This window comes from Halomonas urumqiensis (genome assembly GCF_003028575.1).
GTDB lineage: Bacteria > Pseudomonadota > Gammaproteobacteria > Pseudomonadales > Halomonadaceae > Halomonas > Halomonas urumqiensis.
This window is the reverse complement of the sequence record NZ_PYUD01000004.1, coordinates 1-115,343: the sequence shown is the minus strand read 5'-3', so window position 1 is coordinate 115,343 and position 115,343 is coordinate 1. Positions and strand designations below refer to the sequence as shown.

The window sequence follows — 115,343 nt, the reverse complement described above, 5'->3', positions numbered from 1 at the left end:
ACCATCCGCGAGATGATCCTTGCCGTCGCGGTGATGGCACCGGTGGCCACCTCCATCTGGTTCACCCTGCTGGGAGGCTCCGGCATCCACTACCAGCTGACCGAAGCGATCGACCTTACCGAGGCGCTGAACAACTTCCAGTTCGACGTGGCCACCCTTACCGTGGCCCAAGCCCTGCCGGGCGGCACCTTCATGGCGCTGGCCATCCTGGTGCTGACCAGCATCTTCGTGGCCACCACCGGCGATTCGATGAGTTACGCGATTGCCGTGGTATGTGCCGGCCACGACGAGCCAAGCCCTCTGGTGCGCGCTTTCTGGGGCATCGCCATGGCGCTGATGGCGGGGATCCTGCTGTACATGGGCGCCGGGCAGATCGGTGCATTGCAGCAGTTCATCGTGATCACGGCGATTCCGGTCTCGCTGGTGCTGTTGCCTTCGCTGTGGGCCGGCCCGCAGGCCGCCTATGCCATGGCCCGGGAGCAAGGCATCCTGCCCGTGGCCGAGAAGGATGCCAGCCAGCCTGGCTGAGCGGCATCACGGCAATGCCGCTAACGGCGGCGGAGACGTTCGACCCTCACGGTCGCATCCGCCGCCAACCGGCCGCGCACCTGCACGTAGTCTCCCGGCCGGGGCGATTTGTCGATACGTGTGCCGGAACCGACCGCCAGCGGCAGTCCATCCAACTGCCATTGCTCGCCAAGCCTGCCATGCAATCTTACCTTGGCACCCACGGGCATCGGGGCGGCTTGCCCAGACGCATCGCGGGCACCTTCTCTGATCCATGTCTCGACCAGTTGAATCTCATCGTCACTCAGGGGCGGGGCATCGAGAGGCATTCTGGGCCTGGCCTGGCCACGGATTCGCCGCATGAGTTCGCTGGCCTCGGGATGGCCGGGCACTACCCTCACCCGGTCGGATGGACTTAGCGTGGCCGCCAGGGACGTGAGCCGATAGCCCTCGGGTGCAGGGCCATGCAGTCCGTTGTCGGTATGGCAACGTGCGCAGTGCCGGGCAAGAATCGGTGCCACATGGGTATAGGTCACCCGCTCGCCAGGGGCAGGACGAGGCGCTGTGGTTACCGCCGCATCGTCAGCCGTCTTGGCTTCGCCTTTGGAAAGCCCCTGGGCCACCCAGCGCTCGAACAAGGCAATCTCGTCATCGGCAAGAAATGGCGGCCCGGTCATTGGCATCCTGGGCAGATGCTCACCCCGCAGCCTAAGGATCAGCTCGCTGGTATCGGGGTCGCCCCCGCGCACCACCGGGCCATTGCCACTGCCGGCCACCACACCCTCGAAACTGTCCAGCCGCAGGCCAGCCATCGCGCGCTCGCCGGCGTGGCACATGACACAGCGTTCGGCGAGGATGCTCGCCACATCCGGGTAGGTAACACGGTCTTCCACCTGGGCACTCGCCAGAGTGATGACACCCAGCCACAACGCCATCGCGGCAATCCAGCCGCCGGGCGACATGCTCATGACACTGCGCTGTTCCCACCCATCCAACTGATTCACGGCCACGCCCTCGTTTCAGCAAAACCGAACGAATGAGTTTCGCCCTTCATGTCGCAGGATAGTCGTACAATACGCCACACGCGGTTGGTAAACATCCACCGCCGGGAAGGATGTGGTGATGGTCCTGGGCATCCCCCAAGGTGGCTGACACTCGGCTAGAATGGGCGGATTCGACTAACGCCCGACAGCCGGGATCACCAAGAGACAGAACATGCAGGCTTCCCTCGAACAGCGCGCCCTCAAGCTTTCCATCTTCGTCACCCTGATGGTCTCGAGCCTGGGGGTCAGCTTCGGGCTGCTGTCCGGTTCCCAGTCGATTCTATTCGATGGGGTGTTCTCGACGATCGACGCGGCAATGTCCAGCCTGGCACTGTTCGTGGCGAAACTCGCCGTGCGCGAGGCCAGCCAGCGCTTTCAACATGGCTTCTGGCACCTGGAGCCGCTGGTCGCCGCACTCAACGGCAGCATCCTGATGCTGCTGTGCTTCTATGCGTTCCTGAACGCCTTCCGGGGCCTGATGGAGGGAGGCCAGGTACTCGCCTTCGACCTGGCCATCGTCTACGCGGTGGTGGTTGGCATCGTCTGCTTCGGCATGGCCCGCTACCAGCAGTTGACCAACCGCCGCGCCCAGTCGGAGTTCGTGCGTATCGACATGCACGGCTGGCTGATGGCGGCACTCATCACCACCGCTTTGCTGGTCGCCTTCCTGATCGCCGTGTGGCTCGAACGCACGCCCCACGCGCACCTCGTCCCCTACGTGGATTCCGTGCTGCTCATGGCGCTGACGCTGGCCTTCATCCCGGTTCCCATCGGTATCGTTCGCCGTGCCTTGCGTGAGGTATTCCTGATCGCGCCAAGCGAAATCGACCAGGAGGTGCACGCGGCCATGCTACCCGTCATGCAGCGCGAGGGGTTGGTCGAATACTTCAGCCATGTGGCCAAGGCCGGCCGCGGGCACTACATCGAGATCCATATCGTCACCACGCCGGAGTACGCTCGTGGCCAGGGCGTTGCCGTGCTCGATGAGATCCGCGAGCAGATCAGTGCCGGACTTTCCATTCCGCCGGAGCGACGCTGGTTCACGGTGGCCTTTACCGCCGACCCACGCTGGGCATAGGCCCGCGAGGGCGACCCAGACGCAGCAAGTATTAGCCGGACGCTTCCCCGCCACCTGATCCGTCGGACTCCCCACCAACAGAACCTTGCTTCTTGACCGGGTGCGATGTTGCGGGAGTCGTCACGTGGCGGCAGCTTCCCTCCTCACCGATGGTCACATCGTGGTGGCTGAGCACCGTGACCTCACGTGGCCACCACTCGGGATGCTGGTCGCGGATGAACGCCAACAACTTCTCGCGGACGTTGTTTTCGGCAACCCATCCCCCCATGGGTTCGCGAGTCATCATGTAGCACGATATTTCCAGGGCCATCTCGCGCTGGCCGGTCACATGGCACTCCAGCTTCTCCGGCTCGATCACCGCGTCTTCGGCCTCGGCGATATCGATGAAGGTCTGTCGCAACAGTGCCACATCGGTGCTCAGGTGCAGGGTCATCACGACCTGTCGGTAGAGCTTGGCATTCTTGGCAGAGAGGTTTTCGAAGGGCTTCGACACGAAGTACTTGATCGGCACCACTAGCCTGCGCTCGTCCCAGGAGCGCAACCGAATGAACGTGTGAAAGATACCCTCCACATGGCACCACTGACCCTCGAAGACCACCAGGTCACCAATGCGCACGGGCTTGGCAAGTGATACCTGGAACGAGGAAAGGATATTGCCCAGTACAGCCTGGCCGGCAATACCCACCAGCACGGTCAACACACTGGCAGAGGCAAGCAACGTCATGCCCAGGGTGCCGAAGACGTTGGTTTGCCCCAGCACGTAGACGGCCACGGCCACCACCGTGATCAGGATGATGCCCCGGCGCAGGGCATAAAGTGAGGTCAGAAGCTTGCGCTGGTCGCGATGCTTGGTGTCGTCGACATCGCCCACCAGCCGCTGGGTCATGCTGAGCAGGAACGAGTCCAGCAGCCGGAGGGCCATCAGGCCAACCCCCCAGGCCATGATGATGATCAGTGCTACCCGAAACGTGCTGGTCACCACGCCCGAGAAGGAAACGACATAGTCGAGCAGTGTCTGAGCCACGAGCGCCATGGCGATACATGCCATGGGAACCCGTATGCCGCTGATGAAGGTGCGCGCAGCGCCGAAAGGCACCCAGCCGGCCAGCAGCCCGACACAACGGTGCACGCCTCCCCCGACCAGGCCGGTGACGAGCAGAAAGATCGGTATCGCCAGCCACTCCCACACCATCAGCACCCCTAAAGAGGCTTTCAAGTGCTGCGGAATATGGTCCTCGAGCCAGGACGGACCATACTCCTCGTACAGCGCCGGTACCGCCCTCAGTGAATCGGCGGTGATCAGCCAGACAGGGTCCTGTTCGCCCACCTGGTAGCGAGCGATACGTATGTCATGTGTCTGCCCCTGGGCGTCGAGCGAGGAGATCTTGATGTTGCGGCGCGGCTGGCCCACCAGGGGATGCTGGCCTGAAGGGTCTTCCACGGCAGCATCCTGACGGGCGGGAAGATCCGAGACGTTCAACCAATCCCCCCGGTTCAGCACCAGCGCCAGCTGGCGGGCGAGTGCTGCTCCGCGCTCGGCCTGCTCGTCGCTTGCCAGTTCGGTGAGGTCGAGGTGATGCACCGCCTTCTCGTAGTCGCCGGCCTCGGTCAACGAGAGGAAGCCTTGCAGCGATTCACGTGGCGTCGACCTCATCACCTCCTCGGGCGGCTCCCCCAGCCCGGCGTTCAAGGCATCAACGGATATCCATTTCTGCCCATCCTCTTCCTGTGCCAGCAACTGGCTGGTCATCAAACAAAGGGTTGCCAGTCCCATGATCAGGACCAACAACCTAGCAGGGGAAGTACGCATCATCATTGCCTTTACGAAACCATCAGGGTTTTTCTCGCGTCACCCCAGAATGAATATCACGCACGCCGCGGTAAGCCCACCCATCACGCCATTGAACACCCGCCAGGCACGCGGGGTACGCAACCAGCGGCCGATGGCCATGCCGAAACCGGCCCACAGCGCGATGCAGGGCAATGCCACGAGTTCAGCGAAACCGGCAAGCAACAGGGCATTGACCAGCGTATCGCCCCCATTGGGCAGAAACCCGGCCATCAGTGCCAGCCCCATCACCCAGGCCTTGGGGTTGGCGAACTGAAAAGCCGCCGCCTGCCAGAAGTTAAGGGGGCGCCCCTCGCCACGGCGGCGCAGGTCCGGTGGCGGTGCGGTGGCGATCCGCCAGGCCAGATAGAGCAGGTAGGCGCTACCCACCACACGCAGTGAGGTCTGCACCACCGGGTAACGTTCGAACAGCAGCCCCAGGCCCAGGGCGATGCCCGAAAACAGCAGGAAACAGCCGCCCAGGATGCCAAAGATATGCGGCAGCGTGCGCAGGAACCCGTAGTTGGCACCCGAGGCGGTAAGCATCACGTTGTTGGGCCCCGGGGTGAGGGTCATCGAGATCATGTAGAGGGCCGCCGGCCCGAGGAATGCCAGGGCATCCATGCCTTTCTCCTGAAATATCAAGCCAGTCGGATCGTTAACCGATCATCCTATACACCGCCAACCTCTGTTGAAGAGCGAGGGAGGCGTTCAGGCCTCCCGGGCCGCCCCGCTGCGATGCCGCTCGGGGCCGAACAGGCAGGCCAGCAGCAGAATCACCCCGGAAAGCGTGGCGATCATCCCCGCCGCACTCACCGAGGCGTTGAACCCCAGCCAACCAGGCCCATACCCCGCCAGCACGTAGCCCAATACCGACGATACCGCCGCGAACGTAAGGCTCCAGGCGATCTGGGTCGCCAGGCGATTGGTCATCAGCCGCGCGGCAGCGGCCGGACAGATGAACATGGCGATGACGATGATCGAGCCCACCGCCTCGAAGGCAGCAATCGCGGCAACGGCCACCATGGTCACCAGCAGCAGATCGACGAGGGCTGGGCGGGCCCTTACGCTGGCGGCGAAATCCGGGTCGAAGCTACCCAGGATCAACTGCCGCCGGCACATCACCAGAAATACCACCACCGCAAGGCCCACGCTGGCGGCACGCGCCAGTTGCGGCGGCAAGCCCGCCAGCGCCTGCGGGTCGACAAGGGCGGCGAGGCCGGTTCCCTCGAACCAGATCAGGCTCTCCAGGTTGCCATACAGCGCATGTTCCACATCGAGATGCACGCCCGTTGCTCCATGCCACTCCAGAAGCAGCACGCCAAGCGCAAACAGGCTGGTGAACACGACCCCCATGGCGGCACTGGACTCGACCCGGCCGAATCGTCGCACCAGCTCGATAAGCACCACCGTCACCAGCGCCGAGACACCCGCCCCGAGCATCATCGCAAGCGAAGAAAGCGCCCCGGTCAACAGGAAACTCACCACGATGCCCGGCAGCGCCACATGGCTGATGGCATCGCCGATCAAGCTCTGGCGGCGCAGCACCAGGAAGTTGCCGAGCAGTGCGCAGGTCATGCCGATGATCACCGCCACCGCCAACGGCACCAGGCTGAACATCATGAAATCGCTCATGGACGCGCCTCCGTTCGTAACAACAACTGGGTTTCCAGCGTCATAACGGCGTCCGGCGAGAGCACCTGGGCGATCGGTGTGAGCCCGGCATGCTCACGATGCAGGGCATCGTCGGGGTAACGTTCCCGGTACAGCGCCCACAGGCGCTCTTCGTGTTCGGCATCGCGCGCCGCCGCCTGCCCCGCGGCAGTGGCCACGCCGTCGCGCCGAATGTAGCCGGCGCGCTTGAGCAGTGTCAGGGTGAGGCCATCGAAGATCGGTTCATCACGGGAGAGCGACAGCAAGCCCTGGCGCAGGTGCACACGACGCCTGAAGCGCTGGTGGGCAAGCAACGAGGCAAGCACCCCGCGACGCGGCGAGAACAAGAAGGAGCCGAGGAACAGCACAAAGGCGGCAAGCACTATCAATGGCCCGGTGGGCAGGCCCTCGCCGACACTCGAGAGCGTGACCCCGAAATACCCGGAAAGCGCTCCCAGAAACGCGGCAAGCGCCACCATGGCCATGGGGTGATCGGTCCAGAAGCGGGCAGCCACCGGCGGGATGATGGTCAGGGCGACGATCAGGATAAGCCCGGTGACCTTGAGGCCGATCACCACCACCGCCATCAGCAACATCAGTAACGCAAGATCCACTCGCCAGGTATTGATGCCCTGGGTACGCGCGAAATCCGCATCGAAACAGACCAGCAAGAATTCGCGGCGCATCACGAATACCGCCGCGAGCACACCCAGCGAACAGAGCGCGATCAACTTGGCTTCCGACGACAGCATCCCGGCGGTGGCACCGACGAGATAGCCCGTCAGGCCCGACTGGCCAGTGACGTTCATCGACTGAATCACGGTGATCAACACTACCCCGAAGGCGAAGAAGGACGAGAGCACCGCACCAATGGCGGCATCCTCGCCAAGCCTTGTGCGCGCGCTGATCACCTGCACCAGCCACAGCCCCAGCGCCGCACTGAGAGCCGCGCCGATGAGCAGGCCGGGTAGCCAGCGGCCATCGCCCTGAAGCAGACCGATGATGATGAACGCAAGCGTCAGGCCTGGCAGCGTCGCATGACTGATCGCGTCACTGACCAGCGCGCGCTTGCGCAACAAGACGAAGGTGCCGATCATCCCGGCGCCGGCGGCCAGCAGCATCGCGCCGAGCGTCACCAGGCTGGTGTTGTAGCCCAGGGTGAAGGTCAAGGCGCGCCACCAGGTGTCCATTACCGCGCCTCCTTGCTGGCCGGCGACACCAGCCGCGCCAGTTGCACCTCACTGAGACGCCCGCCGTAGGTGGCCTGCAGGTTGGCCGCGGTGAACACCTCATCGACAGCGCCGGCGGCAATGCCCCGTACATTGAGCAGCAGCACATGGTCGAAATAGTCATGCACGGTAGACAGGTCATGATGCACGCAAAGCAGCGTGCGCCCCTCGTCGCGCAGTTCCTTGAGCACCTCGATGATCGCCGACTCAGTCGCCGCGTCCACTCCGGCGAAGGGCTCGTCGAGGATGGTCAGCTCGGCATCCTGGATCAGGGCACGGGCCAGGAACACGCGTTGCTGCTGACCACCGGAGAGTTGGCCGATCTGGCGGTCGGCAAAGGCTTCCATGCCCACGCGCGCCAGGCTGTGCATGGCCAGCCTGCGATCCCGCCCTCGATTGAACTGCCACCAGCGCTGGTCACGGAACAGCCCCATCGCCACCACATCGATCACGGTGGCCGGGAAATCCCAGTCGACGCTGCTGCGCTGGGGTACATAGGCGACATGCCGCGACATCACCTCGAACGGCTTGCCGAATACCCGCACGTCACCGGTGAGGCGCGCCGTAATGCCAAGCGAGGCCTTGAGCAACGTCGACTTGCCGGCGCCGTTGGGGCCGACAATGGCGGTCATGCTGCCGGGCGGGGTCACGAAATCCACCGAATGCACCACCGGGCGGCGGTCGTAGCTGACCGTCAGCCCCTGGATCGCCAGTGGGCTCGACTTCACGGCGTCGGGAATACGAGGCGTGGGTTTCATTCGCTCTCCCGGGGGTCGTCGAGGCGGCCCAGACGACCCCCTTCCGGCACGTCGCCGCCCAGTGCCGCGGCGATCAGGCTGGCATTGTGGTCGAACATGCCAAGCCAGGTGCCTCGATAGGTGTCGGCCTGCCCCATGGCATCGGAATAGAGTTCACCGGCGATACGCACGTTATGATCCTGTGCCTCGGCGCCTTCGACCAGGGCACGGATATTGCGGTCTGAGACCGACGTCTCGACGAAGATCGCCCCTATCCCACGCTCGACCAGCACGTCCACCAGCGTCTCGATACGCGCAAGCCCCGCTTCGCTCTCGGTGGAGAAGCCCTGAATGCCCAGCACCTCGAAATCGTAGGCATCGCCGAAGTAGCCGAAGGCATCATGGGCGGTGACCAGCACGCGCGCCTCCTCGGGCACGCTCCCGAGAATCTGGTGTGCGTAGGCATCCAGCGCCTCGAGCTCCTCGAGGTAGACGTCGGCTCTTTCGGTGAAGGCGTCGGCGTGGTTCGGCGCAAGCTCGATCAAGCCATCGGCCACGGCCTCGATGACGTAGCGCCAGCGGCTGGGGTCCATCCATACGTGGGGGTCGGGTTGATCGGGATAGTCCTCGTCGGCCAGGCGCTTGTCACGGGGCACCGCATCGCCCACCGCGTATACCGGCTTGCGCTCGGCAAGTCGCGCCAGGAAGTCCTCCAGTTGGGCCTCGAGATACAAGCCATTCCAGAACACCGCGTCGGCCTGGGTCATGGCTCTTACGTCGGTACGTGTCTGGCGATAGAGATGGGGGTCGACCCCTGGTCCCATCAAGCCCTGTACATCAACCTGCTCACCACCTATTTCACGAAGCGCATCCGCGATCATGCCGGTGGTCGCCACGACGTGCAGCCGCGTATCTTCAGCCCAGGACGGAACAGCAGGAAAGCTGCAACACACCACGATCAATAGACGAGGAAGATAACGACGAACAACAGGCACTAGGCGCTCCTTGGTGTGGAATCCAGCCCATAGAGTACCCTGAACGGAGCGTCATGCTAATTGGCATGCACTACCCAAGCCATAGCAACAGGCGGCTGATGGGTGAGGATTGACCGAAAATAGCCGCTACAGCGTCTCGCCAGGCTCGATTCGATAGCCCAGATCAATCACGCGATTGCCCATCGGCTTGCCACGCAAGCGGCCAAGCAGCTCCTCGGCGGCGCGCTTACCGATCGCTTCGCGCGGGGTGACGACGCTTGCAAGCCTGGGCGACATGACCTGCCCCACGTCGTGACCATGGAAGCCGGCAATCGCCATGCGCCCTGGCACCGACACGCCCCGCCGTTGGCACTCGAAGTACGCGCCTACCGCCACGTCATCATTGGTGCAGAACACCCCATCGGTCTCGGGATGCGTGTCGAGAATCTCACCCACCAATGCCGCGCCAATACTGAACGACGAGCGCTGCGTACGACGCAGAGTCAGTGGCGTGAGACCGTGGGCCTCCATGGCCTGACGATAGCCGAGCTCACGCTGGCGGGTGCGTTCATCCAGACGCACCGCCAGGTAGAGAATGTGGCGTCGCCCGCGGCGTATCATCTCGTTGACCATGTCCCGGGCCGCCGCCACATTGTTGTAGCCCACCGCCTGGTGCAGCGGCGGCGTCAGGGAGTCCATGATCTCCACGGTCGGAATGCCGGCGGTTTCGAGCATCCGGCAACTACGCTGGGTGTGCAGGCTCTCGGCCAGGATCACTCCATCCACATTGTAGGAGAGCAACGATGCCAGGCTGCGCTCCTCGAGTTCCTGGCTGTAGCCATAGTGGGACAGCATCAGGTGGTAACCGGCCGGTTCGGTCGCGGCCTCGATGCCCACCAGTACACCGGCGAACACCTGATTGTTGAGCGAAGGCATCAACACGCCGATCGAATAACTGGTGGAACGCGACAGCAGGTCCGGCGCGCGGTTGGGAATATAGCCAAGGTGTTCAGCGGCGGCGAAGATACGCTCACGAAGCCCCTCGGACACCGTCTCCGGGTCCCGCAGGCAGCGACTCACCGTCATCTTGGTGGCACCGACAAGGTCGGCGATGTCCTGAAGCGTGGGGCGTTTTTTCTTCACGGCTGGCCAGACACCTTGAGCAAGGGACAACGCCGCGCCATCGCGGCATCTTGGGATACGTGCTCGATCAGCAGTATGTCGAGTCGAGTGAGGCGATAAATGCCGCTGCCAAGCTCTCGGGGGAATCGCCGATATTCAGCGTGATGGCCTCGTCACTCCCAGGAGGCTCCAGGTCCGCCAGCTGGCTCTCGAGCATTGCCTCGCCGGTAAAGAAGTGTCCCTCACGGCTTGTCAGCCGTTCGAGAAGCTGCTCGCGTGAGCCTTCCAGGAACAGGATCGCGAGCGCCGGATCACCACTGCGCAGTTGATCGCGGTAACGCCGCTTAAGGGCCGAGCAACCGATCACCAATGACGCATCTCGGCGGTGATAGTCGGCGATCAGGCCCGCCAGGGTATCAAGCCACCCCTGGCGGTCATCGTCGTTCAGCGGAATGCCCCGGGCCATCTTGTCGATGTTCGCCTGGGGATGATGGTCATCACCATCGATGAATTCGACCCCCAGACGCTCGGCCAGCAGGCGCCCGATATGGGATTTACCGGAACCCGACACGCCCATCACCAGAATCCGTCGTGAAGTTGTCTTCGGGTGATCCATGACTGTCATCCACTGACATCGGTGAGATTCGGCAACCAGGTGACGATACCCGGGAAGGCGATCAGGATCACCAGCACCACCAGCAAGGTCGCGTAGTAGGGCAGCATGGCCCGCACCAGCGCTTCCATCGAGACCTTGCCGACGCCACAACCGACATACAGGCAGGTCCCCACCGGCGGGGTCAGCAGGCCGATGCCAAGCACGAAGGCCATGAGCACACCGAAGTACACCGGATCAATACCCACCGAGGTGACGATCGGCGTCAGCATCGGCGCCATGATCACCATGGCCGGGGTGAGGTCCATCACGAAGCCCACCAACAGCAGCAGACCGGCGACGATCAGCAGCAGCAGGAACGGATCCTGGGTGATCGCCTGAACCTGGCTGACCAAGGTCTGCGGCACCATGTTGATGGTCAGGAACCAGGCGATGATCGTGGCGAACGCCAGCAGCAGCAGCACCATGCCGGTGAGGCGTGCGGTGCGAATCAGCATGCCCCACAGCTCGCGCAGCTTGAACTCGCGATAGATCACCAGCGAAATGAACAGTGAGTAGAGCAGCGCGGCAACCGCGGCTTCGGTGGCGGTAAATACGCCGCCAATGATGCCGCCGATCACGATCACCGGCAGCACCAGCGCAAGCCACGCGGCCTTGAACGCTTGCCACAGCAGGTCGAAGCGGAACTTCCGGGTCTGGCCGGCGTGACCGATGCTGGCCATGATGAAGGTGGTGACCATCAGGCCGAACCCGATCAGCATGCCCGGCACGATACCGGCGATGAACAGACGACTGATCGAGGTCTCGGTGACGATGCCGAACAGGATAAGTGGAATCGACGGGGGAATGATGATACCGATCACCGATGACACGGTGTTGATGGCCGTGGCCTGGGGCGCGGTATAGCCCTGCTTGGTCATCGAGGGAATCATCATGGCGCCGGTTGCCGCGGTGTCGGCCACGGCCGAGCCACTGATGCCACCAAAGAACATCGAGCCAGTGATGGCCACCTGGCCGAGGCCACCACGCACGAAACCGACCAGCGCGCCGGCCAGATCCATCAGGCGACGGGCGATGCCGCCATTGCTCATCACCTCACCCACCAGGATGAAGAAAGGAATCGCCAGCAGCGGAAAACTGTTGACCCCGCGAATCGATTGTTCGATCAGGATCGACAATGGAATATCGGAAAGCACGGCCATGACGACCGCCGCCACACCCAGGCCGAAGGCGATGGGCAGGCCAAGCGCCAGCGAGGCGAACAGGATGCCGAGAAAGATCCACAACATGGTCTAGCGACCTCCATCTTGGGAGTGCGACGCATCAGGCGAGCGCATGATGGTCAGGCTCTGCCAGGCACGCCAGATGGCCACGGCAGCAATGAAGATGGCGCATAGCACCAGCGAGACGTTGATCAGGTTCCACGGCACGCCAAGGATGGCGGTACGCCCGGTGGAACGCGACATCACCACGTAGCCACCCCATATAATGATGCCCATCAGGGTGGTGATGATCAGATGCTGCAACAGATACAGGCCATGGGCGGCGCGCGGCTTGAGTCTGCGCACCAGAAAGTCGACGGCGATGTGCTCATAGCGGGCGAAGGCCGCCGCGGCACCGATGAAGATCAGCCAGATGAACAGCATGCGGGCCAGCTCATCGGCCCAGGGCAGCGAATGATTGAGCAGCGAGCGGCCGATGACATTGGCCGCCACCGAGATGATCAGGGCGATCAGGATCACCGCGATCAGCTGCTCCATGGCCACGGTCAACCAACGAAAGATGGCCGGACCACGGCGGGAATCGGTGTCGATTTCAAGGGGAAATCGGTTGGGGTCGTCCAGGTAGACACTGGCGTCGCCGATGACCGAATCCAGGTCGGGTGAGTCGTTGGACTCGGGTGTCGGTGAAGAAGAGGGGGTCATTCGAGCTACTCCAGTGGCCGGGCAGGATTCCCTGCCCGGCCAGTCGGTCTGTGCCCGGCCCATCGAATGACGGGCCGGGGGTCGGTCTTGGTAATCAGTCGTTCATGGATTCTTCGACGATGCCCTGGATCTGCTCGATCAGGTCCTCGCCGATGCGCGGCGCCCACTCGTCATAGACAGGCTGCACGGCTTCCTGGAAGGCGGCGATCTGCTCATCATCGAGACGGGTGATCTGCATGCCGCGCTCCTCGAGCTGCTCGCGGGCCCAGTCGTCATACTCGGTGGAGAGCTGGATCTCGTAGGCAGCGGACTGGCGCGCGGCGTCCTGGACGAGCTCCTGGTATTCCGGGTCCATGCGATCCCAGGTACGCTCGGACATCATCATGATGAACGGCGTGTAGACGTGGCGTGTCTCGGAGCCGTAGTCCTGCACTTCGTGGAAGTTGGAGGTCAGGATGGTGCTCCAGGGGTTTTCCTGGCCATCGACCACGCCTTGCTCCATGGCGGAGAACAGTTCCCCGAAGGCCATCGGCGTGGGGTTGGCACCCAGTGTCTGCCAGATCGACAGGTGTACCGGGTTCTCCATGGTACGAATGGTCAGGCCACCCACGTCCATGCCAGCCACGTCTTCCGGTGATTCGACCGCACGCGCGCTGTTGGAGAGCTGGCGATAACCGTTCTCGGAGAACGCCAGCGCCTTGATGCCGGTACCGTCGAAGGCATCGAGCATGCCCTGGGCGACATCGCTGTTCATCACGGCGACGGCGGCATCACGGGTGGGCAGCAGGAACGGCAGGTCGAATACCGCCAGCTCTTCGACGTAGGTGGTGGCCGGCGAGCTGGACGGATAGGACATGTCCAGTGTGCCGGTCTGCAGCATCTCCATCATCTGCACGTCATCGCCAAGCTGGCTGTTCGGGAAGATGTTGACGGTGATGCGGCCTTCACTGCGCTCTTCGAGAATGTCGGCGAAGTACTGGGAGGAGAGGTACTGGGGCGAGGTCTCGGCAAGACCGATACCCATACGAATGGTCACGGAGCCGTGGTCACCAACCACGTCGCCGTCGATGGCGGGCGGCTCGGACAGATCGGGAGTCTGCGCCTGGGCACTGAGTGCGACGCCGAAGGTCAGCGAGGCCGCGCCGGCGAGAGTGAGCGTGCTGCGCCAGATGGGGGTCATGGCAGTTCTCCAGTGGCTGTTATGGAATTGTTGATAGTGGTTCGAAGCAATTGAGGTTCGAAGCAATTGAGTTTCGAAGCCTATGACGTCGTGCGAACGTCGGATGCCGATCATTGCGACTGTTGCGACTGCCTGGCCAATGACCGGTGGAGTTACCAGTAATGTTACCGGTAACGCTGGAGTGAGGTTAGAACTCGGCAGCAGGGGTGTCAATCAAGGAACGCGCAAACCGGCATAGACCATGGTCGCATGCGACATCAAGGTGCGCTGATACCGCCGCTTGCCAGCGCACCGCTGTCACGCAGGGCGACACCGATGGCGGCAAGCGCGCGCTCGTGGAGAGTGGTCTCCAAAGGCCCACGGGTACACGCCACCACGACGATGCGCTGGCCTTGGGCCGCGGCCTCGGGCAGCACGATGCCGGCGTCGCAGGCCCGGCGATGCTGGGTGCCGGTCTTGTGGGCGAAGCGCGGTTCGGGTCCGATGCCAGCCTTTAGGCGGTTCTCGCCACTGGTCGTGGCCTGCATGATCGACAGCAATTCAGCGGTGGCCCTGGGCCCCAGCGCCCTGCCCTCGCCCAGCGCGGCGAGCAGGTTGGCGTAGGCATCAAGGCGCCCGGCGTTGAGGCCGCTGGCATAGTAGGCCGTGTAGGCGTCATCCAGGCTTGGCAAGGGCAATGCGTCGCGGCGAATATCGAAATGCCTGGCCAGCCATTCGAGACGCTCGCCAGACTCGAGCTTGCGCAGTTCCAGTGCCTGCATGCCGGTCAGCGCGAACGCCTCGGGGGTGATCCACGAATACACATGCCGCCTGACATCCACAAGCGTGGTAATCGGCCCGAACCCAACGCCGGCGAGTAGCGCTGCGCGCCGATTGACCGCCTCGAGCCCAAGGTGACGGATAAGCATGTCGGTGGCGGTGTTGTCACTGACCGTGAGCATCGGCTCGAGCAGTTCCTCCAGGCGCAGCGAGGTGCCCGGCGAGGCCCAGTTGGTGGGGCCGGCTCCGTCCACGTAGTCACTCTCCGCAAGGGTCAGGGAAGTGGCCAACGACGCCTCGCCGCGTTCGACCCGAGACATCAGCTCGATGGCTACCGGCACCTTGATCAGCGAGGCCAGGTACCAGCGTTCGTCGTCGCGAAAGCCGAAGCGTTCATCGCTGCCCAGCACCCGGACGTGGACACCGAGCTCACCCTCGAACGCGTCCTCCAGCGTCTCGAGTCTCGCCTCGAGTCGCTGCGCCCATGGTGGCTGGACCAGCGCCTCGGTGTCGGACATGCCGGCGATTGGTAAGGCCGCCAGCAGCGCGAAGAGTACCCCCCAACGCATCATGAACGCTCTCTTTTCCAGCGCAGCAATGCAATCCACCCCGCGGTTGCCAATATCAACAGTCCACCAATGCCGAGCACCTGCGGGTAACTGTAGACCTGCCAGGATTCGAGCAGCAGGCGCAGGATCAGGAAAATCACCACGATGTGGAAGATGAACGCGCTGAGCGCATCGCTGCCGATCAGGGTGAGTGGCTTGAGCAGTCGCGCCGCCCTGCCACCCCCCAGCAGGCACAGGGCCAGAATGATCAGTGCTCCGCCCAGGCTGAACAGCATGAAGGCGAGCCCCGGCGGGTGCTTGCCCTCGTTCCAGGCCACTGCTATAAGCGCTGCGTCAAGATTGCCCGATGACAACGCAAGGAACCCCAGCAACATCGCCACGCCGGCGGCGGCAAGCCCCGCGACCAGCCGATGCCGCGAAGCGGGTTCGTGCACCCACCGCAACGCCGCCTCGCCGATCAGCAGTCCCAGCATCACCAACGGCAGCCGCGAGAGCTGTCCCCAGGCGTAGTGGTCATCGTCTTCCACCAACAGGGCCTTGAGCGGCTCGATCCCCCAGAAACCGGCGTGGCGCTCGAGCCAACCCGCCAGCAGCGCGATCAGCAGGGGGCTCGCCAGCCGCGACCACAGCGGCATGCGGCGCCACAGCGGCAGCACCCAGGGAATCCACAGCAAGGCGATGGCATAGAAACCGAGAATCTCGACCCAGATGGGAAAGCGCTGGTAGAGCAGCGTGTCGAGGATGTCGCCGGGTGCATATAACGGCAGCATCTCGACGACCGTCAGCACCTTGTACCAGAACAGTACTTCGAGCCCGCGCAGCAGCAACTTGAGGCGCCGCCTCGGCCAATCGGCAGCATCGGTCTTGCCAAGAAAAGCCACCGCCAAGGCAATGCCGAACACCATGATGAAAAGCGAGGAGGAGAACTTGGTGAGCAGATGAATGGGCACCATGCCCCACTCCGGCACCTCGCCGATACCGAGCAGGCCGCTGACCGAGTGACTGAGGATCATCAGTGCGATGGCGATACCACGTGCCAGGTCGATCGCCTCGATCCGTCCTCTGGCGCCTGGTAACACCGGTCGCTCCCGCAGTCTTTCCATCACCGCCTTCCCTTGCATGTCACTGGCTCCCGGTTGCCTGTTCGGCCTTGGCCCAACAGTGCCACCACCCGACGTAAAGCGCCATGACCCAGCGTTTGAACGCGGCTATCCTTCGAATATGGAGAGAGATATCGGAAGGGAGCCATTACCCGAGCGTCAGTCGGCCAAGCGGCCGCAGGAGAGTGTGTCATGAGCATACCGATGACCATCCGGGACTACTTGACGTCGTGCGATATCGACTTCGAGGAACTCCCCCACCCCCATGAAACCACCACCAGCAGGATCGCCGAGAAAGCGCATATCTCAGGCGACCGCATGGCCAAGGCCGTCATGCTGCATAGCGACTCCGGTTACCGCCTCGCTGTCGTGCCGAGTTCCTGTGACGCCGATCTCGACCAGCTCTCCCGGCTGTTCAGCGAAAAGGTCGAACTGGCCTCGGAAGATCAGATCAAGCGGCACTTCAGCGACTGTGACCCCGGCGCCACCATGCCGGTCGGCCAGGCCTACGGCTTGCAGGTCTACATCGACGACATGTTGCGCCATCAACCCGACATCTACTTCGATGCCGGTGACCACGAAACCCTGGTGCACATGAGCGGGCGCGAGTTCGACAGACTGATGCACGACGTGCCTCACGGGCGGTTCAGCCGGCACTACTGACCCGCCCGGCTCGACACTCTCTTCCGGCCGCGGCCTGCAAGGCTCGCGGCCTTTTCATGGGCGCGATAAGGTTGCAGACGACAGCTAATTCCCCACCAGGAGCCACCATGCCCCGCTTTCGCCGTGTGATCCATCGCCCGCCCGCCTCGCTCTGTTCACGAGGCACCTGGCGAGCGCGCGGACATTGGTTGTCGCTTGCCCTGGCCCTGGTCCTGGCAACCGGCATTGGCCTTCCGGTACAGGCCAGCGACTGCGCTGCCGACCCCGGACAATGGCAGCGAGATGGCCAGGTGGTGGCAAGCGACACGCTGCTGGCTCAAGCGGCGCAGCAGCGCGTGGTACTGCTTGGCGAGCGGCATGATCAACTGGCCCATCACCGTTGGCAATTGCATACCCTGGCGGCTCTTCATGCACTGTCACCCGACATGGTGATCGGCCTTGAGATGCTGCCCCGCGAGGCCCAGCCGGCGCTGGATGCCTGGGTGGCCGGCGAACTCGACGAGGCGGCATTTCTCGATGCCAGTGGCTGGCAGCAGGCCTGGGGGTTCGACCCGGCGCTTTACCTGCCCATCCTGCATTTCGCGCGCATGCAGCGCATTGAACTGGTGGCACTCAATGTGACTCCCGCGCTTCGCCAGAGGCTGACCGAGCAAGGCTGGTCGGCGGTACCCGCGACCCAACGCCATGGCATCACCCCGCCCGCCCCCGCCTCAGACGAGTACCGGCAGGCGTTGGCCGATGTGTATGCCAGGCATCCGGTGGCTGATGACGACACCGAAGCGCTCGAGCGCTTCATCAATGCGCAGCTGGTGTGGGACCGGGCCATGGCAAGCGCCCTGGCCGAGGCCAGTGACGGCGACAACCTGGTGGTGGCATTGATCGGCCAGGGACACCTTGTTCATGGCCACGGCGTTCCCTGGCAGTTGTCGGACCTGGGCATCGATGCGCACAGCACGTTGCTGCCCTGGCGCGCCGAAACCGCTTGTGACGCGCCCGCCGGTATCGCCGATGCGCTCTACCTGCTAGGTGATGAGCGCCGTTTCGCGCCTCCACCTCCGCAACGCCTGGGGGTGCTGCTGGCACCCCACGACAACGGCGTGAGGATCACCGGCATCGCCCCAGGCAGCATCGCCGTGGCCAATGACCTGCGCGAGGGTGACGTGATCGTGCTGGCGGCGGGCCAACGCATCGCATCATCAGCGGAGTTCGCCACCCTGGTGCAGCGACAGCCGGCCGGCACGCTCTTGCCACTGGAAGTCCGCCGTGATGGTGAAACCCGCTCACTTACGGTGAGATTTCCCGCCGCATCGCCCTGAAAAAGTCCGGAATGGCATCACCCGCTGCTGGCAGGCATCATGAGTGCGTTTTTCGATCATTGAGGTGGCTTTCGCCAATGAGAACCCTGATTCGCTATTTCTTCCGTGGCCTGCGCCTGGTGCTGGCTCCTGTGATGCTGCTCGGTGAGCGCCTGTCGACGCCGCAACAAGCCATCGAACGCAGTGCCGAAGAACAGGCCGAGGTGGATGCGTCCTGCCAACAACTCGCGCTCTACCAGTTTCGTAGTTGCCCGTTCTGCATCAAGGTACGCAAGGAGATGGCGCGCCTCGGGCTGGATATTGAACTGCGCGACGCCAAGCTCGACCCCAACCATCGCCTGGAACTCCAACTCGGCGGTGGCCGGGTCAAAGTGCCCTGCCTGAAGATCGCAGGCGAGCAGGGCGACAGTGAATGGCTCTACGAATCCGACGCCATCAATGCTTGGCTGAATCGCCGCTTCGGCAAGACCGAGGCCCAGAGCGCCTGAGGTCAGTCGTGACAGCGCTCGCGCCCCAGGCCCATGCCTGATCACCCATCACCGCTCGCCCAGACTGTGCCCACGCACCGATAACTCGCCACGCGCCTTGCCCACACGCGGCACGGCGCTTACACCTAATGCATGAGCATACCTTCCTCGGTTCGCGGCAACGCCCAGGGAGCGCTTGGAATGTTGCGCTTCCTCGGCCTGGTGCTGTTCGGGGCGCTGATCGGTGGCGCCGCGGGCCTGCTGTCCACCGCATTCGTCAGCGCGGTGCTGTGGCTCAACGATTGGCTGTTGATCTCACCTCGCAGCCGGATGATGTTCGATCACCCGGGCGTGTTGATGGCAGCCACTTTGCTGGTGCCCGCCACCGGCGGGCTGGTCGTCGGTCTTTTGCATCGCGCCATTCCCGAGCAGCGCCCCCACACCCCGGCCGATGTGATCGCCGCGGTGCAGACCCGAGCTGGCCGGCTACCCGCCAGGGCCGGCGGCCTCTCGGCACTCAGCGCCATCGTCTCGCTTGGCAGCGGCGCCTCGGTGGGCCAATACGGGCCGCTGGTGCACCTGGGTGCCACCTTGGGTTCGCTGGGTGCAAGGCTGCTGAGACTGGGGCGCTCCGATGACAACATCACCATCGCCTGCGGGGTGGCATCGGCCATTGCCTGCGCCTTCAACGCACCGCTTGCCGGCATTGTCTTCGCCCATGAAGTGGTGCTGCGTCACTACGCCCTGCGGGCCTTCGCACCGGTGGCCGCGGCGGCCATCGTCGGGCATGTCATCGCCACCAACGTACTGGAGAGAGGCGCACTATTTCACGTCGGAGACACCGTCCTGCCACGCCCCTGGGAATTCGCGGCCTTCCTGGTCATTGGCGCGCTTGGCGCCCTGGTGGCGGGCGGCTACATGCGAGCGATCCTCGCCACCGGGCAGTTGGCGAACCGCCTGCCGGTTCCCCGGGAACTGCGCCCTGCAATGGCCGGAGCCCTGCTGGGGCTTGTGGCACTGCAGGTGCCCGATATCCTCGGCATGGGCCAGGAGACCCTGCGCTTCGCTACCATCGCCGGGGCCTTCGGGGCAGGCGAACTGGTGCTGGTACTGGTGCTCAAGTTGTTGGCCACGGCACTCTGCCTGGGCATGGGCTTCAGCGGCGGCGTGTTCAGCCCCGCACTGGTCATCGGCACGCTATTCGGCGCGCTGTGTGGCAGCCTGGTGGCCCAGCTCAGCGGTGCCCAGCTCGATACCTTTGTCTTCTATGCGGTGTGCGGCATGGTGGCCGTCACCGCCCCGGTAATCGGCGCTCCCCTGACCACCCTGCTGATCGTCTTCGAACTGACCGGCAGCTACGCACTGACCACCGCGGCGCTTGCCAGCGTCACACTGGCAAGCCCCATTGCCGCCCAGCTATTCGGCCGTTCGCTGTTCGACATCCAGCTCGAGCGGCGTGGCCTGGATCTCTCGGCGGGGCGTGGCCGTGCCCTGCTGCGCCGCACGGCGGTGGCGGAACTGAAATCATCCGATTGCGTGACACTGCCTCCCGGCACCACCGTCGGCGATGCGATCTTCGCGCTTGGCCAGGCACGCCATGGCGAAGCCTTCCTGGTGGACGACCATGGCCATTACGTGGGCTGCGTGAGCCTCGCCGAACTGGAGGCGGCAAGAGAAAACGGTGAGCACCGCAAGCGTCTGGGGGACATCCCCGAGTCGCCGCGCCCCCGGCTTTCGCCCGCGACCTCGCTGTGGGACGCCATGGCAGAGCTCCAGGAGGTCAGCGGCGAAGCCCTGCCACTGGTGGACGAGCAGGGTCGTCTGCTTGGCGTGGTGACCGAAACCAGCATCGCGCGAGCCTATCTGCAAAGCAGCGAGGAACTGAGGCGGGAAGAACATGGCAGCGGTTGATCCGAGACATGCAAGAGGAAACCCCGACCTGCCACGTGCAGGTTCACTGGCAACGAGTCCAGGGCTTCCCGGTTCGCTGGTATGGCTGCTGGTAGCGCTGCTGCTGGTGTCGCCAGTCGGCCAGGCATCGGACAAGGCTACCTTGCGCGTACTCAGTTGGGGGGGCGCCTATGAGCGGGCCCAGCAGCAGGCATTGTTTGCCCCCTTCAGCGCCGCAACCGGTCGTCCGGTCGAGGTCATGCAATACGCTGGTGGCATCGACGAACTGCGGCGTGCAGAGGCCGAGGGCGAGGTGCCCTGGGACATCATCGACATGACCAAGAGCGATGCCATGGCGGCGTGTCACGAGGGGCTGCTGCAACCGCTGGCACCGAGCCTGCTTGCACCCTCACCGGAGGGAACCCCACCGATTCAGGACTTCCTGCCCGGTTCATTGAGCCGCTGCGCCATTACCCACAGCCTGTTTGCCACGGTGGTGGCCTACCGCACCGACGCCTTTCCCGGGCGACGCCCTACCTCCATCGATGATCTGTTCGATGCACAGCGTTTCCCCGGCCCCCGCGCCCTGAAACGCAGTGCCGCGGCCAACATGGAATGGGCACTGCTGGCCTATGACGTGCCCCACCAGGAGCTCTACCGCTTGCTGAGCACCCGGCGTGGCCTGCGACTGGCCCTCGACCGGCTAGGGGAACTCCCCGATATCCGCTGGTGGCAGGATGGCCAAACGCCTGTGGAGCTGCTGACCAGCGGGGCCGTGGTGATGGCTTCCGGCTACAACGGGCGCTTCTTCGACGCCATGGTCAACGCCGAGGCACCCATCGAGATTCTATGGGATGGCCAGGTGCAGGAGCACGAAACCTGGGTGATTCCACGCGGTGCACCAAACCCGGATGCCGCGCGGAAATTCCTGCGTTTTGCCACCAGTACCGAACGCCAGGCGGAACTGGCCCGCCATATTCCCTATGGGCCGGCACGCCGCTCGGCCAGCCTGCGAGTGACCGAGCACCCCGAAAGCGGCGCCGACATGCGCCTGCACATTCCCACCCATCCGCTCAATGCACAACGGGTGGTGATCAAGGACGAGGCCTGGTACGCCGGCACCCATGAACGCATACAGGCCTTCTTCGAGGCGTGGCTGGCCGACAGGGAGGCGGATTGACCGGCATTCCCGCGGGACATTCACTGGTACAGCCAGCAGGCCGAGACATGCCCTGGGCGGGGGGTGAACTCGATTGGCTCGTCGCGATCGCAGAGCCCGGCCATGGCCTGCGGGCAGCGCGGGTGAAAACGGCACCCACTCGGTGGATGAATCAGGCTCGGTGGCTCGCCGCCTGGCACCTCGCGCAGCCGCAGGGCATTGTCGGCGTCCGGGTCGGAGAGTGCCGAGAGCAGTGCCAGGGTGTAAGGGTGCTGGGGGTGATCGAGCAACTCATCCACCGGCGCGCTCTCCACCACCCTGCCGGCGTACATCACGAAGATCCGCTCGGCGTAGTGGCGCACGGTGGACAAGTCGTGGGTGATGAACACCAGGGTCAGTTCTCGTTCGCTCTGAATGCGCCGCAGTAGATCGAGAATCTCGACCCGCACCGATGCATCGAGCATCGATACAGGCTCGTCGGCGATGATCATCACGGGCTCGAGAACCAGCGCCCGGGCGATCACCACGCGCTGCTGCTGGCCGCCGCTGAGCATGTGCGGGAACTTGCCCAGCACTTCATCCACTGGCCCCAGCCTGACCTCCTCCAACACCGCGCGAATGCGTCGCTCCCGCTCGGTGCGATCCGTCACCCCATGCACGATCAACGGCTCGGCGAGAATGCGCCGCACATCCAGAAACGGTGGCAAGGCGCCAAACGGGTCCTGTTGCACATAGCCAACCTTGGCGCGATAGGCCTTCATGTCAGCCTTGCCGAGCCCTGCCAGCGCCTGGCCATCGAAGCGCACCTCGCCCTGGGTAGGCCGGTGCAGGCCGAGCAAGGTGCGGGCAAGCGAACTCTTGCCACAGCCACTCTCGCCGACGAAGGCCACCGCCTCGCCGTGGGCAAGCGCCAGGCTGACACCATCCACCGCGTGCACGGTGCCCACCCGCCTGAATCCCCACTGGCGCAACTCGAACCAGGTATGCAGGTCATCGACCTCGAGCAGTGGCACTCGCCGGCCTGCCGAGGTAGCGCTATCGATCATGGGTGCCCTCCTCTCCCGTCGATCGCGGGCCATCGCTCACCGGGCTGGCGTTGTCGAGGGCATGCAACCAGCAGCGTACCCGGTGACGCTCGTGCAGTGGCAGCGCCGGCGGGCTGTGATCGCAACTGGCGAAACGCTCGGGGCAGCGTGCGGCGAAACGGCAGCCGGCCGGGGGCCACAGCAGGCTAGGTGGCTGTCCGGGAATCGACTGCGGCCGCTCGCGCTGACGAAGCCTGGGTACGCTTGCCATCAGCATGCGGGAATAGGGGTGGGCGGGCTCGCTGAAGAAGCGCCGCGCATCACAGACTTCCACCAGCTCACCGGCGTACATCAGTGCCACGCGGTCGGCAAGCTCGCTCGAGGTCGCCACGTCATGGGTGATGAGAATGAAGCTGGTGCCAAGCTCACGCTTCACGCGCTTGAGCACGTTCATGATGCTGGCCTGGGTCAGTACATCGAGCGCCGAAGTCGGCTCATCGAGGATCACCAGGTCCGGCTCGGCCACCAGTGCCATGGCCAGGACCGCGCGCTGGCGCATTCCCCCGGAGAGCTCGAAGGGGTAGCGGGTCATGAAATCATTCGAAAGCCCCACCAGCGCAAACACCTCGGCCGCCCGTTCGAGTGCCCGGCGGCGCGGCCAGCGGCGCAGCACGCGTAGCGGCTCGGCGACCTGCGCGCCCACCTTGACCACCGGGTTGAGGGCATTCATCGAGGCCTGCATCACCAGCGCCATGCGCGACCACTGCACGTCACGGCGAAAGCGTTCATCGGGCAGCGCACTGATCTCGACACCATCCAGCGTGACGCGTCCGCCAACGTGGTGGACATTGCGCGGCAGCACTCGCATCAGGGTCTTGGCAAGCGAACTCTTGCCACACCCGGACTCACCGAGGATCACCAGCGCTTCACCGCGCTGGATGTCGAAACTCACCCCATCCACCGCACGCACCACCCCGTTTCTGGTCTGGTAATGCAGTGCCAGGTCGTCGACTCGCAGCAGGCTCGCATCCGCCATCACAGGTTCCTCAGGCGTGGGTTGAAGACCCGATCCATGGCAAAGCCGAGCATCGCGAAACCAAGCCCGGTGAGCATCAGCAACAATGCCGGCGCCACCACCCAGTAGGTGTAACCGTTGTACAGCGCACTCTGTGTCTGCGCATCGTTGAGCACCTTGCCCCAGGTCGGCAACACCGGGTCTCCCAGTCCAAGCACCGCCAGCGACGCCTCGAGGAATACGAAGGTCGGGATCAGGGTCACGAAGGTGGGAATCAGCACCGGCAGGATGCGCGGAATCATGTAGCGCAACACGATGCGCATGTCGCTGGCCCCATAGGCGCGCGCCGCCTCGATGTATGGCGCCTCACGAATCGGCAGCAGCATGGCGCGGTAGGTCTTGATGCCGGCACTGAAGATACCCAGCACCACTACCACCCCCAGCATCAGCCAGATGCTGGTGGAGTAAAGGGTGCCGACCATCACCAGGATCGGCAACAGCGGCAGGATCATGTTGACCTCGGTGAGCCGCTGGATCAGCGCATCGACCCAGCCGCGGTACCACACTCCCATGGCGGCGATCACCAGGGTGGTAAGGGTGGTGCCGACCGCGGCGATCAACCCGAAGGCCAGCGCCACCGGCGTGCCCCACATCAGCGCCAGGCTGAGTTCACGACGCTGATGATCGGTGCCGGCGATGCCATGCACGCGGCCATAGACGACCAGCGTGGCGTCGATGTCCGCCTGCTCATCGAACACCACCACATCGAGCACCAGCCGATAGCGTCCGGGCAACACCTCCGGCACAGCGTCACTCGCGGGGTCGGCGAACAGGCCAATATGCGGCGCCAGGCCACCGAGGCGTCGGGTCAACTCACGGTCCTGGGAGATCGACACACGGTGCCGGGGCTGTAGCCGATGCCCCCCGAGGCTGATGTCGCGGCCATCGGGGGTTAGCCACGAAAGTCTCGCGAAGGGCGCCTCGGCGTGGTCCTCGGCGCGCAGGAACAGGTTCATCTCGCCGGGAAAGTCAGCGTAGCCGAAGTCAAAGGCCAGCGGGATGCGCAGACGCCGCCCGCCGGTGAACATCGTCTCTTCGACCTCCTCGGCATCATGCTCGATGATCAGCGTGGACGGCGCATCCCCGCCCTTGAGCCGATCAAGCCACAGTGGCTCGGCATTCACCGGGTGCATGCGCCATGCCTCACCGCCTCGCCACGCCTCCAGGGCCTGGGGATAGGGAATGGCGATCACCGTGTACAGCGCCAGCATCAACAGTCCCGCGATGATGCCAAGCCCCATCAGCGCCGACGGGTAGCGACGCAGCTCGACCCAACCGGCACGCAAGCGCTCGATGATCATTGCTTGCCTCCCTCGATGCGCACGCGTGGGTCGAGCAACGCGTAGAGGATGTCGAGAAAGAACACCGTGGCCGCCAGCAGGTAGGCGAATATCACCACGCCACCGATGATCACCGGGGTATCGCGATGGCCAATGGCCTGGAACAGCAGTGAACCAAGCCCCGGCCAGTTGAACACCTGCTCGAGAATGATCGCCCCGCTCCACAGACCGATCAGCATCAAGAGGAAGCTGGTGATGATCGGCGACAGGGTCGGGCGCAGGATATAGCGCCGCTCGATCAGTTTCGAGGGCAGCCCCTTGGCGCGGGCCATCTCCACGTAGTCCTCGCTTGAATGAATCAGGAAGAAGGTTCGCCAGGAGTAGATGGAGATGAAGATCGACGACAGGAACATCGCCGCCAGCGGCAACAGCATGTGGCGCAGCACACTTGCCGCATAGGCGAGTCGCCCCTCCGGCGGCGGCACGCTGACCATGCCTCCGGCGGGCAACAGCGGCACCAGGAAGGCGAAGAACAGGATCAGGAAAATACCGTAGAACCAGCCGGGAGCGGCCGAACTGGGGGCCAGCGCAATGATGCTGCGATCAACGGCGCCCCCGTAACGGCGAGACAGATAGAGTGCGGCGAATACCGACGTGAAGAACACCAGCAGATTGGCGCTGCCGAACAGCAGCAGGGTCGCGGGCAAGCGCTCGACGATGAGGTCATACACCTGGCGCGATCCACTGTCGCTGTGCATCTGCTCGGCACGCCCCAGGTCGAGGCGCATGGCGCGCTGCAGGTAATCGAAGCTGCGCAGCAGGAAAGGCTCGTCGAGCCGCAAGCGCTCCACTTCAAGCCCCACCTGTCGGGCGATCAGCGTGTTGCGCTCCTCGGCGGGCATGTCCTGGAACGCCGGGTCCGCGCGCACCATTTCCGAGACGTCGCTGCGAATCTGCACCAGCCTGAGCTCATCCACCTTGCCGCCCATGTTGGCGATCACGATGGTCAGGTAGACCCCCACCAACACGGTAAACAGCAACCCCACAAGCCGGCGCAGCGCGAACAACAGCAGATGGCGCAGATCACGGGCCAGACTGCGCCGCGCCGTGGAACGTGCCTTTGCATCAGAAGAGGCCTGCGCTGAACGTGGCAATGTCATCGGGGCTGCTCCCCGCCACCTTGTGGCACGGTGGCGAACACGTGTGAGGCGAAGACTGGCAGGGCCACATGCTTGCTGGTCACCGCCAGTTCCAGGCTGTTGGCACCGACCCCGAGTGCCGTGAGGGTCTCGGGGCTGAGCCGGATTCGCCAGTTGCCCTCGCCAGTGGATTCGGCTTCACCCCGGTGGGTGAGCTGGTCACGGCCATTGAACAGCAGCACCTGGATCGCATCGATTGCCTCGGCGGAATAAGCCTGTCCCTCGAAGGTCACCGTCAGCCGGAACTCGGCGCCTTCCAGGCCTTCGGCACCGCCCATCGCTTCCACGGCGGCACCATTCTGGCCGGTCGGTGGCGCGACCTCGACCACCAATGGCCCATCCAGCTCGAGCTCCGGCACCATGGGGCTTGCGAAACGCAGCCATTTATCGGCGGGGTCGGGAAAATCCGCGAAGTGCTTCAACACCACACTGCCCTCGACCGGGTAAACGGCCTCGAGCTCAAACGGGCCATTGCCGATCCAGAAGTGCCCACGCTCGCCATGCCAGCGTGCCAGCGCCTCGAAACGCCTGTTCGCCGCTTGCCCATCCACCCACGGGCCGAGTACCGCAGCATACGGGATTGCCTGGGTCTGGCGCTTTTCCTCCAGCAGGCTCTCGAGCACCGCAAGGCTGGGTCCCGCCACCAGGCTCATCCAGTCCGCTCCCAGCCGGTCCGCCTTGTTGGAGGAAAACGCCAGTTGGCCGCGCTGCTCTGCCAGAACTCCCAGTGACAGGGTATGCCAGGGAATCGGATTCGGCGCACGAGCGGCCACCATCGACTCCGCATCGGGGTAGATCTGGTCGCTGTAGATATCGATGATCAGCGGGTCTTCCGAGACGATGCGCCACCCCCGGAAGTGGCGCTGAAACGCTTCGAAGGTGGGCAAATGAGCGACATCGTACAAGGCACTATCGGGAGCGGCGCGTTCGAAATCGACAATCCATGGCAGCACGAAATCCGCCAGCGACAAGCGGGTGCCATCATGCCAGTGGCGCTCGAACAGCGCCTCGTCGTAGTGCACCCTTACTCGGGTGCGTGTGGTGAGGCCATCGGGATGCAACTCGCCGGCGGACAGGAAGCGCCGTTCGGTCTGGTCCCATCCTAGCCAAGCCTCGGCGGGTACCTCGATGCGCTCGGCCGTATCGACACTCAACCAGTCCAGGGTGCGCGTCACGGGAACACCGGCTTCTACCGTGACCTGCGCATGGATCAATCGCTGCGGCAGATAGAGCCCGGTGAAGGGGTCGGGCATCACCGCCGGGTCCTGGGTCGCGCGGGTGATCATGCGGTCGAAGGCCCAGTTGCTGCCGGCGATGGGGTTCCAGGGCTCGGCCAGCAGCGCCGGCATGCCGATCACCATCTCGCCGCCGACCCGGTCGGTGTAGCGCAGCGTATAGGGCCACAGCGCGGAGCCTGCCAGCCCACCGGCCAGGTCCACCGCCACTTGCACATTGGCCGCCCTGGCAGTGGCATTGATCTGATCGACCAGCCAGACACGCGAAGAGTCCTGCATCGCCAATGCCAATGCGCTTGCCATCATCGCCTCACGCTCGGCCAGAGTGCGGTAATCGCGTCGCTGCAGACGGTCGGCCAGTTCATCGAACTCGGGCGTCGGCTGATAGGCCTGCCACAGCGGTTCCGCCCGACCGCGAGGGGTATAGAAGAAACTGAAGTTTTCGGCCTGATCACGCATGATCACCGTCGAAATCCAGCTGCCGGTGTAGACATGCCAGTGGCCGGCCATGGGATCGGTGGCAATCCACAACCGCGAGGCCTCCTCGGCGGTGCGATAACGCCGCTCGACCGCAAAGCCCTGATCCTCCAGCAGGTTACTCAGGTAATCACCGACCCTGCGCCTCTCGTCCTCGGTGCGGATCAGCACCTTGATCTGCACTAACTCCCCCGCGTACCACCACTGCCCATCGCTTCGGCGGGCGCCAAGCGCCAGCATCTCGTCATGGATCACCTGCCCCGCGGCAACCGGGTCGTAGGCGTAGCGAAGTTCCAGTTCTCGGGCCACATCGGCAAGCCTCGAGTAATCGGGAAAGGCCGTGGAAAGCGGCAGCAAGCGCGGCACCGCCAAACCACCGAATATCTCCTCGGCGACATGCCGGCGATCTATCAGGCGGTTCAGGGCTTCACGTATGGCCGGCACATGGAAGGGGTTGAGCGTGCCATCGGCCAGTTCCGGCCCCGCCGGATTTAGCGTCAACTCGCTATAGGTGCCGTAGGCGATGTCGTAGCCAGTGGCCAGTGAATCGCGCAGGCGATTGAACACCGTGGGGCTCGAGATGCCCTGGGTGAACAGCTGGTGGCTGCCCGCCTCGATCAAGCCGGTGACACGCCCCACGTCGGCTTCGCGAGTGAACACCACCTGGTCGACCAGCGCCCCGCGGCGCCCCTCCAGGTCCTCGGAACTGACAGGCTCGCCTGCCCGTGACGGCGCGCTCGTGGCGGGCTCGGCCGGCGGTCGCAGGGCGATCACCAGCACGCCCACGAGCAACAGTGCGCTACCCACCACCCACCACCCTCGCATTCCATTACCCTCTGATCGTCCCGCCAATAAGACCGACGCGTTAACTGTGAACCAAACGCATGCAGGGATCACCGCGGCGACTTTCAACGTTGGGAGGCATCGAGCCTTATCCCATCGAGCCTTGTCAATTTATGGCCGGCTGGCGCGCAGCAACAGGTTGCGTGGTGTCAATTCACGCGCGCAGAACGTGCCAAGCTCGGCGTGAAAGCCCGCTTCCTCGAGTAACCGCAAACGGTCCAGCGCTAGCCACACCTCGAGCGGGCGACGAAACAGATGCCTGACGAGCTCAAGCCTCTTGACCTCGTGCAAGCGCCGCCAGCCGGCTTCCTCGAAGGCCGCCCAATTCTTCTCCCCGGGAAGTTCCAGGCCCTTCTGGCGGGCTGCCCAATGGCAGAAATCGGCGAAATGAGTCGGCAACTTGCCATAGGCAAGGCTTGGCACCGGCAGGTAGCGATCATCGCCGCGCACGTCGCGCTGCAGCAGGTCGAAGCCGAGACGCCAGGCACTGGCCTGTGCGCGTCGACGCTGCACCCCGAGCGGTGCGGTCACGGTCTCCTGCACGGCAAGCGCCAGGTCATCGCGGGACAGGCCAAGCCCGCTTGCCGCCATAACCTCTCGGCCGTGCCGCGAAAGCGGGCGATACACCTTATCGGCGGTGCGTTGGTAGCAGCATGGCGCCAGGGTCAGCGCACCGCCGTGATCGCTGACAAGCCGCAGCAGGCGAGTGTGCAGGTCACCACAGGCGTGCAGCGCCGCCACATGGCGATCGGGACCCAGCCAACGCTCGGCATCGTCGGCCATGACATCCTGTGGCACCAGCTCGAGCGCCACGCCCTGCCGTGCCGCCAATGCCTGCCCGGATTCGCACAACCCCGCCTCCCACTCCAGGCCGCTGACTTCGATGCCATGTCGGCGCGCCAGTGTGCGGGCCAGGTGCCCCTTGCCCGCGCACCACTCCACCAGCGACTGTCCGGGCAACACCCGCACCTGGGGTACAAAGGCTTCTATCTGGCGCCACTTGCGGCCACCGACATGCACGTTCCACGCCTCCGGCAGGGGCTCGGCGGGAGCCATTCGCGGCAGGCTCACGAGCTCGGCGAGCTCACTCACCGGCAGCCACTCCGTCAGGGGAGAGTCGATGAACGGCTCACTTTCAAGCCTCACACAGTCTTCATCGGAGAGTGCCAGCAGTGACGCGTACAGGCCGTCGAGTACGCCATCATGCGCATCCACCGCCCATGGCGGGGTGCGCGTCATGAAGGGCGCCGGACGCCAGACCGCCTGCCACTTGGCCAGCAGCTCGGTCAGGCGGGCAAAGCGTTGGGCGGGGTCCAGCGACGATGTCGGTCTCGGTTGGCCCATTCAACACTCGGGGTACGGGGAATTGGCGGGACATGATCAGCTAACCGCGCCACGGATACCAGCGGCGAGTACCGCCGACGATCCGCCGGATGGTATTGTCCCTGGCATTACCACACGCCAGGAGTCGAGCATGTCACGCAAGATCTACTGTACCGCCAGTTTCAAGCCCAAGCCCGGCAAGGAAGCCGCCGTCTTCAAGGCCTTGCAGGCACTCGAGCCGAATGCTCACCGTGAGGATGCCTGCCTGCTCTACACCGTCACGCGGCATATCGAAAATCCCTTCGCCCAGGGCGACAGTTTCCCCATCGTGTTCCACGAGATCTGGGCCAACCGCGAAGCCTTCGAAGCGCACTGCCAGCGCCGCGAGATTCGCGGGTTCTTTGCCACCCACCTCGAGGATCCCGATGGCGACATTGCCGAGGCGAACGTCTGCGTGTATTCCGACGAGCCGCTCGACTACGACGCCCCGCAGCTGTAGGCGCCATTCTGGAGGAGCCAATCTTGAGGTGCCAGGGCTCGCGCCGAATGACCACCCACCGAGGGACCCTAGATGATCGACTTCTGGACCTGGAGCACGCCCAATGGCCGCAAGGTCTCCATCATGCTGGAGGAGCTCGGCCTGCCCTACCGCGTCCATGCGATGGATATCACCCAGGGGGAACAGCACGCACCCGAGTTCGTCGAGGTCAGCCCCAACCACAAGATCCCCGCCATCATCGATCACGACACCGGCATGCACCTGATGGAATCAGGCGCGATCCTGATCTACCTGGCCGACAAGTGTGGCCGTTTCCTGCCACGCGAGGGCGAGAACCGTCATCGGGTGATGGAATGGCTGATGTGGCAGATGGGCGGGTTCGGCCCGATGCTTGGCCAGGCGCACCATTTTCTCACGTTCAACGCCGGCAAGGCCCCCTATGCCGAGGAGCGCTTCCACGGGGAGGCCAAACGGCTTTACCAGGTGCTGGACAACCGCCTTGCCGACAACCTCCATGTCGCCGGCGAATACAGCATCGCCGACATGGCAATCTGGCCTTGGGCGTCGCGCTTCGAATGGCAACGCATCGACCTTGACCACTATCCCAACGTCAAGCGCTGGTATCTCGAGATCGCCAGCCGACCGGCGGTGCAGCGCGGCTACCACATCCCCAGGCAAGTCAACGAGATCCCCCTGCCGTGACGGCCACCCACCAAGGCAACGCCATGCTATCCTTGCCCATTCGTGCATGCCAACCGACAGGAGACTCCCATGGCCCGCGCCAGCGCACGTCACATTCTGGTATCCAGTGAAGCGAAGTGTCAGGAACTCAAGAGCGAGATCGAAGGCGGTCGAGATTTCGCCGAGGTCGCCCGCGAACACTCCACCTGCCCCTCCGGCAAGCAAGGTGGTGACCTTGGCAGCTTCGGCCCCGGCCAGATGGTCCGGGAATTCGACGACGTGGTGTTCTCCGGTGAATTGAACCAGGTTCATGGCCCGGTGAAGACCCAGTTCGGCTATCATCTGCTGGAAATCACTGACCGCAGTTGAGCCGGGTACCACGCCACCCGGGAGCCGTGCATGAACATCATGCGCGGCTTTTTCTTGGAGACGCGAACTGCATAGCTTTTGTACAGACGCCTGTCACCAGCGCCGAGTCGCGATAGGATGGTGACGCTGATCGATACCCAAGGAGCCCATCATGAATGACGAAGCCTTCCAGCACAGCATTCGCAAGTTGCTCAAGACCGTCGGCGTGAATACCCAACAGCAAATCGAAGCCGCCGTGAACAAGGCGCGAGACGAAGGAACGCTTGCCGGCAACGAGACCTTGCCCGCTACCGTGACCGTCAGGGTCGAGGGCATCGACCTCGCGCTCGACTTCGCGGGAGACATCACCCTTGAGTGAACATGCCGTGATTGCCGTCGAGCATCTTGGCAAGGTCTACAGCGGGGGCTTCGAGGCACTCAAGGATGTCAGCCTCGATATACGTCGAGGTGAAATCTTTGCCCTGCTCGGTCCCAATGGCGCGGGCAAGACCACCCTGATCAGCGTGATCTGCGGGCTGGTCAACCCGACCAGCGGCCGCGTACTGGTGGATGGTCATGACAACGTCAGTGACTTCCGCGCCGCTCGCGAACGCATCGGCCTGGTGCCCCAGGAGTTGACCAACGAGGCCTTCGTCACGGTGTGGGACACCGTGAGCTTCAGCCGCGGGCTGTTTGGCAAGCCCAAGGACCCGGCACACATCGAGCGTGTACTGCGTTCGCTGTCGCTGTGGGAAAAGCGCCGCAACCGCCTGATCACCCTTTCCGGCGGCATGAAGCGCCGCGTGCTGATCGCCAAGGCCCTGGCCCATGAGCCCGAGATCCTGTTTCTCGACGAACCCACCGCCGGGGTCGACGTCGAACTGCGCCGTGACATGTGGGAAGTGGTGCGCGAATTGCGCAACAGCGGGGTGACCATCATCCTCACCACCCACTATATCGAGGAAGCGGAAGAGATGGCCGACCGCATCGGGGTGATCCGACGCGGCGAACTGGTGCTGGTGGAAGAAAAGCGCGCCTTGATGCGCAAGCTTGGCCGCAAGGAACTGACCCTGCACCTGCATTCGCCGCTGAGCGACGTCCCCGACACGCTCGCGCACCATGACCTGGCGCTTGCCGACGACGGCCATGCCCTCGTCTATCGCTACGATGCCAGCCGCACCGATGCCGACGAAGACGACGACACGGCCAACATTGCCGGGCTACTCGCCGATCTGGAAGCCGCCGGCATCCATTTCAAGGACCTGCATACTCGCCAGAGCTCGCTCGAGGAAATCTTCGTCAGCCTGGTCAAGGAGCGACAGTGAACCTGCAAGAGAGCAAGTCGGCATTGCGCAACGCGCGTCACATGAACCTGGAATCCGTGAAGACACTCTACCGTGCCGAGATGGCTCGCAGCTTGCGCACAGTGCTGCAAAGCATCGTCTCGCCGGTGATCTCCACCTCGCTGTACTTCGTGGTCTTCGGCGCTGCCATCGGCACCCGTATCAGCGAAGTGAATGGCGTCAGCTACGGCGCCTTCATCGTGCCCGGGTTGATCATGCTGATGCTCTTGACGCAGAGCGTCTCCAACGCCTCTTTCGGGATCTTCTTCCCGCGCTTTTCGGGCTCCATCTACGAAATCCTCTCGGCGCCGATGTCCTACATCGAGATCGTGCTGGGGTACGTCGGTGCAGCGGCCACCAAGTCGGTGATCCTTGGGCTCATCGTGCTGGCCACCGCCCGGCTGTTCGTGCCCTTCTCGATCGCCCATCCACTGATGATGCTGGTGTTCCTGCTGCTCACCGCTGTCACCTTCAGCCTGCTCGGCTTCATCATCGGCATCTGGGCCGATGGCTTCGAGAAACTGCAGCTGGTCCCGCTGCTGGTGATCACCCCACTGACTTTCCTGGGTGGCACGTTCTACTCCATCGACATGCTGCCGCCCTTCTGGCAGGCGGTGACGCTGGCAAACCCCGTGGTCTACCTGGTCAGCGGTTTCCGCTGGAGCTTCTACGGCATCGGCGATGTCAGCGTGTGGTTGAGCCTTGGCATGATCCTGTTGTTCCTGTGCGTGGCTCTTACCACGATCGCCTGGATCTTCAGGAGCGGGTATCGACTCAGGCCGTAAGGCACGTATCATCGCCCTCCTCTTGATCGTCGCGCGGGAGCCACCATGCCGATACACCACAGCATCATTCATCGCATCGTCCATCCTGCTGACACGGGCTCTGACGATGCCTCCGGCGGTGTGGTACCCAGTAGCACCGAACTCACCCCATCGGAGCATCTGGATGCGCTGCTCGAGGGCGTGAACAAGGCCTTTCATGCCAAGAACAAGTCATGGGGGCATTTCGCCGGGCCAGGTGACGACGCTGAAAGCTCAGCGTTGCCTGCGGAACTTCGCGACTACCTCGAAGGCAACAGCGACTTCAGCCTGGTGACCCGTCAATGGGCGGAGCGCGTGGCCAAACTGGTCGCGGAGCATCTGTCGCTGTCCGGTGACCTGCTGTTTCTCGACTATCAGTTCGGTGATACCCGCTACCTGAGCCTGGCACTGCTGCATCATCGTGAGGGCTTCTGTGTTGATGACGCCCACCGGATAGTGCCCGCCCGCCAGCTCAACCTCGCCCAGATGAGCCTCGCCGCCAGGCTCAACATCAGCCAATGGCAAGCCGATGGGGCATCGAAGCAGTACCTGTCCTGGACCCGTGACCGTGGCGGAAAGAAGCTCGCGGAAGGCTTCGCCGCCCTGCTGGGCGCCATCGAAGGGGTGGATGCCAGCGGCGAGACCCGCACGCTGCTCAAGGCCTTCAGCGACTATGTGGAGAAGGAGGATCTCCCCGAAGACGCCAGCCGCGAGAAGACCGATGCCCTGATCGATTACGCCAGCGAGCATGCCAGCCGCGGCGAGCCAATCACGCTCGAAGCGCTCTCGGAAGTCCTCGACGAACGCGAACCCAGGGCGTTCTTCGACCATATCCGCCAGGCCGACTACGGCCTGTCACCGGAGATTCCACCTGACAAGCGCACCCTCAACCAGTTCCGCCGCTTCGCCGGCCGCGCCGGCGGCGTTTCCATCAGCTTCGACTCTCATCTGCTGGGCTCGAGCATCGAATACGACGAAGCGCAGGACCGGCTGATCATCAAGCAGGTACCCAAGCAGCTCAAGGAACAGCTCAAGCGTCAGGGCTGAGCCAGTGGTGCCACCCTCCGGCAACCATCGAGTTCATAGGCTTGCCGGAGGGTGATGAGGGGCGCCTATCATGGCTGCAGGACGATCTTGGCGGCGGCGGTGTTGCCCGCGACCAGGTCGGCAAAGGCGGCCGCTCCCTGATCAAGTCGTCGTACCTCGACCCATTCGAGATCCCCCAGCGCGCGCGAATCGAGCAGTGCCACCGTCGCTCGGAGATCTGATGGCGTGTAGGTGTAGGCACCCAGAAACGTCAACTCCTTAAGCGTGATGGCACGCGCATCCGGTCCTTGAGCATTATCCTGCAGCCCCAGGTGCAGGACGACGCCTGCAGGGCGCACGGCCTTGACCGACATTTCACGGGTGGGCGCGGCACCCACGCAATCCACAACGGCATGGAAGCTGTCGCTTGGCAATGCCTTGTCACGTGGATCCAGTGTCTCGAAACCGGCACGGATGGCTGTCTCACGCCGCAGCGGATTGGTGTCGACCACCAACAGATTCCTCACGCCGCGCTGGCGCAACATCAACGCCGACAACAGCCCGATTGCCCCGGCACCGATGACCAGCACCGAGGCCTCGGAAAGTGAGCGTGGAAGTGAGCGTTCCAGACGGTTGATGCCATGCAGCGATGTGGCTGCGGGCTCTGTCAGCGCCGCCGCAACGGCGGGCAGCGTATCCGGCAATTCGATCAGGCAATGGTCGGGAATCGTCACGCTCTCGGCGAACGACCCTGCACGCGTCATGCCGATCATGGTGCGATTGCTGCACAGATTCTGTTGCCCTGCGAGGCAGTAGTCACAGACCCCGCAGACAATCAGTGGATTCATGGTGACGCGTTTGCCGGCAAGCGCACCCTCCACCACTTCTCCGGCCGCTTCATGCCCCAGAATCAATGGCGGCTGACGGCGTGGGTCATGGCCATGATAGGCATGCAGGTCTGAACCGCAGATGCCCGTCGCCTGGATACGCACCCTGGACTCTCCTGGTGCCAGGGCAGGCTCTTCGGTCTCGCGCAATTCGATTCGCTCGGGACCGAGATAATAAAGTGCTCGCATGTTGGGTTCTCCACAACGTGGCGTTTAGTAACCGCTGCACAAATCGACGAGCGGCGTGAAGCACAAGGCGCACGGAGCACAGGAACCGGAGCCTATGGGGTATAGGTGAGGATTCCGCGCACCGCGCAACGCAGTGATTTACCCGCGCAGGCATTTGTGCAGCGTTTTCGTTACTTGGCGGTAAAGCCGCCATCGACATACAACGTCTGCCCGGTGACATAGCGGGAAGCGGGCGAGGCAAGGAACACCGTGGGGCCCTCGATATCTTCCAGCTCCCCGTTTCGGCCAATGGCGGTTCTGCCCGCAAGTGCTTCGGCGGAAGCGGAATCCTGGAATACCGGTGCCGTCAGTTCGGTGGGGAAGAATCCCGGAGCGATGGCGTTGGCGTTGATGCCAAAGCACGACCACGCCTCCGCCATGGCCCTTGTCAACTGAACGACACCGCCTTTCGCCGCGCCATAAGGGGCACTGTTGGGAAAGGCCCGCTGGGACTGGAGCGATGCCAGGTTGATGATGCGTCCATAACCGCGCTCCCGCATGCCAGGGACAAGTGCCTGAGCAAGGAAGAATGGCGCCCCGAGATGCAACTGCATGGTCAGTTGCCAGGCGGCCAGGTCGACTTCATCGATGGGTTGTCGCAAGTTGACACCGGCGGCATTCACCAGAATGGTGACGGCGCCAAAAGGCTCGGCGGCACGTTGCGCTATCTGCTCGAGCGATGCGGGGTCGGCAAGGTCGGCCACGAGGGCGGCCGCCTGGCCGCCCTGTGCTTCAATGTCGTTCACGGTATCGTCAAGCGCCTCACGACGTCGCGCCGCGACAATGACCTTTGCGCCGGCCGAGGCCAGGGCTTTCGCCATGGCGCAGCCGAGTCCGCTACTGCCCCCGGTGACCAGCGCCACCTGGCCACCGAGATCAAAGGCTGATGGCATCTCAGAGCTCCTCTTTGATCACCAGTTCGAACACTTCATCGGGATAGTACTTGGCCAGACGCACATCCCCGGTACGCGCATGCCCCTCCATCCCCTCACAACGCGACAGACGCGCGGTGGCCGCCGCGACGCTGCGTGTGGCTTCGCGGCTCTGACGCTGGTAGGTCACGACCTTGAGGAATTTCTGCGCGCACAGGCCACCGGTGTAGCGAGCCGCCCCCTTGGTAGGCAGGATATGGTTGGTGCCTGAGCACTTGTCGCCAAAGGCTACCGTGGCCTCCTCGCCAACGAACAACGAGCCGTAGCTGTTGAGTCGCGCTATCCACCAGTCGAGGTCTTCCACCTGCAGTTCCAGATGCTCGGAGGCGTATCGATCGCTGACCTCGACGACTTCCTCGCGCGTGTCGCACAGGATGATCTCGCCATAGTCACGCCATGCCGCATCGGCAGCCTGGCTCTGGGTCTCGGGAAGCGATGCGATCAGAGCGGGCATCCGCTGGGTCACGGCATCGGCAAGCTCACGCGAGGTGGTGAAAAGCCAGGCCGGGGAATCCGGGCCATGCTCGGCTTGCCCCACCAGGTCGGCGGCGACGATATCCGGGTCGGCATGATGATCGGCGATGATGCCAATCTCGGTGGGCCCGGCGAACATGTCGATCCCGCAGCGTCCGAAGAGCTGACGCTTGGATTCGGCAACGAACCGATTGCCCGGCCCCACCAGGATGTCGGCAGGCTTGCCGGTGAAGAGGCCGAAGGCCATGGAGGCGATCCCCTGGACGCCGCCCATCTGCAGGATGATGTCGGCGCCGGCCAGGTCCATGGCGTAAAGAATCGCCGGGTGGATTCCCTGTGCATCGCGCGGCACCGAGCAGGCCACGACATTCTTGACGCCAGCCACCTTGGCCGTCGCCACACTCATGATGGCGGAAGCGATGTGGGCATAGCGGCCACCTGGCACATAGCAACCCGCCGTTTCCATGGGGATCAGCTTCTGCCCGGCGAACAGGCCAGGGGAAAGCTCAGTCTCGAACTCGGCGATGCTGTCTCGCTGAGCCGCCGCGAAGCGACTGACCCTGTCGTAGGCGAAATGGATGTCCTGCTTGAGCTGTTCGGGCACCTTGTCCTTGGCCGCCTCGATCTGTTCACGGCTGACCACGACATCGCCTTCCCAGCCATCCAGGGTACGACAGTACTCCTTGGCCTTGGCCTCCCCTTCCGCTTCGATCTCGGCGAGCATGCGGGAGACGATTTCCTGGGTCTGGTCGTAGCCGGTAGACGCATTCTTCTCGGCCTTCTTGTAGTAAGTTGTCGCCATTTTGAAATTCCTCAATTGCAGTTATTCTCATATGTAAGCGCTTACATATTGCACTTACACTAAGCATTTACTTCAATTTTATACATCAATCATTTACATCAAGTGCAACATCATCAACGCCACCAGAGTGACAACCATGGGACGAAGGCGATAAGCAGTGCCACCATCAGCATTCCCAGCACAAACGGGATCGCATAGCGGGCTATCGCCAGGACCGAGCACCCCGTCAGCCCCGAGACCACGAATAGATTGAGCCCCAGTGGTGGCGTAATGAACCCCAGCCCCAGAGTCGTGACCATCAGAATGGCAAAGTGGATATCATTCATTCCCACCATCTGCGCGAGCGGCAACAGCAGAGGCGCCAGGATGACGATGTTGGGTGTTGCCTCCATGACACAACCGGCAAGGATCAACACGCCGATCATCATCAGAATGATGAGCATCGGTGAGTCGGTAATCGCCGTGATGCCACCTACCATGGTTTGCGGAATGGCCAGGCTCGCCAGCATTTGAGCAAACGGATGTGCAACGGCAATGATGGGCACGATCACACCACAGACCCGAGCGGAGGATTCCAGCATTCGGGGAATATCGCTCAGGCTCAATGTTCGCTGCTTGAAGCCAACAAGCACCACGACTACCACCGCCACCGAGGCGGCTTCGGTCGGCGTGAATATCCCTGAATAAATTCCCCCCAGGATCACGAACGGTACGAACAATGCCCATCTGGCATCCCATACAGCACGCAACCAGGTCTGGAATGAGAATCTAAGATGCCCCTCCTCAAATCCATGTATGCGGTTGAGCGCCACATTGGTCACCATGATTGCCAGCATCACCAGAACACCGGGAATGACAGCCGCCAGGAATAGAGTGGAAACCGGCATTCCCAGCACCAAGCCAATGACGATGTAGGCAATCGAAGGAGGGATCAGAATACCGGTACACGCTCCGGCAGCCACCAGTGCACAGGCCGCAGGAAGGGGGTAACCCCGCTCCACCAGTCGGTGTATGGTCATTCGCCCTACCGCGGCAGCACCTGCAGCATCAGAACCGGAAATACAGGCAAAGAAGCCGCAACCCAGCGCAGTAGAACTCCCCATGCCGGTACGCAGCCCCCCCACTGTTGCCAGAGCGAGATCCAGTAATTTATCCGACAGACCCGATCTAACGAGGGCATCGCCCGTCAAGATAAAGAGAGGTACGGCTATCAAAGCAAAAGCGTTGATACCCTCGAACAGCGAGGCGCCGAAAACGGATAACGGCAATGCTTCCGTCAACGTCATTATCAACAGACTTCCCAAGCCGATAGATACCCATATCGGCACACCCAGGGCAATCATTACGACCAGGCCTGCCAACGGCAAGAAGAAGGTCCATGTCAGCTCAACGGCAGCCGGCTGATAGGCAAGAAATTCCATGGCAACACTCCTCAGTCAAATAATTTTTGACCATCGAACACCGGTTCACCTCGCCGAATGCGGCGAACGTCTGCGAGCATCGACTGAATCACTCGCGTCACAACCAATGCAAAACCGAGTGGCACTGCCGCCAGGAAAACCGCCTGCGAAACACGTAACCCAGGTGTTATCGACCCGAAATTGATCGAGGTCAGAATTGGAGAGATGGATAACCACAACGCCCAGACTGCCAGAACCAATGTCGCGATATCCGACAACCACCAACCGAGACGCTTCATGCGCGGCCCACCGAGGTTGACTAACACATCGATTCGAATGTGCGCTCGATCCCTGACTGCCGCCGCAGCGGCAAGCCAGGCCAGGTAGATAAAAGCGAATCTCGCCAACTCCTCGCCCCAGGACGAGGAGTAGTTGAGCAGAAAACGGCGGATGACCTCGATGGCAATCGTCAGAATGATCAGCGCATAGAAAGTCAGCAGCAACCACCGCTCAGCATTGCGATCGATGCGATCGCAACGCAGGCGGAAGGCTCTCCACCTTGAGGTATTAGCTGTTGCTGTCGACGAAGTATCCATTGTCAACCTCCGTAGCTTCCAGCAATTGTTCGAATACCTCCATTGAGCCGGCCAGATCCACTTTGGTGTCATCCCAATCCGACAGATGGTGGCCGCAACGCTCCCTCCATTGATCAATTTCATCAGTGGTGGGCGTGTAGACCTCGACGCCCGCCTGACGCATCTGGCTGTAGGCATAGGCACGCGAGGCCGGAACCTTGGCCAGATTCTCGCGGAAGGTGGTTTCGGCCGCTTGCATGATGCCGTCCTGAATCGGAGCGGGTAGCGAGTCGAACCACTCCTTGTTGCAGGTGTAAACCTGGGCATCGGCAACCGACTGGATCGTGGAGATACTCTGCAATACGTCCGTGAAGCCGAATACCAGCAGCGCCTGAACACTCGGGTCGAGAGCGTCAGCCACGCCCTGCTGCATCGCGGAGGACGTTTCACCCCATGCTACCGGCGTGGGATTGGCACCCAGCAGCCGATAAACCTTCTGCAGGATGTCCGATGCCGGCACCCGGAACTTGATGCCACTGATGTCTTCGGGCACCTTCGCCGGCCCATCGAGAAGGCCTCGACGAACGGCCACGGTGCGTGGGTCGATGCACGCATACGAGAGCACCTTGAAGCCGCGCTCCTCCACTTTGCTGTGGACCACGTCCTGCCAGGTTTGCGAGGTCACCAGATTGACGAAGTTCTGGTTATTGCCGCACCAGTAGGGAATGTTGATGAGATCCACTTCAGGCGCAAAGGCGGAAAGATTGGCCATTGAGTGCTGTGCAATCGCAACCGAACCATTCTGCACCTTGCTGATCAGGGCATCACCCACCCCTAGCTCGCCGGCCGGCGCCAACCTGACGTACACACGACCACCCGTGAAGTTCTGAATATTCTCCTTATAGTTCAACTGCATGATCGGGTAGGCTCGGGTCGCGCCAACCCGGTAACCCGTCGCCAGCACAATGGTCATTTCAGCAGCGGCTCGGCGCTCGCTCTCTTCTTGTGCCGTTTGCGCCAGCGCCCGTTCGGAGAACAGGGTACCGCCGACGCCAGCGATCACGGCGGCGCTGAAGCCATAGCGTGTGGCGGCTCGCATGAACTCGCGTCTTTCTGGCTTGCTCGGCTCACCGAAATTATTCTTGTAGTCAGTCAGTGTCTTGATAAGTGACATCAGCATGCTCCTGGGAAATCATTATTGTTAAGCCCCGAACGTCCAGCAGCTCATGAGCTGCTGGGGCTTCGGGATTCGAGCTTGAGGCAACCGCCAATGAAAACGCCTGTTGCAACGACCAACAACGTGGCTTCCAGTGCCGAAGAGAGTTCGTAAAGTCCTGGCAAGAAACGTTGAATGGCGATATTGATGAAGAATGCAGCAAACAACCCTGACGCCAACCACATGTAGCCGTTCATCGCTGTGCGCCTCCTTAGTTGTCGTGTTTCAATGAGTTTCATGAGCCATGAAGCATCATCCCGATGATGGCTGGCGTTGTTCCCATTGCGGCATATTCGTTTCGCTTGCTATCGAACATGTGACGTCTACACTGATCATCCAAGATCTGTAAGCGCTTACAATGAGGACACCTTCAACATAGACTCCTATATATGACCTGTCCAGAAAAAAACCGCGTCGACCGCACCTCGCTCCGCGAGGAACCACCCCTCACTGAAGCCGAGCAAGCCAATGACCAAGGAAATCCCCAACGCTCTACTTGGTGATGTGGCCCGAGCAGCGGGCGTTTCCACAGCGTCCGTATCACGTGTGCTCAATGGCGCGCCCCACGTCAGCCAACGACTACGCGAGCGGGTCGAGGCCGCCATCGACAAGCTCGGTTACGTGCCGGATGGCGCCGCTCGTGCGCTTGCCTCGAGACGCATAGGCGCCATCGGGGTTCTCGTCCCGACGCTGGACAATCCCGTATTCAGCGCCTGGATCGATAGCCTGGAACAACGGCTCAAGCATCATGATTGCCGACTGCTGATCGCGACCTATCGCTACGACCTGGATGACGAGTTCGCTGCCTTGCGCACACTGATACAGCAAGGGGTGGATGGGGTTGTACTACTTGGCCACGATCACCGTGAAGAGAGCATTGACTTGCTGCAACGCAGGCGCCTGCCCTTCTTGACCTGCTGGCATAACGTCAATGATCCCGACTGCCCCTGCGTGGGATTCGACAATGCCTTGCCAGCGCGCCAATTGGTCGAACACCTGCTCACGCTGGGACATCGCAGGCTCGCCGTGATCAGCGCGCCCACCAGAACCAATGACCGGGCGCGGGCAAGGCTGAACAGTTTCCTTAAAACCGCCGAGCAAGCGGGGTATCCCATCTCGCCAGGCAATATCATCACCGTGGAATATGGAATCGCCGAGGGCGCGGAGGCATTCGAGGAACTGATGACCAGGCCGCAGCCACCTACGGCCATCCTCTGTGGAAACGATACGCTTGCATTTGGCGTGATGCTGGCGGCCCAGCGCAGCAACAAGAAAATCCCCGAGGACGTGTCCATCACGGGTTACGATAACCTTCCGCAATCCCCCTTCATGAACCCGCCCCTCACCACCGTTGCCGTTCCCGCCCAGGCCCTGGGCGACCTGGTTGCCGATGCGATCATCGCCCGCATCAATGGCAATCCGTCACCCCACCATCAGCAGCTGGAAGCACCATTGGTGATCAGGCGCTCTACCGGGCCCTCGACTTCCGGATGATCACTGCCCAGCAGACGCATGCGCCTCGAGCTCCGCCACCAGCTCGGCAGGCAGTGAAACCTGGTGATCCGACTCACGCCGGAGCTGGTAGCGGCGCTCTCCAGGCAAGCGTGTGCCCGGTTGATCCTCGATGGCCGAAAAGAGACGCTCGACATGCTGCTCGAACCCTTTGGTAAAGCGCCCAGGGTCGAGCAACAGGATCAGTTGACCAATGCCAGGCGGCTCTCCTTCGGCATCCAGGAATGAACTGGCTTGAAATCCGAAGTGGCTACCGGCAAGCCCGGCGGCGAGCAGTTCAACCATCAATGCCAACGCGGCACCCTTGGCATCGCCAGCCGGCACCATACTGCCAGCGAGGGCTTCATCCGGGTCAGTGGTGGGCTGCCCTTGTGCATCCATGGCCCATCCCTCGGGAATAGGCACTCCCTGCTTCCTGGCCAGCATGACCTTGCCGCGCGCCACCTTCGACAGCGACAGGTCGATCAATAATGGATCGTTGCCGTTACGCGGGCAGGCGAAGGCAATCGGATTGGTGCCATACAGAGGGCGGTCGCCGCCCCATGGCGCCATGGCCGAGGGAGCATTGCTGAACGCCAGCGCGACAAAGCCACGCCGTGCGGCATGCTCCACTGGCGCGCCAGCCACACCCATGTGATGGGAATTGGCAATCGACACCGCTACGATCCCGTGCTTCGCGATAGCCCCATAAGCGGCTTCCAGCCCCACTTTCATGGCCGGGAAGGCCAGTCCGAAACGAGCATCCACACGTACGACGGCGTCATCGACCTCGACGCTCGGAATCGCACTGGCCACGACTTTTCCACATGCCGCCTGATCGAGATAGAAAGGCAAACGAGACAGGCCGTGCGATGGTAGCTCATCACCCTCGGCGGCCAGCAATGCATCGACGGTCGCCGACGCTTCCGAACGCCCGAAGCCACGCCCGAGCATGGCGGCCATGGCCAGCTCCCGTGCTTGTTCGATATCGAGAGTCACCGTGGTATTCATGAGCTGAGCTCCTCTGCGTTGTCCAGGGCTTGCGTGACATTGTCAGCAGTGATTTGGCTGATACGCGCATTGGACTCTGCGGTGACGCCAGCAATATGCGGTGTCAGGATAAGGTTGGGAACACCTTCCAGGCACGAGCCTCGCGCCAGGGGTTCCTGCTCGAAGACATCGAGCATCGCTCCCGCCAGACGGTGTTCGACGAGCGCCGTCGCCAGGGCCTGTTCATCGATGACTCCGCCTCTGGCGGCATTGATCAGCACGGCATCGGACTTCATCAGCGCGAGCGAACCGGCATCGATCAGATGGCGCGTCGCATCATTCAGCGGCACATGCAGGCTCACTACATCGGCCACTTCCAGCAGCGAATCAAGCGTCTCGCAACGCCTGACGCCGCCCCACTCCGGGGCGTCCTCAGGCAAGTGAGGGTCGTAAGCCACCACCTGCATATCAAGCGCCTGGGCACGCCGAGCGGTCTCGCGAGCAATCGCCCCGAACCCCACCAGGCCCAGCACACTCCCGCTGATCTCGCGCCCGATAAGTTCCTGGCGGGGCCACTGGCCAGCCAGCATCACTCGACTGGAGAAGTAGGCGTTGCGTCGCAGCATCAATGCGCCGGCTATCACATATTCGGCCACCGAGCTTCCATTTCCCCCATGCGCAGGCTTGACCGCCACACCCCGGGACTCACACGCGTCGACATCAATATTGTCCAACCCCACTCCCAGGCGGCCCACGACCTTCAGCCGTGGCGCCCCATCCAGCAACTCGCTGTCGACCTGTGTGCGGTTACGCACGATAACGCCATCGGCATCCTCGATGGCCTTCAACAATTCCTGCCGATCGTCGACCAGCCGGGTATCAAAGACGACATTGAAGCGTTCCTTCAGGCGGTCTACCACCCGTTCGTCGATGAATTCGGTTACGACAATTTTCAACATAATGACTCCTGTTATGAATGTCGTTGTCGCCTGGGCAGTGCTTTCCTCAGCGAAACTCGAAACGTGTATGGAAAATGGGCCGACGATTCATATATCATATATATGATGTAGCACAAGGATGGGTCAAGTGTTATGTGACTTTTTTCTGGTTATAATGCAATCAACTTGAAACTGAACTCCCACAGGCCTAACAAGCCCACAGGTTATTCCTATGAATCAGGATGTTACCCCAACATTCCGCCCCCTTTACCAGCAGATAAAGGAAGCCCTTCTCGCTCGGGTCGTGTCGGGTGAATGGTCACCAGGAAGCTTCATTCCCAGTGAATCAGCGCTGTCGAACCAGTACGGCGTCAGTGTGGGAACCCTGCGCAAGGCGCTTGACGCCTTGGCGCAAGAAAATGTGCTGATTCGATACCAAGGAAAGGGCACCGTGGTAGCGACGCACGACAGCGATCGTTCGTTATTTCAGTTTTTTTGCCTGGTTGGTCTGGATGGCAAACGCTCGCTCCCCATTTCCCGTGTTCTGATCAGAGAGCGACGAGCCGCAACGACTGAAGAAACCGAGGCATTGGCACTGGGGACGAGTGAGGATGTCATCCATATTCGTCGAATTCGCGAACTCGATGAGCGCCCTGCCCTGCTCGAGGATCTCGTGGTGTCAGCGCGAAACTTCGCTGGCCTCGAGGAGCAGCCAAGTCCGCTGCCCAATACGCTATATCATCTTTATCAACAGCGTTTTGGGCGCAGTGTGGCGCACGCTGAAGAGCGCATATTCGCGGTTGCGGCGGACGACAAGGATAAAGGCTGTCTCGGCGTCGAGACAGGTACTCCCTTGCTGGAGATTCGACGTATTGCCAAGGACCTTCAGGGTAACCCTCTCGAGTACCGGATTTCGCGCTGTGAAACCCACAGCCACTGCTATCTGAATGAACTGTGAATGCCTGCGGACTCACGTGGCTGAATGCTTACGCTACTGAGTTAGCCGTTGGGCCCGAGGCACTGAGTTCAAACTGGGCGGTCTCGAAGTTCGAGTGCAGCGCTACTACTGGCAGACGATGCCTGTGCATTGTATTCACACTAGCCCGAAACCGATGAACCCCAATACCAACAACAACAGGAAAAGTGTCTCCGATGCCATCAGGATGACTGGCTTCCAGCCAACGACCGCCAACTTGTGAAATGATGTCTTGACACCCAACGCGGCAATGGCCGTCACCAGGCACCAACGCGACAAGTCCGTCATACTATCCGCCACTACCACTGGAATCAGGCCCAGGCTATTGATGATGACCAACACCACGAAGGCGACGAGAAAGCTGGGCAGCATCTGCGCCTTCCTGCCGCTATTCTTGGTTTCGTGCGCGTGACGAAATAGCCATATGAAGCACAATACGGCAGGCACCAGCATGGCAACACGCAGGAGTTTTACAAAGGTCGATATATCACCGGTTTCCTCTGAAATCATGTAGCCCGCACCAACCACTTGCGCGACATCGTGAATCGTGGCGCCCAGAAAAATACCCGCTTGGCTGTCACTCAGTTGCAGCACACCCGCAATCAATGGATAGATGATCATTGCCATGGTCGACAGTGTCGTCACCCCTACCACCGTCAGGATCGTCTGGCGCTCACTTTCCTCATGGCGTGGCATCACCGCGGAGAGTGCCAGTGCCGCGGAGGCTCCACAAATGGCAACCGCACCACCACTCAACAGCCCCAAATCCCGGTTCAAGCCCAGGATTCTGGCGATGCCGACCCCGGCGAGAATCGTCAGGAAAACACCCGCGACAACGACGACGATGGGTCCCGGCCCCAGGTCAGTCACCTGTTCGACAGTAATCCTGACACCGAGTAGCGCCACGCCCAGTCGAAGAATGGTTCGTGCACAAAACTCTATGCCGGCCACACACGCGCCGTCCTCGGAGAGAAAGTGCAGTGTCATGCCGAACAGCAGGGCATAAAGTAGTGTGGGCCCACCATAGTGGTCAGCGATGAAAGTCGTGGCCAGGGCAATGGTGATACACACCATGACGCCTCGCCAAACCTTGGGCACAACACTGAACATAGTCTTGGCATGGCCAGTAGCCCAACCATCCCCTCGCTTGATGCGTTCGAGAGCCATCGGCAGTTTCCGTGCACTGAAGGGAGGCCATGTGCGTGACGCTCAGAAGATCATTCGCTGAACGTCTCTTGATAAGGAAGCGCTGAACAAATGTGCAGTGTTTCCATCATGGCCTGAAATAATGTCGATCCAAACAGGTCGTGTCTCACTCCACCGCTCCGGTCCGATATCGTGTATTTCTACCCGAAGATACCGTGACAGGAGGATGGAGTGATTCGAACGCGTTATTGAATCAGGCGCTTTCAAACAACCGAGTCAACACGAACTCCCGGTGGCCAAGTGCTTCAGCTGCCGTGAAACGACCATTGGCGGTACGCAACATCATTTCAAGCAACTTGTCACCCGCTTCGGGCATGTTGATTTCTCTGGCAAGAATGCCGGCCACATCAACATCGACATGTTCGCTCATGGTGCGAACCGTTCTCGGGTTGGCACAGATCTTGATAACCGGCAGGATGGGATTGCCCACGACATTCCCCTGGCCCGTGGGGAAGAAGTGAACGACATACCCAGAGGCTGCACACAGCGTCACCATTTCCGCCGCGGCAGAGGATGAATCCATGAACCACAGGCCTGGCTTGTCTGGTGTTTCGGCCTTGTCCAGGACGCCATCAACGAGGCACTTGTGACCAATTTTCTGGATATTGCCCAACGCCTTCTCTTCGATGGTCGTCAGGCCACCTTCGATATTGCCCTTGGTTGGCTGTGACTCGGAGAGATCGCTGGTCTTGTGGCGATCAATCATCGCGCTGTAGCGATCGAACATGGCTTGGAACTGTTCGCGAACCTCTGGTGTCCTGCAGCGCTCGGCAACCAGGTGCTCACCCCCGGTGAGTTCCGATGTCTCACCGAAAACCAGTGTGCAGCCCGCCTCATACAGCTTATCGAAGGCTTCGCCAACAGTCGGGTTGGCACCGCAACCAGAGGTTGTATCGGATTCACCACACTTGGTGGATACCCACAACTCGCTGATGTCGCACTCTTCACGCTGCACTTCGGAGGCATTCTGAACGAACTCACGAGCCTTTTTCGAGGCCGCGCAGATGGTGTTATGATCACCATTCTGCTCGATCCAGAAACCCGCCACCGGCTTTCCGGAAGCCTGGATACCCTCGACAACCTTGTTCGTCCAGCCCGGCTCGATACCGATCACCACGACGGCTGCCACATTGGGATTGCAACCCGTGCCGATGAGCGTCCTGAAGTGCAGGTCGAGATCCGCACCGAACTGCAGGCGACCATAGGGGTGGGCCAAGGCAATGGAACCCTTGATATTGTTGGCCACAGCCTCGGCGGCAGCATTCGAAATGTCGTCGACTGGCAAGATGATCACGTGATTGCGGACACCCACGCGTCCGTTTTCACGACGATAGCCCATGAACTTGCGACCCTTGATTTCCATGCTTACCACCTCTTGGTTTTGACGTTGTGGACGTGCAGGTGCTCACCCTTCTTGATCGGCTGGACGACGCGACCAATATCGACACCGTACTTGATCACGGTATCTCCCTCGGCCAGGTCGGTGATGGCCAGCTTATGGCCGATCGGAATGTCATCCAGCACATCGAAATTGAGGGTCTGGTCCTGGTGCATCACCCAGCCCGTCAGGGCCTGCCCTGCCTGAACACCCTCGACCACCACCACGCCGACGCTGTCCCCAGCATCGTGCACCACGAATTCGATACTCATGTACGTCTCCTCTACCGGTGCGGAGCCTTAAGTCGTTATCCGGTGATCAAGGCCTTGTTGACGATTGATCCTGACCACCCCACCACTCATATATATGACATATGATACAGGATCGTCAAGTTTGATCGCGATAATTTACTTGGCAAACTGAGCGCTCGAGCCTGTCTACCTTGCCTCCTCTCGGTTCAGAGAGCCCCCATGCAGAAAGCCCCTATGCAGAAAGCCCCCTATGCAGAGACCCCCTATGCGACGTCACCCCGATCCACTCATTCTTCTGCGGCTGCTCGATCTCCTGCTGCCTTACCGCCGCCGGTTGCTCGTCGCGGCCATCGCCTTGCTGGTCGCCGCCAGCAGTGTGCTTGCGCTGGGGCAGGGCCTGCGGCTGATGATCGACCAGGGCTTTCTGGCCGCCGATGGCGAGAGCCTGGCGCGCACGCTTGGTCTGATGCTGGTGGTGGTGACGACGCTTGCCGGCGCCTCGGCGCTACGCTACTACCTGGTGACCTGGATCGGTGAGCGCCTGGCCGCCGACCTGCGCAGGCGAGTATTCGATCACCTGCTCACGATGGAGCCAGCGTTCTTCGAATCCAGCCACAAGCGTCACGCGCAGATGCGCGTGGGTGAAGGCGCCGGTGCCGGTGAGATCGCCTCTCGGCTCACCGCCGATACCAGCGTGTTGCAGAGCCTGTTCGGCTCATCAGTGTCGATGGCGGTGCGTAACCTGCTGATGCTGATCGGTGCGGTGGGGCTGATGCTTATCACCCAACCCTGGTTGTCAGTGATCGTGCTGCTGGCGATTCCCGCCACCGTGCTACCAATCTTGTGGTTCGGGCGGCGTGTCAGACGACTGTCGCGGACCAGCCAGGACCGGGTGGCCGAACTCGGCCGTTATGCCACCGAGACGCTCACCGGCATGCGCACGGTGCAGGCTTTCACCCATGAGTCGAGCGCAAGGAAGGCCTACGCTGACCGCGTGGAGGATGCCTTCGCCGGCGCCATTGACCGGACTCGCCAACGCGCTTGGCTGACCGGCATCGCCATGCTGGTGGTGTTCAGCGCCGTGGGCATCATGCTCTGGCAGGGTGGTCAGGCGGTACTTGACGGCGAGATGACGCCAGGCGAGCTGTCGGCATTCCTGTTCTATGCGGTGCTTGCCGCAGGCGCCGTGGCAACGCTCGCTGAAGTGGCCGGCGACGTGCAGCGTGCGGCCGGCGCCGCCGAACGCTTGCTGGAACTCATCGATGCCACGCCCCACATCGAGGCACCTGCCTCCCCCACCCCGCTGCCAAGCCCGTTGCGGGGCGAATTGCGCTTTGAGGGGGTGACCTTTACCTACCCCGGTCGCGAGCATCCGGCGCTCGCAGGGCTGGATCTGACCATCGGTGCTGGCGAGCGCCTCGCCCTGGTGGGGCCATCCGGGGGTGGCAAGAGCACCTTGCTCGCCCTGCTGCTGCGTTTCCATGACCCGGACCAGGGCACCATTCGCCTGGATGGCATCGACCTGCGTGAACTGGCACCGACAGCGCTGCGCCAATGCCTGGGGCTGGTCGCCCAGGAACCGGTGCTGTTCGACGCCACGGTGGCCGACAACCTGCGCTTCGGCAACCCCCAGGCGACTGACGAAGAACTGCACGCTGCCGCCAGGGACGCCAATGCACTGAGTTTTATCGCAAGCCTGCCTCACGGATTCGATACCTCGCTTGGGCCGTCCGGCGTGCAGCTCTCCGGTGGCCAGCGCCAACGCCTGGCGATCGCCCGTGCGCTGCTCAAGGACCCCGGCATATTGCTGCTGGATGAAGCCACCAGTGCACTGGATGCGGAGAGCGAGCGCCTCGTCCAGCAGGCACTCGATCGGCTGATGCAGGATCGCACCAGCGTGGTGATTGCCCATCGGCTCGCCACCGTGATGGCCGCTGATCGCCTGCTGGTGATCAATGAAGGGCGAATCGTGGCGGCCGGCCCCCATGCCGAGCTGATGGCATCCAACACACTGTATCGCCATCTGGCTCACCTGCAGTTTGGTGAGACGACGCCTGGGGATCGAGACACCAATGCCAGCGCTCCGGGCAGCGAACGCACTTGACCGCCATAGCGGCGCTAGAACAAGCCCAGCTGGCGATCGATCAGGGTGCCGAAGTCATCGCCAACGAAAGGCAGGATGGCGTCGGCCACCGGTTGCAGCTGGCGGGTCAGGTAGTGGTCGGTATCGATGGGTGAGCGGCGCCGTTCGAGAGGTTCGGGGCCGGCAAGCGTCATCACATAGCGAATAGAGCCACCGTTCTGGTACTGCAGCGGCCGGCCCATCTCGGCGTTGAACGCATCGGCGAGTCGTGCGGCACGCACATGGGGCGGCACGTTGCGCCGGTAATCAACCAGACGCCGGCGCAGCCGCTTGCGATAGACCAGTTGATCGTCGAACTCCCCGGCCAGGGTCCGGCGCACCGTGTCACGCACGTAGTCCTGGTAGGGTTCACCCATGAAGATGCGCCGGTAGAGGGTCTGCTGGAAGGTCTTGGCAAGCTCTGTCCAGTCGGTCCGCACTGTCTCGAGCCCCTTGAACACCATCCGCTCGCTGCCATTCTCATCTTGCACCAACCCGGCATAGCGCTTCTTGCTGCCCGCCTCGGCACCACGAATGGTCGGCATCAGAAAGCGTCGGTAGTGGGTCTCGAACTGCAGCTCCAGCGCACTGTCGAGGCCGTACTGGTTGGCCAGAGACTCGCGCCACCAAGTGTTGACCCGCCTCACCAGAGTATGCCCGATGTGCGCGGCGTCTCGCTCTCCATGGGCGCCACCCAGCCATACGAAGGTGGAATCGGTATCGCCATAGATCACCGTATACCCCTCGGCCTCGATCAGCTCGCGGGTGCGGGCCATGATCTCGTGGCCCCGCCGGGTGATCGACGATGCCAGGCGCGAATCGAAGAATCGGCACCCCTTCGATCCCAGCACCCCATAGAAGGCGTTCATGATGATCTTCAGTGCCTGGGAGAGTGGCGCATTGCCGGCACGCTTGGCCGCTTCACGACCCTGCCAGACGCTTTCGACGATTGCCGGAAGCGCATGCCGGGTACGCGAGAAGCGCGCGCCGTTGAAGCCAGGCACCGAGTCGGCATCGTCAGGGTTGGCAAGCCCCTCGATCAAACCCAGCGGGTCGATCAGGAAGGTACGGATGATCGAGGGATAGAGGCTCTTGTAGTCGAGCACCAGCACCGAATCGAAAAGTCCCGGGCGCGAATCCATGACGAAACCACCAGGGCTTTCATCCGGCTGCCCCTCACCGAGATTGGGTGCGACGAAGCCCAGACGATGCAGCCGCGGCAGGTAGAGATGGGTGAAGGCCGCCACCGAGCCACCGCTGCGGTCCGCGGGCAGACCGGTCACGGAGGCGCGTTCGAGCAGGAAGGCCATGAGATCGGTGTGCGCGAAGATGCGCGTGACCAGCTCGCAATCCTTGAGGTTGTAGCGGGCCAGTGCCGGCTTGTCCTCGGCAAACATGCGCAGGATATCGTCCAGCCGCTGGTAGGGGTTATCGATCGCCTTGCCCTCACCCAGCAGGGTCCGCGAGACGTTCTCCAGGCTGAACGATGGGAAATGCCAGGTCGCGCTGCGCAGCGCCTCGATGCCATCGATGATCAAACGGCCTGGCGCCGCGGCGAAGAAATGCTTGCCCTGGTGCGCATGCGCACGCCACTGGATCTCGCTGCCACCGCGCCCCAGGCGCAGTGCAACCCCGAGCCGGCTGGCATGCTCATGCAGCACGCGCAGGTCGAATTGCACCAGGTTCCAGCCGATGATGACATCGGGGTCGTGCTCGCTGAACCAGCGATTGAGACACTCGAGCAGCTTCTCTCGGGTGTCGCAATACTCAAGCGAGATATCGAGGCGGGCGTCGCCTCCATGGCCAGGTCCCAGCATGAACACCTGGCGCTGGCCACACCCCTCTAGCGCGATGGAGTAGAGCTCGCCCTTGCCGCTGGTTTCGATATCAAGCGACACCATCGTCAGTGGTGGACGATAGTCAGGGTCCGGGCGCAATCGGGCTTGTTGCAGGCCACCGCTGGCGTCCGGCTCGCCACTCACCGACACCGGTGCGGTGATGAAACGCTCCATCAGGTAGCGTTCCGGCGGGCGAATATCGCCCTCGTAAACGCTCACACCCGCATTCCGAAGGCGCTTGTCCAGGGTCATCAGTTGGCGATAGTGGCGGCAGTAAAGCCCCATCAACGGACGGTGGTGGAAATCACTCAGCGCCAGGTCACGCAATTCGACATGCGGCTCACCCGCCACCAACGCCTCAACCTCGCCACGTTGCGACGTCGGCACAAAGGCCACCGCCGGCTGTGGTGGCAAGCGCACCTCCAGCGGCCCCTCGTCGGTGGCAAGCCAGAACGTCACGCAGACTCCCTCGGGCGAGTCCCGCCAGTGTCGCGTCAGGATGAACCCACGGCGAGTCATGGCCGCCATTTCCTTGCCCAGTCGATGTAAACCGGCAGAGTACCGATTCCCGCCTGGAAAGTCGCGGCCTCGCGTGACGGCCCGCACCGTCAGCCTGAAATGGGCGCCACTGGCCATGATCACCCACCAGCACTCATACAGGCATCACCCTGCACTCTCGGGCATCTACCACCAAGGTCGCGTTGCAGCCATCCCTATCAACTCTCAGGATAACGACACGAAAGCCAAACATAAAAAAGGCCCCCCGAAGGGGACCAGGTGGAGCACGCCAGCTCACTCGGTGTATCACCAATGGACAGCTTCATTGGTGATGTCGCTCAGGAAGGCTTGACCTCCCTGCTGCGTTGATCACTTGCCAAATACAAAGCGAATAGCGCGCCAACAATAAAAAATCTTATATAAATCATGGCAATACAACAAAAATAACCGTCGTGACCCGTTCTGCCATATCCGCCAGCTCACCCTCCTTGCACCATCGATCGCACCTCGAAACTCTCTTTTTGTACCGGATGCATCATTATGATGCAGCGCAATAAGGGGTGCGTCTGAAACGGCTTGACCAAAACAAGGGTCGTGTACCACCCAGAAAAACGCCGCTGCCGTCTCTTTCGAGACACGGCAGCGGCGTTGGCCGTGATGCAAGTGCTTGCTAAGCCGAATGGCCGTTACAGCTCATCGAGTGAAGGGGTCTTCCTCGGCGTGGCAATCCTGATGTCCTCGTTGGCGAAACCGCGAAGCAACGCGAAGACCATGGCGAACACCATCACGAAGATCGGCAGCCCTATCACCGTGATGACCTGCTGCAGCGCTTCGAGGCCCGCGTCTCCGGCCAGTACGATCAACATTGCGGCGACCGCACCCTCCGAAACACCCCAGAACACCCGCTGGCCGATCGGCCCCGGCTCAGTATCACCGGTGCACAGCAGATCGATGACCAGCGATGCGGAGTCGGATGAGGTAGCAAAGAAGATCGCCACGATCACCACCGCCAGCCCCTGGATCAGGGTAGTAGCCGGAAAGTGCTCGAAGAAGGCGAACATCGCCAGCGGCACACTCTCCATCACCGCAGCAGACATCATCCCCGCCTGATCACCCAGTGCTGCGCGAGCGCTTTCGCCGATGCCATCGATCTCCATGGCCGACCAGCCGAAGATCGCGAACCACACCAGCGTGAACAGCGAAGGTGCGAAGAGCACGCCGAGCACGAACTCGCGAATCGTCCTGCCGCGTGAGATACGCGCCACGAACAGGCCAATGAACGGCGACCAGGTAACGGTCCACGCCCAGTAGAATACCGTCCAGCTGCCCTGCCATCCCCAACGTCCTTCTTCCTGGGTGTACTGCGCCAGGGTATCGTTCCAGAAGGCCATTGGTATGATATTCGACACATAGATACCCAGTGTCTCGACGATCCCGCGCAGCAGAAAAAGCGTCGAACCGGTCACCAGCACGAAGAGCATCAGCCCGGTGGCCATGCCGATATTGATGTTGGAAAGCAGCTTCACGCCTTTATCGAGACCACCGGCGATCGATGCCACCGCCACCGCCGTGAGCACCCCGATGATCAGCACCTTGGCCGTCACGCTGTCGGGCACGCCCATCAATTCCGTCAGGCCGGCGTTGATCTGCGAGGTGCCCAGGCCAATCGAGACCGCCACCCCGAAAAGCGTGCCGAGCACGGCAAATACGTCGATGGTCTTGCCCACCGGACCATATATCTTGTCTTTCAATAGTGGGTAGAACACCGAACTGACGCGTACCGGCAAGTCATAGCGATAGATGAAATAGGCGAAGGCAAGGCCTGGCAAGGTAAAGATCGTCCAGGTATGCAACCCCAGGTGGTAAAGCGAGAAGCCCATCGCTTCCTGTGCCGCCGCCACGGAAAAAGGCTCGCTATCGCCATGGGGCGGATTGGAGAAGTGAAAGATCGGTTCGGCCACTCCCCAAAACATCAACACCGTGCCAATGCCACCGGCAAACAGCATCGCGAACCACGAGAGGTTGGAGTACGCAGGTTTGTCATCATCGGCCCCGAGGCGGATATTGCCGAACCGGCTGAATGCCACCCAAAGCAGGAACATCAGCCACACATTGACGCCGAAGATGAAGAACCAGCCAAGGTTGGTCACCACCCACTCGCGTCCGGCAGCGAAGGCATCCCCGATGGCATCCGGTGCAATGATCAACGAAAGCAGGAAGACCACCATCAACCCTGCCGAGACAAAGAATATGACGGGATCGGTTCTCAACCCCAGGCGTCGTGCAAGTGCTTCCATAGCGTTTCATCCACATGTTTGGCACCGCCTGGATGATGATCCAAAGACCGGCGCTGACGTATTGTTGGCGTGGTGCACGAGCCACTCGGTGCATTCTCGTGACACTTTTCACCTTACGCCGCACAACCCGGCAACAGAACGCATGAGAGCCCTCGATAAAATTAAAAATTGTTAACTACGCCGCATTTGTCCCCAGCCAAGCCCTTACGTACACTTGTTTGATTATTGTCCACCTACCTCATCGAGGCATCCCATGGCGTTTGACTCCACTTCCACCTATGTGGCCACCGATGCGCTCAAGCAGGCGGTGAATGCCGCCGTGACGCTTGAACGCCCCTTGCTGATCAAGGGCGAACCGGGCACCGGCAAGACCCTGCTTGCCGAGGAGCTTGCCGCCTCCCTGGGCACCCAGCTGATCACCTGGCATATCAAGTCCAGCACCAAGGCGGCGCAAGGGCTTTACGAGTACGATGCGGTCAGTCGCCTGCGCGATTCCCAGCTGGGCGTGGAGGGTGTCGAAAACGTCGCCAACTACATCAAGCCCGGCAAGCTGTGGGAGGCCTTCACCCAGGATGAGCGCGTAGTGCTGCTGATCGACGAGATCGACAAGGCGGACATCGAATTCCCCAACGACCTGCTCCAGGAGCTGGATCGCATGGAATTCCATGTCTACGAAACGGGTGAGACCATCCGTGCCCGCCATCGGCCGATCATCGTGATCACGTCCAACAACGAGAAGGAGCTGCCCGACGCCTTCCTCCGACGCTGCTTCTTCCACTACATCGAGTTCCCGGATCGCGACACCATGGCGGCCATTGTCGATGTGCACTTCCCCGAGATTGCGCCGAAACTGGTCAGCGAAGCGCTCGAAGTGTTCTTCGATCTGCGCGAGGCGCCCGGACTCAAGAAACGTCCTTCCACCTCAGAGTTGGTCGATTGGCTGAAACTGCTGATGAGTGACGAACTGGCCCGCGAGGCGCTTTACCAGCGCGACCCGGTGAAGGCGATTCCGCCGCTCGCAGGCGCCCTGGTCAAGAACGAGCAGGACACCCACCTGCTCGAACGGCTGGCGTTCATGACGCGTCGTCAAGGCAACCAGAGGCGCTGAGCGATGTTTATCGGTCTGTTCGAGACGCTCAAGCGCGCCGGCGTGCCGGTATCACTGCGTGAACTGCTCGACCTCCACGCGGTGGTCGAGCGCGGCGTGGTATTTGCCGACATGGAAGCCTTCTATCAGGTCGCGCGAACCGTGATGGTCAAGGATGAGCGCCATTTCGACCGTTTTGATCGTGCCTTTGGTGCCTGGTTCGAGGGTCTCGAGAACCTGGATTCCGCCATCGAAGCGCTGATCCCAGAAGACTGGTTGCGCCGCGAGTTCGAGAAACAGCTCTCCGACGAGGAGAAGGCCAAGATCGAGTCGCTTGGCGGCCTCGAGGCACTGATCGAGACCTTCAAGAAACGCCTGGAGGAGCAGAAGGAGCGGCACGCCGGCGGTAACAAGTGGATCGGCACTGGCGGTACCAGCCCCTTTGGCGCCTACGGCTACAACCCCGAGGGTGTGCGCATCGGCCAGGATGGGTCGCGACATCGACGCGCGGTAAAGGTGTGGGACGAGCGCCGCTTTCGCGATTACGACGATTCGCTTTCACTCGGCACCCGTAACATCAAGATGGCCCTGCGCCGCCTGCGCAAGTTCGCCCGCCAGGGCGCTCTCGACGAGTTCGATGTCGACGCCACCATCCGCGAGACCGCGCGCGATGCCGGCCTGCTCAACGTGCAGATGCGCCCCGAGCGCCACAATGCCGTGAAGATCCTGCTGTTTCTCGATGTGGGCGGCTCGATGGACGACCATATCCGCGTCTGCGAGGAGCTGTTCTCCGCCGCCCGTTCCGAGTTCAAGCACCTTGAGCATTACTACTTCCACAACTGCATCTACGAAGGGGTGTGGCGCAGCAATTCCACCTATCAGGCCCGACGCCATGAGCAGCGCATCCCGACCATGGACGTACTGCATACCTACGGCGCCGACTACCAGGTGGTGGTCGTTGGCGACGCCGCCATGTCGCCGTACGAGGTGACCCACCCGGGCGGCAGTGTCGAGCACTTCAACGACGAGCCAGGTGCACAATGGCTGAAGCGCCTGGCTGACCAGTTCCCGCGCCTGGCCTGGCTCAACCCCATGCCACCCAAGGCCTGGGAATTCACCCACTCCACCCAGTTGATTCGTCAATTGATCGATGACCGCATGTACCCCATGACCTTGCAGGGGCTCGAGGAGGCCATGCGAGAGCTGGCGCGATAAGCAATTATAGCCCTTAAAGACTATATAATGGCTTTATAACCCTTTAGGGCTATTATATTGAAAAATAGCCTTTCATGGCTATAATTACTCCGAGAGCCTCGGAGGACCTGCCATGCCCCAGCGAATCGCCGTGCTTACCGGCGACGTGATTGACTCCCGCAAGGTCAACGACCGACCTCGCCTCTACCAGCTGCTGGATGAACGCCTGGCCGAGCTGGCCACACTGCATGGAGGCCACGGCGAGCGCTTTCGCGGCGACGGCTTCCAACTGGCCCTGCCCCATGCGGCTCCCGCCATGCAGGCGGCGGTGGCCCTGCGCGCAGCACTAATCGAGCACTCCGAGCCTGACCAACGCTGGGATGCACGCATCGCTGTGGCAGTCGGGCCAGCCCAGCGGGGGATCGCAGACGCCGATAGCGACACCTTCGTCGCCTCGGGCCGCGCCCTGGATGCCCTGGCCGATGGTACCGCGCACCTGGCGCTTGCTCGGCTCGACGCTCCCGAAGATGCCGGCCTCACCCTGCTGGTGCGCTTCATCGATGACCTGATCGATGGCTGGTCTCCCTACTCCGCCGAGGTCGTTGGCATGAGTTTTCGCCACGAGGACTCCCAGCAGGCCCTCGCCAAGCGTCTGGGCATCCGCCAACCTAGCGTGCATAAGCGTCTACGGGCGGCCCGCTGGGCGCTACTCAGCGACACGCTCGCGTATTTCGGGGAGCGGCTCGAAACGTCTACCGAGGCATGCCTCACGAACCAGGATTCGTCCCCATGAGCCCCAACGAACTATCGCTGCTGCTGGGCCTGGTACTGGCGCATATGGTCGGCGATTTCCTGCTGCAGCCACATACCTGGGTGGTGGAACGCTATCGACTGAAACATCGTTCGCGGGCACTGCTCTGGCATGCGCTGATGCATGGTGCGCTGTGCGGCGTGGTGCTACTGATCGCCGCCGGCCACTTCACCAACCGCGGCCTGATCGCGGTACTTGCCGGCGTGGTGGGGGTCATGGCAAGCCACTGGCTGATCGACCTGGCCAAGGCGCAACTCGCTCCCGAGCGCCTGCGCTGGTTCCTTGTCGACCAAGCGCTTCACGGGCTGGTGCTGGTGACGGTGTGGCTTGGCTGGGTGGGCAACCTCGCCCCGCTCGGGGAACTGGCGTCGTGGCTTGGCTCCCCCGATGTCCTAGGCATTGCACTGGCCTATCTGCTGGTATCGCGTCCGCTGTCGATCGTCATCACCCTGGTGCTCAAGCGCTGGAGCCATCAACTCGAAGACACCGGCACCCTGGCCAGCGCCGGTGCCCGCATCGGCATGCTGGAGCGTTTCCTGGTGTTGACCCTGGTGCTGCTCGACCAGTTGACCGCGGTTGGCTTTCTGCTCGCCGCCAAGTCAGTGCTGCGTTTTGGCGACCTGCGCGAGGCCCAGGATCGCAAGCTGACCGAGTACGTGTTGCTTGGCACCCTGCTCAGCGTCGCCACGACCCTCGCGCTCGGCATGTTGATCCGCCTGCTGCTGGACGGGTGAGGGTCGGGCAACGACTTTTGCCGCGCGCAAGGCTTGGCCGTACAATGCGCCAAACGCCGCCATGCTGGCGGCCCGCCCCGTTTGACGACCCGAGGACACGCCGGACCCATGCGCGCCACTCAACTGCTGATCTCCACCCTGAAGGAAACCCCCGCCGATGCCGATATCGCCAGCCATCAGTTGATGCTGCGTGCGGGGATGATTCGGCGTCTCAGTTCAGGCCTCTACACCTGGCTGCCGTTGGGTCTGCGCACGCTTCGCAAGGTCGAGAACATCGTTCGCGAAGAGATGAATCGCGCCGGCGCCCAGGAAGTGCTGATGCCTGCCATTCAACCTGCCGAGCTGTGGCAGGAATCCGGCCGCTGGGACCAGTACGGCAACCTGCTGCTGCGAATCCGCGACCGCCACGACCGCGATTTCTGCTATGGGCCGACCCACGAAGAAGTCATCACCGACCTGGTGCGCAACGAAATCCGCTCCTACAAGCAGGTGCCAACGAACTTCTATCAGATCCAGACCAAATTCCGTGACGAGACCCGCCCGCGCTTTGGTGTCATGCGTGCCCGCGAATTCATCATGAAGGACGCCTACTCGTTCGATGTCGACCAGGCCGGCCTCAAGCGTTCCTATGACACCATGTACGATGCCTACGTACGCATCTTCACCCGCCTGGGGCTCGACTTCCGCGCCGTCGAAGCCGACAACGGCGAAATCGGGGGTACCGGCTCCCACGAATTTCAGGTGCTGGCCGACTCCGGCGAGGATGCGGTGATCTTCTCCACTTCATCGGACTATGCGGCCAACATCGAGACGGCCGAGGCACTCCCTGCCCCACTCGGCGAGACACCGGAACGTCCGGCGCCCCAGGAAGCGCTTCGACTGGTCGACACCCCCAAGGCACGTACCATCGCCGCACTGGTCGAGCAACATGGCCTGCCCATCGAGAAGACCATCAAGACCCTGATGGTGCATGCCACCGAAGGCGGGCTGATCGCCCTGCTGGTGCGTGGCGATCACGAACTCAACGAGGTCAAGGCCGAGCACCTGGCCGAGGTCGCGGCACCGCTTACCATGGCAAGCGAAGCGGAAATCCGCGCCGTGGTCGGCGCCGGGCCCGGCTCGTTGGGCCCTGTCGGCCTCGACATGCCGGTCATCGTCGACCGCAGCGTGGCATTGATGAGCGATTTTGGCGCCGGCGCCAATGTCGACGGCAAGCACTACTTCGGCATCAACTGGCAACGCGATGTGGCACTGCCCAAGGTCGCCGACCTGCGCAATGTCGTCGAAGGTGACCCCTCACCGGATGGCAAAGGCACTTTGTCGATCGCTCGCGGTATCGAAGTTGGCCACGTCTTTCAACTGGGCACCAAGTATTCCACGGCGATGAATGCCACCGTCCTCGACGAGAACGGCAAGGCAGTGCCATTGTGGATGGGCTGCTACGGTATCGGGGTGACCCGCGTGGTGGCCGCCGCCATCGAACAGAATCACGATGAGGCCGGGATCATCTGGCCCGAGGCGCTGGCGCCCTTCCATATCGCCCTGGTACCGATGAACGCACACAAGTCGCAGCGTGTGCGCGACGCCTCGGAGCGCCTCTACAATGAACTCGTCGCCGAGGGCTTCGAGGTTCTGCTGGATGACCGTGACCTAAGGCCCGGCAACAAGTTCGCCGACCATGAACTGATGGGCCTGCCCCATCGTCTGGTGGTCGGCGACCGGGGACTCGACAAGGGTGAACTCGAATACAAGGGACGCCGCGATAGTGATGCCACAATGGTACCGGCAGAGCAGATCCTCGACTTCCTGCGCGAGAAGGTCAGCCTCTGACCACATGACGGCGGCGGCCACCCTGCTGGTGGCCGCCTGGCTGGTGGCCCCCGCGGCGACCGGCAATGATGACGGCTTTCTGGCCTCGCTCGAGGCCCAGGCGAAGCCCTTGGTAGTGCAGCCGCTGCCCAGGGCGAATGGGGCGCTGCGCACCACCCTCGACGCTGCCCTCGCATCCCCGCGCGCACCCACGGAAATCTGGGCGGCCCGACAGTGGCACAACAACATGTCGCCACGCCTGTCACGCTTCGTGAAGGATGACACGCAGCGTAGCGAGCTTCTCCAGCGCATCTACCACGAAGCGCGGTTGGCCCGGCTGCCGCCCGAGCTGGTGCTGGCAGTCATCCAGGTGGAAAGCGGCTTTCAGGCCGATGCCGTGTCGTCAGCGGGTGCCGTCGGGCTGATGCAGATAATGCCGTTCTGGATTCGCGAGCTGGGCCTGCCCGCCGATGACCTCACCGATCCGTGGCGCAACCTGCGCTATGGCTGCACCATCCTTGCCCACTACCTCGCCGTAGAACGCGGCGATTTCACGCGGGCGCTGGCACGCTACAACGGCAGCCTCGGCAAGACCTGGTACCCCGAGCGCGTCATGCGTGCCCTGGAGCGTCACTGGACGCTTCCCTCGGGCGATAGTCTCGCCACGACGTCGCCCTGAGGGTTGGCCTATCGCGACTCGATCAGGCGTGCCTCAACCATCCAGCCGAACAGCGCCTGCACATCCGCCTCGACGTCTGGCTTGCTCACATCGCCATGGTGCTCGACCAGCAAGTCCGCGACGTCGGCAACCGTCAAGGCCTCCTCGCCAAGCAACCGCCAGGCTGCCTGACCACTGCTATTGAGGCGATGGAGCGCTCCACTCGCCGTGTCGATCAGAAACAACTCTTCGCCGACGGGGTAGTCACGCACGCCAGGGCATGGTCCGAAACGCTCATCAAGCGCAACCTTGTCCCAGCCCGACGGGAGACGTTCACCCGGCACCGAATGCCGCCCAAGCAGCGACGCCGACACGTTGCCCGCAACAATGCGGCCCGACGTCATGCGCGCCATCAGGCATTGCGCCGCCGCCAGTGGTTCCGAATAACGCAGCAGCAAGCAGGGCAAGCGCGTCATCAGGGGGGCGAAGCGTGTCATCAAGGCCTCGGTCGGGACGTCGTGAGAAAAGTTCTGGCACAGTAACTGCAGCAACCCTTCGCCGGGAGCCAGCGTAACCAGGTCCGGATCGCACAACGTGTCGTCGCGCTCCAGAAGCACTATCGCCCCGATCGGGCGCCGCTCACCATGCGCGGCGAGCTCCGCTTCAGGCAGGCTTAGATAACGATAACGCGGATCCTCGGGCCCGGCATGCCGCTCGGCGTAAGCCACGAGGTCAGGGTTCGCGATATCCGGCAGCGGCAGCCTCAGCCGCGGAGAAATCCCCAGCGCCATGCCATCGCCTTCAGCGGTCAAGGCCAGCACATCGTCACCGAACACTCGGCAACCGGCCGCCGCGAAGGCAGCCGTCAGCGTACTCTTGCCAGCGCGGTGAGACGCCGGGAAGAGCACAAGTTGGCCTTCGATCTCCACTGACCCGCAATGCAGGCCAATCAGCTCGGCACGTCGCTCACATAACGCGGCGACGATATCGGCGATCAGGCTACAGACCGCAGCGACAGGTGTCGGCAACACCAGGCCGCCTCGCAAGCCGGGAGCGTGCTGCACATAGCCACCGTTCTCATCGCCCTCCCCGTCATAGGCTCGGCGTAGACGAATGGCCGGGGCAAGCCCGCTGGCAGGGGTGACCCGCATCGGCCAGCCCGGCATGGCGGCCACCAGCGCATCGGCCACCTCGGGACAACCGCTCAGGCGCAGCAAGCGCCCCAGACCTGGCAAGTGGATATCCACGCTGTCCGCCACCATCACCAACGGCTGGGACGACGATAAGGCGTGCGGTGATAGACGTAGCGCCTTTCGTACCCACGACCACGTTGTGATGTGTAGCCATCACCTGAACGACTGGGCCGGGAATAACTGGGTCTGGAGCGGCTGGGCCGTGAATAACTAGGCCGTGAGTAACTGGGCCTTGAGTAACTGGGCCGGGAGTAGCTGGTACGTGAATCACGCCCCCTGACAGGTTCATGCCAGGCATGCGCCTGGCCAACACTGAACAGGGTCGGTGCCACATAGGCACCGGCAATTCCCATCCCCAGGGTCGCAAGCAACCGACGGCGGCGTTTCCGATGCATTTCCTGCTGGGTCGTAGCTTGGTCTGGCGATGTCATGGCAGGGCCTCCTGGTGTTTCCTGATGCTTCCCACTGTGGGAAAAGCACATTATCGAACACCGTTCATGCTAGGCCCATGCTGATTGCACGGCCAGCCATCCTGCGTGCGTTGCACCACCTTGCGCGGGTTTTCCACGAAGGGTGCACATTGTCACGACCCTCTCCAAAACAAAAAAGCCGACCCAACCGGGTCGGCGACCGGGGGGATGACTCCCCCCTCCCCTGACGACTGACTTGCCGGCGGCGTTGCCGACTCAATGTTTCTTGCGGTGGTCGCGAATGATGAAGCCCACCCAACCGGCGAGGAAAGCGATCATCATCGCGACGGTGACCAACCCAAAGATTACGGCATCATCCCAGTACATGGTGGCATCCTCCCGTCTCGATCTGTTGGAAGGACTGTAGCGCGAACCCTGGACGTGAAACCTGACCTGCATCAAGTCTTGCGGTGGGTGGCTCATCGACCCGCCCGCCAGCTTGATCCAGGTCAGTTTCATGCCCTGTCCACACATCGTTCAGAGCACTTTCTTGTCCTCGACGCTGCTCGCTTCGGTACCGGGTGGCAGGGGGTGGCCCTTGGCCAGTTCGGCGCGCGTCGCCTCACGCACCGACAGCACCTCCAACTGATAGCGCAGCATCTGGCCAGCCAGGGGATGGTTGGTGTCGATCTTGACGCTATCGTCATGCACCTCGAGTACCGTGACGACCTGTGGGCCGGCATCACCTGGGGTCTGGAAACGCATGCCGGGTGCCAGGTCATCGACCGGGAAAGCACTGCGCGAGACCTCGCGCACCAGCGATTCGTTACGCACCCCGTAGGCCTGTGCCGGCATCAGGGTCACGGAAAGTTCGGCACCCGCTCGCTGGCCAGCCAGGGCATCCTCGAGCCCCTCGACGATATTGTGATGCCCATGCAGGTATTCCAGTGGCTTCTGACGGGCCCGTGAATCATCGAGTACTTCGCCTGAGGCATCGGTGAGAACATAGTGCAGGGTGACGACCTGCTGCGGGGCGATGGACATGGATGTCTCCTGGAAAGGGGGATAACGAAATGGACGTGGAAAAGTCGGCGGTTCAGCCTCGCCGCAACTGGCTGACCGGCATCTCGAGTCGTTGCTGGCGATGCAGCACATCGAGCAGGATGATGGCGCGTTGCTGCCCCTTCTGGCCGGCAAACACCCCTTGCAGGTCCTTGAACGGGCCTTCGGTGATCATCACTGGGTCGCCAGTGCGGAAGTAAAGATTGGCGGTGGCATCCTGGTAGTCGCTGGCATGCTCGCGAAGGGTCTCCACCAACATGTCGCTGACCGCCAGCGGAGCATTGCCGAAGCCGACCAGTTTGAGAACACCTCGAGTGGAACGGATCGGCCGCCAGTTGCTGACCATGCGATCGAGACGAATGAACAAATAATGCGGGAATAACGGCTCGCTCATCCATTCCAGCTTGCCGCGCCGCTTCTTCTCCACCTGAAGCACCGGGTGAAACACCTCATAGCCCTGGTTGGCCAGGTGCTCGGCGGCACGAAAGGACTCTCCCCCCTTGCACTGGATCACATACCAGCGGGGCTTGGCGTCTGCGCCATCTTCCTGATTGGCATCGCTGTCGGTCATGGGGCTCCTGATCGTGACGGGCTGCTGGTATCACCGCCAGGGCTCTGCAACAATTGCTCGCATGCAAGCGGTCGGACGACATGCGTCGTGTCAGTGGCGGCCCGGCTGCCAAACGCCCAGTTTACCATCGATGTCCTGGCCTGTGATGGCCACCCACCGCCGTCGTGGGATTGCAAGGAGCACTACGCCATGCCTACCCCTACCCCCCAGCGAAGTTGGCGCAGCGCCCTGGCCATCTACCTGCGTGCACCAGTGATCACCATGTTGTTCCTGGGTTTTTCCGCCGGGCTTCCTTTTCTGCTGGTGTTCTCGACCCTCTCGGCGTGGCTGCGCAGCGACGGCGTAGAGGTGGCTGCGATTGGCTTCTTCTCGTGGATCGGCATCCTCTACTCGATCAAGTTCTTCTGGGCGCCGGTGGTCGACCGGCTGGCATTGCCGATTCTCACCCGCGCGTTTGGCCAACGTCGCGGCTGGATGCTGCTGGCCCAGCTGATGATCGCCGGCGGCCTGGTCGGTCTGGCAAGCCTGGACCCACAGCAGAACCTCTTGCCGGTAGCGGCGTTCGCTCTGCTGGTGGCCTTTGGTTCGGCGACCCAGGATATCGCCATCGATGCCTTTCGCATCGAGTCGGCCCCGGAGGACATCCAGGCGGCCATGGCATCGACCTACATCATCGGGTATCGCGGCGGGCTGATCGCCGCCGGGGCAGGTGCGCTCTACGTGGCATCGTGGCTCTCCTGGGAAGCCGCCTATCTGACCATGGCCGCACTGGTCGGGGTCGGGGTGATCACGGTATTGGTTCGCCCGGAGCCCGAACGCCTGTCACTCAGCACTCAATTGATCCATGAGCCGCGCGTGCGCGCCTTCCTGCGCACAAGCCAAGGCAAACCACGCACACTGCGGCGGCTGGGGGCCTGGCTGATCGGTGCGGTGGTCTGCCCCTTCACCGACTTCTTCTCGCGGTATCGCTACAAGGCGTTGTGGCTACTACTTTTCGTCGCCGTGTTTCGCGTCAGCGACCTGGCCATGGCCTCCATGGCCAATCCGCTTTACATCGACCTGGGTTTTTCACTGGCGGCCATCGCCAATGTCACCAACGTGTTCGGCATTTTCATGAGTATCGCTGGCGGCATCACAGGTGGGCTGCTGGTGGCACGCTACGGCATCGGTCCGATCCTGGTGCTGGGTGCCGTGGCGGCGACTTTCACCAACCTGCTGTTTGCGGCATTGGCGCTGGCGGGACAGCACCTGCCGATGCTGGTGGTCACGATCATCGGCGATAACCTCGCCAACGGCCTGGCAAGCGCCGTGTTCATCGCCTTCCTGTCGAGCCTGACATCACGCGCCTACACCGCCACCCAGTACGCGCTATTCTCATCATTGATGACACTACCGGGTAAGTTCCTGAGCGGCTTTGGCGGGCTAGTGGTGGCAGCCGAGGGATATGCGACATTCTTTGTGATCGCAACGGCACTGGGGCTTCCCGCCATCGCCCTTGCGATCTGGATCAGTCGTGACAAGGAATTGGTGCCACCACCGGTGACACGCATGGCCTGATTCAGGCATTTTTGTGGCGTGAAGGCGGGATGGCCCCGCGCAGCCACTCCAGGGCACCCGGGGTGGCACGCCACTGATCGCGCATCAACGTGCGGTATTGCCAGGCTTCGGCCCGCGAACCTGGGGCCGCGACCCCGTCGACACCGGTATAGGCCGGACGCGGGTTCTCGGCACACAGCATCGGCAGTGCATGGGTGTTGAGGTGACGTGCCTCGGCCAGTGCCGCGCCGGCCTCCTCGTGACGTTCCAGTCGATAGAGTGCCAGGGCACGCCCCATCAACAGGCCCAACGGGGCTGGCTCATCCGCATCGGCCTCGACCCTCTGCTCGCTGACCACCAGCGCCTCTTCATCACGGCCATCGCGCAGCAACTGGTCGAGCACCAGTTCGCGCAGCCCCAGGCTATCCTGGTCGTCCAGCACCAGCAGCCGCTCGGCGAGTTGCCGAGAGCGTTGCCGGGCACCACGCTCCATGCCCACCACCAGCGCCAGCCCCGTGCGCAGCAGGACCGCATTGTCGGCATCGTCCCAGGTCAAGGTGCCAGGCCCCTCGGCGTGGACCTGCTCGAGCCAACGCTCCAGGCGACCGGCCAATGGAGCAAACAGGCTCGGCGCCATCCACGGCAGGCTACCGAAACGGCTGGCCAGCGCCAGTGTCAAGCCCTGCACCACGCGGGGTGAATCCAGCCACTCCGGGTGCGCACAGAGCTCGCCGAGCCAGGTGGCAGCCTCGGGCCAAGGGTCGCTTTCAAGCCCCATCGGGGTGTCGCTTGCCACGGCCACCTGGAAGTGCTGCTGCCAGGCAGCGAACAGTGTGTCTTCCCTGGCACTGGTGTGATACTCAAGCCGCGAGGCGGGGGTCAGCCGAATATCAAGCTTGGGTGCGGTGGGCAGCGACTCGAACAGCGCCTGCAGCGAGGCCAGCGGCCCGGCCAGGTCCTCCTCGGCATTGAGCAGCTGCTCGGCAAGAGTAGCGCCCGGGTTGTCGGCGAGATCGGCCAGGAACTGTAACTGATCGGGGTCCAGGTCACCCTGGCGAGAGAGCCTGCGCAACCAGAAGCGTGCGCGTTCGGCGGCTTCTTTCTCATGGCCTTCGTGAAGCAGCAGCATGGCCTCGATGTAGGCCAGGGTCGGCGAATCGGGCAGTGCCTGCTGGGCGCGAACGAACGCGCCACGGGCACTGTCCAGGTCATCGTTGTCGAGGTGCATCAGACAGATGCGCTCCAGTGCGACACCACGCAGGAACAGCGGACCACGCTCGAGCACCTCATCGAGAAGCGCCTCGCGCTTGCGCGAGAATCCACGCTCCTGATAGAGATCGATGAGAATCTCGAAAGCCGGCTCGGCCTGCTCCGGCAGCGTCGACCAGTCGACACGCTCGAACAATGATTCGAGAATCTGCTGAGCGCGACCCCGTTGACCGGTTTCGGCGGCGATCAAGCCGGCTTCGAGCAGCGCCTGGGCAGGTGCACGCCCGCTGTCCAGGGCAGCCTTCAGGGCACTGCCCTTCCAGTCACGCAGCGACAACATCCACATCAGGTGTGTCGGTATCTGCCCGGGCAGTGAGACCGACCCACAACAGTGCTTGGTCTTGCGGCCGGAATCGCACCAGCAGAGCTCGTTGCGCCCAGGCCGCGCCAAGGGTTCACAAGCGAAATCCAACCTCGCAAGCGGCGTCTGCGACCAAAGCTCGGGTGCAAGCGCCTGTGCCAGCGCCAAATTACCGCCCACCAGGCTTGGGCCCTCTTCACGGGCCCAGGTCATCAGCGTTGGATAGCGTTCGTCCTCGCGAATGGTCGCCAGGGCGCCCGAGGCAAACCCCAGTAGCTGTTCCACCCATACCGCCAGCATCGCTGCCTCCACCATCCATAAAGCGCATCATTCTACCAGTCTCACGCGATGCTGGGCAGGTGGTCAGCGTTTGGCCCAGGCGAGCAGCGGCGCGGTTCTCGCTTGCATGTCCAGGCGTGCATCGAGGCGCACCAGGTTCCAGTAATGACCGTTGAGGGTGCGTGACAGCAGGAGTGTGTCAGCCGGGGGTTGCAGGCGATCCATCGCGGCCCACACCCTTGGGGTGAGATCGCGCAGCCGACGGTGTACCCGCACGTCGCCAAAATCCTGCTCACCAGGCGCAAACAGCGCCGACACCGCCTCGGCGGATTCGCGATAAAGCGCCAGTGGCGCCCCCTGGCCCTGGCGGCCACCCAAGCGCAGCAGCGCCTCGTCCATTGCCATGGGGTCTTGGGCAAGTGTCGACTCGAGCAAGAGCATCATCGCGCGCAGACGCTCTTCCGGCACAGCAATCACCGCCCCCAGGTCGTAGATCACCAAACGCCCCTGGTCATCCACGGCGAAATTGCCGGCATGGGGGTCGGCGTGCAGCTCGCCGTGAGTGAACAGCTCTTCGGTGATCCAGTCGGCAAGGGTGACGGCGGCCTTCTGGCGCAGGGCATCATCGGCACCTTCCAGATCTCGCAATGGTGTGCCAGGCACGAAGCGCATGGCCAATACCCGCTCACCACAAAGCACCGGGAGCGGCTCGGGTATCACCAGCCCATCCATTTGACGATAACGCTGCCGGTAACGCTCGAGCGCCTGGGCCTCGGCACGGTAGTCGAGTTCACCTCGCAAGCTCACCGCCAGTTCCTCGAACAGTGCATCCAGACGTGCCTGGGGCACCTTGAGCCAGCGCCCCAGGCGCATCAAGCGACGCACCTGGGCAAGGTCGCTCTCCAATACCTCGGCAAGCCCGGGATACTGAACCTTGAGCACCACCGTCTCGCCATCATGCGTCACGGCGCGATGCACCTGACCCATGGAGGCGCTGGCAAACGGTCGTGTCTCGATCTCGCGGAAATGCGCCTCGGGGTCGCCGTACTGCTCGACCAGCGTGCGGCGGATACTCTCCCAGGGCATCGGCTCGGCCTGGCGCTGCAGGCGAGCCAGTTCCTCGGCAAGATCGGGGGGCAGCAGGTCATCCCATTGGGCCATGATCTGGGCCAGCTTCATGGCCGGCCCCTTGAGTTCGGAGAGACCATCGAACAGCGCCTCGCCAAGCGCTCGCCAATCCGCCTGACCACCCAGGCGAGTGCGAATCATCGCCCCCCCGGTTCGAGCCCCGAGGCCCAGCAGCCGCCGTGTTCTGCCGCGTTCACGCATTGTGTCTCTCTCGTGAGTCGTGAGTCGTGAGTCGTGAGTCGTGAGTCGTGGATGGTAGATCGTAAGAGTGAGAGGATTGGCTTATCGAAGGCAATATTGATACAAGAGCTGTACAATACCAAATGCATGATACACCTGGCCAAGGCGGGAAGACACTGGAAGAATATCCATGATTCTTCAACGCCGTTCATTCGGCTTTCCTGTGCGAGCCAAGCCATGCGCCTGATCATCGCCGAAAAACCCAGCCTCGCGAGGGCCATCGCCGCCGCCCTGCCAAGCGCCGCGCGGCGTGAGGATGGCGCTCTGGTGGCCGGAGATACCACCGTCACCTGGTGCCTTGGCCACCTGCTGGAGCAGGCGCCGCCGGATGCCTACGATCCCGCCTTCAAGCAGTGGCGTCTCGATCACTTGCCGATCCTGCCAGCCCAATGGAAGCTGCTGCCCCGCCCAAAGGCACGAGGCCAGCTAGCGGTGATTCGCAAGCTGCTCAAGACGACACGCGAAGTCGTGCATGCCGGCGATCCCGATCGTGAAGGTCAACTGCTGGTCCAGGAAGTCATCGAGTACCTGGGGTGGAAAGGACCCGTCGCGCGGTTGCTGGTCAGCGACCTCAATCGCCCGGCGGTTCAGCGCGCGCTGGCTCGCCTGGATGACAACCAGCGCTTCGCGCCGCTTTACCGTGCCGCACAATCCCGCGCACGTGCCGACTGGCTGTACGGCATCAACCTGACCCGCGCCTGGACACTGACCGGCCGCCAGGCGGGCCATGACGGCGTGCTGTCGGTTGGTCGCGTGCAAACCCCGGTACTCGGGCTGGTGGTGCGCCGGGACAACGACATCCGCGAGTTCCAGCCGCGGCCCTTCTTCGTGCTGTGGGTGGATCTTGCCGTCAGCCACGGGCAGCTGCGTGCCTGGTGGCATCCGGATGAGACACACCCCCTGGACGATCAGGGTCGGCTACTCGCGCGCGAGCCCGCCGCGGCACTCGCTGCACGCCTGCCTGGGGCCAGCGGCCATCTGGCCAGTCTCGACAGCCAGGACAAACGTCAGCCGGCGCCGCTGCCCTATTCGCTGTCGGCGCTGCAGGTCGATGCGGCGCGACGCTTCGGGCTCTCCGCCAAGGCGGTGCTGGATATCTGCCAGCGACTCTATGAACGCCATACGCTGATCACCTACCCACGCTCGGACTGCCGGTATCTACCGGAGGAGCACTGGGCAGCGGCACGCAAAACCCTCGAGAGTGCCTGCCAGAATGACCCGACGCTGCGCCAATGGGTCGACGGAGCGGACTTCTCTCGCCGCTCACGCGCCTGGAACGACAAGCAGGTGGGCGCTCACCATGCCCTGGCGCCTACGGGAAAGCCCGCCGACCTTTCTCGGCTCGAGCGCCACGAGGCCGAGGTGTTCCGCTTGATCGCTCGCAACGTCGTGGCGCAATTCTATCCGCCACTCGCCACCCGCGAGGTAAAGGCGGAATTTCTCATCGAAGACCAACGCTTCAGGGCTTCCGGGCAAGAAATTCTCGAGGCAGGCTGGAAACCCCTGTTCACCACACGCGACCAGACACCGCCCTTGCCCCCGCTCAGCCAAGGTGAGGCATGCCGGGTCCTGGACTGTGCGGTGGAGGATCGTGAGACGCGGCCACCCGAGCCCTTCACCGATGCCAGCCTGATCAAGGCGATGATGAACATCGGTCGCTACGTGGAGGATCCGGCCGTGCGCCGCACGCTTCGTGAGCACGATGGCCTGGGTACCGAAGCGACCCGCGCCGGCATCATCGAGACCCTGGTCGAGCGTGGTTACCTGGTGCGCCAGGCCAAGGCACTGCGCGCGACTCGCCTGGGCAGCGCCCTGATTGCCTCGCTGCCCGAGGCGGTCAGCCGCCCGGAGCGCACGGCGCTGTGGGAGCAGCGGCTGGCGGCCATCGCCGAGCAGGGCGACGACCCTTCGCCCTTTCTGGCTTCACTGGTGGAAGACCTTGGCAAGCTGCTGGCGACCGCCGACGCGCCACGCCTGAGCCACGCACTGCAATCGGCCCAGGGAGAGGCGCCTGCGAGCAACCCCAGACGCGGTGGCAAGAGCACCCGGCGACGTCGCACGCCCCCCTCCCGCTCTTCCAACAAGCCCCGTAGCCGGCGAGGCCCCGCCAATTCATGACGCGTTCCAATCGACACCAAAGACCTGGCGCCGGCGCCGCGCATCCGTCAGTCCACCACTGGATCGTCGGCCCCGGGGCACTCGGCCGCATGCTCGCCATGCACCTGGCAACTGCTCACGCACCGCACGACACGGTGACCCTGGTGGGCCGGCGTGCCATGCCAGGCCAGCAGAGGCTGATCACGCCACACGGCCAAACCCTATCGGCCACGCTTGCCACGGCAAGCCTGGAATCGCTGCCCGCGGAACCCGCCGACGTGATTCACCTGACCACCAAGGCCTATGCCTGCGAGGCGGCCCTGGGCGCCATTGCCGAGCGCCTGACGGCCACCACGCCCTTGGTGCTGTGGCAGAATGGCTTCGACTGCCAGCCGCGTATCACTGCACGCCACCCAGGCCCGGTACTCTGCGCCACCACCACCGAAGGCGCCCATGTACAGGACGACAGCCAGGTCACCCACGCGGGCCACGGCAAGACGTTCCTGGGCGACCTGGATGGCCGACATTCCGCCCTTGCCACAGCGCTGGCGAAACACGTCAATGCCGCTGGACTGGCTTGCGAAGCGGTAGCTGACATTCGCATCAGGCTGTGGCGCAAGCTTGCCGTGAATGCGGCCATCAATCCGCTGGTGGCACAGTTTCAGATCCGCAATGGCCAGCTGCGCGATACCCCATATCGCGGCATGGTCGAGGTGGTGATCGAGGAACTCGCCCCGATACTGGCGTCGGAACGTATCACCCCACCCACGGGTACGGGCGTGCAAGGCTGGAGCGAGCTGGTATGGGAGGTGGCGGCAAGCACCGCCAACAACCGCGCCTCGATGCTGCAGGATGTACTGGCTGGCAGGCCCACCGAGCATCGGGCGATTCTGGGACCGCTACTGGATTCCGCACAACGACATGGCCTGCAGGCGCCGACTCTGTCTTCTCTGTATGCCCGATTACGTGAATTGCCGGCGAATGCCCGAATATAACTGAATATAGGTATGCATTTCTGGCGTAATCCCGAAAGCCTTGCTAGCCTGAGATGGATTGATTAGAACGCTGACAATCAATGTCGCCGTCACTTATAACTACCAAATCGATATCACCATCGAAACGACAGCGTACACACCCGTGGCGAGCATCGCGTGCGCAAGGGACACCTTTCATGAAGCCGGGTTTTGCAATCGCCGCTCTCGCGGCTGGGATGGTCACGATGTCATCGACCCTGGTTGCCGATGACAGTGCGCCTGCCTACTCCGGCCATGACGCCGACCTCATGCACCTCGACAATGGCGTGGTGATCGAGGGACGCGATATCGACACGCCTGATGGCTTTACCTCCGGTTTTCGTCTTATCGCCGGTTTCTCCCCTCTGACGCTGCCCCGTCTCGATATCGCAGCCGAATTCAGCTACCGCGAAAGCGACGAGGTCCCCACCCGGCTTGGCGATCAAAGCCTCTTGCTCAATACCACAAGCATGGGGGGAAGCCTGCTGGCGGGTGTGCGCATCGGCAGGCTCGGGCTCTATGCAAAGTCCGGAGTGGCCGGTTGGGAGGGCGACCCGGTCATTCCGCAGGATAGCCTGGCCAGCAATGGCACCACACGGGTACAAGGGCTCGGGGCACGCCTGCAGTTCGATCGGCTGGTCAGCCGGCTGGAGTTCGAGGAGTTTCGTGCACCCGACATGGCCCACCTGAACCTGATTACCGCGTCGCTGCGCTACAACTTCTAATCGCTTCGCTACGCTTTTAAAGCGGGGTAACGCCCCCAAGCTGACACCCCAGGTCAACAGTATCCAGATCAGCGTCCCTGCCAAAGGCTGGGACGCTGTAGCATGCCAGTGTAATACCCATCACCCAGTGTTGCGCAGCCCAGCCGCGATACCGGCCATGGTCACCATCAACGCGCGTGAGAGGTCGGCACTGATGGCGCCGTCGGCATCCCGGTTACGCTGCAGCAACTCGGCCTGCAGGCCATGCAGCGGATCGATATAGGGATTACGCACCGCAATGGCCTGACGAATCAGCGGCGTAGTCTCGAGAAGCTCCTGTTGCTGGAGAATCGATAACAGCACCCCCTGCAACCGTGTGAAGCGATTGCGCAGATTCTCACCCAGCGCCTTGAGCGAGGGTTCATCGACCAGCCGGTGCTCATAGTAGGCGGCGATTCCCACGTCTGCCTTGGCCAGCAGCATCTCCAGCATATCCAGGTAGGTACCGAAGAAAGGCCAGTTCTCACGCATCTCCTGCAATACCTCGAGCCCACCCTCCTCGTCGAGGCGTCGGGCGAAGGCCTCGCCACTGCCAAGCCACGCAGGCAGCATCAGGCGTGTCTGTGTCCAGGCAAATATCCAAGGAATCGCCCGTAAGGTCTCCACACCACCGTCCTGTCGCCGCTTGGTGGGTCGAGAACCCAGCGGCAGGCGACCCAGCGAGCCTTCAGGAGTCACCGAACGGAAATAGGGGACGAAATCCGGATCCTCGCGCACCACCCCGACATAAGCGGCGTGGGCCACCTCGGCGAGGCGGTCCATCTCTTCGCGCCAGTGGGCCTCGGGGGCCGGAGGGGGCAACAGGGTCGCCTCCAGCACCGCGCAGGCATAGATTTCCATGGAACGCAGCGCGATCTCGGGCTGGCCGAACTTGAAGCGAATCATCTCTCCCTGCTCGGTTACCCGCAGACTGCCGTTCACCGAGCCCGGCGGCTGGGAGAGGATGGCCGCATGGGCCGGGCCGCCCCCACGACCGACGGTGCCACCGCGACCATGAAACAGGGTGAGGTCGACACCATGCCGGTCGCAGACCTCCACCAGCGTCTCCTGGGCACGATACTGGGCCCAGGCGGCCGCCAGCTGGCCAGCATCCTTGGCTGAGTCAGAATAGCCGATCATCACTTCCTGGCGATCCCCCACCAGCGCACGATAGCCCGGCAGCGCCAGCAGGCGGTCGATCACCTCGCCGGCATGGTTGAGGTCATCCAGGGTCTCGAACAACGGCGCAATGGGCAGAGTGACTTCACCGCCCACTTCCTTCATCAGCAGGGCGACGGCCAGCACATCCGAAGGCTCCCCCGCCATCGAGATGACGTAGGTACCCAGTGCCTCGGCCTGCTCGCCGGAGATGACCCTGAAAGTATCGATCACCTCGCGGGATTCCGCCGAGCACTCCCAGCGGCGCGGTATCAATGGCCGGCGCGAGGTCAGCTCCTCGAGCAGAAATTGCTGGCGCTGTTCTTCATTCCACTCACGGTAGTGGCCAAGCCCTAGACCTTCGGTGAGCTCCTCCATCACCTGGGCATGACGGCTAGCCTCCTGGCGCAGATCGAGCTTGGTCAACGTGACACCGAACACCGCCACACGTCTCAGGGTATCGAGCAGCGCACCGTTGGCAATGGTGTCGAGCCCCACGTCGCACAGTGAGCGGTAGCAGGTCAGAAGCGGCGCGTAGAGCTGATCACGACTCTCGATGATCGGTACGCTATCGAAGCTGCGACCATCGAGTTGCGCCTTGGCCCAGTCGCGCGTCGCCTCGACCCTTGCCAACAGGCGCTTGACCAGTTCCCGATAGGGTTCGGCGACATCGCCAACTTCCGCCTTGAGGGCACTGTTGGCCTTCCACATGGAGAGTTCGGCCTTGAGCTTCTCGAGATCACGCAGGTAGAGATCCGCCGCCATCCAACGGCCGAGCAACAACACCTCGCGGGTGACCTTGGCGGTGACATTGGGATTGCCGTCGCGGTCGCCGCCCATCCACGAGGCGAAACGGATCGGTGCGGCATCCAGCGGCAGCCGCTCGCCGGCGCTCTCCAGCAGCAGGTTGTCGAGGTCACGGTGGAAGTCCGGTACCGCCTGCCACAGCGAATTCTCGATCACCGCGAAGCCCCACTTGGCCTCATCCACCGGCGTCGGTCGCTCGTGACGAATCTCATCGGTATGCCAGGCCTGGCTGATCAGTTCGGAAAGCCGACCATGGGCACGCACGCCGCGCTCCGGATAATCGGCGCAGGACTCGATGGCACTCAGGCAATCATCGATGGCATCGTATTTCTGGATCAGCGTACGGCGGATGACCTCGGTGGGATGCGCGGTCAGCACCAGCTCGACACGCATGCCGGCCAGCGTCTCGACCAGTTTGCGCGGCGAATTACCCGCGTTGCGTGCCTTTTCCAGAAGATCACTGAGCACCGGCTGGGTGCCGGGACGGTAATCCTCGACTCGCCGGAACCGCGCCCGATAATGCTGCTCGGCGATATTGGCCAGGTTGAGAAACTGGTTGAAGGCTCGGGTGACCGGCAACAGGTCACGGTCCGGCAAGCGCCGCAGATAGTCGATCAGTTCACGCTGGCTGGACTCTTCACCCTGACGCCCGCGCTTGGCGTAGCTGCGAATGGTCTCGATCTTGTCGACAAAGCCACGCCCTTGATCATCGGCAATCGTTTGCCCAAGGCTATCACCGAGGATGCGCACATTTTCTCGCAGCGATTCGTGTAGATCGTGGCTCATGGCCGCTAGTCTCCCGCTTGTCCTCTGCCATCGACAGAGGAGGAAAGTGACGATTCGTGATAGTCATTGCTGACGCGTTGTCCTGCGGCGACCGCATCGGTTTCATGGGCCTTGGCGGCCTGCCAATGACGCTCCATCGCCGCAAGGCCCGCATCAACCAGCGCCACGCCCTCGGCGTCGAGCGCGGACTCAACATGCCGAAAACGCCGCTCGAACTTGGCGTTGGTCTTGCGCAGGCAATGTTCCGGGTCGGCCTTCAGGGTGCGCGCCAGATTGGTCACCGCGAACAGCAGGTCGCCGACTTCCTCGACGGCGTGGGCCTGGTCGCCCTCGGCCAGCGCCTGCTCCACCTCTTCAAGCTCCTCGCGGATCTTGGCGATCACACCCTGTGAGTCGGGCCAGTCGAAACCCGTGCGCGCGGCTCTTTTGGAGAGCTTGGCGGCACGCGACAACGCCGGCAGCGTGCGAGGCACATCATCGAGCACCGATACCCCACCCTCACGGCTACGCGCTTCTCGCTCCTCGGCCTTGAGCGTTTCCCAGCGACTGTTGACCTGGCGCGCCTGAACCTGCTCTGCACTGACGCCCGGCGGGCGCCTTGAATCCAGCGTGCCCTCGGGGAACACATGAGGGTGGCGACGCAACATCTTGGTGGTGAGCGTGTGCACCACATCATGGAAATCGAAGCGCGACTCCTCGGCCGCGAACTGGGCATAGTAGACGACCTGGAACAACAGGTCGCCAAGCTCGCCCGGCAGTTCGTCGTAGGCGCGCCGCTCAATGGCATCTGCGACCTCGTAGGCCTCCTCCAGGGTGTGCGGCACAATGGAATCCCAGTGCTGTTCGATATCCCAAGGACAGCCCTGATCGGCATCGCGCAGTACCGCCATCAGCGTCAACAGGTCATCAAGATCATGGCGGTGGTTCATGCGCTCTTCCCCTTGCGCCGGCCTGGCTTGCCACCACTATTACCACCACTACGCAAGCGACGAACCTCGATGACATTGGAGAGCTGTTGAATGCGCGAAAATAGCCTCCCCAGGGATTCCAGACCATCAACCTCGACGGTGATACCCATGCGTGCGATCCCGTCATCGGTATCGGTCAAGGTATTGACCGCCAGCACATTGACCTTTTCGTTGCTGAGCACGCCGGTGACGTCACGCAGCAGCCCCGAGCGATCCCAGGCCTGGACCTCGATATCCACCGGATACTGGGTGCGCGCGCGCTCTCCCCACTCGACCTCGATGATCCGTTGGGGCTCCTCGACCCGCAATTGCAGAATGTTAGGGCAATCCTGGCGATGCACGGTGACCCCACGTCCCTGGGTGATGAAGCCGACGATCGACTCCCCCGGCACCGGATGGCAGCAGTTGGCCATGCTGGTCTTCAGGTTACCCACCCCCAGCACGGTGATATCCGTGGCAGCGCCCTTGCCCGGCGAGCGACGCGGTTTGGCCAGCAACCGGTCGAGCTGGTCCTGGTCGTCACTCTCGCCAAACAGCTGCTGGGCCTGGTGCAACACCTGGCCGATACGCAGGTCACCGGCGCCGATCGCCGCGTACATGTCCTCGGCATGGGGATAGTTGACCTTGTGGGCCAGGGTCTCGATATCCATCCCCTCGACATCCAGGCGCTTCATCTCGCGCTCGAACAGCGCACGGCCCTCGTCGAGATTCTGATCACGTGCCTGGTGCTTGAACCACGCCTGGATCTTGGCCCTGGCACGCGAGGTACGCACGAAACCCAGGCTCGGGTTGAGCCAGTCGCGGCTTGGCCCGCCCTTGCTCGCGGTCAGTATCTCGACCTGCTGACCGGTCTTGAGCTTGTAGGTCAGCGGCACGATCCGGCCATTGACCTTGGCCCCCCGGCAGCGGTGGCCCACCTCGGTATGCACCCGGTAGGCGAAGTCGATCGGGGTGGCGACTCGCGGCAAGTCGATGACATGGCCGTCGGGGGTGAACACATAGATGCGGTCAGGTGCCACGTCGCTCGACAGCCCCTCGCGAAGGTCACCGAAGTCGCCGACATCCTCCTGCCATTCGAGTACCTGACGTAGCCAGGCGATCTTCTCCTCGTAACTGGAACTCTTGGCCTTGGTATCATGGCCCTTGTAGCGCCAGTGGGCGCAAACCCCGAGTTCGGCCTCCTCGTGCATGGCGAAGGTGCGGATCTGAATCTCCAGCACCTTGTTCTCGGGGCCGAGCACGGCGGTGTGCAGCGACTGATAGCCATTTTTCTTGGGATTGGCGATGTAGTCGTCGAACTCATTCGGTACGTGGTGCCAGCGCGAATGGACGATGCCAAGCGCCGTATAGCAATCGGCCACTTCCGGCACCAGGATGCGCACCGCCCGGACATCATAGACCTGGGAGAAATCGATCCGCTTGCGCTTCATCTTGCGCCAGATCGAATAGATGTGCTTGGCACGACCATCGACATCGTAGCGTTTGATACCCTGTGCCTCCAGCAGGCCCTTCAGGGTGTCGACCACCTCGGCGATATAGCGGTCGCGGTCGACTCGCTTCTCGGCCAGTTGCCTGGCAATCGTCTTGTACTCGTCCTCATGCAGGTAGCGGAAGGAGAGATCCTCCAGCTCCCACTTCAAGTGGCCGATGCCCAGACGGTGTGCCAGTGGCGCATAGATATCGAAGACCTCGCGCGCCACCCGCAGGCGTTTTTCACGGGGCGCATCCTTGACCTGGCGCAGCGCGCAGGTGCGCTCGGCGATCTTGATCAATGCCACCCGCACATCATCGATCATGGTGACCAGCATCTTGCGCAGGTTGTCCTGCTGATCATGCTGGTTCATGCCGTGACTCGGCAGTTGCGAGGCGCTGATCGCTGCCATCTGCAACACGCCATCAATCAACCCGGCGACCTCGCGGCCAAAGCGCTTGCCGATCGCCTCGAGGCTGATCAGCCCCTCGCGAACCGCACGGTAGAGAACCGCGGCCTCCAGGGCCACCTGATCGAGGCGCAGCTCACCGAGAATATCCGCCATCTCAAGGCCCAGGCGAAAACTCGACCCATCCTTGAGCCAGGTACGGTGGGGGCGGTCCGACTCACGCTCCAGCCGCTCGGCCAACACACAAGCGTCGCGCAGATCCACCGGATCGCGCAGTTTGACGTCGTCCTGAAGGCGTGCGATCCACAAGTCGATATCGACCTGGCCCGCCGGTGTGATGGGCTGATCTTCACGGACTTTAACCATCGAGTGGGGCTCCTTCGGTCTGCCGTCCCGCTTGCGGGGTCTCGAACAGCAGCAACGATTCCAGGTGTGACGTATGCACGAACATGTCGGCCACCGCGATCCGCGTCAGCCGGTATCCCCCATGCACGAGGCGTGCCGCATCACGGGCCAACGTGGCCGGGTCGCAGGACACATACAGCACGCGAGGCACCGGCGCCTCGTGCAATGCCCGCACCACCGCCTCCGCACCCTCGCGGGGCGGGTCAAGCAACATCACGGCGGGTGAATGGCTTGCCAGCAGCTCGGCCACCGCCTCCGAGTCGCCAAGATCCGCCTGGCGGGCAGCAATCGGCAAGCCCGCGACATGCGCGTTGCTGGCCAAGCGCTCGACCATCGCCGGACTCCCTTCCACCGCCATTACATCGGCGCCGCTAGAGGCCAGCGGCAGGCTGAAGTTCCCCACCCCGGCAAACAGGTCCAGCAATGCGATGCCATCGATATCTCCAAGCCAGTCGAGGGCGGTCTCGACCATGCGTGCATTGATCTCGGCATTGGCTTGCAAGAAGTCTCCAGGCGCAAAGCCCATTGCCAACTCACCCTGTTGCGTGGGTAGCCGGCAGCTCAACGCGGGTTCGGGCGTCAGCCACTCGAGTGCCGGTGCATCACGGCCCAGCAAGCGTGCCAGGTGCACCCCTTGGGCCTCGGCGAAGGCCAGCCAGCGCTGGCGGTCGGCAGTGTGCTCACGCAGTTGGCGTAGCACCACAACCAGCCCTTGATCGCTTGATACAAGTTCCAGGTGCCCAACCTGACGTGGCGCCTCGAGTTCGGCAACAAGCGCATGCAAGGTGGGGAGCAAGGCATTCAGCTCAGGCACCAGAATGGTGCAGTCTTGGATATCGACCAGGCGATGGCTTTCCCGGGCACGAAAGCCAAGGTGCACGCCGCCCTCGGCATTCACCTTGACACCAAGCCGGGCACGACGGCGATAGCCGTCGCTGCGTCCGGCCAGCAACTCGGGATGCCCCGGAGCCTCGACACCCTGGCGCGCCAGCAGTTCGACAAGTACCTGGCGCTTATGGTCGCGCTGAGCAGCCACCGCCAGGTGCTGAAGATCACATCCCCCGCAACGCGTGAAATGCCGGCACGGCGGTTCCACGCGCTCGGGCGAGGTTTCGATAAGCGTTCGTACATGGCCCTCGTCAAAACGCTTGCGAGTGCGGTGAATCGCCACCTCGACCCGCTCATCGGGTAGCGCGCCGGACACGAACAGCGCCTTGCCATCAGCGCTGTGGGTCACACCACGGCCATCATGGGCCAGGCGCTCGATGGTCAGCGTGCCATCCCCGGTGCGCCCGTCGGCAGGTGTCGAGCCGTGAGGCATCTGACGCCCCTGAAGGCCGGAAACACCCGTGCGTTCACGAGGCGGACGTCGTTTGCCGAGCATCGCCACCTCAGAGCTCCGGGGCGAACAGGCCGGTGGACAGGTAGCGGTCGCCTCGATCACAGACGATGAACACGATCACTGCGTTCTCCACCTCGGCAGCGACCCGCAAGGCCCCGGCCAGGGCGCCACCGGATGACACACCGGCCAGGATGCCTTCTTCACGTGCCAGGCGACGCATGTGCTCCTCGGCTTCGTGTTGGCCGATATCCAGCACACGGTCGACCCGTGAGGGATCGAAAATTTTCGGCAGATACTCATGGGGCCAGCGACGAATACCGGCGATGCTGGCGCCGTCTTCTGGCTGCAGCCCGATGATCTCGACGTTGGAATTACGCTCCTTGAGTGCCTTCGAGACGCCCATGATGGTGCCGGTGGTGCCCATGGAGCTGATGAAGTGCGTCACCTGCCCAGCTGTCTGCTCCCAGACCTCGGGACCCGTTCCAAGGTAATGGGACAGCGGGTTGTCGGGATTGGCGAACTGATCGAGCGGCTTGCCCTCACCGCGCGAGATCATCGACCCGGCCAGGTCACGCGCCTCTTCCATGCCGCCTTCCTTGCTCACGGTGACAAGCCTGGCACCATAAGCCGCCATGGCTTGCTTGCGCTCATCGGAGGCGTTCTCGGGCATGATCAGAACCAACCGATAGCCCATGACGGCAGCCGCCATGGCCAGTGCGATCCCGGTGTTGCCAGAGGTGGCTTCCACCAGCGTGTCGCCGGGCGAAATCTCGCCACGCGCCTCGGCCTGCCGCAGCATCGACAGCGCCGGGCGGTCCTTCACCGAACCAGCCGGATTATGACCCTCCAGCTTGGCGAGCAGGACATTGTTACGGCCGGCACCAATACGCTTCAGGCGCACCAACGGCGTCTGGCCGACGATCTCCTCGATGGTGGGAAAATGCATGCAACCTTCCTTGTGGAAACGTCTTTTCATCATTATATCTGTGCCGAACCGGGGTGGACAGGCATCCTCGCCCGCTGTGTCATACTGAGCCCAACTCGACCATGATGAGCGTGCCAATGCCCCTCAAGACTCGCTTGATACTATCCATCCTGGTGCTGCCGATGCTGCTGCTGGTGCTGGCGGCGACGCTCGCACTGGGGGTACAGAAGCATCGCCTGGAGGCGGGGTTCAAGGATCACCTGGAAAGTGTGGTCACGCTGTTTGCGCCGAGTCTTGCCGAGCGCCTGGAGGCTAACGAACCACAACGGGTCGATGCGCTGACCAGCCGACTGCTCGACCTCGAGGAGGTCCGCGCACTGGGGATCGTCGACGAGCAGGGCGAGGTCATCCTGGAACTCGGGCGCCTGCGCAGCAAGCCAGAGTCCCGAACGGACACCCTCACCCACCATGACGACGGTGGCCACTGGGTGCTGCAGACGCCGCTGTCCTCCTCCCCATCGCGCTGGCTGGTACTGGATATCGACTCGCATTCGTTGCTGCTGTCCCACTATCGCCACCTGGCGCTTGCCGTGGTGTTACTAAGCCTTGCCGCCATCGGCCTTGCCCTGTTGGCGACCAGCACGGCACGGCGGCTCGGCACTCCCCTGGCCGCCACCGATGCGACACTGGGCAGGCTGATCCGTGGCGAGTTCACCGAACCGCTGCCCCCCTCCCCACCCGAGCTTGGCCAACTCGCCGAACGGGTCAACACCCTGGCCAACCAGCTCGCGCATGCCCGCGATGACATGCAGCGGCAGGTGGAACAGACCACCGCCGAGCTGCAGGAGTCCATGGAAACCATCGAGGTCCAGAACATCGAGCTCGACCTGGCCCACCGCAGTGCACTCGAGGCCAACCGCATCAAGTCCGAATTCCTGGCCAACATGAGCCATGAGATACGCACCCCTCTCAATGGCATCATCGGTTTCTGCAGGTTGCTGGGACGCTCTCGACTCGAACCACGCCAGCGCGAATGGCTCGAACACGTCAACCGGGCGTGCCAGAACCTGTTGATGCTGGTCAACGACGTACTGGATTTCTCCAAGCTCGAGGCGGGACGCCTGGAACTCGAGCGACTGCCGGTGGACATGGTCGCCTTGGTCGACGAGGTGCTGGGCCTGCAGGCGCCCCAGGCCCAGCAGAAGGACCTCCACTTGCTGGGACTTGTCTACGATGACGTGCCTTATCCGCTGACCGGCGACCCGCTACGCATTCGCCAGGTACTGACCAACCTGGTGAACAACGCCATCAAGTTTACCGAACGAGGTGAGGTCATCGTGCGGGTCATGGTGGAAAGCAGCGAACCTGGCTGCGTCACGTTGATCTTGAGCGTTAGCGATACCGGGATCGGTCTTGCGCCAGAGCACCGTCGCCGGCTGTTCACGGCATTCCAGCAGGCTAACCCAAGCCACTCCCGGGAATTCGGCGGCACCGGCCTCGGGCTGACCATCAGCCGTCAGCTTGTCGAGCAGATGGGCGGCAAGATCGGGGTCGAGAGCGCAGAGGGCAAGGGATCAACCTTTGCCTTTACCCTGCCACTCGAGGCCGAGGAACACAGCCAGCGCCCCTTGGAACTGCATCTGACAGGCCAGACGATCCTGATCGAGGAGCGACACCTGCCGACTCGTCGCGCCCTGTTTTACCTCTTCAAGCGGTGGGGAGCCAACCCCGTCGCGACACCGCTTGACGCAGGGGAGCAGCCGGCAATGCTGGTGGCATGCCTCGACGACTTGCCTCTCGATGACGCGGCAACGCTTGCCTGGCAACATCGCCTGGACACCCTGGAATGCCCGGCGTTGCTGCTGGCCAGTGCCAATCCTCTGGAACTGCCGACCCTGTCGCTGCCCCATGGTGGCGACATCATCAGCAAGCCGCTGGCACGCGCCACCCTGGTGAAAGCGGTCAAGCGTCACCTGGGCGCCCTGTTGCCCGCCGCGAAGCCTGAGGCCATAAGCCAGGAAGAGCCCCCACCGCTACGCCTGCTCGCCGTGGATGACAGCGAATCAAACCGCTTGCTGCTGCGTGAGCTTATCCAGCGCCCCGGCATCGAGGTGGAACTGGCCGGAAGCGGCGAAGAGGCGCTGAACCTGGCCCGGGCCCGCCGCTACGACCTGGTGCTGATGGATATCCGCATGCACGGCATGGATGGCGTGGAAACCACACGCGCGCTGCGCAGGCTCAATGACAGCTGGTCATGCCTGCCGATCATCGCCGTGACCGCACACGTCCTCGAGGAGGAGCGCCGTCGGCTGCTGGCCAGCGGCCTGGACGAGGTACTGGTCAAGCCCCTCGACGGCGATGAACTCAATGCCCTGTTGACGCGTCACCTCGAGATAGCCGAGTTGCCAGCAGCGCGGCAAGATGTCACCAATGCCATTGCCGATGATGACGAACTGCCACTGGTCGACCTGGTGCTGGGCACTACCCTGACCGGAGGCCGCGAGGCCCTGGCGAGGGAGCTGCTGTCGCAATTGGCAATCACCCTGCCCGAGAGCGAGCAAGCGGTGCGTACGGCGATCGAACGTGAGGATGACGAGGCACTGCTCGATGCCATTCATTCACTGAATGGCGCCTGTCGATACTGTGGTGTGCCACGCCTGGGGCTGCTCAGTGAAACGCTGGAAACTCGCCTGCGCACCCGCGGTCGCGAGGCGGTGTTGCCACTGCTGGACGACCTCTACGCGGCCATGGAGGGCGTGCGTGAATGGGTAGCAAAGGACGCACGCTTGTCGGGCACCCACCCACCAGGCGGACGGGAATCCACACGCTACCCTTCAAGTACCACGAAGGCCAACGCCAGATCGGACTCATCACTGAGCGACAAGTGAACAGAACGCACGCCGGCGGTCATCGCCAGTTCGTGGGCCTTGCCGGAAAGCAACAGCGTCGGCCGGCCAAGCGCATCGCTGGCGACCTGGATCTCGGTCCAGCGCATGCCTAGCCTCAGCCCGGTTCCCAAGGCCTTGACGAAGGCCTCCTTGGCGGCGAACCGCTTTGCCAGGAAGGCGGCTGGCAAGGGGTGGCCATGGAACTGTCCCAACTCCGACTCACCCAGCAGGCGTTCGGCGAAACGCGGCCCATGACGCTTGCTGGCGCGCGCGAAGCGTTCGACCCTGGCAAGGTCGGTACCGATACCGATGATCATGGTCGAGTCACCATGCGTCAGTGGTCATGCTCATGTGACTCGAGCGACGCCACGAAACCGGCCTCCTGGCCGGCAATGGCCAGGCGCTTCATCTCCGCCACCGCCTCCTTGAGCCCAACGAACAGCGAACGCGCGATGATCGCGTGGCCGATATTCAGCTCATGCAGGCCGGGAATTGCCGCGATGGCTTCCACGTTGTGATAATTGAGGCCATGCCCGGCATTCACGGTAAGTCCCAGCTCGAGCGCCATTTCGGTGGCGGCCGAGAGTCTTGCGTGTTCGCGGCCGGCAGCCAGGCCCGCCGCCTCGGCATAGGCGCCGGTATGCAGTTCGATGACCGGGACACCGATGCGCGCGGCGGTCTCGATCTGGGCGGGTTCCGGGTCGATGAACAGCGAGACCTCGCAGCCTGCCCTGGCGAGCCGCGCGCAGGCCGCCTGAAGGCCCTCGAAGCCCCCGACGACATCGAGGCCACCCTCGGTGGTCAATTCTTCACGTTTTTCCGGCACCAGGCACACGTTCGCCGGGCGCAGCGCCTCGGCCAGCGCGATCATCTCCTCGGTCACCGCCATTTCGAGGTTCATGCGGGTGTTGATCACCTCGGCAAGCAGGCGCACATCACGTTCCTGGATATGCCGGCGATCTTCTCGCAAGTGAACGGTGATGCCGTCGGCACCCGCCTCCTCGGCCAGCAGCGCGGCCTGCACGGGGTCGGGGTAACGGGTGCCTCTGGCCTGGCGCAGGGTGGCGATATGGTCGATGTTGACGCCAAGCAGGATACGCGGGGGATGCATGGATATCTCCTTTGTAAGGCGGGAAGCCCGCCGTTACCTCTAAACGGTCATCGAGCCCGATTCATCAGGCTCGCACCTCGGGCGGCTCTGCCAGACGGGATCGTCGGCGCATGGCAAGCTCGCGCATCAGCTCGCGGGAGCGCAGCGGGCGAGCACCAAGCAACGGCGCAAGTGCCGCCCTCGCTATCACCTTGGCAGGCCCGGCGAGGCCAGGATCGCCCCAACCGTTGGTCGCCAGCAGGCGTAGCGTGCGGCCGTCCAGGCCCGGCTCGCCGGGAACGAAGGCCCTTGTCGCGGTATCCAGCACATACCGCCGCTGGGGATCGAGATCGCTGCCATCGGGAGCGGTGAAGCGTGGTAGTGCATCCAATGCCTCGAGCAGTGCGGCTTCGAGCCGACGCAACGCGACGGCACGCCCCTCCGGGCGCGGCAAGGCATCAAGCAGTGCCGCGTAAAAGGCGAACACGTCAGGCACCGGGAATTCCACCGGCAGGGTACGGGTCAACAGCTCATTGGCGTAGAGACCGCACAGCAATCCCTCGCCGACCAGCAACGCCGCCCCGCCGCGACTCTCCATCAAGCGAAGGCGCTTGAGTTCGGTGTCGCCAATCCAGGTCAGATGCAGCGGTGCAAACGGCTGCAAACGCCCCCGCGACCGGCTCCCCGGACGCTGCACGCCCTGTGCCACGGCCCTCACCCGGCCATGCTCGAGCGTCACAAGCTCGACCAGCGCACTGGTCTCGCGGTAGGGGCGCTTGTGAAGCAGGTAGGCAGGTTGTGGCTGCATGCATGACCCTCTGGCCAGCACCTGGTGCCAAGACGAGCCTTTGGCGCCAGGTGTCATGTCCTCAATCGAGGTTGTAGCCCAGGCTTTTCAACGCGCGCTCGTCATCCGACCAGCCACGCTTGACCTTGACCCACAGGTTGAGCATGACCTTGGCGTCGAGCGCGCGCTCCATGTCGAGGCGAGCTTCACGGCCGATACTCTTGATGCGCTCGCCATTCTCGCCGATCAGAATCTTCTTCTGGCCAGCGCGTTCGACAAGAATCAGGGCGCTGATGTGCACCACCCTACCCTCATCGCGGAACTCCTCGATCTCGACCGTCATCTGGTAAGGCAGCTCATCGCCAAGCTGGCGCATCACCTTCTCGCGAACCAGTTCGGCGACCAGGAAGCGCTGGCTCTTGTCGGTGATCTGATCTTCGGGGAAGAAATGCACGCTCTCGGGCAGGTGCCTGGCCACCTCGGCTTCCAGCTCCGGCACATTGGTGCCGTGCTTGGCGGAAATCGGCACGATCGCGGCGAAATCACGGCGCGCCCCCACTTGCTCGAGCCACGGCAGAAGGCTCGCCTTATCCTGCAGGCGATCGACCTTGTTGACGGCGAGAATCACCGGCGCTTCCAGATGTTCCAGCCGCTGCAGGACCACCTGATCCTCATCGCTCCATCGGGTGCGGTCGATGATGAACACCACGCAGTCGACATCACGCAAGGCCTGAGTCGCCGCCTGGTTCATGAACCGATTGATCGCCTTGTTGCGATCCTTCGACATGATATGAATGCCTGGCGTGTCGACATAGACGAACTGCGCCTCGCCCTCGGTCTTGATGCCCATCACCTGGTGGCGGGTGGTCTGGGGTCGCCGCGAGGTAATCGATATCTTCTGGCCCAGGATACGATTCATCAGCGTCGACTTGCCGACATTGGGACGACCGACGATAGCCACGAAACCACAGGTCTGGGTCATGAGCGTGCTCCCCTGGTGGGCACTTTGCTGGGTTCGAGCTGTGCCAGGGCCTGTTCGGCGGCCTGCTGCTCGGCATGACGGCGGCTGGGCCCGACACCCGTGGTGTGCCCCGCCAGCAACTCGACGTGACACTCGACACGAAACGTCTGCGCATGTGCCTCGCCATCGACATTGACCACCTCATAACGCGGCAGCGGGGCCTGTCGCGACTGCAGGAACTCCTGCAGGCGAGTCTTGGGGTCCTTCTGGGTGTCCTGCAGGCTGATCGCCTCCAGCCGCTCGGCATACCAGGAGAGCACCCGGGCGCGCACCGTCTGCATGCCGGCATCCAGGTAGATGGCACCAATCACCGCCTCCACCGCATCGGCAAGGATGGAGTCGCGGCGGTGTCCGCCGCTTTTCATCTCGCCGGACCCCAGGCGCAGGTGTTCGCCGAATGCCATCTCGCGGGCAAGCTCAGCCAGGGTCTGGCCCTTGACCAAACGCGCACGCAGACGGGAAAGCTGGCCTTCGCGGGCTTCTGGAAAGCGCTGGAACAGGGCCTCGGCAATCACGAAATTGACGATGGAATCGCCCAGAAATTCGAGGCGTTCATTGTTCTGGCCACCGAAGCTGCGATGGGTCATGGCCAATTCCAGCAAGTCGGGATCGCTGAAGGCGTGGCCCAGGCGTCGGCTGAAGGCGTTGAGGGAATTGCTCACGAAGCTCCTGCTATTTGGTGACACGAAACGAGTGGTGACAAGAAACGTTCACTAGTAACTCATTCATTGATGATAAAGGGCCGGCGACTGACGATGTCGCAGGCCCGGCATGCCCGCAGGCAGGTCCCTGAAAGGGTTGTCGGCTCAGTGGATACGCCGGATGCTGGTGAAGCTCGGCAGGCCGCCATCCCAGTGCATCCAAACCGCAAAGGCACGACCGACGATGTTGTCTTCCGGAACGAATCCCCAGTAGCGGCTATCGTTGGAATGGTCGCGGTTGTCGCCCATGGTGAAATAGTGGCCATCCGGCACGACAAGCTCACGCATCTGCGGCCCCGGATCACGAGGGTTATTGTAGATGCGGTGAGCAAGCTCGCCCAGTCGCTCCTCGAGCAGAAGCTCACCCGGGGCCTCGGCGGGGGAATCGTCCAGAAGCCGCTTCGGCACCTGTTCGCCGTTGACGTAGAGCTGCTTGCCTTCGTAGCGCACGGTATCGCCCGGCAGCGCGATCACACGCTTGATGAAGTTCACCGACGGCTCACTGGGGAAGCGAAACACCATGACATCGCCGCGTTCAGGCTCGTTGTACTCGACGAAGCGGGTATGCACGACGGGCAGGCGCAGGCCATAGGCAAACTTGTTGACCAGGATGAAGTCACCGACCTCGAGGGTCGGTCGCATCGAGCCCGAAGGAATCTGAAACGGTTCGACCACGAAACTGCGCAGCACCAGCACCACCAGCAGTACCGGAAAGAACGATCGTGCGTAGTCGACCGGCCACGGCTCCTTTATCAGGGCGTGGCGGCTCTTCGGGTCAAGCCCATCGGTGGTGCCAGCCTCGGCAGTGGCAAGGCGCGACAAGCGGGCGGGTCGCCACCACACTCGGTCGAGCAGCCAGATCAAACCGGAGACGGCCACCGCCACCACCAGCATCAAAGAGAAGTCCATGCGGTCATCCGTCCCTAGCTTGTCGAATCAGTCGTTCACCTTTAGCACGGCAAGGAAGGCATCCTGGGGAATCTCGACCCTGCCCACCTGCTTCATGCGCTTCTTGCCCGCCTTCTGCTTCTCGAGCAACTTCTTCTTGCGTGAGACATCGCCACCATAGCACTTGGCGGTGACGTTCTTGCGCAGGGCCTTGACGGTGGAGCGCGCGACTACCTGGCCACCGATGGCCGCCTGAATGGCCACGTCGAACATCTGACGCGGAATCAGTTCCTTCATCTTCTCCACCAGCAACCGGCCACGACCATGGGCATGGTCACGGTGGATGATCACCGCCAGCGCATCGACCTTGTCGCCATTGATCAGCACGTCCAGGCGCACCAGTTTGGCGGCCTGGAAGCGCTCGAAGCTGTAATCCAGCGAGGCATAGCCCTTGGAGATCGACTTCAGGCGGTCGAAGAAGTCCATCACCACCTCGGACATCGGCAGTTCGTAGGTGAGCTGGATCTGGCTGCCGAGGAATTGCATGTCGAGCTGGGTACCGCGGCGGTTCTCGCACTCCATGATCACGTTGCCGACGAACTCCTGGGGCACCAGGATGCTGGCACGCACGATCGGCTCGCGCATCTCCTCCACATCCGCCATGTCCGGCAGTTTCGAGGGGTTGGAGACGTACTTGATCTCGCCATTCTTCATGGCCAGCTCATAGACCACGGTGGGCGCGGTGGTCAGCAGGTCCAGGTTGTACTCGCGCTCGAGACGTTCCTGGACGATTTCCATATGCAAGGTGCCGAGGAAGCCGACCCGAAAACCGAAGCCCAAGGCGTCGGAGTTCTCAGGTTCGTATTCGAGCGAGGCGTCATTCAGCGCCAGCTTTTCAAGGGCATCGCGGAAGTCCTCGTAGTCATCGGCACTGACCGGGAACATGCCGGCATAGACCTGCGGCTTGACCTTCTGGAAGCCCGGCAGGCGCTCGACATCCGGGGTCTTGGCGTGGGTGATGGTGTCACCCACCGGGGCGCCCTGGATCTCCTTGATGCCGGCCACCACGAAGCCCACTTCTCCGGCACGCAATATGCCCGTCTCGCGGCGCAAGGGGGTGAAGATACCCACCTCGTTGGCGCCCCAGTCACGTCCGGTGGACTTGATGCGGATCTTCTCACCCTTTTTCAGGGTGCCGTCGAAGATGCGAACCAGCGACACGACACCCAGGTAGTTGTCGAACCAGGAATCGATGATCAGTGCCTGCAGCGGTGCCTTCGGATCGCCCTTGGGCGGCGGAATATCGCGCACCAGACGCTCGAGCAGTGCATCGATGCCAAGGCCGCTCTTGGCCGAGACCTGACAGGCGTCGGTGGCATCCAGGCCGATGATCTCCTCGATCTCATGGGCCACCTTGTCGGGATCTGCCTGAGGCAGGTCCATCTTGTTGAGCACCGGCAACACCTCGAGCCCCTGCTCGATGGCGGTATAGCAATTGGCTACCGACTGCGCCTCGACGCCCTGGGCGGCATCCACCACCAGCAGTGCCCCTTCACAGGCATACAGGGAACGCGACACTTCGTAGGAGAAGTCGACGTGTCCGGGGGTATCGATGAAGTTGAGCTGGTAGGTATTGCCATCATCGGCGTGGTAATCAAGCGTCACCGACTGGGCCTTGATGGTGATGCCCCGTTCGCGCTCGAGGTCCATGGAATCGAGCACCTGCTCCTTGAGCTCACGCTCGGTCAGTCCGCCACATGTCTGGATCAAGCGGTCGGCCAGGGTCGACTTGCCGTGATCGATATGCGCGATGATCGAAAAATTGCGTATGTGGCTGAGCGGGTGGGATGAGGAGTCTTGGGACATCGAGTGGTTTCTGCCTGCTGGTTCGGGCCGGCCCTGACAAGGGAAAACGACGGCGGGCGGCCGGGAATGGTCGCCATTGTACCGATATGCGCCGGCCAGATACAGCAACCCGACGGCGATGGCCGTCGGGTTGCGGTGGGAACGTAGCGAAAGATCAGTCGTTGGCGAGGCGCAGCGCAACGAACAGCGAGCGACCGTCACGGTACAGGCGCACCGGTACAGCACGGTCGGTAGGTAGTTCGCCGACCAGCTCCATCAGTTCACGCGGGCTGTCGACGGCTCGATGGTCGATACTGAACAGCACGTCACCCTGGCGGATGCCAGCCGCTGCGGCGGCGCCGGCAGGGTCGACCTCGAGGACGCGAACACCGCCCTCGATGCCCAACTGCTCGCGCTGAGTCGCATCAAGCTCACCCACCGATACGCCAAGTCTCACCTGACGACTCTCTTGAGGGCCAGTGGAGCCACGCTCACCCATATCGGGCCAGTCACCCACGGTCACACTCTGCTCAAGACGCTCACCATCACGCAACAAGGTCAGCTCCACCTCGTTGCCGGGCGAGGTTCTCCCAATCAGCCTGGGCAAGGTGTTGGCGTCATCCACCGCCGTGCCATCCACCTCGAGAATCACATCGCCCGCCTGAAGGCCATCCCGGCGAGCCGGACCCTCGGGGTCGAGATCCGCGACCAGCGCACCATCGGTGTCGTCCATGCCGAACGACTCGGCAAGATCACGGGATACCGGCTGAATCATCACGCCAAGCCAGCCGCGACGTACCTGCCCGTCTTCACGCAGTTGGTCAGCGACATCCATGGCAACATTGATCGGGATCGCGAACGACAGCCCCATGAACCCACCGCTACGAGTGAAGATCTGCGAATTGATGCCGATCACTTCACCGTCGAGGTTGAATAGCGGGCCACCGGAGTTGCCAGGGTTGATGGCAACATCGGTCTGGATGAAGGGGACATAGGCATCACGCGGCAAGGTCCGGTCTATCGCGCTGATGATGCCCGCCGTGACAGAGTGATCGAAGCCGAATGGGGAGCCGATGGCGGCAACCCACTCACCCACTCGCAAGGTATCGGAATCGCCGAGTTCCAGGGTTGGAAGATCCTCGGCATCCACCTTGAGCAATGCCACGTCGGTGCGCTCGTCAGCACCAATCAGCTCGGCCTGCAGCTCACGTCGATCATTGAGTCGAACTAGAATCTCGTCGGCACCTTCCACCACATGGGCGTTGGTCAGCACATAGCCGTCATCAGAGATGACGAAACCTGAACCCAATGACTGGCGCTCCTGGGGACGGCCGGGTGACGGCGATGAGCCGGGCGGGACCGGGAATCGATCGCCGAAGAAGTGACGGAAGATTTCCGGCAATTCCTGGCCACCAAAGCTCTCGAAGGGATTACTTCGTCCCTCGACCGTTCGAGAGGTAGAGATATTGACGACGCCCGGAGCCGCCTGGTCGACCAGGGCGGTGAAATCGGGTAACTCACGCGCCGCAGCGGACTGCCAGGCAAGCAGGGTCGCAGCCAGCAGCATCCACAGGGAGAGAGGTCGAATCATGCGCTTCATGTAGCACTCCTGCGAATGGTTATGACGGAATGTCCGTCTTTTCTTGGGTTCTGGTCATGTATATTTCAAGGGATACCATTTTCAAGGGATACCATGGGCCGGGATCAGCTTGCGGACACGCGAACCTGCGCCTCAGGATTCCCCCTGCCACTCCAGCGTATCGGCCACCCTCAGCAACACTCTGGGAGGCAATTCGCCCATCACTACCACCTGGCGAACTTCACCGCCAAGTTCACGATGACGCACCGCCGCATGGGACACGCCGAGGCGATGCAGTCCAGGAGCCAGGACATCGGTACTGCCCAGTGGTTCTACGAAAAGGCTCAAGGTGGACAGGCCGTCACTATAGAGCCGATGCACCACCTGTTCGTCGTGCCGGGCACTGCGGGTGTCCACGGGCTGGGGCATGAACCCCTTGGGTAACCAACCAGCCACCCACGGGTCTTCGGGAGGTGGTCTGGCATGATCGAAGACGACATTGCCCTGATATAGGTACGCGTCAGTGAACTCGGTGAACTGGAAGGTCTCGACCACCCTTCCCGTTTCATCCAGCAGTGTCTGCTTGAGTGGCAGCCCAGTGGCCATGTCGAGCCACAAACGATGGCCGAAACGCAGGCTGTCGAGAGGTGCGATATCCAGGCGCTGGGTATGGCGGTTGGCAATACGTTCCTGGCCACCCAACTGCAGGCGATAAAGGCCATCGAGATGGGCCGCGATACCCGCGGGCGATGAGGGTGTGTTTCCATGATCTCCAGCCCAACTGAGCCGACCAATTCGCCCGCGCCGTTCAACAACCAGCGCAGGACCATCGAGAAAATGCGCCACACCTCGCTCCACGCCATCCTGAATCTCATGGGTCAAAGCCAGAGTACGCACCCCGTCGTGACCTATGCGCACAGCATTGGCATCGAACACATAACAATGCCCGGCCCACAGGCTGCGCTCAAACCATTCAAGGGCGGTATCCGGGGGAGCCCCCGAGTCAAGAGTGCGACAATCAAACCCTTCTTCAGAGCGGAGTTCGTCGCTTGAAACGCCGCTATCTTCGGCGGCCATGGCGAGCGTGGCACTTCCGGCAAGAAGGCAAGCCAGCAACGCACTCGCCAGCACAGGCCATATGGGGAGCACACTCTTGAATGGGTAGCGATGCGACCTTTCAGGCACCGGTCTTGCGTGCATCCCCTTTACTCCCGCACTCAGCGTTGCCCGAGGCTTTCACTGCCGGAAGCCCTCAACAGCGGCATCCAGGCATCACCACTGGGGTATGCGGAACCCTCGGCGTGACGATCCAGGTAGGATTGCAGCAGTCGCGCCTGTTCCGCGTCGGAACGCAATGACTGGCGAGTACCGGGTGCCATGAACATCGGCGTATCGGTGCCCGACCCCACTGTCATCAACCCTTGTCCACCACCGGATACGCCAAGCGGAGACTGGAAGAGAGGAAGATCGACGAGAGAGGGACGCGAGACGGATTCCGAAGAGTCTGGTGCACCGGAGGATGCCAGGGAAGCAGGCGACGGCTGGCTCTGAGAGGGAGCGCTGGCCGTGCCGGGCTGCTCGACGCTGGAGGCGTCGCCGGGCAGACCACCACTGTAGAACTGCACGCCAGTGATCACCATCAAGGAGACGGCTGCCGCGATGCCCGCGCTGCGAGCGAACGGCAATGATCGGCGCGCAGGCGCATCTCGCGTCACACCTTGCGGCAGCGGCTCGTCACTCAGCCTTGCCATGATGCCGGCGGAAAGGTCGGTGGTGACGTCAACCTCGGGTTCTCGACGCATCAGGCTGCGCATCAAATGGTAGCGTCGCCACGACTCAGCGGCATCCGGTGCATCTTCAAGCGATTTCAACACTCGGCGCAGCTCAAGCTCATCACCTTCATTGTCCATCAGGGCAGAAAGCGATTCCCGTGCGTTCTGACTCATTCTTTACACCCTCGCAGTAGCAAGGCGCCCCGCCTTGCATCTGTTAACAGCCTGTGTAAGACATCCACGAACAACATTACCCAGGGATGTCGACGTCTCAAGACCCGCCCGTGGCAGATCGGTCACTGCTTCTGACGCTACAAGCGCCCGACAGTTCAGCCATTCGTCAAAAACCTTGACGATCATGCACATTGACCGCTCACTCCTCGACAGGTTCACGGTTGCGAGAGGTGGTCACCAGCGGCTGAATATGCTGGTCCACCGCCTCACGCGCACGAAAGATGCGCGAGCGCACCGTGCCCACCGGACACTGCATGATGGTGGCGATATCCTCATAGGAGAGTCCGTCGAGTTCACGCAAGGTGATTGCTGTTCGCAGGTCATCCGGCAAGTTCTCGATGGCCTCGAACACCGCTGCCTCGAGCTGGTCGCGGGCCATCGCCGCCTCGGGAGTCTCGGTATCCGCCAGCCGGCCGCTATGATCGACGATCTCGGCATCGGCGATGTCCAGGTCGCTGCCGGGAGGGCGACGCCCGCGTGACACCAGGTGATTCTTGGCGGTATTGATGGCGATACGATACATCCAGGTATAGAAGGCGCTTTCGGAGCGAAAGTTACCCAGCGCACGATACGCCTTGATAAAGGCTTCCTGTGCGACATCATGCACTTCAGCATGATCGTGGACGTAACGCCCGATCAGGCCGATGATCTTGTGCTGGTATTTCCTCACCAGCAGATCGAAGGCTCGATTGTCACCCTGCTGGGCACGCTCAACGAGCTGCTGGTCGGTTTCCTTGGTGCCCATTCACACCCTCCCCGGCAGGAGGTGGCAGGTTGGCATGGCGAAAGTTCGTCGCGAGTGGACGAAAGAAGCGTGCGTCTTGAAGGAAGATAACATTACGTCAACCCGATGCCCTGGGGCAGATGAAAGTCGAAGGCTAAAGCCGAAGTGCTCAAGTGTTCCCGTTTATTGCCCAACCATCAAGAGCCGGCCCATCGACCGACGCCAATCCGGCGCGACCGCGGTGGGACAGGCAGACCCTCTCAAGGTTCCTGACAAGATTGATTTCTTGTCGGCTGGCGAGCGATAGTAGGGGCCACAATTCTCGTCACCAGCGCAAACACGATACAGGTAGCACAATGTCAGAGCAGCAGGTCCACAACCTCAACGTCCTCGCCCAGGATGTCCTGATCTCACCCGAGGCACTGAAAAAGGAAATTCCGCTGACCGAAACAGCGGAGAAGACGGTGATCGAAGGTCGCGAGACGATACAGCGCATTCTCGATGGCAAGGATCCACGCCTGCTGATGGTGGTAGGCCCCTGCTCCATCCATGACGTGGATGCGGCACTCGATTATGCGCGTCGGCTGCGTCGACTGGCCGACGACGTCAAGGACAGCCTGTACATCGTGATGCGCGTCTACTTCGAAAAACCCCGCACCACGGTGGGCTGGAAGGGACTGATCAACGACCCCCACCTCAACGGTTCGTTCGAGATCGAGGAAGGCCTGCACATCGCCCGACGCCTGCTCGTGGAACTCGCCGAGCTTGGCTTGCCACTGGCGACGGAAGCCCTCGATCCGATTTCTCCTCAGTACCTGCAGGACTGCATCAGCTGGTCGGCAATCGGCGCGCGCACCACCGAATCACAGACGCACCGCGAGATGTCGTCCGGGCTGTCGTGCCCGGTGGGCTTCAAGAATGGCACCGACGGCAGCCTCGACGTGGCGGTCAATGCACTGCAATCGGTTTCGCATCCGCACAACTTCCTCGGCATCGACGCGGCAGGCAAGGTGGCGATCATTCGCACCCGTGGCAACGCTTATGGGCATGTGGTGCTGCGTGGCGGCAATGGCAAGCCCAACTACGATAGTGTCAGCGTGGCCCTGGCCGAGCAGGAACTCAAGAAAGCCGGCGTGACGCCCAACATCATGATCGACTGCTCACACGCCAACTCCAACAAGGACGCCGCATTGCAACCGCTGGTGCTGGAGAACGTCACCAACCAGATTCTCGAAGGCAACCGTTCGATCATCGGCCTGATGGTCGAGTCCAATATCGGCTGGGGCAACCAGAAATTGCCGGAAGATCTCTCGCAGCTGCAATATGGGGTCTCGGTCACCGACGCCTGCATCGACTGGGACACCACCGACCAGGCGCTCAAGCAGATGAACGAGAAGCTGTCCGCGGCACTGGCCAAGCGCATCGCCGCCTGACACTAGTCCCCGAGACACTAATCCTCAAGACACCAAGCCTCGTAGTGGCCCAGACCGGAAACGCAGCAGGCCCACCGTCCGGTGGGCCTGCCAATTTGCAACTACGCTCGCCTCACTCATCATCCGCGGCTTACCGGCGACAGGCTATGCGCTCACGCCTCACTGCTCACCCCATCGATCTCACGCACGAAAGGCGGCAAGGCATCCAGCAACGCCCGCCCGTAGCGGCGAGTCAGTACACGCCGGTCGAGTAAGGTAATGCGGCCACTGTCGGCCTCCTTGCGGATCAACCTGCCACACGCCTGCACCAGCTTGATCGAGGCATCCGGCACGCTGATGCGCATGAAGGGGTTGCCGCCGCGGCTCTCGATCCACTCGGCCAGGGTGGCACCCACCGGGTCATCGGGCACGGCGAATGGCAGTCGGGTGATCACTACATGGGTGAGGTAGTCACCGGGCAGGTCGATGCCTTCGGCAAAACTCGCCAGTCCGAAGATGATGCTGCCCTTGCCGGCATCTATCCGTTCACGATGCCGGGTGATCAATTCACGCTTGGGCAAGCGATCCTGCGCCAGCACCCTTTCGGCCAGCTTGCCGGGCAAGGCCTTTTCCACGGCACGTAGCTGAGCCCGCGACGAAAATAGCATCAGCACCGCTTCCTGTTCACCAAGGGCGGTGACGAAATCGACGATGGCTCGCTCATGGCCTTCGCGGTCGCTGGGGTCCACCGCCTCGCGCGGCACACTGAGTACCGCCCGCGAATAATCGAAGGGGCTCGGCAGGCGCTGATAGCGGTAGCGGTTGGCCAACCCCGCCCGCTCTTGCAGACGCTCGAAGCGACCCAGTGCCGTCAGCGTCGCCGAAGTGACCACCGCACCGTGGCAACTGCCCCACAACGTCTTCGCCAGGGTATGGGCCGCCGATACCGGGCTTGCCGAAAAGGTCAGTTCGGGTTCGCTGCCGAAACGCTCGAGCGCAAGCCAGCGTGCCCGCGGCGGCTCGCCGGGGTCATCCTGCTCGGTGAACGCCTGCCACAGGGCATGGGCCTCCAGCGCCCGACCATGCAGCAGGGCCAACAGCGGTAACCACGCCTCGGCCTGTTCGCGAGGAAGGCCGGTGTGCTTGTCGGGGTCCAGGCTCTCGCGCAGGATGTCGGCCATGGTCTCGAGGGTGCGCGAGAGTTCGGCGAACATCACCAGCAGTTCCCGCGCCTGCTCGCGAAGTGGTTCGGGGGCCCGGCCCATCTCGAAGCGCTGCTGGTGGGTGTCCTCGGCGTCACCCAACCCCTGGGGGCGTTCGGCCAGTTGGTGGCCCAGGGCGAAAACCTCGCCAAGTTTAGGCTCCAGCGCATCGATCAGCGGCGGCAAGCCACCCAGCAGGCGAGCAAGCGTGGGCTGCACGGCCAGGGCCTGGTTGAGCTCGGTCAGCGACTTCTTTAGCGTGCGCAACCAGCGCAAACCGCCGCCCACCGCGAAACGATGGGTAAAGTGGTTGAGCGCCTTGTCGGGTAGGTGATGGCCTTCATCGAACACGTAGATGCAATCGCCGGGAGCCGGCAGCACCACCCCTCCTCCCAGCGCCAGGTCGGACAGTACCAGGTCATGATTGGCGACGATCACGTCGGCGCTGTCGAGATGTCGGCGTGAACGGAAGAAGGCACAGGCACCAAAGTGGCCACAGCGACGGTTGGTGCACTGGCGATGATCGACGGTCAGCCGCCGCCAGTCAGCGTCGTCGATGGCCTCGGGCCAGCTGTCGCGATCGCCCTCCCAACGGCCGTTGCCATAGGCATCGCCCAGCGACTGGACGAGCGCCTGGAAATCGTCGCCACCACTGGCCAGCGACTGCTCGAACAGCGACAGGGTGGGGTTCTCTTCGGTGCCTTCCAGGGCCTGGTCGAGCCGCGCCACACACACATAGCGCCCACGCCCCTTGGCCAGGGCGTAGTCGAAGTCGATACCGCTATGGGTCTTCAGAGACGGCAGGTCCTGATGCAGCACCTGCTCCTGCAAGGCCACCGTTGCGGTAGCAATCACCAGACGCTTGCCGCGTGCGCGCGCCACCGGCAACGCCGCCAGCAGGTAGGCCAGGGTCTTGCCGGTGCCGGTGCCGGCCTCCAGCACGCAGACATGCTCGTCACTGGTCCGCTTGCCGCTATCGTCGCTCTCGATGCCCGCCAGGGTGCGGGCGATCTCGGCGATCATCAGCCGTTGCCCGTAGCGCGGCGTCAACTCGAGGCTCTCGAGCACACGGCGATACGCGGTCTGTATCTCGCCCTTCAGGGCCTCGTCGAGCATGCTGGCGCCTGTATCATTGGGTGGACCACGCGAGAAACGCGGCTTTCCCGGCGACAAGCCTTCGCGGAGGCGCTGTAAACCCTTCCCTGGGCGCTACATTCTTCATCCATGAAGAATGACCTCCGCTCCGACCTGTCCCCGGCGCCGCTCTTGCCTCTTACGGCAGCCCGTCTTACAAACAGCCTTGTTACAACAACCCTTCCGGCGGATGCACGCAGGGCAACGAATCGTTGATGTAGCGCTCGATCTCGGGCAGGGAGAAGGCGTCTTCCTCACCCACGAAGCTGATCGACACACCCTTGGCGCCGGCACGGCCGGTACGCCCGATACGATGCACGTAGTCTTCCGGGTCTTCCGGCAGGGTGTAGTTGATCACGTGACTGACATCCTCGATATGGATGCCACGCCCCGCCACATCGGTGGCGACCAGCACCTGTATATCGCCCTCGCGGAACTGTTCGAGGGTCTTGATGCGCTGGTTCTGGGGCACGTCACCGGACAGCATGGCGGCGTTGATGCCGGCCTTCTTGAGCAACTCGTCGAGCTTGCGCACCAGATCGCGACGGTTGCCGAATACCATCACGCGATCGAAGCTCTCCTGCTTGAGCAGATTGACCAGTAGCCGCTGTTTCTCGTCATCGCCTACCAGGTAGACGCGCTGATCGATATCGGCGGCATTCTCCACCGTCACCTCGATCTCGACATGCGCCGGCTCATGGGTCCACTGGCTCGCCAGGTTGAGGATGTCTTCCGTGAAGGTGGCCGAGAACAGGAAGGTCTGACGCTCTTCCTTCTTGGGCGTATGCCGAATGATGCGCTTGACGTCGGGGATGAAGCCCATCGACAGCATGCGGTCGGCTTCGTCGAGCACCAGCACCTCGACCTGGGTCAGGTCGACGTCACGCTTCTGGTGGAAATCCAGCAGGCGCCCAGGCGTAGCCACCAGAATATCGAGGTTGCCGGCCAGGGCGTCGCGCTGCTTCTGGTAATCCATGCCGCCGACCACGCTTGCCACCTTGAGATCGGTGAAGCGAGCCAATGCCTTGGCGTCCTTCTCGATCTGCAGCGCCAGCTCGCGCGTCGGCGCGATGATCAGCGCCCTGGGGGCACCGACCTTCTGGCCATTGGGCACCTCTTCCTCGAGGAAGTAGGCCATGATCGAGATCAGAAAGGCCGCCGTCTTGCCGGTGCCGGTCTGGGCCTTGCCGACCACGTCGCCACCCAGCAGGGTCTGGGCCAGCGCCTCGGCCTGAATCGGCGTGCAATACTCGAAACCCAGGGCGTGGATCGCCCGCATCAGCGGCAGCGGCAGGTCGAAATCATGAAACCGCCACTTGCCTGCCACCGCAGGCACCTGAAACTGGCGCAGGTCCCAGCCGGAAGACTGGCGACGACGCGGCTTGCGACGACGACGCTTGGGCTTGCGATCCTGTGCCGGTGCGTTGATCTGTTCCGACTCGCTCATAGGCTTGCTGTCTAGTCCGTTTCAGTGAATAGGGTGCATGACAAGATCGATGATTGTACCAGCCTCGACGCCGAAGGGCGCGCTTGATGCACATGCCACGGGGCAGATGGCTGTCGAAGCGGCGCACGAGGCTGATAGAATGCTCGTCAGACACGCAAGGAGTCATGCCTGATGACACGCCGCAAGAAGACCCGTTCGCTGGCCGACAAGGTGACCATTCGCACCGGCCGGCGCAAGGACTACAAGAAGTGGCGTCACGAGAACCCCGATCAGGTGACCTCGTCGACCCGCTACACCCAGAAGAAGCGCCAGCAGCGCAAGCTGCAGGCGGCCCGCAAGATCGCCCGTCAGGCGTCAGGCCAGCCGATCGCCATCCACCCAGAGCAGCGGCCCGATGCCGGAAATGGCGACAACCACCATGACGGAGAGCCCAAGTGATGCGTCTGGTGTCGTTCAACATCAATGGGGTGCGCGCCCGCCCGCATCAACTCGAAGCGCTCGTCGCGGCACACCGCCCGGCGGTGATCGGGCTGCAGGAGACCAAGGTACAGGACAGCGAGTTCCCCCGCGACGCGCTGGAGGCACTTGGCTACCAAGTGCATTTCCACGGTCAGAAGGGTCACTACGGGGTGGCGCTGATGATCGATACCGCGCAGTGCGGTGAGCCAGAAGCGGTGTACCACGGTTTTCCCGACGATGACGAAAACGCTCAACGGCGCATGATCGGGGCACGTCTGCGCCCAGCGGGTGGCGAGCCGCTGACGGTCTGGAACGGCTATTTCCCCCAGGGCGAGAATATCGAACACCCCCTGAAGTTCCCCCACAAGCGGGCGTTCTACCAGCAGCTCAAGCGCTTGCTGGTAGAAGACCAGCGGCCTGACGAAGCGCTTGCGGTGATGGGTGATTTCAACATTTCCCCCGAAGATATCGACATCGGCATCGGCGAGGACAATCGCAGACGCTGGCTGCGCGAAGGCAAGACCAGTTTTCAGCCGGTGGAGCGTGAATGGCTCGCCGGCATCAAGGCCTGGGGGCTGATCGACAGCTACCGGATACACCATCCCGAAACGTCCGACCGCTTCAGCTGGTTCGATTACCGCTCGAGGGGCTTCGAGCGCGACCCCAAGCGCGGCCTGCGCATTGACTACATCCTGGTCACCGCACCGCTTGCGGAGAAGGTGGTGGATGCCGGCATCGACTATGCACTGAGGGGCATGGAGAAGCCCTCCGATCACGCGCCGGTGTGGACCGAACTGGCGTTGTGATGACGGACTAGTCGCTCGAGGCCGACACCAGCGCCTCGAGCCAGCGCTCTGCTGCGTCCTGACCCAGCGCATCGGCCCGCGTAAGCGCCCGTTCGGCCACTGCTTCCCTGCCCCAGGCGTGGGCCAATTGCCCCAGCCGCAGCCAATCCTCTCCGGCGTCGGTACGTGTTGCCAGCGCCTCCCAGGCCGCAAGCGCGAGGTCTCGTTCGCGCGCGGCCTCCCAGGCCTGGGCCAGTAGCCGGCGATGCGCGTCGCTATCCTCGAGCGTTCCCGCCTGCAGCGCCTCCGCCAGGGCTTCCGCCGCCCGCGCCGGGGTACCGCCGGCCATGTGCAGATGAATCCGCCGCCGCAGAGCCTCTTCGCCTTCGAATATTCCACGGCGCCAGGCCGTTTCCCAGATGGCGGCGGCCCTGCCGGTGTCGCCAAGCCGCTGGGCGAGCGCGGACGCCTCCCGCCAGCGGGCGGGGTCGCGGGTGTCTTTCAAGCCATCCGCCAGCATCGACAGCGCCGCTTCGTCATCGCCCGACCGGCGCCAAACGGTAATGGCCAGGCGTCGCTGGGCAGCGTCCGGCGCAGGGGTTCTCTCCAGGGCGAGCTCGACACGCGAGGCGGCGTCCTGCCAACGGCCCGCTTCGGCCAGCGCCCTGGCAAGTCGCCAGTGGTCATCGGCTTCACCCCCATGGCGGGTCAACCAGTCGCTCAGCAAGCTGGCACCGCCCTCGTCGTCGCCAGCGGCGAGTCGCAGGCGCGCTTCCCTGCGCTGCCAGGTGTCACGCTGCTTTGCCTCCACCCCCGGTGTCTCGCGAGCCAGACGCAGATGCTCCGCCGCCGCCCCTGGGTTGCCCGCTCGTGTCTCCGCGTCGGCAGCCAGTTGCAGGTAGACGGCGCGGGCCCAGCGGTCGGCCGCATTGCCGCCGGCAAGTCGCTCTGCCTGGGCCAGTGCCTTTGCCCTCACGCTTTTCCACTCACCGGCTGACTCACTGGCCTCGAGCTTGCTGTGCAAGTTCTCCAGATCGGCGATGAAAGACGCCGGCAGCGGTGGCGCAGACCATGCCAACGGCATCGCGCACAGCCAGCCGGCCGCGGCAAGCGGCAGCCATCTCAGGGACGGCCTTCGAAGGCGCAAGAGACGATGCAACGACATGGGCACTACCTCAGCTGGAATTCCAGGCGCTGGCGGGCGCGGCGAAGTCCGCTGGCCGGCTCGAACCGCCAGCGCGCCACGGCCTGCCGAGCGGCATCTTCGAATACGTTGCTCGGTCGCGCGGAGATCACCCGGATGCTCGATGCATCGACACGACCATCGGCCTCGATCAGGAACTCCAGTTCCACGACACCTTCCAGGCCACGTCGTTGCGCCCTGCTAGGGTACTCGGGTGGTACCTGGCTGGTCGGCGCCGCACGGCCCACATCCACCGGCTCGCTATTGGCCGGCTCGGCGGAATCGGCTGTCTGGCGTGCGGCGCTGGTGGCAGGCGCTTCACTCTGCGACTCGTTCTGCGCCTCTGGCTGAGGCGATGGGTCCGGTCGAGGTGTCGGCTCGGGCTCTGGCGCCGGTTCAGGTTCAGGCTGTGGTTCGGGTTGTGGCTCGGGCTCAGGTTGCCGTTCACTCAACTTGGGCAAGGCGGCATCGAGCTCCAGTGGCTCGGCCTCCTCGCTCAGCTCGGGTTCCGGCAATGAGATGGGACTCTGGGCCTCAAGTGCCGGTTCGGGCATCGGCGGCAAGGCGGTCGGTTCCGGGGGTGCGGGCGGTGTCGTCTCGGTCGGCGTCTCCGGCTCTGGCTCCGGCACGGCCTCCTGGATATCGGCGCTGGACATGGTCATGGTCATCTCCAGCACCTCGAACTCCTTCTCGGGGGGAGACACCAGCAGTGCCAGCATCCAGAACAGCAGCAGCGCCATGCTGATACCCGCCAATACCGAGACCGGCACTCGGGTCATGGTGCACTCCGTTGAGCGGCCACCGCTACCTGTTCGACGCCGGCCTCGCGAATCCTGTCCATGACTTCGATCAAAAGCCCCGTGGTGGACTCGCGATCCGCCTGGATCACCACACTCCCGTCGTCACTGATCAGCGCGGCGACTTCTTCACCGACCCGGTGAGCGTCCACCGGATTGCCATCCACCCACACCGCCCCTTGCGGGGTAATGGCCACCATCAGTTGAGCATCGGGCCTGGGGGTGGCGGCACTCGATTCGGGCCGATCGATTTCCACGCCACTCTCCTTGATGAAGCTCGTCGTGACGATGAAGAAGATCAGCATGATGAAGACGACATCCAGCATCGGCGTCAGGTTGACCTCACCCGCGTCACCTCCTTCAGTGGACAAGCTGCGACGTCTACGCATGGGAGTCCTCCACAGCGCGAGCCAGGCGGTCATGCAGCCGCTGGTCCTCGCGCCGAATGATCTGTTCCAGTCGGCTGGTGAACAACAGGCCCACCACGGCGACCGCCATGCCCGCCAGGGTGGGCAGGGTGGCGCGGGCCACGCCATCGGCCATGGCGCGGGCCTGGCCGGTGTCGCTCAGTGCCAGGCTATCGAAGACGGCGATCATGCCGGTCACCGTGCCTAGCAACCCAAGCAACGGACATAGCGCCACCAGAAGTTTCAGCCACGGCAGTGGCCGACGCAGCCTGGCAATCAGCTCACGTGCCCAGGCTTCGCGCAGGGTCAGCGCGCTCCAGCTCATATGGTCGGCGCGCGCGGCCCACCTCTCGAGCAATGCCCGCCGTGCACGCCGGTAGGTGATGCGAAAGAACAGCACGCGCTCGAGCGCCAGACTGAACAGCAGCGCCGCCACGCCGGCAATGACCACCAGGATGATCCCACCGGCATCGACCAGCCGCGCCAGGGGTTCGAGACCGAGTTCGAAACCGAGCTCAAGACCGGTTTCGAGACTGGTGGCAAGACTGAACTCACGCCAGAGTGGCAGCACGGTGCAGCCTCCCGGCGGGGTGGGACACTGGCTGGCGGTGTTCCAGTTGCTCGGCAAGTGCCGCACTGGCCTGCCCTTCCACCACCCCGGCCAGGTGGCGGCTGCGCCCGGCCAGCGCCGTCTGGGCAAACAGCAGGGGAACGGCGGTGATCAGCCCGAGCACGGTGGTCACCAGTGCCTGGCTGATCCCGCCGGCCATCAGTTGGGGGTCGCCGGTGCCGAATACCGTGATCGCCTGGAACGTCACGATCATGCCCGTCACGGTGCCCAGAAGGCCCAGCAGCGGGGCCACCGCGGCGAGCAGCTTGACCAGCGGCTGGCCACGCTCGAGCCGCGGCAACTCGGCCAGTACCGCCTCATCGAGACGGGCTTCCAGCGCTTCGGGCACGCTGTCGTCGGCCAGGGCCTGGAACCGCAACAGCACACGGCCCAGGGGGTTGTCCTTGCGCAATTGGTCAAGGTCACGCAGCTGACGGCGAATCGCCACGCTCACCCGCAACAGGTAAGCGTACTGCAGCAGCGCCACCAGCAGGCCGATGATGCCCAGCCCCACCACCACGTAGCCCACGGCGCCGCCCTGATGAAAACGTTCGACCAGACTGGGTTGTCGTGACAACGCGTCGATCACCTGGCCGCCTGAGGGGTCGAGCACCAGCCGTTCGTTTTCACCGGCCTGGAAGTCCCTGAGCAGCGTACTGACCTTGTCGGGCGTACGCGCCGCCGTGGAAAGCACGCCCTCCTCGGCCCCACGCTCGAGCAGCGCCCCGTCTGCGAAGACCCCCAGGTCGCCAACCCGCACCACCTCACGCTCGGCCACCTGTCCGTCAACGGCGGCGACCGGCGCTTCGAAGGCAACCACCCGTCCCGTCTCGGCGGTCAAGGCCAGCAACGCATCACCAAGTGTCTCGAGGTGCTCGGGCCTGAGCACCTCGATGTCATCGAGGCGGGGCGGCAATTCGCTTCCCCCCAGGGTGAGCCAACTCTCCGCCAGGTCGTCGCGCAGCTCACCACTGTGTTGCGCCAGCGTCTCGAGTACTTCGGCGAGATCCCCGCCCTGTTCGGCCTGGCGTTCGTCGAGCTCTTCACGCCACGCCTCCTGGGCCTGCCGCTGCTCCAGGAGTGGTGTCACCCGTTCCTGGGCCTCGGCGTGGGCTTGCCTTGCCTGCTCGAGGGCGGCTTGCAGGGTGTCGCGATCCTCGAGCAATGCGGCCAGGCGCGCCGCATCCCTGGCCTCGGCCATCTCACGCTCGGCGCGCAGGCTGGCAAGCGGTTCCTCCTGGGACTCTACCGGTGACATCATGAGCATCAAGGCCGCCATCACCAGGCCCAACATGACACCGCTCATGCCTGGGCTCCTGACAACTCGGTCGGAACGTCTCCATGGATGTGTCATGAGTTCGTCTCCGTATCGCTGGCAGACATCTCATCGCCTTGGCGGGAAGCACTACGCTCCAACTGGCGAGAGACCGGCAGGGTCAACAGCTCAGGCGCACGCTGTTCTCGGGCGATACTCAACCCATGGCGCACCTCATCGCGTGCGCTGTCGTCCAACGCCACCCAGCCCTGGTCTTCGGCACGCCACACCCCACCCTGCCGGGCATCAGGGGTGAGGTAATAAAACCCCACGCGACCCAAGCGCAGAAAATCGACCTCGCGGCGCTCATCGCCCTCACCCAGATAGCCCCGCCAGGCGTCGAATTCACGGCCGTAATCCAGCTCGGTCCGCCAGGCGGAAAGTATGCGGTCCAGTCGATCCGCACTCGACATATCGAGATCCTCGAGGCTAGCGTCCAGGCTTTCCGCACGCGCCAGCCGCTCCTCACGCAGGAACGGCACGTCCTGCTTTACCCAGGCATCAAGCCGTGCCACCAGGGCTCGCTCCAGTCGAGGCAAGGCCTCGCGGGTGTCGGCCAAGGTGTCGAGCGCCACCTCGCGCCGCGCCAACTTCTCGCCTTCACGCTCCAGACGTGGCGCCAGGGCATCGCCGCGGGCATCCAGGCGCTGGGTCTCGGCTTCCAGCTGGCGCAATTCGGCCAGCATGTCGCGCGTTTCGGCGTCGGCCTGGTCGATCCGTGCCTGCAACGCCGCCTGGGCGCGCTGGGCATCCGTGGCCTCGTTCAACAACGAGTCGGCAAAGGCCTGCGGCGCCACCACTAGCCATAGGGCGGCAACGCACAAGAGGTTTCTTGGACGTATGTCCACTGACGGGCTCCTTGATATTCCTGCGTTGAACGCGATTCCTGCGATAAACGCCGACACAACGCTCGTACTTGGTCGGCAATCGCCCAGACAGTGCCATTAATGATAACAATTATCAATCAATACCATTGCCTTCATTTGATAACGATTCGTATTTTGTTTATCATCTCGGAACGATTTCGACGTTGGAAGCATTATGCCCCGTGCCTTGTCCCAGCTGTACATCGGCCCCCTGCAGGGCCTGGCGCCCCCTCGGGTGTCGGCCATCCCCGGGCCAGGCACGGAAGCGGCCCACGACCTGCTCGACCCGTTACGGCTGGCGAGTCGGCTGGAACACGTTGGCGCTCAGCATGCGAATGGCGACCGCCGCGCGGTGGCATCGTTATGGTCGAAATGGCACTTCAGTGGCTTGATGGCGCATGGCCTGGCATCCAATCTGCTGCTCGAGCGCGACTTGCCGCTTGCTCTGGATGACCTCCACCTAGAGACATCGCCCAACGGGCACACCCAACAATTCATCCTTCGCCATGCCGGTCGCCCACTGGCGGAACTCGCCCCTCATTCACGTTTCGCCACCCTGCTGGAAGGCCACCTGGTGCCGCTGGTCGATGCGCTGGTCAAGGTATCAGGGGCGTCACCCAAGGTGTTCTGGAGTAATGCCGGCAACTACTTCGAGTACTTCAGCCGCGCACTGGTGGAACACCCCATGGCCTCGACCGGCGTGAGCGACTCCGCCACCGCGCTGATGGAGAGTGCCAGGCTGCCTGACGGGCGTCGCAATCCGCTGTATCGCCCTGTGCGCTATGTCTTGTCTACCGACTCGTCAACTGTCTCTTCACCCCCCAGGCGTGTACGACGATTGTGCTGCATTCGCTACCTGATCCCGGAACTGGAGGTCTGCGCCAACTGCCCCCTGACGTGCCGACGCGACCCAGGCACCACGCGCTCCCGCGACGGATCTTGCGTTTGAGTCACCCTGATACCACCACGCTCAAGCGCGTGGTGAGCCGCTATTCGGAGCTACCATGATTGAAGCCATTGCCGCTTCCTTCGAGATCCATGGCACCCCGCTGCTGCACCCCCTCAACCTCACCTTCGAGGAGGGCCGAGTTCACGGCCTGATCGGGCACAACGGGTCAGGCAAGTCGACACTGCTCAAGCTACTGGCCCGCCAGCAGCCACCCCGCCATGGGACGGTGCATCTGGACGGCAAGCCCCTGGCGTCCTGGGAGCCACGTGCCCTGGCGCGCCGGGTGGCCTACCTGCCCCAGCACTTGCCCGCCACCGAGAGTCTCACTGGCCGCGAACTGGTCGCCTTCGGGCGCTATCCCTGGCGCGGGCTGATCGGTCGCCACAGTCGCGACGACCGGGACGCCATCGAACGGGCCATGGCGCTGACCCACACCGAGCATTTCGCCGACCGGCTGGTCGACACCCTGTCGGGTGGCGAGCGCCAGCGCGTCTGGCTCGCCATGCTGCTTGCCCAGGGCAGTGGGTTCCTGCTGCTCGACGAACCGCTGGCGGCTCTCGACATCGCCCATCAGGTGGATGTGATGGGGCTGGTACAAACACTCAGCCGGGAACTGGGCCTGGGCGTGGTCATCGTGCTGCATGACATCAATCTCGCGGCACGCTACTGCGACCACCTGGTGGCGCTGCGCAGTGGCCGGGTGATCGCCGAGGGACGTGCCACGGAGCTGATGAACGAGGCCACCCTTGCACGCATCTATGGCCTGCCAATGCGCGTGCTGCCCCATCCGACCGACCAGCAACCGATGGCCGTCGTCGAATGACAGAAACGAGCCGAATGACCTCAGCGAGAGCGCAATATGCCAACGCCATACCGCGACGCCGCCTGGTTGGCTGGGTGCTCCTGCTGATACTGGGCAGCCTGCTTGCCCTGCCCGCCCACGCCGCCCCGCGCCTGGCCACGCTCGACTGGACGCTGGCCGAGACCCTGGTGGCGATCGGTGCGCCGCCTGTCGCCGCGGGACAGGTCGACAGCTACCATGCCTGGGTCGGCGAACCGCGTCTGCCGAAACAGACGGCGGACCTTGGCTTGAGAACCCAGCCCAACCTCGAGCGCCTTGCCGCCCTGGCGCCGGATCGCATCCTCATCTCACCGATGTTCGCCAACCTCTCTCCTCGCTTGTCACGCATCGCCCCGGTCAGCAACATGGCGCTCTACCAACCCGGCGACGACACCTGGCAGCGGCTGCAGACACTCACTCGCGAGGTTGGCGAACTGGCCGGACGCGACGCCGCCGCAGAAGCGCTGATAAACGACACCCAAGACCACCTGGCCCGCCTGCGCCGGCGCCTGCCAGAGGAGATGTCGCCACTCGTCATCGTGCAGTTCATGGATGAGCGCCACGTGCGGGTATTCGGCGCGGGCGGGCTCTATCAGGCGGTACTCGAGCAGCTTGGCATCGATAACGCCTGGCAGGGCGATGCCAACGCCTGGGGCTTTGCGCTGGTGGGTTTCGAAGCCCTGGCTCGCCAGGAGGGGCGTCTGGTGGTGGTCGAGCCATTCCCGGCCGGCGTCAGGCAACGTCTTGCCGAAAGCACGCTGTGGCAGCATCAGCCAAGCGTCAGGGCGGGCACCTCACTCACCCTGCCGCCGGTATGGAGTTTCGGTGCCCTGCCCTCGGCGCAGCGCTTCGCCGAGGAACTGGTGACAGCACTCGAGGAGACAGTGGATGCACACTGAGGCGTCCTCTCGTCCCTGGCCGGGGTTGACCTGCCTGTTGCTTGCCATCCTGGTGGCTGGCCTGGGCATGCATCAGTTGATGGCTCTCGGTGATGGCCCACTGATCAGCGGACTCGTCGAAGCGCTGAACGCCCTGCGCAACCCACTGTATGGGAACCCCGATCATCTGCTGCTGAGATACAGCTGGTGGCCGCGCCTGGCCATGTCGCTGCTCGCCGGCGCGGCCCTTGCCCTGGCCGGTGTGGTGATGCAGCAGGTGCTGCGCAATCCACTCGCCGCCCCCACCACACTGGGCGTGGCCTCCGGTGCCAACCTCGCCCTGTTGGGAGCGACGCTGCTGGCACCGGGCCTGCTGGCAATGGGCCGCGAATGGGTGGCGATGGCCGGTGGGGCTGGCAGCGTGGCGCTGGTCTTCGCGCTGACCTGGCGGGGTGGTTTTACGCCACTGCGCGTGGTACTGGCGGGGCTGGTGGTCAATCTGTATCTCGGCGCCCTGGCGGTGATCCTGCTGCTGTTCCATCAGGAGGCCCTCAAGGGCTTGCTGATCTGGGGCGCCGGCTCGCTCACCCAGAACGGCTGGCATGACGTGTCCTTCCTGGCACCTCGCCTCGTGCTGGGCATCGGCATGGCGGTCTGGCTACTGCGACCCCTGGCGGTGCTGGAACTGGATGATGCCAGCGTCAAGAGCCTGGGCATTTCCCTCAAGCGCCTGCGCCTGGCGGGGCTCGGCCTGGCGGTGTTCCTCACCGCCTGCGTGGTCAGCGTGGTGGGAGTGATTGGCTTCATCGGGCTTGCCGCTCCCAACATCGTGCGGCTGGCGGGGGCCCGCCGACTGGGAGCTCGCTTGCTGTGGTCGACTCTGCTGGGAGCGCTGCTGCTTGCCGCCACCGACCTGGTACTGCAAGGTGCCAGCCCCGCGCTGTCGACCCTGGTGCCCACCGGCGCTACCACCGCGGCACTCGGCGCGCCGCTGTTGCTGTGGCTGATTCCTCGCTTGAGGCTGGCCAGCGTGCCTCACGCCGCCCAGAGCCACGTGGTGAGTCGTCACCCTGCCCCGCACCGTCTGATCCGAGGCCTGTCGCTGGCACTCCTGGTGGCGGTGGGGCTTGCGCTGTTCAGCGGTCAGACGGTTGACGGTTGGCATGTCAGCGCCGACTGGCAGGTGCTCGAGTGGCGGCTGCCGCGCCTGATCGCTGCTGGCGCGAGCGGTGTGATGCTGGCCCTGGCCGGCGCCATGATCCAGCGGCTTTCCGCCAACCCCATGGCAAGCCCCGAGCTGCTCGGCATCAGTGGCGGCAGTGCCATGGCATTGATGGGCGCAATCTTTCTGCTACCTGCGCCCGGCAACCTGACGCTGGTGGCCTGCGGAACCCTGGGCGCCCTGGCGAGCCTTGCGGTGCTGATCACGCTCAACCACCGCCATGGCCTGGCGCCGGAGCGGCTGTTGCTGACGGGCGTCGCGATCACTGCGCTTTTCGATGCCGTGCGCGCCATCGTGCTGGCCGGGGGAGACCCGCGCGGACAGCAGGTGCTCGCCTGGCTTTCCGGCTCTACCTATTATGTCGATCTGCCATCGGCCGCGCTGGTCATGGCGCTGGCCATGTTGCTGGCCCTGGCCAGCATCCCGTTCTGTCGCTGGCTGGACATTCTGCCCCTCGGCGCAGCCAGTGCCAGCGCGCTGGGCGTTCGCGTCGGGCGAGCCCGGCTGGCGCTACTCGGCCTGGTGGCACTGCTCACCGCGGCGGCAACCCTGGTGGTCGGCCCGCTGTCCTTCGTCGGCCTGCTGGCACCCCACATGGCGCGACTGGCTGGCCTGCAACGCGCACACTGGCACCTCATCGGCGCGGCGCTGATCGGGGCGCTACTGATGATCCTCGCCGATTGGCTGGGCCGCCAATTGCTGTTCCCCGACGAGGTGCCGGCGGGCCTGGTGGCATCGCTGATTGGCGGTGGTTATTTCATGTGGAGCCTGCGCCGAGGATAGACACAGACCGAACGTATTCACCACAAGCGCTGACATCGCCCCTGGGCAAGCGTACTGATGTCGAACACTTGGGCCCGCCTCCCAGGAAGCGGGCCCAGGTGTGACAGTGCGCGCGTTCAATAGCGCCAGGTCAGGTTCGCCATCACGCTGCGAGTCTCACCGAAATAGGCCTGGTCCCATTTAAGGCTGGTCAGGTGTTTTTCGTCAGTGACATTGTTGACGTTGAGCGAAGCAGTCAGGTTGTCGTTGATAGCGTAGTTCGCCATCAGATCCACCAGGGCATAGCCATCCTGACGCGTCTTGCCGTCGGCGTAAGTGCGTTCGCGCTCGATAGCGTCCTGCCAACGCAGCCGGGCGCCGATCTTGAGGGACTCCATGAACGGCAAGCGGTAGCTGGTACTCGCACGCACCAGGTGTCGCGGCAGGTAGGTCGCCGCAGGTTGACCTTCTGCATCCTCGATCTCCAGATAGGTGTAACCAAGGCTGGCCTGCCAACCATCGGCGAGTTCACCGGCAAGGGTGGCCTCGATGCCCTCGCTCTGGATACCGCGGCCCGGCACGAAGAACACATCCGCAGTGCCAGGAATGGTGCCGCCCGGCAAGGCGAGGTTATCTTGCTCGATACGAAACAGCGCCAGGCTCGCGTCGGCAGCACCATCGAACCACTCGCTCTTCACACCAATTTCCTGGGCCGCCCCCTGTATCGGCTCGAGAAACTGGCGGTTGGCATCGGTTTCGGTCTGGGGCTGGAAGATTTCGGTATAACTGGCGTAGAGCGAGGTATCTTGCGTGACATCGACGACCAGACCGGCATAGGGCGTCAACTCGGCATCCCGCTTGGTTGCCTGGGAGACGCCATACTGCTGGCCCGTGTTGTCGATCCAGCTCAGGCGGGTGCCGACCACTGCGGTGACCCTGTCAGCGAGATCGAGCTTGGCCGCCGAGTAAACGCCTTGCTCGCGTGCGGTCGCATCGCCAATGCTGAAATCCGCGGCACCGAAGCTCGAGCGTGGGTAACGGCCATCCCACAGATCAAGAGGTGGCAAGCCTTGCGGCGTATCACCGTAGAGCGAGCTCTGCTGGACACGCGTGCGGCTCCAGTCGCTGCCGACCACCAGCTCGTGATCACGTCCAAACAGCGCAAGCTCACCGTTGGCATGAATGTCGGCAACCCACTGCTCGAGGTGACGGTCATACTTGCTGACCAGCAGTTGACTGGCTTCCAACTGGCCACTGGCCGCATCCGGCACTCCGCTGATATAGAAAAGCTCGGTGTCCGTGAGCATGTCGAGGTGGGTGACGCTGGCATTCAGGCGCCAGTCATCCGTCAATGACTGATCGAGCTCCAGGAAGCTGCGGCGGGTCTCGACATCCCAGTACGACCACTCCGGGGCCGCCGACGTCGACGCAGGATAATCGGTGGGAACGCCAGCCGAGTCATAAAGCGGCAACGCGCCCCACATATTGGCGTCGGTGTCGTTACGTTGCCAGGTATGCCCCATCGTCAACTGGGTGGCATCGCTCGGGTCGGCCTCGATGACTCCATACAGCACACTACGCTCGCGATGCAGCCGATCGAGGTGGGAGTCGCCGTCGGCACCCACGGCCACCAGCCGACCCCGCACACGGTTGTCCCGGTCCAGCGGCCCTGCAACATCCACCTCAAGGCGCCTTCGATCCCAGGAACCGAGGCTGGTCGACACCGACGCTTGCGGCTCGAACGTTGGCCGCTTGCGGATGAAGTTGACCGTGGCGGCCGGGTTGCCGGAACCGGACGACAAGCCATTGGCCCCTCGCAGCACTTCCACGCGATCATAGATCGCGGTGTCCACGTCACCGTGTACGTTGTTGTACGGGGTAGGCACGCGATTGCCGTCGACCTGGAAGTTCGATATCTCGAATCCGCGTGAAGTGTAATAGGTGCGATCGGTCTCCAGACGCTCGACGGTCACCCCCGGCGTGCTTTCGAGTACGTCGTTGACGGTATCGAGGTTGAAGTCCTCGATCTGTGCGCGCGCAATCACCGACAACGACTGTGGGGTCTCGCGTGGCGTGAGCTCGAGTCCTGTGGCGGTACTGGCGCGGAGCACTCGGTACTGCTGGCTTCCCTCGCTGACACTCGACAGCCCCTGTGCTTGTACGATGACCTTGTCGAGCTGACGTCCCTCGGGGGACTGGGCCAGCGCCAGCGAGGCAAACGCGAGACTCCCGCTCAGCGAGAGGGTCAGGCCTGCACGTACGGCGCGTGTCATGGGATGTAGATCAGGAAGGGACATGGAACTGCAACTCTCCGCATGTGGTATGGAACAGGGGATAAGCCATGAGGAGCAGCGATGGTGTCACAGGTCGGGGTACAACCCATAAACACGGGTGATTCTCATAGCTTCATGCGGATGATAATCTTTATCATTGTATTTAACAATAAAACGCCATGGGTGCACCATGGCGTTTTATGTGCCCGGCGGTTCCGGGGTCACGCGTCGAACCGTGCTATCAGGCAACAGCGGCCTGGTAACGACGCTCGACCTCATCCCAGTCGACCACGTTGAAGAACGCAGCGACATAATCGGGACGCTTGTTCTGGTACTTCAGGTAGTAGGCGTGCTCCCACACATCCAGACCCAGTACCGGGGTGTTGCCGTGCATCAGCGGGTTGTCCTGATTCAGGGTATTCTCGACCACGAGCTTCTTCTCGGGGGTCACGGAGAGCCAGGCCCAACCGCTGCCGAAGCGACCCAGAGCCGCCTTGACGAAGGCATCCTTGAAGTCGTCGAAACCGCCAAGCTCGCTGTCGATGGCCTCACCGACCTTGCCTTTCGGCGCGCCGCCGCCATTGGGCGACATCACCTGCCAGAACATGGAGTGGTTGGAATGACCGCCACCATTGTTGATGACCGCCTGGCGCTTCTCTTCCGGCACACGGTCGAGATTGGCCACCAGCTCGTCAACCGGCACATCCTCGAGACCCGTGCCTTCCAGCGCACCGTTCAGGTTGTTCACGTAGGTCTGGTGGTGACGAGAGTGGTGAATCTCCATGGTGGTCGCATCGATGTGCGGCTCGAGAGCGTTGTATGCATAGGGGAGTTCGGGAAGTGTATGTGCCATGTTGTGTCATCTCCTTGAGTGGCTTTCATCGAGCTTCAGTACCAAGGTGCGGTCGCCCGATGGCGATTTCAACCCTGCCTTGGCAGTCTTTCTCGAAGGATACGCCGGGGCCTGCAATCCCGCGATTTTGCCCCACTACGTAAGGGAAGCGCTGAACAAATCGACGAGCGAGATGAAGCGCAAGGCGCACGGAGCACAGGAACCGGAGCATATGGGGTATATGTGAGGATTCCGTCCGGGCTGGCGTACCAGCAACGCGCAACGCAGCAATTCGCTCGCGCAGGCATTTGTGCAGTGTTTCCTTGGTCAATGATTCGCAGTCTACCCAAAGCCTGGTCAATAAAAAAGCCGACTCCTCACGAAGCCGGCTGGTATGAGCGCTTGAAATTCAGCTAGTTATAGCTTGCTTTCAAGTTCAGGCAGCGCCTCGAAGAGGTCAGCGACCAACCCGTAATCCGCCACCTGGAAGATCGGTGCCTCCTCGTCCTTGTTGATGGCGACGATCACCTTGGAGTCCTTCATGCCCGCCAGGTGCTGGATGGCAC

General features: G+C 62.9%; 101 protein-coding genes and 1 pseudogene (1 of these 102 running past the window's edge). 35 read left to right on the top strand and 67 right to left on the bottom strand.

The window, feature by feature from the left end; translation table 11 throughout:
- Nucleotides 1-528, top strand: partial view of a BCCT family transporter gene (locus C6V82_RS12675; protein WP_102586379.1) — the 3' end only. Its footprint begins 1,062 nt before the window's first position; 528 of the gene's 1,590 nt are visible here — the last part of the coding sequence; its start codon lies off the left edge, out of view; it ends in the stop codon at nucleotides 526-528.
- 20 nt (nucleotides 529-548) lie between these two features.
- Here C6V82_RS12675 and C6V82_RS12670 read toward each other — a convergent pair whose 3' ends face one another.
- Nucleotides 549-1,511 (bottom strand): c-type cytochrome domain-containing protein, encoded by a 963-nt coding sequence (locus C6V82_RS12670; RefSeq protein ID WP_219724462.1) that lies wholly within the window; start codon nucleotides 1,509-1,511, stop codon nucleotides 549-551.
- 211 nt (nucleotides 1,512-1,722) lie between these two features.
- Here C6V82_RS12670 and C6V82_RS12665 point away from each other — a divergent pair, with 211 nt between their 5' ends.
- Nucleotides 1,723-2,628: a cation diffusion facilitator family transporter gene (locus C6V82_RS12665; protein ID WP_102586380.1), complete on the top strand. Its 906-nt coding sequence runs from the start codon at nucleotides 1,723-1,725 to the stop codon at nucleotides 2,626-2,628.
- A 31-nt stretch (nucleotides 2,629-2,659) separates the two neighbouring features.
- Here C6V82_RS12665 and C6V82_RS12660 read toward each other — a convergent pair whose 3' ends face one another.
- From C6V82_RS12660 to C6V82_RS12600, 13 genes are all read right to left on the bottom strand, one after another.
- Nucleotides 2,660-4,378, bottom strand: a complete 1,719-nt coding sequence (locus C6V82_RS12660) for a mechanosensitive ion channel family protein (RefSeq protein WP_229843195.1) — start codon at nucleotides 4,376-4,378, stop codon at nucleotides 2,660-2,662.
- A gap of 99 nt (nucleotides 4,379-4,477) precedes the next feature.
- Nucleotides 4,478-5,080 carry a LysE family translocator gene (locus C6V82_RS12655; protein WP_102586382.1) on the bottom strand — a complete coding sequence of 201 codons (603 nt, stop codon included), beginning with the start codon at nucleotides 5,078-5,080 and terminating at the stop codon, nucleotides 4,478-4,480.
- An 87-nt stretch (nucleotides 5,081-5,167) separates the two neighbouring features.
- Nucleotides 5,168-6,091 carry a metal ABC transporter permease gene (locus C6V82_RS12650; protein WP_102586383.1) on the bottom strand — a complete coding sequence of 308 codons (924 nt, stop codon included), beginning with the start codon at nucleotides 6,089-6,091 and terminating at the stop codon, nucleotides 5,168-5,170.
- Nucleotides 6,088-7,299 carry a metal ABC transporter permease gene (locus C6V82_RS12645; RefSeq protein WP_102586384.1) on the bottom strand — a complete coding sequence of 404 codons (1,212 nt, stop codon included), beginning with the start codon at nucleotides 7,297-7,299 and terminating at the stop codon, nucleotides 6,088-6,090. The genes C6V82_RS12650 and C6V82_RS12645 overlap by 4 nt, the downstream gene beginning before the upstream one ends.
- Nucleotides 7,299-8,096 (bottom strand): metal ABC transporter ATP-binding protein, encoded by a 798-nt coding sequence (locus C6V82_RS12640; protein WP_102586385.1) that lies wholly within the window; start codon nucleotides 8,094-8,096, stop codon nucleotides 7,299-7,301. Before C6V82_RS12640 ends, C6V82_RS12645 begins: the two co-directional genes overlap by 1 nt.
- Nucleotides 8,093-8,971, bottom strand: coding sequence for a metal ABC transporter solute-binding protein, Zn/Mn family (locus tag C6V82_RS12635; protein ID WP_268248462.1), 879 nt, complete (start codon nucleotides 8,969-8,971; stop codon nucleotides 8,093-8,095). The genes C6V82_RS12640 and C6V82_RS12635 overlap by 4 nt, the downstream gene beginning before the upstream one ends.
- A gap of 225 nt (nucleotides 8,972-9,196) precedes the next feature.
- Nucleotides 9,197-10,192 (bottom strand): gluconate operon transcriptional repressor GntR, encoded by a 996-nt coding sequence (gene gntR / locus C6V82_RS12630; RefSeq protein ID WP_102586387.1) that lies wholly within the window; start codon nucleotides 10,190-10,192, stop codon nucleotides 9,197-9,199.
- 67 nt (nucleotides 10,193-10,259) lie between these two features.
- Complete coding sequence (locus tag C6V82_RS12625; protein ID WP_102586388.1) at nucleotides 10,260-10,787, bottom strand: gluconokinase; 528 nt, start codon at nucleotides 10,785-10,787, stop codon at nucleotides 10,260-10,262.
- 5 nt (nucleotides 10,788-10,792) lie between these two features.
- On the bottom strand, nucleotides 10,793-12,073 hold the full coding sequence (locus tag C6V82_RS12620) for a TRAP transporter large permease (RefSeq protein ID WP_102586389.1): 1,281 nt from the start codon (nucleotides 12,071-12,073) through the stop codon (nucleotides 10,793-10,795).
- A 3-nt stretch (nucleotides 12,074-12,076) separates the two neighbouring features.
- Complete coding sequence (locus tag C6V82_RS12615; RefSeq protein ID WP_102586390.1) at nucleotides 12,077-12,709, bottom strand: TRAP transporter small permease; 633 nt, start codon at nucleotides 12,707-12,709, stop codon at nucleotides 12,077-12,079.
- A gap of 94 nt (nucleotides 12,710-12,803) precedes the next feature.
- On the bottom strand, nucleotides 12,804-13,889 hold the full coding sequence (locus C6V82_RS12610; protein ID WP_102586391.1) for a TRAP transporter substrate-binding protein: 1,086 nt from the start codon (nucleotides 13,887-13,889) through the stop codon (nucleotides 12,804-12,806).
- A gap of 257 nt (nucleotides 13,890-14,146) precedes the next feature.
- Nucleotides 14,147-15,220 (bottom strand): serine hydrolase, encoded by a 1,074-nt coding sequence (locus C6V82_RS12605; RefSeq protein WP_102586392.1) that lies wholly within the window; start codon nucleotides 15,218-15,220, stop codon nucleotides 14,147-14,149.
- The gene (locus tag C6V82_RS12600; protein ID WP_229843194.1) at nucleotides 15,217-16,338 is read right to left on the bottom strand and encodes an acyltransferase family protein; all 1,122 of its coding nucleotides are present in this window, start codon (nucleotides 16,336-16,338) and stop codon (nucleotides 15,217-15,219) included. The genes C6V82_RS12605 and C6V82_RS12600 overlap by 4 nt, the downstream gene beginning before the upstream one ends.
- A 171-nt stretch (nucleotides 16,339-16,509) precedes the next feature.
- On the opposite strand from C6V82_RS12600, the gene C6V82_RS12595 reads away from it, so the two are divergent.
- From C6V82_RS12595 to C6V82_RS12575, 5 genes are all read left to right on the top strand, one after another.
- Nucleotides 16,510-16,980, top strand: coding sequence for an aminoacyl-tRNA deacylase (locus tag C6V82_RS12595; RefSeq protein ID WP_102586393.1), 471 nt, complete (start codon nucleotides 16,510-16,512; stop codon nucleotides 16,978-16,980).
- Nucleotides 16,981-17,087: 107 nt separating this feature from the next.
- Entirely contained in the window at nucleotides 17,088-18,296 is a 1,209-nt protein-coding gene (locus tag C6V82_RS12590; protein ID WP_102586394.1) for a ChaN family lipoprotein, read from the top strand.
- A gap of 77 nt (nucleotides 18,297-18,373) precedes the next feature.
- A complete protein-coding gene (locus tag C6V82_RS12585) occupies nucleotides 18,374-18,784 on the top strand; it encodes a glutaredoxin family protein (RefSeq protein ID WP_102586395.1) in 411 nt (136 codons plus the stop codon).
- Nucleotides 18,785-18,916: 132 nt separating this feature from the next.
- Nucleotides 18,917-20,674, top strand: coding sequence for a chloride channel protein (locus C6V82_RS12580; RefSeq protein ID WP_229843193.1), 1,758 nt, complete (start codon nucleotides 18,917-18,919; stop codon nucleotides 20,672-20,674).
- Nucleotides 20,661-21,833, top strand: coding sequence for an ABC transporter substrate-binding protein (locus tag C6V82_RS12575; protein WP_102586397.1), 1,173 nt, complete (start codon nucleotides 20,661-20,663; stop codon nucleotides 21,831-21,833). Before C6V82_RS12580 ends, C6V82_RS12575 begins: the two co-directional genes overlap by 14 nt.
- Before the next feature lie 20 nt (nucleotides 21,834-21,853).
- Here the strand turns inward: C6V82_RS12575 and C6V82_RS12570 are convergent, their stop codons facing one another.
- The 6 genes from C6V82_RS12570 to C6V82_RS12545 all read right to left on the bottom strand — a co-directional run bounded on the left by C6V82_RS12570 (nucleotide 21,854) and on the right by C6V82_RS12545 (nucleotide 30,290).
- Nucleotides 21,854-22,858 (bottom strand): ABC transporter ATP-binding protein, encoded by a 1,005-nt coding sequence (locus tag C6V82_RS12570; RefSeq protein ID WP_102586398.1) that lies wholly within the window; start codon nucleotides 22,856-22,858, stop codon nucleotides 21,854-21,856.
- Nucleotides 22,848-23,873, bottom strand: coding sequence for an ABC transporter ATP-binding protein (locus C6V82_RS12565; RefSeq protein WP_102586399.1), 1,026 nt, complete (start codon nucleotides 23,871-23,873; stop codon nucleotides 22,848-22,850). The genes C6V82_RS12570 and C6V82_RS12565 overlap by 11 nt, the downstream gene beginning before the upstream one ends.
- Complete coding sequence (locus tag C6V82_RS12560) at nucleotides 23,873-25,213, bottom strand: ABC transporter permease (RefSeq protein WP_102586400.1); 1,341 nt, start codon at nucleotides 25,211-25,213, stop codon at nucleotides 23,873-23,875. Before C6V82_RS12560 ends, C6V82_RS12565 begins: the two co-directional genes overlap by 1 nt.
- The gene (locus C6V82_RS12555) at nucleotides 25,210-26,352 is read right to left on the bottom strand and encodes an ABC transporter permease (RefSeq protein ID WP_102586401.1); all 1,143 of its coding nucleotides are present in this window, start codon (nucleotides 26,350-26,352) and stop codon (nucleotides 25,210-25,212) included. Before C6V82_RS12555 ends, C6V82_RS12560 begins: the two co-directional genes overlap by 4 nt.
- Complete coding sequence (locus C6V82_RS12550) at nucleotides 26,349-28,928, bottom strand: ABC transporter substrate-binding protein (protein WP_102586402.1); 2,580 nt, start codon at nucleotides 28,926-28,928, stop codon at nucleotides 26,349-26,351. The genes C6V82_RS12555 and C6V82_RS12550 overlap by 4 nt, the downstream gene beginning before the upstream one ends.
- Before the next feature lie 129 nt (nucleotides 28,929-29,057).
- The gene (locus C6V82_RS12545) at nucleotides 29,058-30,290 is read right to left on the bottom strand and encodes a methyltransferase (RefSeq protein ID WP_102586403.1); all 1,233 of its coding nucleotides are present in this window, start codon (nucleotides 30,288-30,290) and stop codon (nucleotides 29,058-29,060) included.
- 130 nt (nucleotides 30,291-30,420) lie between these two features.
- On the opposite strand from C6V82_RS12545, the gene C6V82_RS12540 reads away from it, so the two are divergent.
- The 7 genes from C6V82_RS12540 to C6V82_RS12510 all read left to right on the top strand — a co-directional run bounded on the left by C6V82_RS12540 (nucleotide 30,421) and on the right by C6V82_RS12510 (nucleotide 34,990).
- Complete coding sequence (locus C6V82_RS12540) at nucleotides 30,421-30,768, top strand: putative quinol monooxygenase (RefSeq protein ID WP_102586404.1); 348 nt, start codon at nucleotides 30,421-30,423, stop codon at nucleotides 30,766-30,768.
- 72 nt (nucleotides 30,769-30,840) lie between these two features.
- Entirely contained in the window at nucleotides 30,841-31,470 is a 630-nt protein-coding gene (locus tag C6V82_RS12535) for a glutathione S-transferase N-terminal domain-containing protein (RefSeq protein ID WP_102586405.1), read from the top strand.
- Between the two features lie 69 nt (nucleotides 31,471-31,539).
- Nucleotides 31,540-31,818 (top strand): peptidylprolyl isomerase, encoded by a 279-nt coding sequence (locus tag C6V82_RS12530; RefSeq protein WP_102586406.1) that lies wholly within the window; start codon nucleotides 31,540-31,542, stop codon nucleotides 31,816-31,818.
- A gap of 151 nt (nucleotides 31,819-31,969) precedes the next feature.
- Nucleotides 31,970-32,176 carry a DUF6494 family protein gene (locus tag C6V82_RS12525; RefSeq protein WP_102586407.1) on the top strand — a complete coding sequence of 69 codons (207 nt, stop codon included), beginning with the start codon at nucleotides 31,970-31,972 and terminating at the stop codon, nucleotides 32,174-32,176.
- The gene (locus tag C6V82_RS12520) at nucleotides 32,169-33,122 is read left to right on the top strand and encodes an ABC transporter ATP-binding protein (protein ID WP_102586408.1); all 954 of its coding nucleotides are present in this window, start codon (nucleotides 32,169-32,171) and stop codon (nucleotides 33,120-33,122) included. Before C6V82_RS12525 ends, C6V82_RS12520 begins: the two co-directional genes overlap by 8 nt.
- Nucleotides 33,123-33,163: 41 nt before the next feature.
- A complete protein-coding gene (locus C6V82_RS12515; protein WP_102586478.1) occupies nucleotides 33,164-33,925 on the top strand; it encodes an ABC transporter permease in 762 nt (253 codons plus the stop codon).
- A gap of 45 nt (nucleotides 33,926-33,970) precedes the next feature.
- Nucleotides 33,971-34,990: a nucleoid-associated protein gene (locus tag C6V82_RS12510; RefSeq protein WP_102586409.1), complete on the top strand. Its 1,020-nt coding sequence runs from the start codon at nucleotides 33,971-33,973 to the stop codon at nucleotides 34,988-34,990.
- Nucleotides 34,991-35,058: 68 nt separating this feature from the next.
- On the opposite strand, the gene C6V82_RS12505 is transcribed toward C6V82_RS12510, so the two are convergent.
- The 7 genes from C6V82_RS12505 to C6V82_RS12475 form a co-directional block, all read right to left on the bottom strand.
- Nucleotides 35,059-36,045 (bottom strand): alcohol dehydrogenase catalytic domain-containing protein, encoded by a 987-nt coding sequence (locus C6V82_RS12505; RefSeq protein WP_102586410.1) that lies wholly within the window; start codon nucleotides 36,043-36,045, stop codon nucleotides 35,059-35,061.
- 170 nt (nucleotides 36,046-36,215) lie between these two features.
- A complete protein-coding gene (locus tag C6V82_RS12500; RefSeq protein WP_102586411.1) occupies nucleotides 36,216-36,977 on the bottom strand; it encodes an SDR family NAD(P)-dependent oxidoreductase in 762 nt (253 codons plus the stop codon).
- 1 nt (nucleotide 36,978) lies between these two features.
- The gene (gene hisD, locus C6V82_RS12495) at nucleotides 36,979-38,292 is read right to left on the bottom strand and encodes a histidinol dehydrogenase (RefSeq protein WP_102586412.1); all 1,314 of its coding nucleotides are present in this window, start codon (nucleotides 38,290-38,292) and stop codon (nucleotides 36,979-36,981) included.
- 113 nt (nucleotides 38,293-38,405) lie between these two features.
- Entirely contained in the window at nucleotides 38,406-39,713 is a 1,308-nt protein-coding gene (locus tag C6V82_RS12490) for a TRAP transporter large permease (RefSeq protein ID WP_102586413.1), read from the bottom strand.
- Between the two features lie 11 nt (nucleotides 39,714-39,724).
- Nucleotides 39,725-40,288: a TRAP transporter small permease gene (locus tag C6V82_RS12485; protein ID WP_102586414.1), complete on the bottom strand. Its 564-nt coding sequence runs from the start codon at nucleotides 40,286-40,288 to the stop codon at nucleotides 39,725-39,727.
- Nucleotides 40,260-41,441 carry a TRAP transporter substrate-binding protein gene (locus C6V82_RS12480; RefSeq protein WP_102586415.1) on the bottom strand — a complete coding sequence of 394 codons (1,182 nt, stop codon included), beginning with the start codon at nucleotides 41,439-41,441 and terminating at the stop codon, nucleotides 40,260-40,262. Before C6V82_RS12480 ends, C6V82_RS12485 begins: the two co-directional genes overlap by 29 nt.
- Nucleotides 41,442-41,491: 50 nt before the next feature.
- Nucleotides 41,492-41,680, bottom strand: coding sequence for a hypothetical protein (locus C6V82_RS12475; RefSeq protein ID WP_102586416.1), 189 nt, complete (start codon nucleotides 41,678-41,680; stop codon nucleotides 41,492-41,494).
- A 271-nt stretch (nucleotides 41,681-41,951) separates the two neighbouring features.
- Between C6V82_RS12475 and C6V82_RS12470 the strand changes: the two genes are divergently transcribed.
- A complete protein-coding gene (locus C6V82_RS12470; RefSeq protein ID WP_102586417.1) occupies nucleotides 41,952-42,977 on the top strand; it encodes a LacI family DNA-binding transcriptional regulator in 1,026 nt (341 codons plus the stop codon).
- Here C6V82_RS12470 and C6V82_RS12465 read toward each other — a convergent pair whose 3' ends face one another.
- Together C6V82_RS12465 and C6V82_RS12460 are read right to left on the bottom strand one after the other, a co-directional pair.
- Nucleotides 42,978-43,985, bottom strand: a complete 1,008-nt coding sequence (locus C6V82_RS12465; RefSeq protein ID WP_102586418.1) for an Ldh family oxidoreductase — start codon at nucleotides 43,983-43,985, stop codon at nucleotides 42,978-42,980.
- Entirely contained in the window at nucleotides 43,982-44,923 is a 942-nt protein-coding gene (locus C6V82_RS12460) for a hydroxyacid dehydrogenase (RefSeq protein ID WP_102586419.1), read from the bottom strand. The genes C6V82_RS12465 and C6V82_RS12460 overlap by 4 nt, the downstream gene beginning before the upstream one ends.
- 211 nt (nucleotides 44,924-45,134) lie before the next feature.
- Here C6V82_RS12460 and C6V82_RS12455 point away from each other — a divergent pair, with 211 nt between their 5' ends.
- Complete coding sequence (locus C6V82_RS12455; RefSeq protein WP_102586420.1) at nucleotides 45,135-45,860, top strand: GntR family transcriptional regulator; 726 nt, start codon at nucleotides 45,135-45,137, stop codon at nucleotides 45,858-45,860.
- Nucleotides 45,861-45,995: 135 nt separating this feature from the next.
- Here C6V82_RS12455 and C6V82_RS12450 read toward each other — a convergent pair whose 3' ends face one another.
- From C6V82_RS12450 to C6V82_RS12440, 3 genes are all read right to left on the bottom strand, one after another.
- Nucleotides 45,996-47,045, bottom strand: coding sequence for a YeiH family protein (locus C6V82_RS12450; protein ID WP_229843192.1), 1,050 nt, complete (start codon nucleotides 47,043-47,045; stop codon nucleotides 45,996-45,998).
- Nucleotides 47,046-47,277: 232 nt separating this feature from the next.
- Nucleotides 47,278-48,447 carry a UxaA family hydrolase gene (locus tag C6V82_RS12445; RefSeq protein ID WP_102586421.1) on the bottom strand — a complete coding sequence of 390 codons (1,170 nt, stop codon included), beginning with the start codon at nucleotides 48,445-48,447 and terminating at the stop codon, nucleotides 47,278-47,280.
- Between the two features lie 2 nt (nucleotides 48,448-48,449).
- Nucleotides 48,450-48,734 (bottom strand): UxaA family hydrolase, encoded by a 285-nt coding sequence (locus C6V82_RS12440; protein ID WP_102586422.1) that lies wholly within the window; start codon nucleotides 48,732-48,734, stop codon nucleotides 48,450-48,452.
- Between the two features lie 244 nt (nucleotides 48,735-48,978).
- Here C6V82_RS12440 and C6V82_RS12435 point away from each other — a divergent pair, with 244 nt between their 5' ends.
- Entirely contained in the window at nucleotides 48,979-50,817 is a 1,839-nt protein-coding gene (locus tag C6V82_RS12435) for an ABC transporter transmembrane domain-containing protein (RefSeq protein ID WP_102586423.1), read from the top strand.
- A 14-nt stretch (nucleotides 50,818-50,831) separates the two neighbouring features.
- Here C6V82_RS12435 and C6V82_RS12430 read toward each other — a convergent pair whose 3' ends face one another.
- The gene (locus tag C6V82_RS12430; protein ID WP_229843191.1) at nucleotides 50,832-53,192 is read right to left on the bottom strand and encodes a DNA polymerase II; all 2,361 of its coding nucleotides are present in this window, start codon (nucleotides 53,190-53,192) and stop codon (nucleotides 50,832-50,834) included.
- Between the two features lie 665 nt (nucleotides 53,193-53,857).
- Nucleotides 53,858-55,468 (bottom strand): BCCT family transporter, encoded by a 1,611-nt coding sequence (locus C6V82_RS12425; RefSeq protein WP_102586424.1) that lies wholly within the window; start codon nucleotides 55,466-55,468, stop codon nucleotides 53,858-53,860.
- Nucleotides 55,469-55,721: 253 nt separating this feature from the next.
- On the opposite strand from C6V82_RS12425, the gene C6V82_RS12420 reads away from it, so the two are divergent.
- The 6 genes from C6V82_RS12420 (at nucleotide 55,722) to C6V82_RS12395 (ending at nucleotide 61,782) form a co-directional block, all read left to right on the top strand.
- Nucleotides 55,722-56,576, top strand: a complete 855-nt coding sequence (locus C6V82_RS12420; RefSeq protein ID WP_102586425.1) for an AAA family ATPase — start codon at nucleotides 55,722-55,724, stop codon at nucleotides 56,574-56,576.
- A gap of 3 nt (nucleotides 56,577-56,579) precedes the next feature.
- Nucleotides 56,580-57,770: a vWA domain-containing protein gene (locus C6V82_RS12415; RefSeq protein ID WP_102586426.1), complete on the top strand. Its 1,191-nt coding sequence runs from the start codon at nucleotides 56,580-56,582 to the stop codon at nucleotides 57,768-57,770.
- Nucleotides 57,771-57,882: 112 nt separating this feature from the next.
- Nucleotides 57,883-58,542: a hypothetical protein gene (locus tag C6V82_RS12410; protein WP_102586427.1), complete on the top strand. Its 660-nt coding sequence runs from the start codon at nucleotides 57,883-57,885 to the stop codon at nucleotides 58,540-58,542.
- Entirely contained in the window at nucleotides 58,539-59,294 is a 756-nt protein-coding gene (locus tag C6V82_RS12405) for a DUF3307 domain-containing protein (RefSeq protein ID WP_102586428.1), read from the top strand. Before C6V82_RS12410 ends, C6V82_RS12405 begins: the two co-directional genes overlap by 4 nt.
- 108 nt (nucleotides 59,295-59,402) lie before the next feature.
- Nucleotides 59,403-61,124, top strand: coding sequence for a proline--tRNA ligase (locus C6V82_RS12400; protein WP_102586429.1), 1,722 nt, complete (start codon nucleotides 59,403-59,405; stop codon nucleotides 61,122-61,124).
- A gap of 4 nt (nucleotides 61,125-61,128) precedes the next feature.
- The gene (locus tag C6V82_RS12395; protein WP_102586430.1) at nucleotides 61,129-61,782 is read left to right on the top strand and encodes a lytic transglycosylase domain-containing protein; all 654 of its coding nucleotides are present in this window, start codon (nucleotides 61,129-61,131) and stop codon (nucleotides 61,780-61,782) included.
- Between the two features lie 8 nt (nucleotides 61,783-61,790).
- Here the strand turns inward: C6V82_RS12395 and C6V82_RS12390 are convergent, their stop codons facing one another.
- From C6V82_RS12390 to rfaH, 4 genes are all read right to left on the bottom strand, one after another.
- On the bottom strand, nucleotides 61,791-63,008 hold the full coding sequence (locus C6V82_RS12390; protein ID WP_180978193.1) for a PqqD family protein: 1,218 nt from the start codon (nucleotides 63,006-63,008) through the stop codon (nucleotides 61,791-61,793).
- Nucleotides 63,009-63,640: 632 nt separating this feature from the next.
- Complete coding sequence (gene ccoM / locus C6V82_RS12385) at nucleotides 63,641-63,883, bottom strand: cytochrome c oxidase subunit CcoM (protein WP_102586432.1); 243 nt, start codon at nucleotides 63,881-63,883, stop codon at nucleotides 63,641-63,643.
- Nucleotides 63,884-63,901: 18 nt separating this feature from the next.
- Nucleotides 63,902-64,408 carry an FKBP-type peptidyl-prolyl cis-trans isomerase gene (locus C6V82_RS12380; RefSeq protein ID WP_102586433.1) on the bottom strand — a complete coding sequence of 169 codons (507 nt, stop codon included), beginning with the start codon at nucleotides 64,406-64,408 and terminating at the stop codon, nucleotides 63,902-63,904.
- Nucleotides 64,409-64,460: 52 nt separating this feature from the next.
- Nucleotides 64,461-64,997: a transcription/translation regulatory transformer protein RfaH gene (gene rfaH / locus C6V82_RS12375; protein WP_102586434.1), complete on the bottom strand. Its 537-nt coding sequence runs from the start codon at nucleotides 64,995-64,997 to the stop codon at nucleotides 64,461-64,463.
- A gap of 189 nt (nucleotides 64,998-65,186) precedes the next feature.
- Here rfaH and C6V82_RS12370 point away from each other — a divergent pair, with 189 nt between their 5' ends.
- On the top strand, nucleotides 65,187-66,554 hold the full coding sequence (locus C6V82_RS12370) for an AmpG family muropeptide MFS transporter (protein ID WP_102586435.1): 1,368 nt from the start codon (nucleotides 65,187-65,189) through the stop codon (nucleotides 66,552-66,554).
- A 1-nt stretch (nucleotide 66,555) separates the two neighbouring features.
- Here the strand turns inward: C6V82_RS12370 and C6V82_RS12365 are convergent, their stop codons facing one another.
- Nucleotides 66,556-68,403: an SEC-C domain-containing protein gene (locus C6V82_RS12365; protein WP_102586436.1), complete on the bottom strand. Its 1,848-nt coding sequence runs from the start codon at nucleotides 68,401-68,403 to the stop codon at nucleotides 66,556-66,558.
- A gap of 63 nt (nucleotides 68,404-68,466) precedes the next feature.
- Nucleotides 68,467-69,711 carry an ABC1 kinase family protein gene (locus C6V82_RS12360; protein WP_102586437.1) on the bottom strand — a complete coding sequence of 415 codons (1,245 nt, stop codon included), beginning with the start codon at nucleotides 69,709-69,711 and terminating at the stop codon, nucleotides 68,467-68,469.
- A gap of 216 nt (nucleotides 69,712-69,927) precedes the next feature.
- On the opposite strand from C6V82_RS12360, the gene C6V82_RS12355 reads away from it, so the two are divergent.
- The 3 genes from C6V82_RS12355 (at nucleotide 69,928) to C6V82_RS12345 (ending at nucleotide 73,585) form a co-directional block, all read left to right on the top strand.
- Complete coding sequence (locus tag C6V82_RS12355; RefSeq protein WP_102586438.1) at nucleotides 69,928-71,868, top strand: DNA topoisomerase III; 1,941 nt, start codon at nucleotides 69,928-69,930, stop codon at nucleotides 71,866-71,868.
- A complete protein-coding gene (locus tag C6V82_RS12350; RefSeq protein WP_102586439.1) occupies nucleotides 71,865-72,842 on the top strand; it encodes a ketopantoate reductase family protein in 978 nt (325 codons plus the stop codon). Before C6V82_RS12355 ends, C6V82_RS12350 begins: the two co-directional genes overlap by 4 nt.
- Nucleotides 72,843-73,066: 224 nt before the next feature.
- Nucleotides 73,067-73,585 carry a hypothetical protein gene (locus C6V82_RS12345; RefSeq protein ID WP_229843190.1) on the top strand — a complete coding sequence of 173 codons (519 nt, stop codon included), beginning with the start codon at nucleotides 73,067-73,069 and terminating at the stop codon, nucleotides 73,583-73,585.
- 120 nt (nucleotides 73,586-73,705) lie between these two features.
- On the opposite strand, the gene ppc is transcribed toward C6V82_RS12345, so the two are convergent.
- The 5 genes from ppc to cysM are packed head-to-tail and all read right to left on the bottom strand — an operon-like array spanning nucleotide 73,706 to nucleotide 81,895.
- Nucleotides 73,706-76,354, bottom strand: a complete 2,649-nt coding sequence (ppc, locus tag C6V82_RS12340) for a phosphoenolpyruvate carboxylase (protein ID WP_102586441.1) — start codon at nucleotides 76,352-76,354, stop codon at nucleotides 73,706-73,708.
- Nucleotides 76,355-76,359: 5 nt separating this feature from the next.
- Nucleotides 76,360-77,283 (bottom strand): nucleoside triphosphate pyrophosphohydrolase, encoded by a 924-nt coding sequence (mazG, locus tag C6V82_RS12335; RefSeq protein WP_102586442.1) that lies wholly within the window; start codon nucleotides 77,281-77,283, stop codon nucleotides 76,360-76,362.
- On the bottom strand, nucleotides 77,280-79,568 hold the full coding sequence (gene relA, locus C6V82_RS12330) for a GTP diphosphokinase (protein ID WP_102586443.1): 2,289 nt from the start codon (nucleotides 79,566-79,568) through the stop codon (nucleotides 77,280-77,282). Before relA ends, mazG begins: the two co-directional genes overlap by 4 nt.
- Nucleotides 79,561-80,991, bottom strand: coding sequence for a TRAM domain-containing protein (locus C6V82_RS12325; RefSeq protein ID WP_308430832.1), 1,431 nt, complete (start codon nucleotides 80,989-80,991; stop codon nucleotides 79,561-79,563). The genes relA and C6V82_RS12325 overlap by 8 nt, the downstream gene beginning before the upstream one ends.
- Nucleotides 80,992-80,998: 7 nt before the next feature.
- Entirely contained in the window at nucleotides 80,999-81,895 is an 897-nt protein-coding gene (gene cysM, locus C6V82_RS12320) for a cysteine synthase CysM (RefSeq protein WP_102586445.1), read from the bottom strand.
- 116 nt (nucleotides 81,896-82,011) lie between these two features.
- Here cysM and C6V82_RS12315 point away from each other — a divergent pair, with 116 nt between their 5' ends.
- Nucleotides 82,012-84,762 (top strand): ATP-binding protein, encoded by a 2,751-nt coding sequence (locus C6V82_RS12315; RefSeq protein WP_102586446.1) that lies wholly within the window; start codon nucleotides 82,012-82,014, stop codon nucleotides 84,760-84,762.
- On the opposite strand, the gene C6V82_RS12310 is transcribed toward C6V82_RS12315, so the two are convergent.
- The 11 genes from C6V82_RS12310 to rpoE all read right to left on the bottom strand — a co-directional run bounded on the left by C6V82_RS12310 (nucleotide 84,702) and on the right by rpoE (nucleotide 95,424).
- Nucleotides 84,702-85,079, bottom strand: a complete 378-nt coding sequence (locus C6V82_RS12310) for a holo-ACP synthase (RefSeq protein ID WP_102586447.1) — start codon at nucleotides 85,077-85,079, stop codon at nucleotides 84,702-84,704. The two genes, C6V82_RS12315 and C6V82_RS12310, sit on opposite strands and share 61 nt — an antisense overlap.
- A 17-nt stretch (nucleotides 85,080-85,096) precedes the next feature.
- On the bottom strand, nucleotides 85,097-85,873 hold the full coding sequence (pdxJ, locus tag C6V82_RS12305) for a pyridoxine 5'-phosphate synthase (protein WP_102586448.1): 777 nt from the start codon (nucleotides 85,871-85,873) through the stop codon (nucleotides 85,097-85,099).
- A gap of 64 nt (nucleotides 85,874-85,937) precedes the next feature.
- Nucleotides 85,938-86,660, bottom strand: a complete 723-nt coding sequence (gene recO, locus C6V82_RS12300) for a DNA repair protein RecO (RefSeq protein WP_102586449.1) — start codon at nucleotides 86,658-86,660, stop codon at nucleotides 85,938-85,940.
- A 61-nt stretch (nucleotides 86,661-86,721) separates the two neighbouring features.
- The gene (gene era / locus C6V82_RS12295; RefSeq protein ID WP_102586450.1) at nucleotides 86,722-87,621 is read right to left on the bottom strand and encodes a GTPase Era; all 900 of its coding nucleotides are present in this window, start codon (nucleotides 87,619-87,621) and stop codon (nucleotides 86,722-86,724) included.
- The gene (gene rnc / locus C6V82_RS12290; RefSeq protein ID WP_102586451.1) at nucleotides 87,618-88,322 is read right to left on the bottom strand and encodes a ribonuclease III; all 705 of its coding nucleotides are present in this window, start codon (nucleotides 88,320-88,322) and stop codon (nucleotides 87,618-87,620) included. Before rnc ends, era begins: the two co-directional genes overlap by 4 nt.
- 144 nt (nucleotides 88,323-88,466) lie before the next feature.
- Nucleotides 88,467-89,270 (bottom strand): signal peptidase I, encoded by an 804-nt coding sequence (gene lepB, locus C6V82_RS12285; protein WP_102586452.1) that lies wholly within the window; start codon nucleotides 89,268-89,270, stop codon nucleotides 88,467-88,469.
- A 27-nt stretch (nucleotides 89,271-89,297) separates the two neighbouring features.
- Nucleotides 89,298-91,115 (bottom strand): translation elongation factor 4, encoded by a 1,818-nt coding sequence (gene lepA / locus C6V82_RS12280; protein ID WP_102586453.1) that lies wholly within the window; start codon nucleotides 91,113-91,115, stop codon nucleotides 89,298-89,300.
- A 154-nt stretch (nucleotides 91,116-91,269) separates the two neighbouring features.
- The gene (locus tag C6V82_RS12275) at nucleotides 91,270-92,694 is read right to left on the bottom strand and encodes a DegQ family serine endoprotease (RefSeq protein WP_102586454.1); all 1,425 of its coding nucleotides are present in this window, start codon (nucleotides 92,692-92,694) and stop codon (nucleotides 91,270-91,272) included.
- Nucleotides 92,695-92,826: 132 nt separating this feature from the next.
- On the bottom strand, nucleotides 92,827-93,750 hold the full coding sequence (locus C6V82_RS12270) for a MucB/RseB C-terminal domain-containing protein (RefSeq protein ID WP_102586481.1): 924 nt from the start codon (nucleotides 93,748-93,750) through the stop codon (nucleotides 92,827-92,829).
- A gap of 140 nt (nucleotides 93,751-93,890) precedes the next feature.
- Nucleotides 93,891-94,619, bottom strand: a complete 729-nt coding sequence (locus tag C6V82_RS12265) for a sigma-E factor negative regulatory protein (RefSeq protein WP_102586455.1) — start codon at nucleotides 94,617-94,619, stop codon at nucleotides 93,891-93,893.
- A gap of 199 nt (nucleotides 94,620-94,818) precedes the next feature.
- Entirely contained in the window at nucleotides 94,819-95,424 is a 606-nt protein-coding gene (rpoE, locus tag C6V82_RS12260) for an RNA polymerase sigma factor RpoE (protein WP_102586456.1), read from the bottom strand.
- 335 nt (nucleotides 95,425-95,759) lie between these two features.
- On the opposite strand from rpoE, the gene C6V82_RS12255 reads away from it, so the two are divergent.
- A complete protein-coding gene (locus tag C6V82_RS12255) occupies nucleotides 95,760-96,836 on the top strand; it encodes a 3-deoxy-7-phosphoheptulonate synthase (protein WP_102586457.1) in 1,077 nt (358 codons plus the stop codon).
- A gap of 152 nt (nucleotides 96,837-96,988) precedes the next feature.
- On the opposite strand, the gene dinG is transcribed toward C6V82_RS12255, so the two are convergent.
- Complete coding sequence (gene dinG / locus C6V82_RS12250) at nucleotides 96,989-99,133, bottom strand: ATP-dependent DNA helicase DinG (RefSeq protein WP_102586458.1); 2,145 nt, start codon at nucleotides 99,131-99,133, stop codon at nucleotides 96,989-96,991.
- Between the two features lie 187 nt (nucleotides 99,134-99,320).
- Entirely contained in the window at nucleotides 99,321-100,598 is a 1,278-nt protein-coding gene (gene rhlB / locus C6V82_RS12245; RefSeq protein WP_102586459.1) for an ATP-dependent RNA helicase RhlB, read from the bottom strand.
- A 171-nt stretch (nucleotides 100,599-100,769) separates the two neighbouring features.
- On the opposite strand from rhlB, the gene C6V82_RS12240 reads away from it, so the two are divergent.
- Both C6V82_RS12240 and xthA read left to right on the top strand, forming a co-directional pair.
- Nucleotides 100,770-101,036 (top strand): hypothetical protein, encoded by a 267-nt coding sequence (locus tag C6V82_RS12240; protein ID WP_102586460.1) that lies wholly within the window; start codon nucleotides 100,770-100,772, stop codon nucleotides 101,034-101,036.
- Nucleotides 101,036-101,863 carry an exodeoxyribonuclease III gene (xthA, locus tag C6V82_RS12235; protein WP_102586461.1) on the top strand — a complete coding sequence of 276 codons (828 nt, stop codon included), beginning with the start codon at nucleotides 101,036-101,038 and terminating at the stop codon, nucleotides 101,861-101,863. The genes C6V82_RS12240 and xthA overlap by 1 nt, the downstream gene beginning before the upstream one ends.
- 7 nt (nucleotides 101,864-101,870) lie before the next feature.
- On the opposite strand, the gene C6V82_RS12230 is transcribed toward xthA, so the two are convergent.
- The 6 genes from C6V82_RS12230 to C6V82_RS12205 form a co-directional block, all read right to left on the bottom strand.
- On the bottom strand, nucleotides 101,871-103,007 hold the full coding sequence (locus tag C6V82_RS12230) for a tetratricopeptide repeat protein (protein WP_180978194.1): 1,137 nt from the start codon (nucleotides 103,005-103,007) through the stop codon (nucleotides 101,871-101,873).
- 5 nt (nucleotides 103,008-103,012) lie between these two features.
- A complete protein-coding gene (locus C6V82_RS12225; protein ID WP_102586462.1) occupies nucleotides 103,013-103,804 on the bottom strand; it encodes an energy transducer TonB in 792 nt (263 codons plus the stop codon).
- Nucleotides 103,801-104,211, bottom strand: coding sequence for an ExbD/TolR family protein (locus C6V82_RS12220; RefSeq protein ID WP_102586463.1), 411 nt, complete (start codon nucleotides 104,209-104,211; stop codon nucleotides 103,801-103,803). The genes C6V82_RS12225 and C6V82_RS12220 overlap by 4 nt, the downstream gene beginning before the upstream one ends.
- Nucleotides 104,204-104,716: a MotA/TolQ/ExbB proton channel family protein gene (locus tag C6V82_RS12215; RefSeq protein WP_180978196.1), complete on the bottom strand. Its 513-nt coding sequence runs from the start codon at nucleotides 104,714-104,716 to the stop codon at nucleotides 104,204-104,206. Before C6V82_RS12215 ends, C6V82_RS12220 begins: the two co-directional genes overlap by 8 nt.
- A gap of 64 nt (nucleotides 104,717-104,780) precedes the next feature.
- Nucleotides 104,781-106,145 (bottom strand): MotA/TolQ/ExbB proton channel family protein, encoded by a 1,365-nt coding sequence (locus C6V82_RS12210; RefSeq protein ID WP_102586464.1) that lies wholly within the window; start codon nucleotides 106,143-106,145, stop codon nucleotides 104,781-104,783.
- A 44-nt stretch (nucleotides 106,146-106,189) separates the two neighbouring features.
- Nucleotides 106,190-107,002 (bottom strand): DUF3450 domain-containing protein, encoded by an 813-nt coding sequence (locus C6V82_RS12205; RefSeq protein ID WP_180978195.1) that lies wholly within the window; start codon nucleotides 107,000-107,002, stop codon nucleotides 106,190-106,192.
- A 193-nt stretch (nucleotides 107,003-107,195) separates the two neighbouring features.
- On the opposite strand from C6V82_RS12205, the gene fhuF reads away from it, so the two are divergent.
- Genes fhuF through fhuB form a run of 4 tightly spaced genes read left to right on the top strand, consistent with a single transcriptional unit; the run spans nucleotide 107,196 to nucleotide 111,693 of the window.
- The gene (gene fhuF / locus C6V82_RS12200) at nucleotides 107,196-107,969 is read left to right on the top strand and encodes a siderophore-iron reductase FhuF (protein ID WP_102586465.1); all 774 of its coding nucleotides are present in this window, start codon (nucleotides 107,196-107,198) and stop codon (nucleotides 107,967-107,969) included.
- 55 nt (nucleotides 107,970-108,024) lie between these two features.
- Complete coding sequence (locus C6V82_RS12195) at nucleotides 108,025-108,792, top strand: ABC transporter ATP-binding protein (RefSeq protein ID WP_102586466.1); 768 nt, start codon at nucleotides 108,025-108,027, stop codon at nucleotides 108,790-108,792.
- A gap of 14 nt (nucleotides 108,793-108,806) precedes the next feature.
- Nucleotides 108,807-109,709 (top strand): iron-siderophore ABC transporter substrate-binding protein, encoded by a 903-nt coding sequence (locus tag C6V82_RS12190; RefSeq protein ID WP_102586467.1) that lies wholly within the window; start codon nucleotides 108,807-108,809, stop codon nucleotides 109,707-109,709.
- Nucleotides 109,699-111,693: a Fe(3+)-hydroxamate ABC transporter permease FhuB gene (gene fhuB / locus C6V82_RS12185; RefSeq protein ID WP_102586468.1), complete on the top strand. Its 1,995-nt coding sequence runs from the start codon at nucleotides 109,699-109,701 to the stop codon at nucleotides 111,691-111,693. Before C6V82_RS12190 ends, fhuB begins: the two co-directional genes overlap by 11 nt.
- 116 nt (nucleotides 111,694-111,809) lie before the next feature.
- Here fhuB and C6V82_RS12180 read toward each other — a convergent pair whose 3' ends face one another.
- The 3 genes and pseudogenes from C6V82_RS12180 to C6V82_RS12165 form a co-directional block, all read right to left on the bottom strand.
- Complete coding sequence (locus C6V82_RS12180) at nucleotides 111,810-113,945, bottom strand: TonB-dependent siderophore receptor (RefSeq protein WP_102586484.1); 2,136 nt, start codon at nucleotides 113,943-113,945, stop codon at nucleotides 111,810-111,812.
- A gap of 241 nt (nucleotides 113,946-114,186) precedes the next feature.
- Entirely contained in the window at nucleotides 114,187-114,798 is a 612-nt protein-coding gene (locus C6V82_RS12175) for a superoxide dismutase (RefSeq protein WP_102586469.1), read from the bottom strand.
- Between the two features lie 396 nt (nucleotides 114,799-115,194).
- Nucleotides 115,195-115,343, bottom strand: a pseudogene (locus C6V82_RS12165) (electron transfer flavoprotein subunit alpha/FixB family protein); the annotation flags it as partial.

Coding starts and splice junctions, on each gene's coding strand:
- C6V82_RS12665 (WP_102586380.1), top strand. CDS start 1,723: ATGCAGGCTTCCCTCGAACAGCGCGCCCTCAAGCTTTCCATCTTCGTC.
- C6V82_RS12660 (WP_229843195.1), bottom strand. CDS start 4,378: ATGACCAGCCAGTTGCTGGCACAGGAAGAGGATGGGCAGAAATGGATA.
- C6V82_RS12655 (WP_102586382.1), bottom strand. CDS start 5,080: ATGGATGCCCTGGCATTCCTCGGGCCGGCGGCCCTCTACATGATCTCG.
- C6V82_RS12650 (WP_102586383.1), bottom strand. CDS start 6,091: ATGAGCGATTTCATGATGTTCAGCCTGGTGCCGTTGGCGGTGGCGGTG.
- C6V82_RS12645 (WP_102586384.1), bottom strand. CDS start 7,299: ATGGACACCTGGTGGCGCGCCTTGACCTTCACCCTGGGCTACAACACC.
- C6V82_RS12640 (WP_102586385.1), bottom strand. CDS start 8,096: ATGAAACCCACGCCTCGTATTCCCGACGCCGTGAAGTCGAGCCCACTG.
- C6V82_RS12625 (WP_102586388.1), bottom strand. CDS start 10,787: ATGGATCACCCGAAGACAACTTCACGACGGATTCTGGTGATGGGCGTG.
- C6V82_RS12620 (WP_102586389.1), bottom strand. CDS start 12,073: ATGTTGTGGATCTTTCTCGGCATCCTGTTCGCCTCGCTGGCGCTTGGC.
- C6V82_RS12615 (WP_102586390.1), bottom strand. CDS start 12,709: ATGACCCCCTCTTCTTCACCGACACCCGAGTCCAACGACTCACCCGAC.
- C6V82_RS12610 (WP_102586391.1), bottom strand. CDS start 13,889: ATGACCCCCATCTGGCGCAGCACGCTCACTCTCGCCGGCGCGGCCTCG.
- C6V82_RS12605 (WP_102586392.1), bottom strand. CDS start 15,220: ATGATGCGTTGGGGGGTACTCTTCGCGCTGCTGGCGGCCTTACCAATC.
- C6V82_RS12600 (WP_229843194.1), bottom strand. CDS start 16,338: ATGCAAGGGAAGGCGGTGATGGAAAGACTGCGGGAGCGACCGGTGTTA.
- C6V82_RS12595 (WP_102586393.1), top strand. CDS start 16,510: ATGAGCATACCGATGACCATCCGGGACTACTTGACGTCGTGCGATATC.
- C6V82_RS12590 (WP_102586394.1), top strand. CDS start 17,088: ATGCCCCGCTTTCGCCGTGTGATCCATCGCCCGCCCGCCTCGCTCTGT.
- C6V82_RS12585 (WP_102586395.1), top strand. CDS start 18,374: ATGAGAACCCTGATTCGCTATTTCTTCCGTGGCCTGCGCCTGGTGCTG.
- C6V82_RS12580 (WP_229843193.1), top strand. CDS start 18,917: ATGAGCATACCTTCCTCGGTTCGCGGCAACGCCCAGGGAGCGCTTGGA.
- C6V82_RS12575 (WP_102586397.1), top strand. CDS start 20,661: ATGGCAGCGGTTGATCCGAGACATGCAAGAGGAAACCCCGACCTGCCA.
- C6V82_RS12570 (WP_102586398.1), bottom strand. CDS start 22,858: ATGATCGATAGCGCTACCTCGGCAGGCCGGCGAGTGCCACTGCTCGAG.
- C6V82_RS12565 (WP_102586399.1), bottom strand. CDS start 23,873: ATGGCGGATGCGAGCCTGCTGCGAGTCGACGACCTGGCACTGCATTAC.
- C6V82_RS12560 (WP_102586400.1), bottom strand. CDS start 25,213: ATGATCATCGAGCGCTTGCGTGCCGGTTGGGTCGAGCTGCGTCGCTAC.
- C6V82_RS12555 (WP_102586401.1), bottom strand. CDS start 26,352: ATGACATTGCCACGTTCAGCGCAGGCCTCTTCTGATGCAAAGGCACGT.
- C6V82_RS12550 (WP_102586402.1), bottom strand. CDS start 28,928: ATGCGAGGGTGGTGGGTGGTGGGTAGCGCACTGTTGCTCGTGGGCGTG.
- C6V82_RS12545 (WP_102586403.1), bottom strand. CDS start 30,290: ATGGGCCAACCGAGACCGACATCGTCGCTGGACCCCGCCCAACGCTTT.
- C6V82_RS12540 (WP_102586404.1), top strand. CDS start 30,421: ATGTCACGCAAGATCTACTGTACCGCCAGTTTCAAGCCCAAGCCCGGC.
- C6V82_RS12535 (WP_102586405.1), top strand. CDS start 30,841: ATGATCGACTTCTGGACCTGGAGCACGCCCAATGGCCGCAAGGTCTCC.
- C6V82_RS12530 (WP_102586406.1), top strand. CDS start 31,540: ATGGCCCGCGCCAGCGCACGTCACATTCTGGTATCCAGTGAAGCGAAG.
- C6V82_RS12525 (WP_102586407.1), top strand. CDS start 31,970: ATGAATGACGAAGCCTTCCAGCACAGCATTCGCAAGTTGCTCAAGACC.
- C6V82_RS12515 (WP_102586478.1), top strand. CDS start 33,164: ATGAACCTGGAATCCGTGAAGACACTCTACCGTGCCGAGATGGCTCGC.
- C6V82_RS12510 (WP_102586409.1), top strand. CDS start 33,971: ATGCCGATACACCACAGCATCATTCATCGCATCGTCCATCCTGCTGAC.
- C6V82_RS12505 (WP_102586410.1), bottom strand. CDS start 36,045: ATGCGAGCACTTTATTATCTCGGTCCCGAGCGAATCGAATTGCGCGAG.
- C6V82_RS12500 (WP_102586411.1), bottom strand. CDS start 36,977: ATGCCATCAGCCTTTGATCTCGGTGGCCAGGTGGCGCTGGTCACCGGG.
- hisD (WP_102586412.1), bottom strand. CDS start 38,292: ATGGCGACAACTTACTACAAGAAGGCCGAGAAGAATGCGTCTACCGGC.
- C6V82_RS12490 (WP_102586413.1), bottom strand. CDS start 39,713: ATGGAATTTCTTGCCTATCAGCCGGCTGCCGTTGAGCTGACATGGACC.
- C6V82_RS12485 (WP_102586414.1), bottom strand. CDS start 40,288: ATGGATACTTCGTCGACAGCAACAGCTAATACCTCAAGGTGGAGAGCC.
- C6V82_RS12480 (WP_102586415.1), bottom strand. CDS start 41,441: ATGTCACTTATCAAGACACTGACTGACTACAAGAATAATTTCGGTGAG.
- C6V82_RS12475 (WP_102586416.1), bottom strand. CDS start 41,680: ATGAACGGCTACATGTGGTTGGCGTCAGGGTTGTTTGCTGCATTCTTC.
- C6V82_RS12470 (WP_102586417.1), top strand. CDS start 41,952: ATGACCAAGGAAATCCCCAACGCTCTACTTGGTGATGTGGCCCGAGCA.
- C6V82_RS12465 (WP_102586418.1), bottom strand. CDS start 43,985: ATGAATACCACGGTGACTCTCGATATCGAACAAGCACGGGAGCTGGCC.
- C6V82_RS12460 (WP_102586419.1), bottom strand. CDS start 44,923: ATGTTGAAAATTGTCGTAACCGAATTCATCGACGAACGGGTGGTAGAC.
- C6V82_RS12455 (WP_102586420.1), top strand. CDS start 45,135: ATGAATCAGGATGTTACCCCAACATTCCGCCCCCTTTACCAGCAGATA.
- C6V82_RS12450 (WP_229843192.1), bottom strand. CDS start 47,045: ATGGCTCTCGAACGCATCAAGCGAGGGGATGGTTGGGCTACTGGCCAT.
- C6V82_RS12445 (WP_102586421.1), bottom strand. CDS start 48,447: ATGGAAATCAAGGGTCGCAAGTTCATGGGCTATCGTCGTGAAAACGGA.
- C6V82_RS12440 (WP_102586422.1), bottom strand. CDS start 48,734: ATGAGTATCGAATTCGTGGTGCACGATGCTGGGGACAGCGTCGGCGTG.
- C6V82_RS12435 (WP_102586423.1), top strand. CDS start 48,979: ATGCGACGTCACCCCGATCCACTCATTCTTCTGCGGCTGCTCGATCTC.
- C6V82_RS12430 (WP_229843191.1), bottom strand. CDS start 53,192: ATGACTCGCCGTGGGTTCATCCTGACGCGACACTGGCGGGACTCGCCC.
- C6V82_RS12425 (WP_102586424.1), bottom strand. CDS start 55,468: ATGGAAGCACTTGCACGACGCCTGGGGTTGAGAACCGATCCCGTCATA.
- C6V82_RS12420 (WP_102586425.1), top strand. CDS start 55,722: ATGGCGTTTGACTCCACTTCCACCTATGTGGCCACCGATGCGCTCAAG.
- C6V82_RS12415 (WP_102586426.1), top strand. CDS start 56,580: ATGTTTATCGGTCTGTTCGAGACGCTCAAGCGCGCCGGCGTGCCGGTA.
- C6V82_RS12410 (WP_102586427.1), top strand. CDS start 57,883: ATGCCCCAGCGAATCGCCGTGCTTACCGGCGACGTGATTGACTCCCGC.
- C6V82_RS12405 (WP_102586428.1), top strand. CDS start 58,539: ATGAGCCCCAACGAACTATCGCTGCTGCTGGGCCTGGTACTGGCGCAT.
- C6V82_RS12400 (WP_102586429.1), top strand. CDS start 59,403: ATGCGCGCCACTCAACTGCTGATCTCCACCCTGAAGGAAACCCCCGCC.
- C6V82_RS12395 (WP_102586430.1), top strand. CDS start 61,129: ATGACGGCGGCGGCCACCCTGCTGGTGGCCGCCTGGCTGGTGGCCCCC.
- ccoM (WP_102586432.1), bottom strand. CDS start 63,883: ATGAAACTGACCTGGATCAAGCTGGCGGGCGGGTCGATGAGCCACCCA.
- C6V82_RS12380 (WP_102586433.1), bottom strand. CDS start 64,408: ATGTCCATCGCCCCGCAGCAGGTCGTCACCCTGCACTATGTTCTCACC.
- rfaH (WP_102586434.1), bottom strand. CDS start 64,997: ATGACCGACAGCGATGCCAATCAGGAAGATGGCGCAGACGCCAAGCCC.
- C6V82_RS12370 (WP_102586435.1), top strand. CDS start 65,187: ATGCCTACCCCTACCCCCCAGCGAAGTTGGCGCAGCGCCCTGGCCATC.
- C6V82_RS12365 (WP_102586436.1), bottom strand. CDS start 68,403: ATGCTGGCGGTATGGGTGGAACAGCTACTGGGGTTTGCCTCGGGCGCC.
- C6V82_RS12360 (WP_102586437.1), bottom strand. CDS start 69,711: ATGCGTGAACGCGGCAGAACACGGCGGCTGCTGGGCCTCGGGGCTCGA.
- C6V82_RS12355 (WP_102586438.1), top strand. CDS start 69,928: ATGCGCCTGATCATCGCCGAAAAACCCAGCCTCGCGAGGGCCATCGCC.
- C6V82_RS12350 (WP_102586439.1), top strand. CDS start 71,865: ATGACGCGTTCCAATCGACACCAAAGACCTGGCGCCGGCGCCGCGCAT.
- C6V82_RS12345 (WP_229843190.1), top strand. CDS start 73,067: ATGTCATCGACCCTGGTTGCCGATGACAGTGCGCCTGCCTACTCCGGC.
- ppc (WP_102586441.1), bottom strand. CDS start 76,354: ATGAGCCACGATCTACACGAATCGCTGCGAGAAAATGTGCGCATCCTC.
- mazG (WP_102586442.1), bottom strand. CDS start 77,283: ATGAACCACCGCCATGATCTTGATGACCTGTTGACGCTGATGGCGGTA.
- relA (WP_102586443.1), bottom strand. CDS start 79,568: ATGGTTAAAGTCCGTGAAGATCAGCCCATCACACCGGCGGGCCAGGTC.
- C6V82_RS12325 (WP_308430832.1), bottom strand. CDS start 80,991: ATGCTCGGCAAACGACGTCCGCCTCGTGAACGCACGGGTGTTTCCGGC.
- cysM (WP_102586445.1), bottom strand. CDS start 81,895: ATGCATTTTCCCACCATCGAGGAGATCGTCGGCCAGACGCCGTTGGTG.
- C6V82_RS12315 (WP_102586446.1), top strand. CDS start 82,012: ATGCCCCTCAAGACTCGCTTGATACTATCCATCCTGGTGCTGCCGATG.
- C6V82_RS12310 (WP_102586447.1), bottom strand. CDS start 85,079: ATGATCATCGGTATCGGTACCGACCTTGCCAGGGTCGAACGCTTCGCG.
- pdxJ (WP_102586448.1), bottom strand. CDS start 85,873: ATGCATCCCCCGCGTATCCTGCTTGGCGTCAACATCGACCATATCGCC.
- recO (WP_102586449.1), bottom strand. CDS start 86,660: ATGCAGCCACAACCTGCCTACCTGCTTCACAAGCGCCCCTACCGCGAG.
- era (WP_102586450.1), bottom strand. CDS start 87,621: ATGACCCAGACCTGTGGTTTCGTGGCTATCGTCGGTCGTCCCAATGTC.
- lepB (WP_102586452.1), bottom strand. CDS start 89,270: ATGGACTTCTCTTTGATGCTGGTGGTGGCGGTGGCCGTCTCCGGTTTG.
- lepA (WP_102586453.1), bottom strand. CDS start 91,115: ATGTCCCAAGACTCCTCATCCCACCCGCTCAGCCACATACGCAATTTT.
- C6V82_RS12275 (WP_102586454.1), bottom strand. CDS start 92,694: ATGAAGCGCATGATTCGACCTCTCTCCCTGTGGATGCTGCTGGCTGCG.
- C6V82_RS12270 (WP_102586481.1), bottom strand. CDS start 93,750: ATGGCCGCCGAAGATAGCGGCGTTTCAAGCGACGAACTCCGCTCTGAA.
- C6V82_RS12265 (WP_102586455.1), bottom strand. CDS start 94,619: ATGAGTCAGAACGCACGGGAATCGCTTTCTGCCCTGATGGACAATGAA.
- rpoE (WP_102586456.1), bottom strand. CDS start 95,424: ATGGGCACCAAGGAAACCGACCAGCAGCTCGTTGAGCGTGCCCAGCAG.
- C6V82_RS12255 (WP_102586457.1), top strand. CDS start 95,760: ATGTCAGAGCAGCAGGTCCACAACCTCAACGTCCTCGCCCAGGATGTC.
- dinG (WP_102586458.1), bottom strand. CDS start 99,133: ATGCTCGACGAGGCCCTGAAGGGCGAGATACAGACCGCGTATCGCCGT.
- rhlB (WP_102586459.1), bottom strand. CDS start 100,598: ATGAGCGAGTCGGAACAGATCAACGCACCGGCACAGGATCGCAAGCCC.
- C6V82_RS12240 (WP_102586460.1), top strand. CDS start 100,770: ATGACACGCCGCAAGAAGACCCGTTCGCTGGCCGACAAGGTGACCATT.
- xthA (WP_102586461.1), top strand. CDS start 101,036: ATGCGTCTGGTGTCGTTCAACATCAATGGGGTGCGCGCCCGCCCGCAT.
- C6V82_RS12230 (WP_180978194.1), bottom strand. CDS start 103,007: ATGTCGTTGCATCGTCTCTTGCGCCTTCGAAGGCCGTCCCTGAGATGG.
- C6V82_RS12225 (WP_102586462.1), bottom strand. CDS start 103,804: ATGACCCGAGTGCCGGTCTCGGTATTGGCGGGTATCAGCATGGCGCTG.
- C6V82_RS12220 (WP_102586463.1), bottom strand. CDS start 104,211: ATGCGTAGACGTCGCAGCTTGTCCACTGAAGGAGGTGACGCGGGTGAG.
- C6V82_RS12210 (WP_102586464.1), bottom strand. CDS start 106,145: ATGAGCGGTGTCATGTTGGGCCTGGTGATGGCGGCCTTGATGCTCATG.
- fhuF (WP_102586465.1), top strand. CDS start 107,196: ATGCCCCGTGCCTTGTCCCAGCTGTACATCGGCCCCCTGCAGGGCCTG.
- C6V82_RS12195 (WP_102586466.1), top strand. CDS start 108,025: ATGATTGAAGCCATTGCCGCTTCCTTCGAGATCCATGGCACCCCGCTG.
- C6V82_RS12190 (WP_102586467.1), top strand. CDS start 108,807: ATGACCTCAGCGAGAGCGCAATATGCCAACGCCATACCGCGACGCCGC.
- fhuB (WP_102586468.1), top strand. CDS start 109,699: ATGCACACTGAGGCGTCCTCTCGTCCCTGGCCGGGGTTGACCTGCCTG.
- C6V82_RS12180 (WP_102586484.1), bottom strand. CDS start 113,945: ATGACACGCGCCGTACGTGCAGGCCTGACCCTCTCGCTGAGCGGGAGT.
- C6V82_RS12175 (WP_102586469.1), bottom strand. CDS start 114,798: ATGGCACATACACTTCCCGAACTCCCCTATGCATACAACGCTCTCGAG.